The sequence below is a fragment of the Kistimonas ophiarachnellae genome (genome assembly GCF_057552235.1).
Map to the genome: position 1 here is coordinate 1 of NZ_BAAJPA010000010.1, position 115,343 is coordinate 115,343.

The 115,343-nt window shown below is 52.7% G+C and carries 100 protein-coding genes, 1 tRNA gene and 1 other RNA gene; 69 read left to right on the plus strand and 33 right to left on the minus strand.

Translation table 11 applies throughout. The annotated features are described in order from the left end of the window. Positions 1-1,220, minus strand: a 1,220-nt coding sequence (locus tag AC27K1_RS13365; protein ID WP_487151216.1) for an alpha/beta hydrolase, incomplete at its 3' end; no start/stop codon positions are given. 427 nt (positions 1,221-1,647) lie between these two features. Here AC27K1_RS13365 and ribD point away from each other — a divergent pair. From ribD to AC27K1_RS13420, 11 genes are all read left to right on the plus strand, one after another. Continuing rightward, the gene (gene ribD / locus AC27K1_RS13370) at positions 1,648-2,778 is read left to right on the plus strand and encodes a bifunctional diaminohydroxyphosphoribosylaminopyrimidine deaminase/5-amino-6-(5-phosphoribosylamino)uracil reductase RibD (protein ID WP_487151218.1); all 1,131 of its coding nucleotides are present in this window, start codon (positions 1,648-1,650) and stop codon (positions 2,776-2,778) included. A gap of 54 nt (positions 2,779-2,832) precedes the next feature. Beyond that, a complete protein-coding gene (locus AC27K1_RS13375; protein ID WP_487151219.1) occupies positions 2,833-3,522 on the plus strand; it encodes a riboflavin synthase in 690 nt (229 codons plus the stop codon). 89 nt (positions 3,523-3,611) lie between these two features. Next, on the plus strand, positions 3,612-4,715 hold the full coding sequence (gene ribBA, locus AC27K1_RS13380) for a bifunctional 3,4-dihydroxy-2-butanone-4-phosphate synthase/GTP cyclohydrolase II (RefSeq protein ID WP_487151220.1): 1,104 nt from the start codon (positions 3,612-3,614) through the stop codon (positions 4,713-4,715). A gap of 109 nt (positions 4,716-4,824) precedes the next feature. Further along, entirely contained in the window at positions 4,825-5,301 is a 477-nt protein-coding gene (gene ribH, locus AC27K1_RS13385; protein WP_211828033.1) for a 6,7-dimethyl-8-ribityllumazine synthase, read from the plus strand. Position 5,302: 1 nt separating this feature from the next. Continuing rightward, complete coding sequence (gene nusB / locus AC27K1_RS13390; protein ID WP_395179779.1) at positions 5,303-5,776, plus strand: transcription antitermination factor NusB; 474 nt, start codon at positions 5,303-5,305, stop codon at positions 5,774-5,776. A gap of 15 nt (positions 5,777-5,791) precedes the next feature. After that, positions 5,792-6,757 carry a thiamine-phosphate kinase gene (gene thiL, locus AC27K1_RS13395; protein WP_487151223.1) on the plus strand — a complete coding sequence of 322 codons (966 nt, stop codon included), beginning with the start codon at positions 5,792-5,794 and terminating at the stop codon, positions 6,755-6,757. Positions 6,758-6,803: 46 nt separating this feature from the next. Continuing rightward, complete coding sequence (locus AC27K1_RS13400; RefSeq protein WP_487151225.1) at positions 6,804-7,274, plus strand: phosphatidylglycerophosphatase A family protein; 471 nt, start codon at positions 6,804-6,806, stop codon at positions 7,272-7,274. A gap of 120 nt (positions 7,275-7,394) precedes the next feature. Next, entirely contained in the window at positions 7,395-8,009 is a 615-nt protein-coding gene (locus tag AC27K1_RS13405; protein ID WP_487151227.1) for a retropepsin-like aspartic protease family protein, read from the plus strand. A 126-nt stretch (positions 8,010-8,135) separates the two neighbouring features. Continuing rightward, positions 8,136-8,729, plus strand: coding sequence for a GTP cyclohydrolase II (ribA, locus tag AC27K1_RS13410; protein ID WP_395179775.1), 594 nt, complete (start codon positions 8,136-8,138; stop codon positions 8,727-8,729). A 225-nt stretch (positions 8,730-8,954) separates the two neighbouring features. Continuing rightward, on the plus strand, positions 8,955-10,097 hold the full coding sequence (locus AC27K1_RS13415; protein WP_487151228.1) for a hypothetical protein: 1,143 nt from the start codon (positions 8,955-8,957) through the stop codon (positions 10,095-10,097). A 288-nt stretch (positions 10,098-10,385) separates the two neighbouring features. Beyond that, complete coding sequence (locus tag AC27K1_RS13420; protein ID WP_487151229.1) at positions 10,386-11,654, plus strand: hypothetical protein; 1,269 nt, start codon at positions 10,386-10,388, stop codon at positions 11,652-11,654. A 12-nt stretch (positions 11,655-11,666) separates the two neighbouring features. On the opposite strand, the gene dxs is transcribed toward AC27K1_RS13420, so the two are convergent. From dxs to AC27K1_RS13435, 3 genes are read right to left on the minus strand one after another with little or no spacing between them, the layout of a single operon-like run. After that, positions 11,667-13,460 (minus strand): 1-deoxy-D-xylulose-5-phosphate synthase, encoded by a 1,794-nt coding sequence (dxs, locus tag AC27K1_RS13425; protein WP_487151230.1) that lies wholly within the window; start codon positions 13,458-13,460, stop codon positions 11,667-11,669. Between the two features lies 1 nt (position 13,461). Further along, complete coding sequence (gene ispA / locus AC27K1_RS13430) at positions 13,462-14,361, minus strand: (2E,6E)-farnesyl diphosphate synthase (RefSeq protein WP_487151231.1); 900 nt, start codon at positions 14,359-14,361, stop codon at positions 13,462-13,464. Next, the gene (locus AC27K1_RS13435; RefSeq protein ID WP_487151233.1) at positions 14,361-14,603 is read right to left on the minus strand and encodes an exodeoxyribonuclease VII small subunit; all 243 of its coding nucleotides are present in this window, start codon (positions 14,601-14,603) and stop codon (positions 14,361-14,363) included. The genes ispA and AC27K1_RS13435 overlap by 1 nt, the downstream gene beginning before the upstream one ends. 189 nt (positions 14,604-14,792) lie before the next feature. Between AC27K1_RS13435 and AC27K1_RS13440 the strand changes: the two genes are divergently transcribed. Continuing rightward, the gene (locus tag AC27K1_RS13440) at positions 14,793-17,315 is read left to right on the plus strand and encodes a M60 family metallopeptidase (RefSeq protein ID WP_487151234.1); all 2,523 of its coding nucleotides are present in this window, start codon (positions 14,793-14,795) and stop codon (positions 17,313-17,315) included. Positions 17,316-17,573: 258 nt separating this feature from the next. After that, positions 17,574-18,131 (plus strand): hypothetical protein, encoded by a 558-nt coding sequence (locus AC27K1_RS13445; protein ID WP_487151236.1) that lies wholly within the window; start codon positions 17,574-17,576, stop codon positions 18,129-18,131. A gap of 63 nt (positions 18,132-18,194) precedes the next feature. On the opposite strand, the gene AC27K1_RS13450 is transcribed toward AC27K1_RS13445, so the two are convergent. Further along, the gene (locus AC27K1_RS13450) at positions 18,195-19,682 is read right to left on the minus strand and encodes an alanine/glycine:cation symporter family protein (RefSeq protein ID WP_487151237.1); all 1,488 of its coding nucleotides are present in this window, start codon (positions 19,680-19,682) and stop codon (positions 18,195-18,197) included. Between the two features lie 262 nt (positions 19,683-19,944). Next, a complete protein-coding gene (locus AC27K1_RS13455) occupies positions 19,945-21,450 on the minus strand; it encodes an alanine/glycine:cation symporter family protein (RefSeq protein WP_487151239.1) in 1,506 nt (501 codons plus the stop codon). A 271-nt stretch (positions 21,451-21,721) separates the two neighbouring features. Between AC27K1_RS13455 and AC27K1_RS13460 the strand changes: the two genes are divergently transcribed. The 9 genes from AC27K1_RS13460 (at position 21,722) to AC27K1_RS13500 (ending at position 36,898) form a co-directional block, all read left to right on the plus strand. Next, positions 21,722-22,756, plus strand: a complete 1,035-nt coding sequence (locus AC27K1_RS13460; RefSeq protein WP_487151241.1) for a DUF4062 domain-containing protein — start codon at positions 21,722-21,724, stop codon at positions 22,754-22,756. A 140-nt stretch (positions 22,757-22,896) separates the two neighbouring features. Then, positions 22,897-24,330 carry a carbon starvation CstA family protein gene (locus AC27K1_RS13465; RefSeq protein WP_487151243.1) on the plus strand — a complete coding sequence of 478 codons (1,434 nt, stop codon included), beginning with the start codon at positions 22,897-22,899 and terminating at the stop codon, positions 24,328-24,330. A gap of 184 nt (positions 24,331-24,514) precedes the next feature. Next, the gene (locus tag AC27K1_RS13470) at positions 24,515-24,799 is read left to right on the plus strand and encodes a hypothetical protein (protein WP_487151245.1); all 285 of its coding nucleotides are present in this window, start codon (positions 24,515-24,517) and stop codon (positions 24,797-24,799) included. A gap of 273 nt (positions 24,800-25,072) precedes the next feature. Continuing rightward, positions 25,073-26,479, plus strand: coding sequence for a YfcC family protein (locus tag AC27K1_RS13475; RefSeq protein WP_487151246.1), 1,407 nt, complete (start codon positions 25,073-25,075; stop codon positions 26,477-26,479). Between the two features lie 339 nt (positions 26,480-26,818). Further along, positions 26,819-31,474, plus strand: a complete 4,656-nt coding sequence (locus AC27K1_RS13480; RefSeq protein ID WP_487151247.1) for a beta strand repeat-containing protein — start codon at positions 26,819-26,821, stop codon at positions 31,472-31,474. Positions 31,475-31,568: 94 nt separating this feature from the next. Further along, entirely contained in the window at positions 31,569-31,856 is a 288-nt protein-coding gene (locus AC27K1_RS13485; protein WP_487151249.1) for a hypothetical protein, read from the plus strand. Between the two features lie 21 nt (positions 31,857-31,877). After that, positions 31,878-34,034, plus strand: coding sequence for a peptidase domain-containing ABC transporter (locus tag AC27K1_RS13490; protein WP_487151251.1), 2,157 nt, complete (start codon positions 31,878-31,880; stop codon positions 34,032-34,034). Then, entirely contained in the window at positions 34,031-35,434 is a 1,404-nt protein-coding gene (locus AC27K1_RS13495) for an HlyD family type I secretion periplasmic adaptor subunit (RefSeq protein WP_487151253.1), read from the plus strand. The genes AC27K1_RS13490 and AC27K1_RS13495 overlap by 4 nt, the downstream gene beginning before the upstream one ends. After that, complete coding sequence (locus AC27K1_RS13500; RefSeq protein ID WP_487151254.1) at positions 35,435-36,898, plus strand: TolC family protein; 1,464 nt, start codon at positions 35,435-35,437, stop codon at positions 36,896-36,898. A gap of 10 nt (positions 36,899-36,908) precedes the next feature. On the opposite strand, the gene AC27K1_RS13505 is transcribed toward AC27K1_RS13500, so the two are convergent. Both AC27K1_RS13505 and AC27K1_RS13510 read right to left on the minus strand, forming a co-directional pair. Next, entirely contained in the window at positions 36,909-37,499 is a 591-nt protein-coding gene (locus tag AC27K1_RS13505) for a GNAT family N-acetyltransferase (protein WP_487151256.1), read from the minus strand. Between the two features lie 22 nt (positions 37,500-37,521). Further along, positions 37,522-38,052: a hypothetical protein gene (locus tag AC27K1_RS13510; protein WP_487151258.1), complete on the minus strand. Its 531-nt coding sequence runs from the start codon at positions 38,050-38,052 to the stop codon at positions 37,522-37,524. Positions 38,053-38,195: 143 nt separating this feature from the next. On the opposite strand from AC27K1_RS13510, the gene AC27K1_RS13515 reads away from it, so the two are divergent. The 4 genes from AC27K1_RS13515 (at position 38,196) to AC27K1_RS13530 (ending at position 42,241) form a co-directional block, all read left to right on the plus strand. After that, positions 38,196-39,230: a DUF2860 family protein gene (locus tag AC27K1_RS13515; RefSeq protein ID WP_487151260.1), complete on the plus strand. Its 1,035-nt coding sequence runs from the start codon at positions 38,196-38,198 to the stop codon at positions 39,228-39,230. A 94-nt stretch (positions 39,231-39,324) separates the two neighbouring features. Next, positions 39,325-39,543, plus strand: a complete 219-nt coding sequence (locus AC27K1_RS13520; RefSeq protein ID WP_487151261.1) for a hypothetical protein — start codon at positions 39,325-39,327, stop codon at positions 39,541-39,543. A 124-nt stretch (positions 39,544-39,667) separates the two neighbouring features. Beyond that, positions 39,668-40,807, plus strand: a complete 1,140-nt coding sequence (locus tag AC27K1_RS13525) for an acyl-CoA dehydrogenase family protein (protein WP_487151262.1) — start codon at positions 39,668-39,670, stop codon at positions 40,805-40,807. Between the two features lie 345 nt (positions 40,808-41,152). Next, positions 41,153-42,241, plus strand: coding sequence for an AMP-binding protein (locus tag AC27K1_RS13530; protein WP_487151263.1), 1,089 nt, complete (start codon positions 41,153-41,155; stop codon positions 42,239-42,241). Positions 42,242-42,337: 96 nt separating this feature from the next. Here the strand turns inward: AC27K1_RS13530 and ssrA are convergent. Next, positions 42,338-42,739, minus strand: a transfer-messenger RNA (tmRNA) gene (gene ssrA, locus AC27K1_RS13535). Between the two features lie 78 nt (positions 42,740-42,817). Beyond that, positions 42,818-43,300 carry an SsrA-binding protein SmpB gene (gene smpB / locus AC27K1_RS13540; protein WP_487151264.1) on the minus strand — a complete coding sequence of 161 codons (483 nt, stop codon included), beginning with the start codon at positions 43,298-43,300 and terminating at the stop codon, positions 42,818-42,820. 371 nt (positions 43,301-43,671) lie between these two features. Between smpB and AC27K1_RS13545 the strand changes: the two genes are divergently transcribed. The 3 genes from AC27K1_RS13545 to AC27K1_RS13555 are packed head-to-tail and all read left to right on the plus strand — an operon-like array spanning position 43,672 to position 45,820. Beyond that, on the plus strand, positions 43,672-45,045 hold the full coding sequence (locus AC27K1_RS13545; RefSeq protein WP_487151266.1) for a sodium-dependent transporter: 1,374 nt from the start codon (positions 43,672-43,674) through the stop codon (positions 45,043-45,045). A gap of 15 nt (positions 45,046-45,060) precedes the next feature. Beyond that, entirely contained in the window at positions 45,061-45,492 is a 432-nt protein-coding gene (locus AC27K1_RS13550) for a type II toxin-antitoxin system RatA family toxin (protein ID WP_487151268.1), read from the plus strand. Continuing rightward, entirely contained in the window at positions 45,485-45,820 is a 336-nt protein-coding gene (locus AC27K1_RS13555) for an RnfH family protein (RefSeq protein WP_487151270.1), read from the plus strand. The genes AC27K1_RS13550 and AC27K1_RS13555 overlap by 8 nt, the downstream gene beginning before the upstream one ends. Before the next feature lie 76 nt (positions 45,821-45,896). Here the strand turns inward: AC27K1_RS13555 and AC27K1_RS13560 are convergent, their stop codons facing one another. Continuing rightward, positions 45,897-46,346 carry an outer membrane protein assembly factor BamE gene (locus AC27K1_RS13560; RefSeq protein ID WP_487151271.1) on the minus strand — a complete coding sequence of 150 codons (450 nt, stop codon included), beginning with the start codon at positions 46,344-46,346 and terminating at the stop codon, positions 45,897-45,899. An 84-nt stretch (positions 46,347-46,430) separates the two neighbouring features. Here AC27K1_RS13560 and fur point away from each other — a divergent pair, with 84 nt between their 5' ends. Then, on the plus strand, positions 46,431-46,838 hold the full coding sequence (gene fur / locus AC27K1_RS13565) for a ferric iron uptake transcriptional regulator (protein WP_487151273.1): 408 nt from the start codon (positions 46,431-46,433) through the stop codon (positions 46,836-46,838). 258 nt (positions 46,839-47,096) lie between these two features. Then, positions 47,097-47,582 carry a hypothetical protein gene (locus AC27K1_RS13570; protein ID WP_487151275.1) on the plus strand — a complete coding sequence of 162 codons (486 nt, stop codon included), beginning with the start codon at positions 47,097-47,099 and terminating at the stop codon, positions 47,580-47,582. Positions 47,583-47,696: 114 nt separating this feature from the next. Here AC27K1_RS13570 and AC27K1_RS13575 read toward each other — a convergent pair whose 3' ends face one another. The 3 genes from AC27K1_RS13575 to recN form a co-directional block, all read right to left on the minus strand. Next, on the minus strand, positions 47,697-48,380 hold the full coding sequence (locus tag AC27K1_RS13575; RefSeq protein WP_487151276.1) for a J domain-containing protein: 684 nt from the start codon (positions 48,378-48,380) through the stop codon (positions 47,697-47,699). Positions 48,381-48,863: 483 nt separating this feature from the next. Then, positions 48,864-49,424, minus strand: a complete 561-nt coding sequence (locus AC27K1_RS13580) for a J domain-containing protein (protein ID WP_487151278.1) — start codon at positions 49,422-49,424, stop codon at positions 48,864-48,866. Between the two features lie 261 nt (positions 49,425-49,685). Next, positions 49,686-51,377: a DNA repair protein RecN gene (recN, locus tag AC27K1_RS13585; protein WP_487151279.1), complete on the minus strand. Its 1,692-nt coding sequence runs from the start codon at positions 51,375-51,377 to the stop codon at positions 49,686-49,688. Between the two features lie 244 nt (positions 51,378-51,621). Here recN and grpE point away from each other — a divergent pair, with 244 nt between their 5' ends. The 4 genes from grpE to AC27K1_RS13605 all read left to right on the plus strand — a co-directional run bounded on the left by grpE (position 51,622) and on the right by AC27K1_RS13605 (position 56,849). Beyond that, entirely contained in the window at positions 51,622-52,242 is a 621-nt protein-coding gene (grpE, locus tag AC27K1_RS13590; protein WP_487151280.1) for a nucleotide exchange factor GrpE, read from the plus strand. Between the two features lie 275 nt (positions 52,243-52,517). Then, positions 52,518-54,452 (plus strand): molecular chaperone DnaK, encoded by a 1,935-nt coding sequence (gene dnaK, locus AC27K1_RS13595; protein ID WP_487151281.1) that lies wholly within the window; start codon positions 52,518-52,520, stop codon positions 54,450-54,452. A 200-nt stretch (positions 54,453-54,652) separates the two neighbouring features. Then, the gene (dnaJ, locus tag AC27K1_RS13600; RefSeq protein WP_487151282.1) at positions 54,653-55,792 is read left to right on the plus strand and encodes a molecular chaperone DnaJ; all 1,140 of its coding nucleotides are present in this window, start codon (positions 54,653-54,655) and stop codon (positions 55,790-55,792) included. A 172-nt stretch (positions 55,793-55,964) separates the two neighbouring features. Next, a complete protein-coding gene (locus AC27K1_RS13605; protein WP_487151283.1) occupies positions 55,965-56,849 on the plus strand; it encodes a hypothetical protein in 885 nt (294 codons plus the stop codon). 10 nt (positions 56,850-56,859) lie between these two features. Here the strand turns inward: AC27K1_RS13605 and pdxY are convergent, their stop codons facing one another. Then, on the minus strand, positions 56,860-57,726 hold the full coding sequence (pdxY, locus tag AC27K1_RS13610; RefSeq protein ID WP_487151285.1) for a pyridoxal kinase PdxY: 867 nt from the start codon (positions 57,724-57,726) through the stop codon (positions 56,860-56,862). Between the two features lie 130 nt (positions 57,727-57,856). Here pdxY and dapB point away from each other — a divergent pair, with 130 nt between their 5' ends. The 5 genes from dapB (at position 57,857) to AC27K1_RS13635 (ending at position 64,299) form a co-directional block, all read left to right on the plus strand. Next, positions 57,857-58,660, plus strand: coding sequence for a 4-hydroxy-tetrahydrodipicolinate reductase (gene dapB / locus AC27K1_RS13615; RefSeq protein ID WP_487151286.1), 804 nt, complete (start codon positions 57,857-57,859; stop codon positions 58,658-58,660). Between the two features lie 262 nt (positions 58,661-58,922). Further along, entirely contained in the window at positions 58,923-60,053 is a 1,131-nt protein-coding gene (gene carA, locus AC27K1_RS13620; protein ID WP_487151288.1) for a glutamine-hydrolyzing carbamoyl-phosphate synthase small subunit, read from the plus strand. 78 nt (positions 60,054-60,131) lie between these two features. Then, positions 60,132-63,353 carry a carbamoyl-phosphate synthase large subunit gene (gene carB / locus AC27K1_RS13625; RefSeq protein ID WP_487151289.1) on the plus strand — a complete coding sequence of 1,074 codons (3,222 nt, stop codon included), beginning with the start codon at positions 60,132-60,134 and terminating at the stop codon, positions 63,351-63,353. Continuing rightward, complete coding sequence (gene greA / locus AC27K1_RS13630; protein ID WP_487151291.1) at positions 63,350-63,826, plus strand: transcription elongation factor GreA; 477 nt, start codon at positions 63,350-63,352, stop codon at positions 63,824-63,826. Before carB ends, greA begins: the two co-directional genes overlap by 4 nt. 62 nt (positions 63,827-63,888) lie before the next feature. Further along, complete coding sequence (locus tag AC27K1_RS13635; protein WP_487151292.1) at positions 63,889-64,299, plus strand: hypothetical protein; 411 nt, start codon at positions 63,889-63,891, stop codon at positions 64,297-64,299. A 37-nt stretch (positions 64,300-64,336) separates the two neighbouring features. Here the strand turns inward: AC27K1_RS13635 and AC27K1_RS13640 are convergent, their stop codons facing one another. Then, positions 64,337-64,645 carry a YhbY family RNA-binding protein gene (locus AC27K1_RS13640; protein WP_487151293.1) on the minus strand — a complete coding sequence of 103 codons (309 nt, stop codon included), beginning with the start codon at positions 64,643-64,645 and terminating at the stop codon, positions 64,337-64,339. 202 nt (positions 64,646-64,847) lie between these two features. On the opposite strand from AC27K1_RS13640, the gene rlmE reads away from it, so the two are divergent. From rlmE to pnp, 14 genes are all read left to right on the plus strand, one after another. Beyond that, the gene (gene rlmE, locus AC27K1_RS13645; protein WP_395179740.1) at positions 64,848-65,468 is read left to right on the plus strand and encodes a 23S rRNA (uridine(2552)-2'-O)-methyltransferase RlmE; all 621 of its coding nucleotides are present in this window, start codon (positions 64,848-64,850) and stop codon (positions 65,466-65,468) included. Positions 65,469-65,669: 201 nt separating this feature from the next. After that, the gene (ftsH, locus tag AC27K1_RS13650) at positions 65,670-67,625 is read left to right on the plus strand and encodes an ATP-dependent zinc metalloprotease FtsH (RefSeq protein WP_487151295.1); all 1,956 of its coding nucleotides are present in this window, start codon (positions 65,670-65,672) and stop codon (positions 67,623-67,625) included. Positions 67,626-67,767: 142 nt separating this feature from the next. Further along, positions 67,768-68,622 (plus strand): dihydropteroate synthase, encoded by an 855-nt coding sequence (gene folP / locus AC27K1_RS13655; protein WP_487151296.1) that lies wholly within the window; start codon positions 67,768-67,770, stop codon positions 68,620-68,622. 31 nt (positions 68,623-68,653) lie between these two features. After that, positions 68,654-69,991, plus strand: a complete 1,338-nt coding sequence (gene glmM, locus AC27K1_RS13660) for a phosphoglucosamine mutase (RefSeq protein WP_487151298.1) — start codon at positions 68,654-68,656, stop codon at positions 69,989-69,991. 103 nt (positions 69,992-70,094) lie between these two features. After that, positions 70,095-70,856 carry a triose-phosphate isomerase gene (gene tpiA, locus AC27K1_RS13665; RefSeq protein WP_487151299.1) on the plus strand — a complete coding sequence of 254 codons (762 nt, stop codon included), beginning with the start codon at positions 70,095-70,097 and terminating at the stop codon, positions 70,854-70,856. 6 nt (positions 70,857-70,862) lie between these two features. Further along, positions 70,863-71,270, plus strand: coding sequence for a preprotein translocase subunit SecG (secG, locus tag AC27K1_RS13670; RefSeq protein ID WP_487151300.1), 408 nt, complete (start codon positions 70,863-70,865; stop codon positions 71,268-71,270). A gap of 35 nt (positions 71,271-71,305) precedes the next feature. Continuing rightward, positions 71,306-71,391: transfer RNA gene (locus AC27K1_RS13675), tRNA-Leu, on the plus strand. 395 nt (positions 71,392-71,786) lie between these two features. Beyond that, positions 71,787-72,242 (plus strand): ribosome maturation factor RimP, encoded by a 456-nt coding sequence (rimP, locus tag AC27K1_RS13680; protein ID WP_487151301.1) that lies wholly within the window; start codon positions 71,787-71,789, stop codon positions 72,240-72,242. A gap of 73 nt (positions 72,243-72,315) precedes the next feature. Further along, positions 72,316-73,809, plus strand: a complete 1,494-nt coding sequence (nusA, locus tag AC27K1_RS13685) for a transcription termination factor NusA (protein ID WP_395181110.1) — start codon at positions 72,316-72,318, stop codon at positions 73,807-73,809. Positions 73,810-73,835: 26 nt separating this feature from the next. Continuing rightward, positions 73,836-76,337: a translation initiation factor IF-2 gene (infB, locus tag AC27K1_RS13690; protein ID WP_487151302.1), complete on the plus strand. Its 2,502-nt coding sequence runs from the start codon at positions 73,836-73,838 to the stop codon at positions 76,335-76,337. Between the two features lie 204 nt (positions 76,338-76,541). Beyond that, positions 76,542-76,955 carry a 30S ribosome-binding factor RbfA gene (gene rbfA / locus AC27K1_RS13695; protein ID WP_487151303.1) on the plus strand — a complete coding sequence of 138 codons (414 nt, stop codon included), beginning with the start codon at positions 76,542-76,544 and terminating at the stop codon, positions 76,953-76,955. Further along, positions 76,942-77,880: a tRNA pseudouridine(55) synthase TruB gene (gene truB / locus AC27K1_RS13700; RefSeq protein WP_487151304.1), complete on the plus strand. Its 939-nt coding sequence runs from the start codon at positions 76,942-76,944 to the stop codon at positions 77,878-77,880. Before rbfA ends, truB begins: the two co-directional genes overlap by 14 nt. Before the next feature lie 283 nt (positions 77,881-78,163). Continuing rightward, a complete protein-coding gene (gene rpsO / locus AC27K1_RS13705) occupies positions 78,164-78,433 on the plus strand; it encodes a 30S ribosomal protein S15 (RefSeq protein ID WP_395179729.1) in 270 nt (89 codons plus the stop codon). Positions 78,434-78,868: 435 nt separating this feature from the next. After that, positions 78,869-80,974 carry a polyribonucleotide nucleotidyltransferase gene (pnp, locus tag AC27K1_RS13710; RefSeq protein WP_487151305.1) on the plus strand — a complete coding sequence of 702 codons (2,106 nt, stop codon included), beginning with the start codon at positions 78,869-78,871 and terminating at the stop codon, positions 80,972-80,974. A gap of 85 nt (positions 80,975-81,059) precedes the next feature. Here pnp and rpoD read toward each other — a convergent pair whose 3' ends face one another. From rpoD to rpsU, 4 genes are all read right to left on the minus strand, one after another. Further along, a complete protein-coding gene (rpoD, locus tag AC27K1_RS13715; RefSeq protein ID WP_487151306.1) occupies positions 81,060-82,904 on the minus strand; it encodes an RNA polymerase sigma factor RpoD in 1,845 nt (614 codons plus the stop codon). A 270-nt stretch (positions 82,905-83,174) separates the two neighbouring features. After that, complete coding sequence (gene dnaG / locus AC27K1_RS13720; RefSeq protein WP_487151307.1) at positions 83,175-85,016, minus strand: DNA primase; 1,842 nt, start codon at positions 85,014-85,016, stop codon at positions 83,175-83,177. Positions 85,017-85,190: 174 nt separating this feature from the next. Then, positions 85,191-85,646: a GatB/YqeY domain-containing protein gene (locus tag AC27K1_RS13725; RefSeq protein WP_395181103.1), complete on the minus strand. Its 456-nt coding sequence runs from the start codon at positions 85,644-85,646 to the stop codon at positions 85,191-85,193. 124 nt (positions 85,647-85,770) lie between these two features. Beyond that, the gene (gene rpsU / locus AC27K1_RS13730) at positions 85,771-85,986 is read right to left on the minus strand and encodes a 30S ribosomal protein S21 (RefSeq protein WP_211827878.1); all 216 of its coding nucleotides are present in this window, start codon (positions 85,984-85,986) and stop codon (positions 85,771-85,773) included. A gap of 341 nt (positions 85,987-86,327) precedes the next feature. On the opposite strand from rpsU, the gene tsaD reads away from it, so the two are divergent. Genes tsaD through folK form a run of 3 tightly spaced genes read left to right on the plus strand, consistent with a single transcriptional unit; the run spans position 86,328 to position 88,309 of the window. After that, positions 86,328-87,368 (plus strand): tRNA (adenosine(37)-N6)-threonylcarbamoyltransferase complex transferase subunit TsaD, encoded by a 1,041-nt coding sequence (gene tsaD, locus AC27K1_RS13735; protein WP_487151489.1) that lies wholly within the window; start codon positions 86,328-86,330, stop codon positions 87,366-87,368. Between the two features lie 3 nt (positions 87,369-87,371). Then, the gene (gene folB / locus AC27K1_RS13740) at positions 87,372-87,761 is read left to right on the plus strand and encodes a dihydroneopterin aldolase (protein ID WP_395179724.1); all 390 of its coding nucleotides are present in this window, start codon (positions 87,372-87,374) and stop codon (positions 87,759-87,761) included. Then, positions 87,758-88,309 carry a 2-amino-4-hydroxy-6-hydroxymethyldihydropteridine diphosphokinase gene (folK, locus tag AC27K1_RS13745; RefSeq protein WP_487151310.1) on the plus strand — a complete coding sequence of 184 codons (552 nt, stop codon included), beginning with the start codon at positions 87,758-87,760 and terminating at the stop codon, positions 88,307-88,309. The genes folB and folK overlap by 4 nt, the downstream gene beginning before the upstream one ends. Here the strand turns inward: folK and AC27K1_RS13750 are convergent. Continuing rightward, the gene (locus AC27K1_RS13750) at positions 88,280-89,422 is read right to left on the minus strand and encodes a tRNA nucleotidyltransferase/poly(A) polymerase-related protein (protein ID WP_487151311.1); all 1,143 of its coding nucleotides are present in this window, start codon (positions 89,420-89,422) and stop codon (positions 88,280-88,282) included. The genes folK and AC27K1_RS13750 overlap by 30 nt on opposite strands. A 98-nt stretch (positions 89,423-89,520) precedes the next feature. Next, positions 89,521-91,218, minus strand: a complete 1,698-nt coding sequence (gene pilB, locus AC27K1_RS13755) for a type IV-A pilus assembly ATPase PilB (protein ID WP_487151313.1) — start codon at positions 91,216-91,218, stop codon at positions 89,521-89,523. A 291-nt stretch (positions 91,219-91,509) separates the two neighbouring features. Here pilB and AC27K1_RS13760 point away from each other — a divergent pair, with 291 nt between their 5' ends. Continuing rightward, complete coding sequence (locus AC27K1_RS13760; protein WP_487151314.1) at positions 91,510-92,214, plus strand: epoxyqueuosine reductase QueH; 705 nt, start codon at positions 91,510-91,512, stop codon at positions 92,212-92,214. 49 nt (positions 92,215-92,263) lie between these two features. Here AC27K1_RS13760 and AC27K1_RS13765 read toward each other — a convergent pair whose 3' ends face one another. Continuing rightward, complete coding sequence (locus tag AC27K1_RS13765; RefSeq protein ID WP_487151316.1) at positions 92,264-92,695, minus strand: hypothetical protein; 432 nt, start codon at positions 92,693-92,695, stop codon at positions 92,264-92,266. A gap of 259 nt (positions 92,696-92,954) precedes the next feature. On the opposite strand from AC27K1_RS13765, the gene AC27K1_RS13770 reads away from it, so the two are divergent. Beyond that, complete coding sequence (locus AC27K1_RS13770) at positions 92,955-93,395, plus strand: pilin (protein ID WP_487151318.1); 441 nt, start codon at positions 92,955-92,957, stop codon at positions 93,393-93,395. Between the two features lie 616 nt (positions 93,396-94,011). After that, positions 94,012-95,454: an O-antigen ligase family protein gene (locus tag AC27K1_RS13775; protein WP_487151320.1), complete on the plus strand. Its 1,443-nt coding sequence runs from the start codon at positions 94,012-94,014 to the stop codon at positions 95,452-95,454. Positions 95,455-95,457: 3 nt separating this feature from the next. On the opposite strand, the gene AC27K1_RS13780 is transcribed toward AC27K1_RS13775, so the two are convergent. The 5 genes from AC27K1_RS13780 to AC27K1_RS13800 form a co-directional block, all read right to left on the minus strand. Next, positions 95,458-97,194, minus strand: coding sequence for a helix-hairpin-helix domain-containing protein (locus AC27K1_RS13780; protein ID WP_487151322.1), 1,737 nt, complete (start codon positions 97,192-97,194; stop codon positions 95,458-95,460). Between the two features lie 56 nt (positions 97,195-97,250). Continuing rightward, on the minus strand, positions 97,251-98,267 hold the full coding sequence (gene galE, locus AC27K1_RS13785) for a UDP-glucose 4-epimerase GalE (RefSeq protein WP_487151324.1): 1,017 nt from the start codon (positions 98,265-98,267) through the stop codon (positions 97,251-97,253). An 18-nt stretch (positions 98,268-98,285) separates the two neighbouring features. After that, on the minus strand, positions 98,286-99,146 hold the full coding sequence (gene nadC, locus AC27K1_RS13790; protein ID WP_487151326.1) for a carboxylating nicotinate-nucleotide diphosphorylase: 861 nt from the start codon (positions 99,144-99,146) through the stop codon (positions 98,286-98,288). 84 nt (positions 99,147-99,230) lie between these two features. Further along, positions 99,231-101,273 (minus strand): ATP-binding protein, encoded by a 2,043-nt coding sequence (locus tag AC27K1_RS13795; protein ID WP_487151328.1) that lies wholly within the window; start codon positions 101,271-101,273, stop codon positions 99,231-99,233. A gap of 95 nt (positions 101,274-101,368) precedes the next feature. Further along, on the minus strand, positions 101,369-102,322 hold the full coding sequence (locus tag AC27K1_RS13800) for a ketopantoate reductase family protein (protein ID WP_487151330.1): 954 nt from the start codon (positions 102,320-102,322) through the stop codon (positions 101,369-101,371). A gap of 145 nt (positions 102,323-102,467) precedes the next feature. On the opposite strand from AC27K1_RS13800, the gene AC27K1_RS13805 reads away from it, so the two are divergent. The 4 genes from AC27K1_RS13805 (at position 102,468) to AC27K1_RS13820 (ending at position 105,951) form a co-directional block, all read left to right on the plus strand. Beyond that, positions 102,468-103,385, plus strand: a complete 918-nt coding sequence (locus tag AC27K1_RS13805; RefSeq protein ID WP_487151331.1) for an SdiA-regulated domain-containing protein — start codon at positions 102,468-102,470, stop codon at positions 103,383-103,385. Between the two features lie 79 nt (positions 103,386-103,464). Continuing rightward, positions 103,465-103,671: a dodecin gene (locus AC27K1_RS13810; RefSeq protein WP_487151332.1), complete on the plus strand. Its 207-nt coding sequence runs from the start codon at positions 103,465-103,467 to the stop codon at positions 103,669-103,671. Between the two features lie 104 nt (positions 103,672-103,775). Continuing rightward, positions 103,776-104,258: a YajQ family cyclic di-GMP-binding protein gene (locus tag AC27K1_RS13815; RefSeq protein WP_487151334.1), complete on the plus strand. Its 483-nt coding sequence runs from the start codon at positions 103,776-103,778 to the stop codon at positions 104,256-104,258. 124 nt (positions 104,259-104,382) lie between these two features. Beyond that, positions 104,383-105,951, plus strand: coding sequence for an AmpG family muropeptide MFS transporter (locus tag AC27K1_RS13820; RefSeq protein ID WP_487151335.1), 1,569 nt, complete (start codon positions 104,383-104,385; stop codon positions 105,949-105,951). Positions 105,952-105,975: 24 nt separating this feature from the next. Here AC27K1_RS13820 and AC27K1_RS13825 read toward each other — a convergent pair whose 3' ends face one another. Beyond that, positions 105,976-106,290 (minus strand): MGMT family protein, encoded by a 315-nt coding sequence (locus tag AC27K1_RS13825; protein WP_487151336.1) that lies wholly within the window; start codon positions 106,288-106,290, stop codon positions 105,976-105,978. Positions 106,291-106,524: 234 nt separating this feature from the next. On the opposite strand from AC27K1_RS13825, the gene AC27K1_RS13830 reads away from it, so the two are divergent. Beyond that, positions 106,525-107,529, plus strand: coding sequence for a DUF481 domain-containing protein (locus AC27K1_RS13830; protein ID WP_487151338.1), 1,005 nt, complete (start codon positions 106,525-106,527; stop codon positions 107,527-107,529). 5 nt (positions 107,530-107,534) lie between these two features. Here AC27K1_RS13830 and AC27K1_RS13835 read toward each other — a convergent pair whose 3' ends face one another. Then, positions 107,535-108,299, minus strand: a complete 765-nt coding sequence (locus tag AC27K1_RS13835; protein WP_487151339.1) for an SDR family oxidoreductase — start codon at positions 108,297-108,299, stop codon at positions 107,535-107,537. A gap of 235 nt (positions 108,300-108,534) precedes the next feature. Further along, entirely contained in the window at positions 108,535-108,954 is a 420-nt protein-coding gene (locus AC27K1_RS13840; protein ID WP_487151341.1) for a hypothetical protein, read from the minus strand. Positions 108,955-109,432: 478 nt separating this feature from the next. Between AC27K1_RS13840 and AC27K1_RS13845 the strand changes: the two genes are divergently transcribed. The 4 genes from AC27K1_RS13845 to groL all read left to right on the plus strand — a co-directional run bounded on the left by AC27K1_RS13845 (position 109,433) and on the right by groL (position 113,064). After that, entirely contained in the window at positions 109,433-110,140 is a 708-nt protein-coding gene (locus tag AC27K1_RS13845; protein WP_487151342.1) for a HugZ family pyridoxamine 5'-phosphate oxidase, read from the plus strand. A 114-nt stretch (positions 110,141-110,254) separates the two neighbouring features. Then, positions 110,255-110,725, plus strand: a complete 471-nt coding sequence (locus AC27K1_RS13850) for an FxsA family protein (RefSeq protein ID WP_487151343.1) — start codon at positions 110,255-110,257, stop codon at positions 110,723-110,725. A 307-nt stretch (positions 110,726-111,032) separates the two neighbouring features. Further along, positions 111,033-111,329, plus strand: a complete 297-nt coding sequence (locus AC27K1_RS13855) for a co-chaperone GroES (protein WP_345198201.1) — start codon at positions 111,033-111,035, stop codon at positions 111,327-111,329. 91 nt (positions 111,330-111,420) lie between these two features. Continuing rightward, positions 111,421-113,064 (plus strand): chaperonin GroEL, encoded by a 1,644-nt coding sequence (gene groL, locus AC27K1_RS13860; protein ID WP_487151345.1) that lies wholly within the window; start codon positions 111,421-111,423, stop codon positions 113,062-113,064. A gap of 79 nt (positions 113,065-113,143) precedes the next feature. Here the strand turns inward: groL and AC27K1_RS13865 are convergent, their stop codons facing one another. Together AC27K1_RS13865 and AC27K1_RS13870 are read right to left on the minus strand one after the other, a co-directional pair. Further along, entirely contained in the window at positions 113,144-113,758 is a 615-nt protein-coding gene (locus AC27K1_RS13865; RefSeq protein ID WP_487151347.1) for a TenA family protein, read from the minus strand. A 217-nt stretch (positions 113,759-113,975) separates the two neighbouring features. Beyond that, positions 113,976-115,256: an NAD(P)/FAD-dependent oxidoreductase gene (locus tag AC27K1_RS13870; protein ID WP_487151349.1), complete on the minus strand. Its 1,281-nt coding sequence runs from the start codon at positions 115,254-115,256 to the stop codon at positions 113,976-113,978. Between the last annotated feature and the right edge of the window lie 87 nt (positions 115,257-115,343).

Genomic DNA, 115,343 nt, shown 5'->3' on the forward strand with positions numbered 1-115,343 from the left:
CGGCTATGTTGTATCGGGATGATCGCGTCAGACTCCGGGTGGATTAAGACCAGTTCCGCGGCAGGATTCTGATCAATATAACGAGCGAGATATGACTCGTTATCAACATCGTAGTAACTGAACAGTCTGGCAAGTAATGGGTTTACGTGAAACCCGATCAGGTCGGTGATGCTTTTATAAGGCGCATTCAGAATGACTCGCTGTATGTCAGTGGGATACTTGCCGGCCAGGTAAGCGGCACTGCCTGTTCCTATAGAACTACCCACGGTAATGACTTTTAAGTCAGGAAAGTGTGTTTTTGCCATTTGATAGGCGGCTTCAGCGGTTGCAAAAACATCCTTCTCTGAATAAATCTCCCCTTCAGCATCTCCATACCCGGGGTATTCCACAAACAGGCAATGGTAGTTGCCATGAGCCATGGCCCTGACGGAAAAGGCCGCTCCTGCTTGTGCCGTCAAGCCATTTGGCTGAAAAATGATGCATACCCCGTCGGGTTTGCTTGCCCGGGTTCTATTGAGATAAGCAAGATAGTTGTGCTCATTGAGCGTGTGTGAAATGGATTCTAACCGTAACTCTGATAATAGCCGTGAAGTGTGTAACTGATAAGATATAGCGTCCTCTAATGATTTTGAAGCTTTATGTAAAGGGGCAAGTTTTAATTTTATTTTTTCTATGCTTTTTTGGTTTTCTTCATGCAGCTGTTGCTTTTGTTTCTGGTCTGTTGTGTTGGATTCTATCCATGTTGAGCATTTTTCAAATGAAATGAGGTTCATCTCTAATTTTTTTATTCTTTTTTCAAGGCGGGTTCTTTGTTGTTCCAGGGTTTTCGTGTGCTTGTCAATCAATGATTTAATATCTTCTACGGTTGGATTGTCTTCTATAAAGCGTTTTTGCATGGGGAATAGTAAGAGATCCTGAATTGATTTTTGAATAATGAATAATAAAGTAAATGGCAATAGCAGGATTGAAAATGTTGTGAGTATGATGATTTTAATCGCTTTTAACGGTCTGTTTCTGGCTCGGGTGAAATCCAGGGCGAGATGTCTGGTTGTGTTGATAATGACTTTGGTTATGCGTTTGCACCATACAAAGCAACTTGTATGTTTTTTTTGGGGGCTGGTATTAGTGTGAGAGCACTTTGAGCTGCTATCACTTTGATACGTTTTAGTGCTGGACAGTGTATGGTATGTTTCGGCGCTTGAAGTGCTATAGCTTGACACAGCGGAGTCCTTTTTTGACTGTATTTCAGTTAAGCTCACTGGTTGCTTTTCAATGTTAAAATTAATTTTGTGCAAACAGGCCATATTGTTTTTAGATTTTTCTAATTGGTTAAGGTTTCTCACATTTTTTATAATGTTATTTTTGCTGACAATATTGTTAGTTGTTTTTCGGGAGGCTTATGGGATGTTTGGTTGTGAGTTAAGTACGCTTGATGAAGCGTTACAGGTTGAGTGTTTGAATTCGGAAGGCAAACGGATCGCAGTTATAATTATTCAGTCCATTATCTAGTCAATAAGCCAGAATCTTTGGTGGAAAATGGTATAATTCTGCGTAGCCCGGCTACATAACCCCCCTCGAAATACGCTAGAATCCCAATCCCGAATCATGCCTTGATCCGTTAGTATTCACTTTTGGTTACTTGACCGTATGACAAGCTTCACCCGTGAAGACCGGGGCTGGATGGCCCGTGCGTTGCAGCTGGCCCGTAAGGGGCTTTATTCCACGATGCCCAATCCGCGCGTCGGCTGTGTGCTGGTGCGTGATGGTCGGATAGTCGGAGAAGGCTGGCATATCCGGGCTGGTGAAGGGCATGCGGAAGTCAATGCACTGGCCATGGCCGGGCGGGCGGCCCGGGGCGCGACAGCCTATGTCACCCTGGAGCCCTGCAGTCATCAGGGGCGCACACCGCCCTGCGCCCAGGCGTTGATTGATGCCGGTGTCACTCACGTGATTGCTGCCATGCGTGATCCTAATCCTCGGGTGGATGGCGGTGGTTTCCAGTTGCTGGAGCAGGCGGGAATCACAACGGCAGCCGGTCTGCTGGAAGAAGAAGCGAAAGCGCTTAATCCCGGGTTTATCGCAAGGATGGTCAGTCAGCGGCCGCTGGTGCGTTGCAAACTGGCCATGAGTCTGGACGGGCGAACCGCCATGGCGTCCGGCGAATCCCAGTGGATCACGGGGCCCGATGCCCGCAGTGATGTGCAGCAGTGGCGGGCCCGTTCCTGTGCGATTGTCACCGGTGTCGGTTCTATCCTGCAGGATGATTCTTCCCTGACTGTCAGACCGGCCGAGCTACGTATCGATGAGCCTGATCTGGCCGCCGAAAAACAGCCCTTGCGGGTCATACTGGATTCTTCCCTGCGCATTCCACTGACGGCAAAGATTCTGCATCAGCCGGGTAAAACGCTGGTGGTTACCGCTGATCCTGACCGGGAAAAACAGAATGCGCTACAGTCTGAGGGCGTGGAAGTGGTAGAATTGCCCGCCCCGGAGGGTCGGGTCGATTTGACGGCGCTGATGACCCTGCTGGGACAGCGCGAATGCAACGAGGTGCTGGTGGAAACCGGTGCCACCCTGGCAGGCAGTTTTTTACAGGCCGGCTTGCTCGATGAGCTGCTGGTGTACATGGCGCCTGTGCTGATGGGCAGTGCCGCACGCCCGCTGTTTGACCTGCCGCTGGGCAATATGAGTGACAGAATTCCGCTGACCATGACGGATGTGCGCCGAATCGGCCAGGATCTGCGCCTGACAGCCGTACCGGGTGAACCCCGGTGGTGACAGGGCGCCGCGAAATGCATGGCGAACTAACGCGATTGAAGTGACAGGGTAACGATGTTTACGGGAATCATTCAGGCAGTGGGCCAGGTGCGTCGGTTTGAGCGCCGCGGCGGTGATGTTCGTCTGGAAGTGGCTACCGGCAAGCTGGATCTGGCTGATGTTCAGCTGGGGGATAGCATTGCCACAAACGGCGTCTGCCTGACCGCCGTAGTGTTACCCGGCGATGGGTTCGTGGCGGATGTGTCGCTGGAAACCCTGGAGCGAAGCGCACTGAAGACGCTGGGTCCCGGTTCGTCGGTCAACCTGGAAAAGGCGATGATGCCAACCTCCCGCCTGGGCGGCCATATTGTCAGCGGACATGTGGATGGCGTGGGCACTGTCCGGATGATTGAGCAGTCGGCCCGCTCCTGGCGTTACCGTGTGGAAGCACCCGCAGCGATTGCTCACTATATTGCTGAAAAAGGTTCCATCACGGTTGACGGTGTGAGCCTGACCGTCAATGCGGTGGATGGTTCATGGTTTGACCTGAATATCGTGCCCCATACCGCTCAGGAAACCACGATCCGTAACTGGCAGCCGGGTACGCTGGTCAATCTTGAAGTTGATATTATTGCCCGTTACCTGGAGCGGTTGCTGCAGGGGCGGCAAACGCTGGCAGATGCCCAAGGGCTCGCCGGTGGGCAGGAAGGTAAGGCTGGACATCTGACCGAAGCCTTCCTGGCAGAACACGGTTTTATGCGCTGAGGTTTTTCTGCTGTTCTCCGGGGGGCTCCTGAGGGAGCGGGAGAGTGGCCGGGGCCGAGGCCTGCAATCAACCCAGTCGGGAAAGAAGCATGCAATTGAATACCGTAGAAGAACTCATCGAGGATATCCGTCAGGGGAAAATGGTCATCCTGATGGATGATGAGGACCGGGAGAATGAAGGTGACCTGATCGTGGCCGCAGAGAAGGTCACGCCGGAAATCATCAATTTCATGGCCAGGGAAGCCCGCGGGCTGATTTGCATGACCCTGACCGGTGAGCGGTGCGATTACCTGAAGCTGAACCAGATGGTCAGCGATAACCGGGAGGCCCAGGGGACGGCCTTCACGGTGTCCATTGAGGCGGCCAGTGGCGTGACCACCGGTATTTCCGCCCAGGACCGTGCCCATACGATTCGTGTAGCCATTGATGGCAATTCACGACCGGAAGATATTGTGCAGCCCGGGCATATTTTCCCGCTGCGCGCCATGACCGGCGGCGTATTGAGCCGTGCCGGCCATACCGAGGCCGGATGTGACCTGGCCCGCCTGGCAGGCTTGCTGCCATCGGCGGCGATTATTGAAATCATGAAAGAAGACGGTACCATGGCCCGCCGCCCGGACCTGGAGTTGTTTGCTGAAAAGCACAACCTGAAGATCGGTACCATTGCAGACCTGATCCATTACCGGATCATGCATGAAAAGACCATTGAGCGTCGGATCGAACAGCCGCTGAAAACCGTTTACGGTGATTTCCGCATGACGGTTTACGATGACAGCATTACCGGCCGGACCCACCTGGCGTTGACCATGGGGCATCCGGCCAAGGACCGGCCGACACTGGTTCGGGTTCACCAGGCGGAGACCTTCCGGGATCTGCTGGGTGCGCGCAAGGAAGACAGCAACAGCTGGCCGCTGCCGGCTGCCCTGGCGCGGGTCGCCAAAGAAGGCGAAGGCGTCGTGGTGCTGCTGGATGCGGACGAATACGCACTGTTGGGCGAGAGCCTGGAGCAGTTCATGGAACCGGTGCGCAAGGCGAACCGTAATCCGGGTGGCGCCTACCTGACCGTGGGAACAGGCTCCCAGATCCTCCGTGATCAGGGCGTCGGGCAGATGACACTGCTGAGTTCCCCGATGAAGTTCGGTGCGCTGTCCGGCTTTGATCTGGAGATCGTCGAATATCTCCCGTGTGAGTAAGAACAAATGACTGTCCCTGGTGTCAGAGACAGTAGAACAACATGGTTACGTTACGGTGACCCGCGATCCTGTTCGCGGGTTGTGCTTGTCAGCATTTAAGGAGTCATTCATGTCCGGAATCAAGACCCTGGAAGGGACACTGACCAGTAACGACGGCAAATACGCCCTCGTGGTCACCCGCTGGAACGCCTACGTGGTCGAAAGCCTGCTTGACGGTGCGATTGATGCACTGAAGCGCCACGGGGTTCCGGAAGCGAATATCACCGTGATTCGCTGCCCCGGCGCTTTCGAGCTGCCGCTGGTGGTGAAGAAGGTGGCGAAGCAGGGACAGTTTGATGCGGTGGTGGCACTGGGCGCGGTCATCCGCGGCGGTACCCCGCATTTTGATTTTGTAGCCGGTGAGTGCGTGAAGGGAATGGCCAATGTCATGCTGGAGCATGAAGTGCCGGTCTCCTTCGGCGTACTGACTGTCGATACCATTGAACAGGCGATTGAACGGGCCGGTACCAAGATGGGTAACAAGGGCGAGGAAGCCGCCATGGCCGCGTTCGAGATGGTCAGCCTGTTGAAGCATCTGGAGTTGTAATTTGAGCGATCAACCCAAGGCCGGCAAGGGCCGTCCGCAGTTGCGCCGCAAGGCGCGGGAAATGGCCCTGCAGGCGTTGTACCAGTGGCAGATGGCCGGTGAGTCCGTCACTGAGATTGAAGTCCAGTTCCGCGCGAACAATGATATGTCCAAGGTGGACGAAGGGTATTTCCGCGAGCTGCTGCAGGGTATTGCCCGCAGCGCCAGCCAGATTGATACCTCCATCGCACCGCTGCTGGACCGTTCCCTGGAACAGCTGGACCCCGTGGAGCGTGCCGCGCTGCGTATCGGCTGCTATGAGCTGATGGAACGTCACGATGTGCCTTACCGGGTAGTCATCAACGAAGGGATTGAACTGGCCAAGCGTTTTGGTGGTCAGGATTCCCACAAGTACATCAACGGGATCCTGGACAAGCTGGCGCCGCGCCTGCGTGCAGCCGAAGTGAAGGAATTCCGTAACCGCAACGCACGCTGATCCGGGCAGGATGCCATGAACGAGTTTGACCTGATCGCCCGCTACTTCAACCAGCCCGCGTTGACCGGCCAGCCCGGTTGCGAAGGTGGTGTGGTCGTGGGCATTGGTGATGACTGCGCCGTGGTGTCTGTGCCGGACGGGTCACAGCTGGTGCAAAGCATTGACACCCTCGTTGAGGGTGTCCACTTCCCTGCCGGTATTGATCCGGTTCTGCTGGGCTGGCGGGCGCTGGCTGTCAGTGTCAGTGACCTGGCTGCCATGGGCGCCAGGCCCCACAGTTTCTTCCTCGCGCTGACATTACCCAAGGCAGATACTGTCTGGCTGGAAGGTTTCTGTCAGGGTATGGCTGATCTTGCCAAGCGTTGTGGCATTCCGCTGATTGGTGGTGATACGACGCGTGGGCCACTTGCAGTCTCCCTCCATGTTCAAGGCATTGTATCCGCTGGTGGCGCGCTGCAGCGCAATGGCGCCCAACCCGGTGATACGATCTTTGTCAGTGGCACGCTGGGTGATGCGGGCGGTGCTTTGCCTCTGGTTCTGCAAGGTGCAGGTATCAGCGATGGCAAAAATGTCAGTGAGTCGGCATTGCTTGAGCGTTATTACCGACCGCAACCCCGTTTGGCATTGGGACAATGGCTGGCTGCGCAGGGTGCTACAGCGGCGATTGATATATCGGATGGCCTGTTGGGCGATCTTGGCCATATTCTTCGCGCCAGCGGATTCGGGGCTGCCTTGAGTTCGGACGCCTTACCCTTGTCTGAAGCCTTGTGTGCGGTTTATCCGCAAGAGCAGGCACATTCACTGGCGCTGACTGCCGGTGACGATTATGAGCTTTGTTTTACTGCACCGGCTGCTACGATTGCAGAATATCAAGCGCCTGTACCGATTGTGGCCATAGGCGTCATCGAGGAACAACCCGGCATTCGTCTTGATGGTCAGCTTATTGACCCGGCGGAGGGAGGGTTCCGGCATTTTTCCTGATAATCACTGTCCTGCCAATAACTGAGCGAATGGAGTAATTCCCCCTTTGTCTATTCCCATAAGGCTGTCCAATCCTGTTCACTTCCTGGCGTTTGGTCTGGGCTCCGGTCTGGCGCCAAAAGCACCCGGTACCTTCGGCACGCTGGCAGCGATTCCCCTGTACCTGTTGTTATCCCAGTTGTCTTTGCCAATGTATGCGCTGGTGCTGTTGCTGGCCTCGCTGCTGGGTATCTGGCTATGCGGTAAAACGGCGAAAGACCTGGGGGTTCATGATCACCCCGGTATTGTCTGGGATGAATTCTGCGGGTACTGGCTGACGATGCTGGCGGCGCCGTCGGGCTGGTTCTGGATTATCCTGGGATTTGGTCTGTTCAGGCTGTTTGATATCTGGAAACCCTGGCCCATTTCCCTGGCTGACAGACGTATCCCCGGTGGTATGGGAATTATGGTGGATGACCTGGTTGCCGGGATATATGCTTTCATAGTGATGCAGGCAATTGTTTTCGTGATAGCTTGATAGGACAGACTATTCTTTATCCTTATAGAAACGGACGATTAAAATCCGTGAAATAGTCGTACCGGGCAAGAGGATTGCACATTGCTAATAACAATAAGGTCGTTGATTGCGGTAATGGGTTTGGCTGGCGTTTTGTTTTCCGCCAGTGTTCAAGCGGTAATGATTCAGGTGGTTGGCCTCTTTCCCGGTGCCGCGGTCGTCATCATTGAGGGGCGGCAGATGATGCTGAAAGTGGGTAATACCGGTCCCGGAGGCGTCAAATTGTTGTCTGTTGATGGTACGCGCGCCATTCTGGAAGTGGGTGGCCAGGCACGTGAATTCCCTTTATCTCGCCAGGCCAGTAATGGCTATAAAGAATCCAGTAAAAAATCGATCAAAATTTTCCGGGATAACGATGGCCATTATTATGTGAAAGCGCTGGTGAATGGGCGTTTGGCCGATATGGTGGTCGATACCGGGGCAACGGCGGTAGGGATGAGTTCAAAGCATGCCAATGCGCTGGGTGTTGAATACAAGAATGGTGAACCCATCAATATTTCTACCGCCAGTGGTCAGGTTCGTGGTTTTCTGGTGCAACTCAAATCGGTCAGTATTGACGGCCTGACAGTGCGCAATGTTGATGCGGCCATCCATGAAGGGAATTTCCCCAGTATTATCCTGCTGGGCATGAGCTTTCTGCGTAAGGTGAAAATGCGTGATGAAGGCGATGTGCTTTATCTTGAGGCAAAGTTCTGACCTTATTCCCGTCAATGGATGCTCTGCTGTATCGCTGAATATTTAGCCGGTTAGGCTATCCTTTCTCGCCTGCGTTTTATCCTGCTGTTACAATGCGTTTCCGCACGAGAAGTTGAGGAACGTGGAGTGTCTGTCGTTTTTATTGCGTCATCCAGGTTGCCCACCCCTTTCGGCACGTTCAGCATGCATGGCTTTGAAGATCGTGCTACGGGGAAAGAGCATTTGGCGTTGACGATGGGGGAATTCAATACCGGTGAGCCTGTCCTGGCCCGTGTGCACTCAGAGTGCCTGACGGGAGATGCGCTGTTCAGTATGCGTTGCGACTGTGGCGCACAGCTTCAGGCGGCGCTTAAGTCTATTGCAGAACAAGGGCAGGGCGTGTTGCTGTATTTGCGGCAGGAAGGTCGTGGTATTGGGTTGTTGAATAAAGTGCGGGCTTACCATCTTCAGGATGCCGGTGCGGATACTGTGGAAGCCAATGAGCAACTCGGTTTTGCGCCTGATCTGCGCACCTATGATATGTGCAGCCCCATGCTCAATCACCTGGGTATCAATAAGCTGCGATTGATGACCAATAACCCACGTAAAGTGGAAGCGCTGCGGCAGCAGGATATTGATGTTGTTGAGCGTGTGCCGTTGCAGACGGGACAGAATCCCCATAACGAACGTTATCTGTCGACAAAAGTCTGGAAGCTGGGCCATCTGTATAATAACGCCTGATAGGGTTTTTTGACTGATGTTTCTATCAAGGGTGCCAGGCTTTGTTACACCCTTGATAGAGTTGTTCTGATGTTATTCATTAGCGTGTCTGTCAGCGCAGGTTACTTAATCTGCCATTCTCTCGCTGTTAGTCAGAGTGTCTCTCTGGTTGTTTCATACTGATAAATTACATGACAAATTAATTATTCTGATGAATAACTGTGTGTCAATCAGCCGGAATATTATATGGAATTGCGCTTGAGAGGAGATGGGACATTCTCCAATATGCCATCAGGCATTGTGTCATCTCTGGTGAACGACTTTGAAGAAAAAATATTGGTATCCAGCCCAGAGGCCGGGCTCAAATCGTCAGACCAAACTGTAAGTCAGCATTCTCTGAGTGATCGCAGTATTACACTGGGGCCCGAGTCATCGGATACAATACTTCGGCTGTCTGATATTAATATTGATATTGCACCTGCACTGTCTGATTCTGATGGGTCTGTTGATGCTGAACGGCCTCAAGAGGTATGGCTTCCCTTATCAGGGCAATACGAAATGGGTGGCTATGATAAATTGTTACCGACTGATCTGATAGATGTTCCTGTTAGTCAGAAGATAATGAAAATTATCAGGAACGCATATAAAGAAGAGCTTGCGTATGCTAATTCAGGCGCTCAGGAGCAATTGTTTCCGGGGTTGTCGACCAGGTACAAAATAAAAGCCTGTTTTTACGGGAGCAAGCACGCCTGCTACAAAAATTTAAAATATGCTTTTATTTTTGGGTTGGCTGGATTTTGTCTGTCTTGTCTGGCATGGGGGGGGAAATTGTATGTTTATAAAGGTAGCGATCAAAGTATTGAGGCATTTTTTGATACAGTGCTTTATGCGTTGACACTTCTGGTCACTCTAACAGGTTTCCTGGGCAGTATGGGGTGGTGCTGCAGAGCTTACTGCCGAACCGGGTATATTGGAAATGAGAAAGCCTGGCTGGAACGGTTTCATCATGAGGTAATGCCACATCGGCACCCTTGGCTGATGAAGTTATTGGATGGAGACCCTTATGCGCTTATTTATACCGGTGGGCAGGATGGGGAAATGGGTAAAATTCTTGATGCGGTATATCGTGTGAGAAATAAACTGTCGCAATATGGGGCAGCCGTTGCGTTCGCAAGAGAAGTCGAGAAACCCGTTAAAGAAATAGAGCACTATTTTCAGGGTTTGCCGAACCTGCTTGCAGGTTATATTCGACTCGCCAAGGAGCGTCATTCCGCAAATATTCAGCATAGTACGGAACCAGAGCTGGAGGAGATTCTGACCACCAGGCGTTCTCGTGCAATAAGGATGCTTGGACGACCTGCGAATGTAGCGGGAGTCATTGAGGTTTAGGTCCTGGTTACGCCATCCATAGCTCAAGGTCCGGATGCCCGACCCTCTGTATAATCATGCCTGATCCGTTATTGTGACCGCTGTTTCTATCAAGGAGGTCAGGCTTTCTTACACTTTTGACAGGATTGATCTTGGATTTTTCATTAGTATGCCTGTCAGTATTGGTTATTTGCCTGCCTCTCTTTTAATGTTGGTCAGACTGTCACCTTGGTTGCTTCGTATCGGTAAATTACATGTCAGATTCATTTTTTGATGAATAAATGATTGTCGATCTGCCGGAGTATTTTTATGGAGATGCGAGTAACAGGAGGTGAGATGCCATCAGGCACTGTGTTATCACTAGAGAAAGAGTTTGAAGAAACAACATTTGTATTCAGCTCAGAGGCTGGGCTCAAATCGTCAGACCGAACTGTAAGTCAGCATTCTCTGAGCGATCGCAGTATTACACTGGATCCCGAGTCATCGGATACAACACTTGGGCTGTCTGATATTGATCTTTCACCTGCACTGTCTGATTCTGATGATTCTTTTGGTATTGAACAGCTTCAGGCAACTTCGTTCCCCTTAAAAGAACAATCCGATGTCAGTGAATATGACAAGTTGTTACCAACTGACTTGAGAGATCTTTCTGTCAGCAATGAAAAAATGAAAATTATCAGAAATGCAGTCATAAATGAGATCGCGTATGCTAATTCTGACGATCAGGATCAATCGTTTCCAGGTTTATCGATCAGGCATAGGGTAAAAGCCCGTTTTTATGGATCAGCAAATGTCTGTCTCCAAATGTTGGAAGCAGCTTTTAAATATGGACTGTGTGGGCTTTGCATCTCTTTTGTGTTAGTGGAATTCATGAGATGGAGCCATCATCGAAGCCATTATTCTAGTGTTCAGGAGAAGAATCAGTCTTTTCAAGCAGATTACGCTTACCAGGTATTAGAAAGCAACGTGACCGCACATGAAAGTAATGATCAGGGGGGCGATTTTAACAAAGCGTATGACCTGCTGCTTTTTTCGGTAACATGCTTTTTTTTTCTAGGGGCAATGGGGGCTACATTGCGTCAAAGCTGGCGTATCTATGCTCAAACGGGATATGTTGGTAGTGAAGAGGCGTGGCTGAAACGGTTTCATCATGAGGTGATGCCGCATCGACATCCCTGGTTGATGAGGTTATTGGACGATTCAGATCCTTGTGCGCTTATCTATACAGGAAAGGGGGATGAAGAGCTCAGCAAAGTGCTTGATGCTCTACAGGGGGTAATGAATAAACTATCGCAATATGGTGCGGCCTTTAAATTCTCAAAAGAGGTCGGAAAACCCTTTGCAGAAATAGAACAATACTTCCAGCAGTTGCCGGAATTGCTTGCAGGCTATAGTCAGTGTGCCTTGGAACGCTATTCTCCGGTGCTTCGGTATGGTAGAGATCAGGAACCGACAATAGAAATGGAGTTAGATGCGGATCTGAACCTGGACCCAGACCCGGAGGATATGCCAGCCACAAGACGTATGCGTCATATCAGGCGGCAACAACAATCATTGTGGTCGGTTCATACTGTATAGCGTCAGCAGCGATCATTGTTGCCACGTGCTGATTTGCTGGCAGATACCGGCGCTGTCAAGCAGGCATTCCGCCAGTTGGGATTCCCGCGACTGGTGCCGGATAAACCGGTCAGGGAGTCCCAGCTTTAACAGGCGCGCCTGATTGCCTGTTGGCCTGTTGTTATCCAGATAGTCTTCAACGCCTGAACCGGCGCCTCCCGTTATGACGCCATCCTCAATCGTCACTAACCGTGAATGGTTGTCGGCCACCCTGTCGATCAGCGCATGATCCAGTGGTTTGGCAAAGCGCATATCCACCACGGTAGCGTTCAGGTCTTCAGCGGCTTTCATGGCCTCATGATGCAACGTGCCAAATACCAGTAGCGCTATATCTTTACCGTGTCGTGTAATGTGTCCCTTGCCGAGAGGTAAAGGGTCGCTGTTTTGTTCCGGTGAAAGTCCGGTACCACTGCCCCTGGGATAGCGTACTGCGGCAGGTCCGGCGTGCTGATAGGCTGTGTTTAACAGCTGCCAGAGTTCCTGTTCGCTACTGGGGGTTGTGATGACCATATTGGGAATGCAGCGCAGGTAAGCGATATCAAAGGCGCCATGGTGGGTCGGGCCGTCTTCACCGACCAGGCCTGCACGGTCGATGGCAAACAGGACATCCAGGTTTTGCAGGGCCACATCGTGGATCAGCTGGTCATAGCCGCGCTGCAGAAACGTGGAATAAATGGCCAATACCGGTTTCATGCCTTCACAGGCGAGACCCGCGGCAAACGTGACGGCATGCTGTTCTGCAATGGCGACATCGAAGTAGCGGTCTGGAAACTGCTGTGAAAAACGCACCAGGTCAGAGCCTTCACGCATCGCCGGGGTAATGCCATAGAGGCGCGGATCCCGGGCTGCGGTATGACATAGCCACTGACCAAAAATGTTGGCGTAAGTCGGCTTTTTGGGTTTTGGCTCTGTCTTTGCCGGCATGATCCTGGTCAGCGCATGGTAGCCAACAGGATCCTCTTCGGCGGCGGGATACCCTTTGCCTTTACGGGTGACAATATGGAGCAGTCGTGGACCGGATTGCGTCTTTAACGATGACAGCGTTTCAATCAGTAGCTCAAGATTGTGACCCTCGATCGGACCGGTATAGGCAAAGCCCTGGTCTTCGAACAGGACGGGCGACGAAGGCTCAGGATTCCGGGCTGTGCGTGAAACCTCAATCCCGCGCAGATAACGGGCCAGCATGCCAACACTGGGGGAAATCGACATGTCATTGTCGTTCAGTATGACCAGGATGTTGGCGTTGACGCAGGCGGCATGGTTCAGCGCCTCAAAGGCCTGGCCTGCGGTCATGGCGCCATCGCCAATGACGGCGATAGCCTGTCGTTGACGATCCTTCGCAGCCAGTGCTATGGCCATGCCCAGCGCCGCGCTGACCGACGTGCTTGAATGACCGGTGCCAAAACAGTCATAGGCACTTTCTGAACGGTCAGGAAATCCACAGAGACCATCACGCTGGCGCAGGGTGGCCATCAGCTCACGCCGTTCGGTCAAAATTTTGTGTGGGTAACACTGGTGGCCTACATCCCAGACCAACCGGTCATCCGGTGTATTAAAAACGTAATGCAGGGCAATGGTTAATTCCACCACGCCCAGGCCGGCACCCAGGTGGCCCCCAGTCTGCCCAATGGTATACAGAAGGAAGTGACGCAATTCCTTAGCCAGTACCGGCAGTTGCTGTTGAGATAAACGACGCAGGTCTTTTGGTAGATTCACTGTGTCCAGCAACGGCGTGGAGGGTCTTTCCAGGGGGATCGTGCGGGTCATTTCAGTGGTTTCGGCTCACGATATATTCAGCCAGCATGCGCAGCGGTTCTGCATGTTCATTCAGGCCCTTCAGCGTTTGCAGGGCTTCATTTTGCAGCTGGGCAGCTTTTTCCCGGGCTGCATCAAGACCAAGCAGCGATACATAGGTGTTTTTGCCATGGGAAATATCGGCGCCTTGTTGTTTGCCGAGGGTGGCAGTGCTGGCCGTCACATCAAGAATGTCATCCTGTACCTGAAATGCCAGTCCAATTGCCCGTGCATAACGTTTCAGTGATGCGATGGTGTCCGGCTCTTTCACGCCGGCAGACAGTGCGCCCAAAGTGACACTGGCTTCAATCAGTGCGCCGGTTTTGTGACGATGCAGGGTTTCCAGCTCAGGGAGTGTGAGGGTGTTTCCCGTGCCTTGCATATCTAATGACTGGCCTGCCGCCATACCATGGTTCCCCGCAGCCCGGGCCAGGACCGCTACCTGCTGGAGTCGGCAGGCACCCTGAAATTCATCGCTCCCGGTCAGTTCAGGATTTGCCAGCACTTCAAAGGCCAGTGATTGCAGGGCGTCCCCCGCCAGAATCGCAGTCGCTTCATCGAAGGCCTTGTGGCAGGTGGGCTGGCCGCGGCGCAGGTCGTCATCATCCATGGCAGGCAGATCATCATGGACCAGTGAATAGGCGTGGATCAGTTCAACAGCGCAGGCGCCGGATAATGCCTGTTGCGCAGGGCCGCCCAGTGCTTCGCAGGTGGCGCGTACCAGCATCGGGCGAATCCGTTTACCGCCATTGAAGACACAGTACTTCATGGCTTCATGCAGGCGTGCCTCGGCAGGCTGGTAACGGGCAAAGACCTGCTCAAGGCCTGCGTCCGCCCATTGGCGGCAGGTCTGCATGTACTGCTTGATGTCCATTACTCGTCAACATCACTCTCGAAAGGGCGGGATTCCAGCTGGCCGTTTTTTTCTACCAGAATACGCACTTTCTGTTCGGCGTCATCCAGGGCTTTCTGGCATTCACGGGTCAGGCCGATGCCTTTTTCAAATGCCGCCAGGGATTGTTCCAGCGTCAGGTCGCCGGACTCCATTTTTTCGACCAGGGTTTCCAGTTCCGAGAGGGATTGTTCGAAAGCAAAGCCCGCTTTCTTGCTTGGCATCAGGGCGACCTTTTGGGGCAGGAATAATTGCATCGAACACTAACCCAGTGCGTGATACGGGTCAATGTTGGCGCATGCCTGTCATCCGGGGGCGGATGTCATGAGGCAGGACATTTGTTAGTGAAAATGAACAATTAACAGCCTGTAAACGGGATTTCCGACAGCAATGGGGAACACGGGGCGTCACTGATGGACAAACAGATAAAGGGTGAAGGCCCGCGTTCAATCAGTGAGGTGTTTTCAGTGCCAATATCAACAGACCCGTCAGCCAGGGGGAAGCCAGCCGACCCGGCGGTCAGGCCCGTATCAACCCGATCCGGAGGCAAGGCGCAGTGGACGCTCAAGCGCCTCGTCAAGACGGTGGCCGCGGCATCGGCTTTCGGTTTCATGATGACAGGCTATGCCGCTGGTTTCCCCCTGGCCGGGGGGGCTGCCCTCATGCTCACGGGCGTGGCATTGGCAAGGCCTGTCCGGTCCGGTTCGGTAGCCGCGTCGACCGTGGGGGAGCGGGATTACTATATGCTGACCAAACCGCGCTATCCGAGGGAAAAATGCCTGCAAGTGACCACTACCTATTTACCGGACAAGCCTGAGGGCCGCATGGTCGGTTGTAACGGTGACCGGGCGCAGCGATGGCGCCTGGATGACGGGCGGCTGCAGAGTCAGATCGGCAAGTGTATTGATATTACGGCTCAATACAAATATCTGAACGTGTCACAGATTATGGGGAAGGAGCTGAGAAACCTTCAGAGAACAATAATTTACGAAGTGAATGTCATCGATTGTAATGACGTGAAGGACAGTCAGTGGCGATTTCACGAAGGCATGATCACGCAGCATGGAGTCAGCCTGGTAACCTGTGCAGATCTGATTTGTCTGAAATTAATCATCCCTGATAATAAACCGCAGATACCAGGCGATGCCGCTGAAAAAGCTGAGTGGATCCAATACTTTGATTCAGATGCTTCTATCAAAGCAGTCAAGCAGCAGAATGACCGAATAATCCAGTATCCACTTCCCCTGAACGCATCGGATGTTGCACTGGAAGAAATGCGAAACAGGATATACCGATTTATCCAACCCTATATCAAGGCTAATCCGCCGCAGATAAACGATTTTCAGTTGACGGTACCGGCGTATGCAGCGCCGGTGGTCAGGCAGGTGCTCTTCAATCTCTCTTTCCGGTATGGGCTCTCGCCTTATAACGCTCAGAATCAGCAGCTGGCGCCCAAAAAAATAAAAATGACAGGCTTGTACGCAGCGCCGGGAGCGGTTATTACAGTGAATGTGGTTGAGGTGAAAAAAAACGACATTTCTTGCTTCAGGCAATACGACCAGCGCTATACATGGCTTGAACTGGAGATAAACCTGCATAGCCATCACCTGGTAAAGGATGCTGCTTACCTGAAGCCCGATAACGTCTACCTGCGTCCGCCAGATATTGCCTACAGGGAAATTTTACCGTTTGGCGAATCCCGTCACCGTAGTCCTTATGGTGGCTCGATAGCCCTGATTTCTACGTTGCACCGCGATTGTGAAATCGCTGTAACAATCAGCGGCGCCATCGAAGCGCCCGCTTTTCGCGCCGGTAAGCATCTGCCCCAAAGCTGGGCGTGGCGCAGAAGGCAACCCGCGCCCTGGGCTTTGATTGAGGGGGTGAGGAGTATTACCCTCCTGCCACGTGAAAAGGCCTTTTCATTGGAAAACCCCCTGGGATTGAGCCGGATGATGGACGAGATCATCAATCGCTGTGAAATGTTGTGGGGGTTTGATCGCAATCGCACCCAGTGGCAGGGCGCCAACGGGAAATTGCACAACTACTACCCCTATTTTTTCGGGGATGGCAAACAGGTCTTTATTGAAGATGTCCGGAGCGACAAGTTTCTCGCCTTTGCGGGAGGTGATGCCTACCGTATTATTTTGGCGCGAGGCCTGTTGCCGGATGATCTGAACAGCGTTTACGACAACGCATGGGTGATTAAGGTTCTGGCCCATGAACTGGGGCATCAGAAACAATTCAAGATGGGTTCGCTCTGGGTTAATGCGTTAGATGGTCAGGCGTCGGCTGAGATGACGGGGTATGTCGTTGCAAACAGGATGCTGCGCATTAACAGTGCGGGCGCAAAGGCTCTGCACAAACGCTGTCTTGGGACTGGCGAGAAGGCGAGGGCATGGTTGCAGCAAAACAAAGGCGCGTCCTATACCCCTGATTCCCGGGAATACGAAGCAAAAATGCATTTTTTCCTTCAGTTGATTGATGCATTTCCGGACATGGGGGAAAACATTTTCATCACGTTGAATAGATTTTATCTTGGTGATCTCCCCGCCAATAATGCCGCAATAAGGTGGTGGACGAAAGAAGCTAAAATTGACCTTTTCTTTGAAAGGCTCTGCACGATAACGCGCCATAATCTGATTGCGCACTTCAATACCTGGGGGATTGAGATCAGTAACGCTACCCGCCAGAAAGTGACTTCCTTCCCGCCGCCGCCAGGGGACATCTCAAACCAGTTCGGGTGTGAATTTATTCATCGTCGGCACTGGCAAGCGACGGATGACGGGGGGATGAACCCTGTGACCGTGCTGGCGATGATACCGATTGTGTTTATGGCAGGGTTTGCCGCCGTACCCGTGTGGTCCTGCTTCGTCCGGCTCATGGCGCGTTTGTGCAGACCCAAAGTACTACGGGGAGGCATGAAAAAGACCGTATAAACGTCGGTGTTATTGTGTCCGGGCAGCCACTTTCTGGCAGGTGCTTAGCTGTCCGCACTCGGGGGCAATGACCCGGTCGATGACAGCCTGCTTCAAAAAAAGAAACAAGCGTTAAAGCTTTGATAACCCTTGGCGATAACCACAGTCTCGGTGTGCAGTCCGGTCAATTCCGGTGGTTGTGGATTGCTATAGTCAAGGTGTCAGGTAACGGATTTATCTGGCGGTTATGAATGCTTGTAATGACAGGATGTTGCATTTATGAAGAAGTCGATCAGGTATGTCGCCAGAGTGGCGCGACATGATAGTAACCTGTTTCCCGCAATACTTTTCTGGTTATTGATTTTCTCCTGCTTTGCTTTTCGACCGGCGCATGCCGAGCTGGTGCCATTGGCGGACAGTGAACTGATGCATACCCACGGCGAGCGCGGTTCGACCGGCTTGGTGCCCCTGGATGACAGCGCCCTGTCGGCCATTTCGGCGCAGGGTTTTGATCAGCCGGAGCCTCAGTTTGAAGAGAACCGTCAGCAGGACCAGGGACTGGCCGTGTTAGGGCAGGTTCTGCAAACGTCAATGCCACTGCTGAATTTCATCGAGGCGGATACCCGTATTTCCGGTGTTCAGTACAAGGACGGCGTGAGCCCGGTAGAAATCCTGGTCAATGAAGGTGCTGTGCGTTTCAACCTGCCGGATTATGTGGAATCCATTGCCATGGATAATATCCGGGTACTGGGTAGCACCGGTGGGTCGTTCGGTTCCCTGTTGATCCAGGGAATGAGCCTTTCCGGCAGTTCGATTACGATCCGCACGAACCCCTGAACGAAAAAAATCCCCGTACCAGCCGGCACGGGGATTCTGCAGGTTTGCAAACGAAACGAACGATCAGGCGTTTTGAGCCGCGCCCAGGGGCTGTTCTGAAACGGCTTCAGACTCCAGCTTGCGAGTGGTTTCCGGTACATCATTCCAGACATCCGGATCCATGGTCTTATCCAGGAACGGGAACTTCTTCCGGTCAAATGTCGGTGTCAGGCCAGCATCCACCTGGTCGTCAAAGTCCTTGAGTACCTTGAAGACCTGACCTGCCAGCAGCAGGATGACGGACAGGTTGATCAGTGCCATGACGCCCATGGCCAGATCGGCAAAGGACCATACTACGGGCAGTTCGCCAATCGCTCCCCAGATAACCATAGCCAGAAACAGTGCCCGGTAGCCCATCAAAACGGCCTTGCTGTCTTTGATGAAGCGCAGGTTGGATTCACCGTAGTAGTAGTTAGCGATCAATGAAGTGAACGCGAACAACAGGATGGCCAAAGCAATGAAGTGGTTACCGATGCCGCCAATTTCGTTGGACAGCGCTGCCTGAGTCAGGGCAATACCGGTCAACTCATTACCACTGTTCAGCTGGCCGGATACCAGGATGATGGCCGCAGTCGCAGAACAGATCACGATGGTGTCTACGAACACGCCCAGCATACCCATGATGCCCTGGGTGGCAGGGTGGTGCGGAGTCGGTGTTGCGGTTGCTGCGGCGTTCGGACCACTACCCATACCGGCTTCGTTAGAGAACAGGCCACGCTTGATACCCTGTTCCATGGCGGTCTTCATCAGGTAAGCGACACCACCACCGGCAGCACTTTCAATACCAAAGGCGCTCTTGAAGATCAGAGACAGTACCGCAGGCATTTCGGTGATGTTCAGCAGCATGACAACCACGGCCAGTGCCAGGTACATCAACGCCATGAAGGGCACAACCATCTCCGCGAAGCGGGCGATGGAACGGATGCCGCCAAATACGATCAGTGCGGAAATAATGGCCAGAACGATACCGACAGCCAGTGGCGGAATCTCATAAACGACCATGGCAGCAGCAATAGAGTTGGACTGGACGCTGTTAAAGGCAAAACCAAACGCCACGATCAGGGAACAGGAGAAAATGATACCCAGCCAGCGTTGTCCCAGGGCTTTCTGAATGTAGTAAGCCGGGCCACCACGGTAGGTGCCATCGTGGTTGTTGGATTTGTAGAGCTGCGCCAGCGTGTTTTCCACGAAGCTGGTGGACATACCCAGCAGGGCAATCATCCACATCCAGAACACGGCGCCGGGACCACCCATGAAAATGGCAACAGCAACACCTGCCAGGTTACCGGTGCCGACACGGGCAGCCAGACTGGTGCAGAAAGCCTGGAAAGAAGAAATGTGATGGTGCTCGTCCTTGGCCCGGCTGCCCATCATGGTTTTGATGGCGAAGCCAAAGCGGCGGATCTGCACAAAGCGACTCCGAAACGTAAAATACAGACCAGCCCCAAGCAGAAGACCGACGAGAAGCTTGCCCCAAATTACGCCATTCAAAACGGCAATCAAGTTACTCATATAACGGCTCTTGTGGTTGTTTAAGGTGTTTATAATCGTTCGGAAGTCGATAGTACCGCTCAAGCGGATTGAGGAAATTGCCGTGATACCGTATTGCCCTTAGTGATTATACTTATGTGCCTTGTTGGTTTTATAAGGGTGGGAACCCGGTAATGTAGAGGATTACCGGGTTAAGCCGTTTTTACCGTATTGGGGCGACGGGCAAAAAAAAATTCTGTTAGTGGTACGAAATCGTCATATTTACCAGATGAAGGCGCTGTTATCAGAGCTTTTCCATGTCACTGAATTCTTGCATCATCGGATCATCATCGTCGTTATTGGGTTCCTGATCACAGGAATTGTTTTCCGGCACGGGCCAGACATCCTGATCCATGGCTTTATCCAGCTCCGGAAACTGTTTGCGGTTAAAGACCGGTTTTTCGATCCCGTTGTTATATTGCTGTTCAAAATCTTTCAACAAGGCGAAGGCGGTGCCAGATAACAGCACAATCACTACCAGATTGATCAGCGCCATGACACCCATGGTCAGATCCGCCAGTGACCAGACAACAGGCAGGCTGCTGAAAGACCCCCAGAACACCATCATAATCACAATGCAGCGGTACCAGAGAATCAAACGCCGGTTGTCCCTGATATGACGAAGGCTGGATTCACCGTAATACGTGTTGGCGACAATGGACGTGAAGCCAAACAACATGGTGATAAAGGCGATAAACGGCTTACCCCACTCGCCGACGGCGCTGCTGAGGGCATTTTGTGTCAGGGCAATACCTGTGACGCCATCGGCATTGAGGTATTCGCCAGAGAGCAGCACTAGCATAGCCGTGGCCGTGCAGATCAAAATGGTATCGGTGAAGACGCTGAACATGGAGATCAGTCCCTGGGTCGCAGGGTGATTGGGTGACGGCGCCGTAACCGCATTAATGTTAGGGCTGCTGCCCATACCGGCTTCATTGGAAAACAGGCCGCGACGGATGCCCTGCAGCATCGCCTGGGACACCATATACCCCATACCGCCGGCTGCTGCCGTCTGTAAACCAAACGCGCTTTGAATCACCAGCCGGAAGACATCAATCAGGCGATCGTGGTAAAGGAACATCACCATGCCTGCCGTGAGAACATATATGGTGGCCATGAACGGAACCGTTTGTTCGGCGAAACGGGCAATCCCCCTAAGTCCCCGGAAAATGATCAGTGCGGTCATCAGTGTGAGCAACAGTCCAACGAACATTTCCGGAAATGCAAAGGCATGAGAGAGTGCGGAGGCTACGGAGTTGGAATGTACTGCATTGAAGGACAGCCCGAAGGACAGCACCATGCACACGGAAAAGACAACTGCCAGGGGGCGACAGCCCAGCGCTTTTTCAATATAGAAGGCCGGGCCGCCCCGGAAAGTGCCGTCATAGTTGTTGGATTTGTACACCTGGGCCAGCGTGTTTTCCACGAAACTGGTGGCCATGCCTAAAATCGCGGTCACCCACATCCAGAACACGGCCCCGGGCCCGCCCAGGTGAATGGCGATGGCCACGCCAGCGATGTTGCTGGTGCCTACATGGGAGGCAAGGCTGGTACACAGGGCCTGGAAGGATGAGATATTGCTCTGATTTCCGGTGCGTTTACTATGCAGAAGCAAACGAAGAGTCAGGGGAAAGTGCCGGACCTGAATCAGTCCGCTGCGCAGGGAAAAATAGACGCCCGCGCCAAGTAGTAAATAGACAAGCCAATAACCCCATAGTATGGCGTTGAAGTTGTTGATCAATACTGTCATGGTACCTCCTTGCCGGAGCTGGGCTTTGTTGGCGCCGGGCCGGGTAAAACCAGAAAATCCTCATGTACTTAGACCTTTTTGCAAACGATGTGTTCAGGAATTGAGGATGTGACGAGGCAAAAATATGGCAATCAGTCTAGCAGAGGCTGGTTTTTTCGCGTTTTTTTAGGGGAGTATGGAATAAATTTTGCCGTTATAATCACGTCATATCATAAATACAGCATTTTCAGATCCGCTTCTGACGTTTGACTGTAGAGGGGGCACGAGGTCAGTGCAGGACAGAATTTACCGCGTCTATATCAGTTCCACGGCCAGGCCGGTCTCGCCAGAGCATACTGCCATCCTGCATGGCGTACTGGCCTCTCACTGCATGCCCGTTTGTCCGGCATTATGGGATCTGCGCGAGGGTAATGAATCACGCATTGACGATGGCGATAACTGGGGACGCAGAAAAGCCCTGATCAACAGTTGTGATTATCTGCTCTTTGCCGGTAATGCCTGTTATGGGGAACGTTCGGCAACAGGCGTCAGCATTCAGCATCAGGAACTTACCTATGCCCTGATGCGTGACAAACCGGTGTTTTGTGCGCTTCTGGACGAAGATGTCATCTCGCAATCTGGCGTGTCAGCGGAAGAATCAGGACGAGTGCGTGCGTTGCGTGCTTTGTTGAAGCGCCATCACTCGGTGAATTGGCATCATATTGATGCGCTGCCGGAAACCATCGCTGCAGGTTTTCCTGCATTTGTGGCGGATCACCCGGCGCCGGGCTGGTCGAAGACTCAGCCGCGAATCACCGTTGAAACGCCGGCGCCCGGGAAAACACGCAATAGCATAACCATACAGCCAGTTTGTCATGCGACTGCCACGGCGGAGCCTGATGATGCCACTAACAGGGACTTTGACTGGTTGCAGGAATACCAGGAATTCAGTATCCAGTGTCATGTCTATATACATGGCAATTGCCACCTGGTCTCACAGAACGTGTCACTCAGCTGGGCTGATGTGTATGAAGCATTTCGTTGCTCGTTGACGCCATCGTGCAATGAAGACCGTATTCAACAGTCACTGTTTGCCATGTTGGAAGCGCGTTTTTGCCAGCAGGTACTGGGGCAATACCCCCAGGCGCATGCGGCGGATGCTTTCCGTTTTTCTGAAACAGCAATGCGGATGATTCGCCTGAAGCTGCGTCGTCATGGATTGGTGCGCAAAGATACGAAGGCGTCATGCCGTAAAAACAGTGTCTGGTGCCTGACCGGGGCAGGAAAAGCTGCCGGTCACTGGATTGGGCGAACGCTTGTCGAATAAACGGAGTCAGGCATCCCGCAGTAAAAAATCCTTCCCCCATTGCTTCGGGTCAAGGAACTGAAAGGGTGGGTCAGCGTTAAAATGTAACGTCTTTGTCTGCTATCCCCGTCCTACCCCATGTCCTTCCCCCGGAGTTGTCCATGATAAGTTTCCTCGTTTCCCTGGTCGCCCTTGTGGTCGGGTACCTGATTTATGGTGCCCTGGTTGAAAAATGGTTTGGTGTGGATCCCAATCGTCCGACACCGGCAGTGACCCAGACCGATGGTGTCGACTATGTGCCCCTGCCCTGGTACAAAATTTTCCTGATCCAGTTTCTGAATATTGCCGGTCTTGGACCGATCTTCGGCGCCATCCTCGGTGCGCTCTATGGTCCCTCTGCATTTTTATGGATTGTGTTCGGCTGCATTTTTGGCGGTGCTGTACATGATTACTTTTCCGGCATGCTCTCCATCCGGCATGAAGGAAAGAGTATTCCCGAGATTGTCGGCATTTACCTGGGCGATAAAACCCGGCAGGTGATGCGGTTGTTTTCCATTGTCCTGCTGTTGCTGGTGGGTACGGTTTTCATGGTCGGCCCGGCTGGTCTTCTGAGTAATCTGGGTTTTGAGGGCATTTTTGCGAATAAGACCTTCTGGTTAGCCGTGATTCTGGCGTACTACTTTATCGCCACAGTGGTACCTGTGGATAAGCTCATTGCGCGGATTTACCCCCTGTTTGGTGCGGCGTTGCTGATCATGGCCGTTGGTATTGGCGGTGCCCTGGTGTTTGGCAACTGGGAAATTCCGGAAGTGGGTACACCCTCTGCCCATCCTGGTGGTCTGCCCCTGTGGCCGATGCTGTTTATCACCATTGCCTGTGGTGCGATCAGCGGTTTCCATGCCACACAGTCGCCACTGATGGCCCGTTGTGTGAAAAATGAATCCTATGGTCGCCCGGTGTTTTTCGGGGCAATGATTGCGGAAGGTGTTGTTGCGCTGGTCTGGGCAGCGGCTGCCATGACGTTTTTCCCGAACGGCATTCCCGGCCTGAACGAGGTGCTGGCCAAAGGCGGCCCCGGCCTTGTGGTCAATGAAGTCTCTGTCGGCCTGATGGGCGGCTTCGGCGGGATGCTGGCGGTGCTGGGCGTGATTGCCTGTCCGGTAACCTCGGGTGATACTGCGTTCCGGAGTGTCCGCCTGATTTTTGCAGATATCTTTAACCTGTCCCAGACAAATATCCGTAATCGTTTATTGGTTGCTATCCCGGTATTTGTTACCGGCTATCTGTTAACACTGGTCGACTTTACCATTATCTGGCGTTACTTCGCGTTTTCAAATCAAGCGCTGGCAACCATTGTGTTGTGGACATCCGCCGTTTACATGGTGCGTAACGGGCGTAGTCACTGGTTTGTGAGTTTGCCGGCAACGTTTATGACAGCCGTTTGTGTAACGTATATCGTTATGGCGCCTGAAGGTTTGGCAATGGAGGCAAATGTTGCTTATCCAGTCGGTATTGTGGCGGCCATAGGCGCTTTTGTTTTCTTTGCTTGCGCAAGTCGTGTAAGGAAAGTAAACGATAACTGTGTTGTTGGTTAAGCATTAAATAAATACACACGTTTGATTTGTATGCTGCATTATTCCCGCTCTTCCTGAGCGGGATTTTATTCGTTGTAGTTGCTTGTGTATCGCTGTAAGTAAAAACCGAGATGGGTTAGTATGTTCTTGAGGGAAAAGACAAATAAACAGGGATTTTAATAGAGCATAAGCGGGAGAGGCAGTCATGCGACCAATCGACCTGCAACAGGTGATCAGCGATATGCGCAGCCAGCTTGCGCCGGTAGTGATGTGCCAGGCGGGCTATGTTTTTGTCAATCTTGAGAAGTTACCCGCCCACGAAGCGCTGCAGGCGCAAATTCATGATCGCGTCGAATCCGGCGTCATCCGTCCGTTAACCCACCTTCATGATGACGATGTCGCGGTATTTTATGCCGCTGAACGTCCGGTACCGCCTGAACGACGGCGGCGTCAGCAGCAACAGGCCATGTTTCAGTTAAACACCCTGTGAGGCATGGTGAAACACACCCGCAAGCCCGGTTAATAGCCGGGCTTTTTTATAGGTGAAAGCCTGTAGTTGTCGTCTGCGTAAGGGTAGGTGAAACCGGCAATAATGCTCAGAAAATCATCATAAAAAGAAGGGCAATCTGCAGGGTATTTATGCCATTTGTCGTATAAAAGCCGAGCAAAGTCTGACATAGATCAGTATAAGCACGGGTTAAATCCTTATTATGACCCCCGTTTTTTCCAACACAACCACAACTCCCCGACTGGACTGCACTCTATGGGCAAATTCAAGTTTCCTTCAGCCTACACGGTGCTAATGGCGATCATTGTATTCGTCGCGGCACTGACTTATATCGTCCCCGCCGGTCAATATGACCGTGTCATGAACCCTGAGCTGGGCAAGGAAGTACCAGTATCCGGCACCTACCACCTGGTTGATGCAAACCCGCAGGGTTTCTCCGACGTGGTCATGGCGCCTATCGCCGGTTTCTTTGATCCTGCAAGCTACGAAGCGGGCGCCATCGACGTGGCCCTGTTCGTACTGATCATTGGTGGCTTCCTGGGTATAGTCACCAAGACCGGTGCTATCGACGCCGGTATCGCCAAGGTGACTTCCGCGCTGGAAGGCAAGGAAATGTGGATGATTCCTGCCCTGATGCTGCTGTTCGCAGCCGGTGGTACCGTTTACGGTATGGCTGAGGAGACACTGCCTTTCTACATGCTGCTGATTCCGGTCATCATCGCGGCGGGTTATGACTCCGTCACCGGTGTTGCCGTGGTTCTGCTGGGCGCCGGTATCGGTGTACTGGGTTCCACCATCAACCCCTTCGCGACCGTTATCGCGTCCAACGCGGCTGACGTACCGTTCACTGACGGTATGGGCATGCGTATCGCCATCCTGGTCATCGGCTTCATCATCACTGCCGGCTTCCTGATGCGTTACGCTGAGAAAGTCCGCAAGGATCCTTCCCTGTCCCTGGTTGCGGACATGAAGGAATCCAACGAAGAATACTTCCTGAAGAACCGTGAAGAAGGTATCGAGCTGACCGGCGCACGCAAGCTGATCCTGGTACTGTTCGCGGCCAGCTTCGGTGTGATGATCTGGGGTGTGTCTTCTGCCGGCTGGTGGATGGCTGAAATGTCCGCCCTGTTCCTGGTGAGCGCTATCCTGATCGGTCTGATCGGCCGCCTGAGCGAAGAAGAGCTGACCGGCACCTTCGTTGACGGTGCACGTGACCTGCTGGGTGTTGCCTTCGTTATCGGTATTGCCCGCGGTATCGTGGTGGTCATGAACGCCGGTAACATCACCGACACCATCCTGTTCTGGTCTGAGAACGCGGTGTCCGGTCTGTCCGAAGTCATCTTCATCAACGCCATGTACTGGATCCAGGTCGTACTGTCCTTCTTCATTCCGTCTACCTCTGGTCTGGCGGTACTGAGCATGCCGATCATGGCGCCGCTGGCTGACTTCGCTAACGTGAGCCGTGACCTGGTTATCACTGCCTACCAGTCTGCATCTGGTGTCGTTAACCTGCTGACCCCGACTTCCGGTGTGGTCATGGGTGGTCTGGCCATCGGTCGTGTGTCCTACGCCAAGTGGTTCAAGTTCGTACTGCCGCTGGCGGGTATCCTGACTGTCATGATCATGATCATGCTGAGTGTTGGCGCCATCATGGCCGCGTAAGCACTCGATACCTCTCGCGAAGTATCCAGAGACAGGTCCGTAAGGGCCTGTCTTTTTTTGTGTCTGCTGAACTCACCCGGCTGGATAATCCAGTCATCAGGATGAATAAATTTTGAGCAGTTTTTTTCAGTCCTGAATAACAATGGCGCCCGGACGTCAGCTAAGAAGAAATGCACATGGTTATCCACAGGGATTGTGAATGACTTCAACCATCTGTTCATACATGGCATCCGGAAATAGAAGACAGTGAACATATAGTGTTGCACTAAAGTACAAATATCGGCTTAATTGATTATTGGTACGTTGGTTCTGTTAATAAAAATAAAAAGAGGCCTCACAATGACTGCTGAGTCCAACGCCGCCGTCAAGACCGCCTTTACCGGGGAGTGGGAAGGAACCGCGGGCAATGACGACAAAACGCTGGATCACCTCTACGCCAAGATGTACGGCTACGGTGGTGACGACACCCTGACCGCTACCGGCGGCGGTGTGCTTATCCATGGTGGCGAAGGCCACGACACTCTGACTGCACACGGCATTGAAACCATCATCTACGGTGAAGGTGGTAATGATGTGATCCGTGGTTATGCTGCCGATACACAGCTGGGCGGTGGTGCCGGTGATGATGTGGTTGAAGGACATGGCCTGCGGGCAAGCGTGTCCGGCGGCGACGGGAATGACACCCTGCTGGCGACCGGCCTGCACGCGGTGGTGGATGGCGGCGACGGGGACGATGTGATCGAAACCGCGGCGGGTGTGGCCAGGATTACTGACTTTGCCGGTCACAATACCATTCAGGCCTTTGGGGGCGCCAACCGGATTGATACCGGCGACGGCAATGATGACGTTACCGCAGTGGCAGGCGCGAACAGCATCGCCGCCGGTGGCGGTAATAATACGATCAATGCCGTTGGCGGTGCGAATGTTATCCAGGTTGCGGACGGTGATAACACCATCGTGGCCGGTGGTCTTGCGAATACGGTATTGGCGGGTCATGGTGATAACAGCGTCACGGCATTGGGTGGTGGCAATGTTGTGTTTGCCGGGCATGGGAATAATGCTGTCCAGGTTGCCGGTGGCGTAAATAGCGTCATGGTCGGAGACGGGGATAACCAGGTGCTCGCGACCGGTGGCGTCAATATAGTACTGGCCGGGAACGGTGATAACGATATTGCTGCTCTCGGTGGTGCTAATTTCCTTGCAGCCGGTAGCGGCAATGATCACATCATGGCCGGTGGACTGGCGAACATCGTGCTTGCCGGTGATGGACATAACGCTGTAGAAGCCCTGGGTGGCGCCAATTTCATCCAGAGTGGCACCGGTGATGATTTCATCGTTGCGGGTGGCGGCGCCAATGCAGTCGTAGCCGGTGATGGTAATAACACGGTGTTCGGACTGGGTGTCGCCAACCTGGTGTGGACGGGGAATGGCGCGGATGATATTGCCGTTGGCGGCCAGGTTAACCTGGTGAATGCCGGTGCTGGGGATAACACGCTGGTCGCGGCAGGCGAGGGCAATGTCTTCATCGCTGCGGACGGCAATGATGTCGCGCTGCTCGGTGGTGTCGCCAATATTGCGATAACCGGTGGTGGTAACAACATCATCACGGCGGTCGGTGAAGCCAATATTCTGCAGGCAGCCAATGGCAATGATGTGATGGTGTCAGGCGGTGTTGCCAATATCCAGCTGGCGGGTAGCGGTGATAATGCATTGGCTGCGTTTGGCGCCGGTAATCTTCAATTCAGTGGTTCAGGCAATGACACCCAGATCGCTATGGGTGTTGCCAATATCCAGCTGGCAGGAGATGGGGATAACTCTCTGCTGGCGCTGGGAGAGGGTAATGTTCAGCTGACCGGTACCGGGAATGACTTCACAGTGGCCGGTGGTGTGGCCAACATTGTTTCTACCGCATCAGGCAGTGACACAGTGATTGCGGCAGGTGTCGCCAATGTGGTGCTTTCCGGTGGTGACAATGACACAGTTGTGGCAGCCGGTGAAACCAATATTGTCCTGACCGGTTATGGCGATGACAGTGTCGTCTCTGCCGGTGTAAATAACCTGTTGCTGACAGAAGCGGGCGCCGACATGGCGCTGGTGGCTGGTCAGAACAATGTTGCATTCACGGGCAGTGGCAATGATGTGATTGCTGCAATGGGGCAAAACAACGCCATTGCCAGCGGATCGGGCGCCGATATTGTCGTAGCGATAGGCCAGAACAACCTGGTGGCCACCGATAACGATATTCAGATTTATGCCGAGGATCTGCCGCAGCAGGGTGTCTATCAGTTTGGGCTGGATTCCGTCATTGGGCTGGATACCTTCACTGACAGCGACAATGGGTTTGCACAGCGACTGTTAGATAACCTTGGCTTGGGTGTGACGGCTGAAGCCGAAGTTGCATTAAGCGGGCAGCTCAGCATGCTGTTTCCGGAGCTGGAACTATCCAGTCCGACGGTGCCTGACTGGCAGTCACCGGAATTGAACCTTCCACAGTATGATTATGCGATTCCGGCCTTGCCTGAACTCAAAGGCACGCCCGTGGAATATCAGTACGGTGAACTGGTTGCCTATGGTTTGCCGGAGATTCAGTTACCTGAACTCAGCTCCCCGGAATTAAGCCTTTCCGGTATTACCTTACCGTCGTTTGTTCTCCCCAAATTGTCCGATGCGTCCGTGACGCTTGAAGACTGGCAGATAGATGCCAGCTACAACCTGTCGTTTGGTCTGGATCAGACAGGTGACAATGGCGGTATTGGTAATTCCGTGCTGGGACTTTTGGGCGGTGACCTGGCGTTTACCAATTTCCTCGGCGATGTACTGGCGGAAGTGATTGGTGGCAGTTTTGATCTAAACGCTAATGGCACGGTAACGGTTAACGAAGCGGGTATCAGTGATCAACATCAGGTAAGTGCGGATCTTCTGGTCTATAACGCATCGGCGGATTACCAGATATTCAAAACATCGGTTGCCGAAGATAATGCACAGCCTGCAGCGGTGGCGGCTAGCCGCACTGCAGAGATTGCGTTGCCAACGGTGAATCTGCCTGCTTTTCATATTCCGGCATTCTCTATCAACAGTTTCGATATCAGTGGTTTCAGTGCGGGCCTGTCTGATGTGCTCAGTGGCCGGGAATTCTATGGCTATGCCGTGCCTGAATTTACGTTGCCTGAGCTGGCGATTCCAGGCTTTGATGTTGCCGATTATGCGGATGTTCAGGCACCGGTCCTTGAAGCACAAAGCTTTGGTTTGCCTGCATTCACCGTACCGGTTGTGGGCGGCATCAATGTGGCAGAGCGCCTGCCTGATCTGGATTACTCGCTCGATTTCCTGCAGGACAGTGGCGATATCGCCTTCCTGGCCGGACAGAATAACCTGGCCTTCACCGGCGCAGGCGATGACCTGGCCATAGCGCTGGGTCAAAACAACCTGGTGCAGTCGGGAGAAGGTGACGATGTCGCCTTGTTGCTTGGCCAGAACAATATCTGGCACGCCCAGGCCGGTAACGATCTCGGTTTTGCTGCCGGTGATTTGAACCTGCTGCAGGGCGGTGATGGCAACAATGTCATGATCGCGCTGGGTAATACGAATAATCTGTCGTCTGGAAACGGTGAAGATGCCGCCATCGCCATTGGCAATACCAATACGCTGGTAACGGGTAATGGTTCTGATGTCTTACTGGCACTGGGGAATCAAAACCGACTGGACGCCGGTGATAACGGTGACAACACGCTCCTGGCCGTAGGCGTCAACAACAGCCTGTCATCCGGTAATGGCAATGACATCCTGGCCGGTCTTGGTGCGGAAAACCGATTTGCTGCCGGTGCGGGCGATGACCTGCTGGTAGCCGTTGGTGGAGCCAACACCCTGCTGGGCGATGAAGCAGAGTCCAGCACTTCAGGCGGCGGACATGACGTGATGATTGCGGTAGGCGCAGTTAATACCGTCAATGCCCATTATGGGAATGACGGCGTTTATGCTGCTGGCTTAGGCAATACCATCAATGCGGGCAGTGGCAATGATATCGTTGCGGCTGCCGGTGTCGCCAATATCTTTGACCTGGGTGAGGGTGAGGATATTGGTATTGCCCTCGGTGTGGGAAATGACGTTTCCGGTCAGGCGGGTAATGACTTCCTGGTCAATATCGGCATGGGCGCCTCCGTCTCCGGTGACGCGGGCAATGACCTGATTTTCGATATCGGGATGACGGGTTTCTCCAGCGGTGGAGCTGGCGACGATATTCTGATGGGATTGGGTTGGGGCAGTCTGGATCTGTTATCCACTGCAGGCCTTGGTACGGACCTGTTCCTGTTGGCGGAAGGTCTGAACACTGTCGTTCAGGACGGTGGCGCGGATTCTCTCAATGACCTGACCAATCTGGTCAATCTGACCAGTACCCTCAGTACTGAAGGTGGCACTGGCAACGACCTGTTTATCGCGGGCTTTGGTTCAACGACAGCCGCCGGTGGTGAAGGCAATGACAGCTATGTCTACTACCTGAACAGCGGCAACTATGCGATTACGGAAACCGGTGGTCAGGATACGCTTGAGTTCCGCAGCCATGACCTGTTCGATTTCCAGCTGGATACCTCAAACCTGTTCCTGTCATCACTGGGTGAGGCGGGTTACCAGCTGGATGTGGTTGTTGATAACCAGTCATGGGCATCGGTGTCACTCAGCGGCTGGGAGAGCGATGACAGGATTCAACTGACAGACAGTGACAGCACACTGAACCTGAGTTTTGACGAACTTCAGCAGTATTGGCAGGATCAGGATACCGTGGAGTCGTTTGAAGCCTATGACTTTGATCTGGCTGCTGTCCTGGAAAGCGGGGTGCAGGAGGCGCTGGCGACACTGGATGGCTATAACGCTGATCCACTGGCGGCAGACCTGTTGTCCACACTGCAGAGTGACGGTTTGGCTGGCGTATCTTCCAGTCTGTATGCTGCCTTCGATGAATCCAGGGATCAGATCGAAGCGGCCACCATGGTAGCCTGATGCCAGATATGGTGTACTGATAGAGTCAATGAAGGCCCCTTTATGGGGCCGGTTAACTTCCTGAATAACGATAAAAACATCGGAAGGGACAGCAATGAGCAAGCAGATGTTTTGCGACGGTGTAGAGAACATTGCGGTGATCAGTGGCAACGTCAGGGTAGAGCTGTTTGGTTTTACTGCCGGCGCCACTGATGGGAAGCTTGATCACAACCGGGAAAAGACCGGCACACTGGTCATGAGTCCGGAAGGCTTTCTCCGTTGTTGCCAAGCCTTTGAGAATCTGAAGCAGGAAATGCTGGAACGCGGGCTGTTAAAACCCGCTTCGGCGCCTGCCAACGACAAATCCCCGACATCTCCCAATTTTGCTGAGGCTGAAGCCTGATCGGCACGCTGGAGGTTTTCCTTGAGCAGTGGAAATCAGTCTCTGTCGTCAGCACTTGAATGCCTGGCGATTGTCGCCCGTTATCATCATCTCCGTCATTCACCGGAATCCCTCCGGTTGATGGTCGAGGGTGAATCACGCCTGGATTCGGCAGCCCTGGCAGGCATTGCTGAACGTGTAGGTTTAACGGCCCGGTGTGAATCACTCTCCATGACGGATCTGCTTAAGCAGGGCGAATCTTTCCCCGTGATTGCCATGTTGAATAATGGCAATAGCGTGGTTGTCAGCGGTGTACGGCAGAAAGCACAGGGTGAGTTGGTGCTGCTGGTGCTGGATCCTTTGGCGGATCAGAAAAGCCATCTTATGGAAATTTCTGAAGAAGCATTTGCCAAAGCATGGACCGGAGAAGTTCTGCAGTTACAGCCGAAACTGCAGACATCAGCTGATCATAAAGCGTTTGGTGTGCGCTGGCTGTTTGAGCAGATAGCTGCACCGCGTGGTGTCTTAACGCATATTTTCATCTTATCCCTCTTACTCCATTGCCTGATTTTTGTGGTGCCAGTGTTCACCATGGCGGTTTTCGACAAGGTGATCGGCTACCAGGGGTATGCAACGCTGCACGTACTGTTTGTGGGGGCAGTCATCGCACTGCTGTTCTCGGGCGTGTTTGGTTATCTCCGAACCTTGTTAATTCAGTACGCCGCTGGTCGTCTGGATGTGTTGCTGGCGGAGCGTATTGCATCAGACCTATTTAAACTGCCGTTGTCGTTTTTCAGGAAGCTGCCTGCGGGAGGATTGATTCGCCAGGTACAGGAATCAGACCGAATCCGGGAATTTATCACCGGCAACCTGTTGTTCACACTCATCGAATTCACCGCCATTGTGGTGTTGTTACCGGTCATGTTTATGTTCAGCTGGCAGCTCACCCTGCTGGTGCTTGGGTTCGCTGTGCTGATTGGTCTTAACGCACTGGTGGCTATGCGGGCTTCTCGTCGAACGGTTGACCAGCTGTATCGGGCAGAGGCTGACAGGCAGTCACTGATTGCCGAGACATTATCCGGTGTTGAAACCGTTCGTGCTCTGGCACAGGAATCACGAATCAAGCGTCGATGGTTGAGTAAAAGCGCAGAAATTGTTCGTCTGAATCGACAGACAGGGCTGACAACCGGTTTGGTCTCAGAAAGTGGTGGTCTTCTACAGAAACTGATGCAGCTCACCATCATCTGGTATGGCGCCCAGCTGGTGTTGGTGGGTGGGCTGTCTATCGGTGTTTTGATCGCCTTCAATATCATGGCCGGACGTATTTCGGGGCCATTGGTTCAACTGGCCGGGATGCCCGGCCGTCTTCAACAGGTGCGACAGTCGGTTTCAACGCTGGGAACATTGCTGAACCAGCCCCCCGAACGAGTACGTACATCGGGCGTTACAGCGCCAGTTAAGGGGCGCATTGAGTTCCGACAGGTGAGTTTCAGTTATACGCCGGAACTGCCGGGTATTCTAAAAGCGGTCAGTTTCCAGATTTCGGCGGGTATGAAAGTCGCGGTTGTGGGGGCCAGTGGTTCCGGAAAAAGCACGGTTGCACGACTCATGGCCGGTTTATACCGGCCGGATAAAGGCCAGGTGCTGATTGATGGCATTAACCTGCCGGAGTATGACCCGGCCTATTTGCGTTCCCGGATGGGTATTGTGCTTCAGGAATCGTTCCTGTTCCGGGGTACTGTCCAGGAGAACATTGCCGCCTGCGCACCGCATGCCGGGATCAATGAGGTTATGGAAGCGGCGCGAATCGCAGGCGCACATGCCTTCATAGAAACGCTGCCCCAAGGGTATGACACTGTTTTGGATGAGCAGGGTGCGAACCTGTCAGGCGGTCAGCGTCAGCGGCTTTGTATTGCAAGGGCGATACTGCACGACCCCGCCATTGTGCTGCTGGATGAAGCGACCAGCGCCCTGGATCCTGCGACTGCCGACCAGCTGGAGGAGAATCTCGACAGGCTTGCCAGTGGACGAACGCTGGTGATGGTGACCCATCGTCAGTCACTGCTGCAGGCGATGGACAAGATTCTGCTGGTAGAGCAGGGAGAGGTGCGCGCCATAGGTCGCCATGATGAATTGTTAGTTTCAACGCCGTCATACCGATTGTTATGGCAGCGACATGTCGCGGGAGAGCAGCTATGAAGCACCTTTTCTCCCAGCTCAGGGCGCGTTATGACGCCTGGAAAAAAACGACGCTGACTGAGTCTCTGCAACCTGACTGGCGACAGATTGCGTCCGAATCACCACCGGCATGGCTGCCAGTGGTGTCCTGGTCGGGTCTCCTGTTGTTCGTCGTATTGTTTCTCTGGTCTGCCATTTCCCGGGTTGAGACGACTGTCGTGGCGAGAGGGGAACTTGTCTCCCTGTTACCCAATACACCCGTACAGCCACTGTATGATGGCATTGTCAGGCAATTGTCTGTCTCGGAAGGTGATTTTATTAGCAAGGGAGAGGTGCTGGCCGTTTTGGACAGTACCGAATCTGAGGCTGACCTGGACAGCATCCGGCTTCGCTTGTTATCCGCCCAGGCGTCTGCCAGACGTTTTGAGGCGGAGCTGGCATGGTTTGAGAACATCGGTGTGGATGCGTCAAAACTGGATACAGTCCGGTTTTCTGATGATCTGGCTATGCAATCCCTTGAGCAGCAGTTGTTTATCCGACGTATCAATGAATACCGGGGAACCGTTGCTTTGCATGAAGCATCAATGCAGGCATTGCAAGAGCGTCAGGTGCAGTTAGCCGGGCAGTTACACATATTGGAGCAGGAAGTTGTCGTTACTAAAGACCTGGATCGCCTGCGAACATCCCTTTATGAAAAGGAAAAGGAAGCTTATCAACGCCATGGTCCAAGGAAAGTGGATCATTTGCAGACCCGGCAGACATTACTGGCGGCAGAGCGGAACGTTGCGACGGTGCGTTCAGAGTTAAAGACTATTGAACGACAATTGAAAGATAAAAAAATTGAGCACCAGGCATGGCGTAATAGTGTTCTCGCAACATTGGGGGAAGGGTTTTCCCAGTCGAGCAGAGAGTATGCGGCAACCCTGGCTCAGCTGAAAAAATATAAGCAGGCACAACAAACGACATCCTTGCGTGCGCCCCATGATGCAGTTGTCCTGGTTTCTGCTGATAAAGGGGCTGGCAGTGTCGTTAAATCCGGTGAGGTATTGTTCGAGTTGGCGCCTGTGGATGGTGAGCTTGAAGCCGAGATTATGATCTCCCCCATGTCGATCGGCATGGTGCCCGAAGCCGCGAATGTACGACTTAAACTGGATACGTTGCCGTTTACCCGTTACGGCGATATCTCCGGCACATTGCGCCTGATCAGTAATGGAACCGTCCTGGATGGTAATCATGAACAGCCGGGTTACCGGGGCAATGTCAGGCTTGAATCGCGACAACTGCGTCATGTGCCGGAACATTTCAGGTTATTGCCGGGGATGACGCTGGAAGCGGATATCCTGACAGGGGATCGATCCCTGCTCAGTTTCCTGATTTATCCCATCGAACGGGCGTTGGATAACAGTTTTCGGGAGCCCTGAATGAAGCCCTATCCTGTTATCCGAACGGTTTTCGCCATACTGACCGTTATGATTGTCGCGGGATGCACTCTGCATGGTCGCGGACTGACACCGGAAGAAATACGTCAACGGTCCGAGCGGGACCTTGCCGGTTTTCACGTTGCCCCTCCCATTACAGAACCGTTGTCGTTGCCCCAGGCGATGGCTAGAGCAATTGAGTTTAACCTTGATCTGGAGGTTGAACGATATCGCCAACTGGTGTCGGCTACCGGTCTGGAGGAGGTGCAGTGGCAGCTGGCTCCATCTACGCTGGCGGAAGGCAATACCGTGCTACGAAGCTCACCGCCAGATCAGCGTAATTCCAGTAACTTTGAAGGACGCCGTCGTGACGTGGCCAGTGCCAATCTGCGCTGGTCTGTGCTGGACTTTGCCATCGGCTATATTCGGACGCAGCAGGCGTTGAACGATGTGTTTATTACCCGTGAGCAAACCCGCGCGACACTTAACCGGCTGATGTCAGAGGTTCGTACGGCTTGGTGGCGGACGGTACTAGCTGAGCAGCGTGAGACGGAGGGGCTGCAACTGGCCTCGGATATCCGTGCCATGAATGACCAGCTGGCTGGAGATCGTTACACGTCATTAATGGACCCCTTGATGTTACTTGGCTATCAACGTGAGTTGCTGTCGCTGAGTGGCCGGTTACAGTCAATCAAACGGGAGCGGCAGACGGCTTTCATTGATCTGGCTGCATTGATCAACAGTCGTACGACAGAGTTTCCTTTACCGGGTTCTATCCACAGTGAGCAAGTGATACCCACACTGCCAGAATTGTCTGATTTGGAGGAGCTTGCACTGAGACTGCGGCCTGAATTACAGGAAAGTGATTACAGGATCAGGAACCGGGGATGGGATGTGTCGGGTGCAAAGTGGCGCTGGCTACCCAATATTGATGTGTTTGCCAGTGCCCGCTATGACGACAGCGCGAACCTGGAGGATAGTCACTGGGAAGAGCAGGGTGTTGGGGTTTCGCTCGACCTGATGGGTATTTTCAAGATACCGGCACGGATTCGAGCCGCCGAGGCTGAATTGGATGCTGAAGAAGCAAAGCGCCTCGCGCTGGCCATGGCAGTAATCAAACAGGTTCGTATGGCAGCTGCGGAGCAGCAGACGCTTATACAAGACTATCAGCGTGCTCAGCACTATCAGACGCTGGTTTTTAAAGAGTGGAAGGTGCGTAATAGCAGGGAGCCATTTGATCCCGGGGATGAGATTGCGTTGCTGAGGGTCCGGTGTGATTTGTTGCTGGCAGAGTATGAGGTCGACCAGGCATGGTTGGCCTTGTTAAAGGGGTATGAGTCCACCTTGTTAGCAACAGGTATTGATCAGGTTCCGCTGATGCTTTTAGAGCAGGAAGGCAATGATTTAGCGTCTTCCCTGGTTCGACACGATGCCATACCGTCGCTAGCATCCTATCTGGAACCCTAAGTGTTTGGAGTCACAGACTGTTGCCAAGACTGAAGTGTTCCGGTGATGTGGACAATATGGTTTTCCAGGCATCATCGGTCTTGAGCAGTGAATAGATGCGGTAATCCAGCAGTCCGTAGTCGTTTTTTACCCAGGACTGCAGTAATCCTTCGAGATGAAAACCGACCCGCTTGAGGAAACGGTGCATATAAGTATGTTCGGGGACAACCTGCGCCTCAATGCGGTGCAGTTGTAACTGGCTGAAACCATAGGCAATAACGGCCCGGCCTGTTTCGTAAAGAATATTTTCCCCCCAGAGTTCGGGTAATACTTCCACCATCAAAGCGGCAGAATTATTTTGATGGTTAATATGTTTGAACCCGATCCGGCCGGTAAACCGCTGACTGGTTTTCTCCTCAATCAGCCAGTAAAGCGCAGAGCCTGATGTTGTCTCCTGATCCATGGCCTTCAGAACACCATTGACCTCACTATGGCTGGTAACGGGATGAGCCGGGTGTGCGGTTACAACCCTTTCCTCTCTGAGGAGGGTGTAGAGATTATCAGCATCATATTGAGTGAAGGGACGGAGGCGAAAGCGTGTTGTTTGAAGAACCGGTGTCATAGCTGCGAGTGTCTCAAAAATGTTACGGTTTCTGAATGGTTCGGGTGTAGATGCTGACATCACAATAGTGATGGGGGCGCAGCTTGTAGAAGTCCCTGAGGCGTGACGTTGGCTGGAATCCGATGATCTCCAGTGCGCCGGTCAGTCGTTTCTGATCTGACTCATCCTCAATCACCTGGTAATGCAAACTGTGGAGTGACAGCAGTTCATCAGACAGTTGCACAATACTCGCAATGGTTTCAACCAGCGTGTTATCTGTCAGCGTTTTCCAGTTGTCGATACGGATAAAGGCTCGCCGTGCAACGGGCTCAATGCCATAAATATGGATAATGGCCTGAAGTCGTTCTTTCTGGGCCAGGCCAAGAATGAGTCCTTGCTGCTTATCAGAAAGTTGTTCCGCCATCCGGACAAACTGGCTGGCTTCTTGAGTGGTATGAATGACAGGTTGGTGTTGCAGGGTATCTGTCTGGTAAATGCCAACTATGGCCTCGCTGTCCTCATACGCTAGAGGTTTGAGTTCTGCGGTTGCCAAAGGGATAGCAGGGAATTTCATAGGCACCTTGTCTTTATTTTTTTGCCTTGTCTCAGACCATAAATCAGGCGACAGGCATTTACAATCTCCAGACAGGAATGACGCCCTGATTCAGCTATGATTTAGAAATTTTAACCATGATCTTTACATAGGGTGCTGAATCCATGCGTAAATTGACAGCCGGAATGGCCGGAGTTCTCTCCCTGAGCGCAAGCCTGGGTGCCTATGCCCTGGGGCCAATGCCTGAAGAAAGCGGCTTTTCGGGGTTTGTGGGCTTCGGGCTGGGGAACACAACGCTGAAAAGCAATATCGTGGCGGGCAACGCCATGGGCGAAATCAGCAATGACCGCATCCATGACCTGAACGGCGCCGCCAGTTCCGAGTCGTCTTCCTCCGGTTACCTCAATGGTGAGGTGCAGTACACCTGGGCGGACAGCAAGACCCAGGTGTTTGCCGGTAACTCCCTGGAAAACTGGCTGCGTTATGATTTTTCCTCTGAACTCGGCGTGCGTCGTCAGTATGAGGGCATTGGTGAGCTGTCTGTCAGCTACCTGTTTTCCGGTATTGCCACCAAGGTCTGGCAGGATCCTTACAAGACAGACGGCAAGCGTAAGGATACCGATCGCACCAGTACCGGCGCGCGTATCGGCTGGAACAATATCATGGGCTCCAATTTCCAGGTGCGCCTCTCTACCCGCAAGGTTGAGATTGAAGACGAGCTGAGCGGTGAAATGCTGGGAGAGAAGGATGAGCTGACGCTGGCTGAGCGTGGACTGCTCTCCCGTGAAGGTGATATCCGCTCCGGAGAAGTGCTGTACCGGCACGCCCTCGGCAACGGCCATTTCATCATTCCTTCCGTCAAGTTCACCCGCTATGACCTGGATGGCAAGGCGATGGCGTCCGATGAAACGGTTGTCCAGCTGAGCCATGCCTGGGGTAACGAGCAGTGGCAGACCGTCACCAACCTGGTGTATGGCCAGAGCAAGCATGACAAGGCCAACCCCATCGCTGAGTTTGGTGGTAAGACGCAGGACGACGATATCTACGGTGCGTCCTTCGCGGTGTTCTACAATGAGCCGTTTGGCTGGGAGAACTGGCGCGCCATGGGCAGTGTCGCGGCTTTCCGTGCAGATTCCAATATCGATTTCTACGACACCAACATTACGTCAGTGACCGCTGGCCTGATGTATCGTTTCTGATTGAAGGGTGAGCCGGATTCCGGCTTGATCTCTGTTCCCGTAAGCTGATACAAACGGCTCAGGTCGTTTGTATCAGGGTAGGGTGATCCTCAAAATGAGCAAAGTTGAACGTAATCGCTTTGGCGGCAAGGGTGGCTATTCCATCATCCGGGCAGAGCGGTTTGACAGTGACGGTAATCTCAAATCAGTCGCTTATGAAGTGGTTGGTCCGGATGGCGATTTCTTTGACAGCTTTTCTGACCTGGATCGAGCCATGCGATTGCTGAATTCGCTGGTGGGTGAGCCAGAGGAAGATGATGCTTCTTTCTATTGAGGTCGTTTGATCATTTTCTGCCATGTCTTTTGACTGAATGCGCCAGGGACATGGCGGTTGAATATCACCATAATCTGAAACTGTAGCCATTTAACAATAACAACAAAAAAACGGGTTCAGTCTTATGATTCCACGCACGGTCTATGAGCCAGAACATGAAATGTTTCGAGACAGTGTCCGGCGCTTTCTTGAAACAGAGGCGGTTCCTTTTCATGGCGAATGGGAAAAGGCCGGGCAGATTGATCGTGCATTGTGGAAAAAAGCCGGAGAACAGGGCTTCCTGTGCCCGACAGTACCGGAAGCCTTTGGTGGCGTCGGTGCGGATTTTCGTTATAACGCGATTGTTGATGAAGAAATTGCCCGCCTGGGGCTGACAGGTATTGGCTTCGGCCTGCACTCCGATATTGTTGCCCCTTATCTTATTCATCATGGTTCTGAATACCTCAAGAACAACTATCTGCCGGGCATGGTGAGTGGTGAGATTGTCTCCGCGATTGCCATGACAGAACCTGCTGCAGGTTCAGACCTGCAGGGCGTGAAAACAACAGCCATACCCGATGGTGATGACTACCTGATTAATGGCTCAAAGACGTTTATTACCAATGGGCAGCTGGCAGATATAGTCATTGTCGTTTGTAAGACGGATCCAGCAGAAGGAGCCAGTGGTACCAGTCTGTTTGTTGTAGATGCAGGCATAAAGGGTTTCAGCAAAGGCAAAAACCTGGAAAAAATCGGGATGAAAGCGCAGGACACCTCTGAACTGTTTTTCCAGGATGTCCGTGTCCCCAAAGAAAATCTGCTTGGTAATGTCGGGATGGGATTTGCCTATTTGATGCAGGAACTGCCCCAGGAGCGTCTTTCTGTTGGTATCAATGCGGTGGCTAATGCGGAAGCGGCGCTTGAATGGACGACGGCGTATGTCAGGGAGCGTGAAGCATTCGGCAAGCCGCTGGCAAAACTCCAGAATACCCGTTTTAAACTGGCGGAGCTGGCCACAGAAGTATCAGTTGCCAGAACGTTTCTGGATCGCTGTTTACAACTCCATATTGAGGGCAGGCTGGATGTGCCTACTGCCGCACAGGTCAAACTCTGGTGTACCGACATGCAATGTCGTGTGCTGGATGAGTGCCTGCAATTGTATGGTGGTTACGGTTATATGTGGGAATACCCCATTGCCCGGGCCTGGGCCGATGCGCGTGTCCAGCGTATTTATGCGGGTACTAATGAAATCATGAAAGAGATTATTGCCCGCTCACTGGTATAAGGGGTTTGACTCTGTTGAAATGAGAAACGTTTCAACGGTCAAAAACGGACATGCCATTTTTGACCGTTGACTGAAAAAAAACCTGAAGATAGTCTTCCACATTGCACTTCCGACTAACGCCAACAGAATGATAACAAGGGGCTGACAGTGGAAAGACCATGTATCCTGTACGCCAGGCAAGTGATGGCTTTTCACCTGCGCGCATCGCGATTGCATCGTGATCAGTGTGATTCTGTGTTTCCCTGTTCTGGTGGTTTTTCCCATCCCGTCTTATGTTGTTGGCGTGGTTTTCGAACCCCTGACTGATCCGTATCCCAACTTCCAGCCCATGACAGGATAACAGGTATGCAAGCTTTCAGACGTGAGTATATTGCGTTTAATGAGCGATACGGGATGTGGGGAGAAGAGGAGTCTCTGGATACCCTGTTCCGTCGTACAGTCGCGATACATCCGGAACGGATTGCGTTGGTCGACGGAGATGGGCAATCAGACAATGCATCGACAGTACGTTACAGTTACCGTCAGCTGGCGGATGCGGTGACACGAGTCAGTGCTGCTCTTTTTCAGGCAGGTGTACGACAGCACCGGGTCGTTCTCATTCAGATGGCTGGTGTCACTAATACCATCATTCTGAAGTTAGCCATAGCGCGACTGGGCGCCATTGCGTGCACAATTCCCGATGGGTTTTCCCGAACCGAATGGCGGCTGCTGTTAGCTGCCATCGGGCCAGATGTTGCAGCGTTGGCTCATGACGCATTCTGTTCAGGCAATCAACAGGGCAGGTTCGTTCCGGATTTGCCCGAGCACTGTGTGCAGTGCACCTTTTCTGCGGATATAGCTGAACAATCAGGCGTCACAAAACTTACGACAGAGAATGATCTTACAAAAGAGCAGTTGCTTCAGTTAGGGGAGTATTTGGGCGATACGCACGTTTCACCTGATGATTATTTTACCCTGCACCCCTGTGTGGTGACGTCAGAAGATCACAAAGATGCCCGACTGAAAATCGTTCCGGGCAGTCACAATCATTGGCAGGGTGTTGCATCGTTTATTGCAGGACGTGCAAACATCCAGAACGGTGATGTGCTGGTGTGTCCCAATATTTGTCAGGAGCCGATACTGACGGGGGTATTTCTTTTTAACTGGCTGTCCTCAGGAGCCCGGCTGATTATGACGGGGGCGCAGGATGCTGAAAGCTATATTGAGTGCCTGATCAGTGAGCGCGCCACTTTTTCTCTGGTAGTGCCGGATATCGCCAGTCAGTTTGAAGAAAAAAGTAGTCTGTTTATCAATGCGGATCTTGGTTGTCTCAGGTCTCTGGTTATTTTGCCGGAAGACTGTCAGGAGACAGGGGTTGAGTCGCTTGTGACAGGTCAGGGTGTTGTGCCGATTCCACTTCGATCTGCTCAGGGTTCACTCTCGGTAGTGGGTTGACCTCAGCAAAAAAGTCAGCGATTAGGTCGGTAGCACTTGGACGAGTTATTTTCTAGGTATAAAAAAACCGACGTTGAAAACGTCGGTTTTTGGTGTTGGTGGAGGCGGCGGGAATTGAACCCGCGTCCGCCGATACTCCGCCCTTGGCTCTACATGCTTAGATCCGCCTTTGATTTAATTCTGCAACGACCCAGCGGTCGGGGTGAAGCAGAACGAGCCTGTGCTGTTTTAGTCGATCAGTCCCCAGACCAGGCTTCACGACGAGTCTGTTTGCTTTGACGATCAGTAACCCAGTCAACAGACAAACCGGGAAGATCGAACGATTGCTGGTTTTAAGCAGCAAACTTGGGTTTATGCAGCGATGGCTGCGTCCCAAGAATCGTTGATTGGTTGCTTAGTGGCAACTAAAAGGTTTGTAGTGTTTTGATTAACGAGAACCACTACGTCCTCGACATGCACCTCGGGTTTCGTTACCGCCGTCGAATCCAAATCGCCCCCGGATCGAAACCTTGCTGGTATTCTACTCTAAAACTCAGGCATAAAGTCAATAACTATTAAGCTATTGATTTTGAATGCTTAATTCCCTTTGTGCATAACGCGCTGTTTCTCAATGTTCCACTCCCGCTCTTTGGTAGTGGCGCGCTTGTCGAATTCTTTCTTGCCACGGGCCAGTGCAATCTGGACCTTGACCAGGTGTTTCTTCCAGTACATCTTGGTGCAGATGCAGGTGTGTCCTTTCTGCTGGGTGGCGCTGAATAGCTGAGCCAGTTCCCGTCTGTGCAAGAGCAGCTTGCGGTCACGCAGGGGGTCGGCCACCACGTGGGTGGATGCCGTTTGCAACGGAACAATAGAGGCGCCGATCAGCCAGGCCTCGCCGTCTTTCAGGAGTACATAACTGTCAACCAGCTGCACCTTGCCCTGGCGGAGGCTTTTGACTTCCCAGCCGGACAGGGTAACGCCTGCCTCGAACGTCTCATCAATGTGATAGTCGTGACGGGCCTTTTTGTTGACTACGATGGTTGAGTCGCCGCTACCGGCTTTCTTGGGTTTCTTTGCCATGGCGGGGAATTATACGTGCAGAAACCATAAAAGCCATGATCCCGATGAACGAAATGTGTCAGAAAAATTGCTTTTATCGGTAAGGCGCAATGATTTAGTGGTTGTACCTTATAGGCAGGCCGTTAGAATGTGCCCTGAGTGTCCGGCGAAGTGTTTCCCTCATCTGCATGGCTCTGGCTGATAACGCGTCAGTAGTAGCTGCTGTAGACGGATCTGGTGCATTAACCCCGTATCAAGACGAGCCCGCAGCCGATGGTAATCCCGAAGGGTTGCGACAGGATTTTGCTGATCGGACGCTCACCACAACTCTCAGAGGGCATCAGCCCCGACTGTTCACAGGCAACGCAGTAACCGTCTGTTCGAGGATTTACATGGGCGATCAGAAAACAGCAGCACTCGGCACCTGGGCCAACCGATGGACTTTTATTCTGGCAGCGGCGGGTTCCGCCATCGGGCTTGGCAATATCTGGAAATTTCCGTTTATCACTGGCGAATACGGTGGCGGGGCATTTGTCCTGGTTTACCTGGTCTGTATCGCGCTGGTGGGCATTCCGATCATGATGGCGGAAACGGTGCTGGGGCGGCATGGGCGGCACAGCCCGATAGTCACCATGAAGGAGCTGGCCCGTGAATCCGATGCGGGTAAAGGCTGGTCGCTGGTTGGCTGGATGGGGGTTCTGGCCGGTTTCCTGATTCTGTCTTTTTATAGCGTGATTGCCGGCTGGGCGCTGGCGTTTACCTGGGATATGGGTAGCGGTGACCTGATGGGGCTCAGCGGTGAGCAGGTCGGCGCGCATTTTGATGCCCTGGTGGCTGATCCAACGCAATTGACGTTCTGGCATACCATTTTCATGGTGCTGACAGCGCTGGTGATTGCCCGTGGTATTCACAAAGGGTTGGAAAACAGTGTGCGGGTGATCATGCCGTTGTTGTTTGTCCTGCTGATTGTGTTGCTGGGTTACAGCATTGTTGAGACGGATCAGTTTGGTCGTGGCTTCTCTTTTCTGTTCTCTTTTGATTTCAGCAAGCTGACCTGGGAAGCAGTGCTTGCAGCGATGGGGCACGCATTCTTTACCCTGAGCCTGGGTATGGGCGCGATCATGGCTTATGGCGCTTATATGCCAAAGAGTGCTTCTATTGGCGGCACAGTTATCACTGTCGCGGTGCTGGATACGGTTGTGGCGCTGGTTGCAGGTCTTGCCATCTTCCCGATTGTTTTTGCGAATGGTATGGAGCCTGGTGCAGGTCCGGGGCTGCTGTTTGTTTCACTGCCGACAGCCTTTGGGCATATGCCGGGCGGTCAGGTGTTCGGTGTCCTGTTTTTCGTGTTAGTGAGTCTGGCGGCGCTGAGTTCCTCGATCTCCCTGATTGAGCCGGCCGTTGCATGGGCGACTGAACGTTTTTCCATGAGTCGTCTGGTGGCAACGTCATTGTTCAGTGCACTGGTGTGGCTGATTGGTATGGGTACCGTTTTCTCATTCAACCTGTGGTCCGGCGAAGAGTATCAGTTGTTTGGCATGACAGTATTTGAACTACTGGACTTTGTGACAGCCAATATCATGCTGCCGCTGGGTGGGCTGTTGATTGCCATCTTTGCCGGTTGGATCATGAAGCGCTCCGTGGTGTACAAGGAGTTGAACCTCTCGCTGGTCAGGTTTAACCTCTGGCGGGCGCTGTGCCGGGTGATTGCACCGGTCTGCGTGTTCATAATCTTTGTTGCAAACCTTTATAAGGCCTTTGCCTGAGGAACGCTGTCACGGATGAAAACGATTCAACGGTCTGCGCTGGTCATGCACTCTGCCAGCGCGATGTATGACCTGGTGAATGATGTGAAAGCCTATCCCCAATTTCTGCCCTGGTGTGTCGGGGCAGAAGTGCTGGGGCAGGGTGATGACTGGATGGAAGCCCGTGTGGATGTCAGCAAGGGCGGTGTCACCCAGAGTTTTGTGACCCGTAATAAGCTTGAGGTCGACCGGTTCATTGAGATGCGTCTGGTTGAAGGGCCATTTACTGCATTGTCCGGTGTCTGGCATTTCAAGCCACTTATGGAGAACGCCTGTAAAGTCGTGCTGGACCTGACGTTTGATATGGATAATGCGGTGTTGAAGTCTACCGTTGGCAAGGTGCTGGATCAGGCTGCGAATCTCATGGTTGATGCTTTCTGTAAGCGGGCGGATGAAGTGTATGGTTGAGAGCGCCAGTCAGACCACCACGGTCTCTGAGATCCATGTCGAAGTCGCCTATGCCCGACCTGACCGGCAGGCCATTATTCCTGTCACCGTTCCGGCGGGTACGACAGTCTATGATGCTGCACAGGCGTCAGGGATTGTGGGGCAGTTCCCGGAAATTGACCTGGAAACTGCCAAGATGGGCATTTTCGGTAAAGCCGTTGCCAAGCCTCGTGAGCAGGCGTTGCAAGGCGGCGACCGGGTGGAAATTTATCGCCCACTGATTGCTGATCCGAAAGAAGTCCGCAAGCGTCGTGCTGAAAAGGCGCGTTTGGCCAAACAGTCTGATTAGTATCAGATTTTTGTATGACATAAAAAGGGAGGCATAAAGCCTCCTTTTTTATAACCAGAAATATTTGCCTTCTGGTTTAAAGCCCATCTTCGGCCTGTTCCTTCATGAGGGTTTCTGCGGCACTCTGGGCATCACCTTGTGCATGATCGCTGGCATCCTGGTGGATCTCAGGACGGAAATCACCATTGAAACGGGTCAGTTTGTCATTGTCGAAGAAGAGGGACAGGGTTTGCTGAGTACGCTGTTTTCCGCCGGGCTGCAGGGTGTAGATATAGTCCCAGCGATCCTTGTCGAAGCTGTCGGGCAGGAGTGGGGTGCCCATGACATAGGCCACCTGGCTGCGGGTCATGCCAGGTTTGAGCTGGTTGATCATATCCTGCGTGATGATGTTGCCTTGCTGGATGTTGATCTTGTAGACCCCGGGAAAGCTGACCATCTTGAAATCGCTATCGTCAGAAAACCAGGAGCAACCGCCCATTAACGCTGCAGTTATAGTCAAGGCCGGTATTTTCAGGTACTTTTGCATCGTCCAGGGACTTCCACTATCTTCGACGGAAATGAGATAATGACAATTTATACATTTTCAGGGGTTAAATAAAGGATTACTCAGTTGGAAAATCAAGAGCTGCGTAAAGCCGGGCTGAAAGTGACCCTGCCACGCGTAAAAATTCTGCAGATTCTGGAAAGCGCAGAAGACCGCCACATGAGTGCTGAAGATGTATATAAAGCGCTGATCGAGGCGGATGACGATGTCGGTCTGGCAACGGTATACCGCGTACTGACCCAGTTTGAGTCAGCCGGTCTGGTGGTGCGCCATAACTTTGATGGCGGGCACTCTGTTTTTGAACTCTCCCGGGGCGAGCATCATGACCACATGGTCTGTATGGAAACCGGCAAAATCGTTGAGTTCACCAACCAGGAAATTGAGCGTATCCAGAAGGATATTGCCGAAAAGCATGGTTACGAGTTGGTGGACCATAACCTGGTGCTCTATGTCAGGCCCAAGAAGAACAAGTAGAGCCAGCGTAAAAGCTGTCGGGACTGCGGAGGTGGTCCCGATATATTAATGAGTTCTAATCGGGCGAACCTTGCCCTGTCCACCTTCCTGTGCCTCTGGGGGCGGTATGCTTACCGCGCAGTTCTCTTGTTTATGTTCCCGTTTGTCTTAATCTATCTTTAGCTGGTAGTACAGATGATCGCATGATGGGGCTATCATCAATAAAGGCGTTTTATTGCCTGATGGATGACTATCAATAAATAAATATCCGGTGAAAGCATGTCATCGATAAAGTCCGGGATACTGGCCGTCAGTATTGCATTGATTGCAACGGCAGCGCAGGGTGACTGGCGAAACTATGGCGCCATGGATGTGCTCCCCGATGTGATGATTGCCGGTAATATTGTGACACCGACATTGGCCATGTTTGTGGCGCAGGAGCAAGATGGGGGGCTGTCTCTGGTGATAACGCTCCCGTTAAGGCCTGGTGTCCAGGATACGGCGGAGCTGATTTTCACATTGCCGGGTCACAAGTCGTACAGCACAAGATTTCATGTCCTGCGTCGGACAGATACTCATATAGTGATGAAAACCGGTGACGTCGATTTGATTGCTGCGCTGTCGGGCCTGCAGGGTACGTTTGACTATGTTGATGTCAGCAATGAGGCGGCAGGACAGCATCGGTTCGACCTGACCGGTATAACCTCTGCGCTTTTGGGGCTTGCGACCGCCAGCCTCAAACAGGGAGCCGGTTCCTATCGCTAGTCTCGTCCATCACGGTTGTGTCGTTTTCAGGACGACCGGGTGTCTTAGTAGTCCTGAAAACGATACCTGTCACCCATTGCTTAACAAGGTTAAGCCGGAGAGCGCTGTTATTTCTCAGAAGTTTTTCTTACGTTCTTGATAGATTGTGTTCAATAACTTGAAAATTTCGTTGGCCTCTTCTTTCTTTTCAGGGTTTTTGTCAGGGTGATATTTCAGGGAAAGCTTGCGGAAGCATTTTGTCAATGCTGTTTCATCTGGGCAGGCGCTGAATGCCTGTTCGAAATCCTTTTCGTAGCTTTTAAGGTGTTCGGGAGTCGTTGGTTTTTCCGTGTCTGTATCTTCCGGAGGCTGTGTGTTGTGCGTGTTTGTGTCTTCATATGAGAAGTAGTCATGATCTGAAAAGCCAGTACCGCCATCATCAGTTTTGAAGCCAGTGTCTTTAGGGTTTGTTTTTGGATATGTATTGCCATTGGTGGCACGGTTTTCAGTAAAATCTTCCTCTTGCTTAAATTTATTCAGGATCTCAAGCAAGATCAGTAATGCAAGGAAGGATTGCGTTGATGCAGGGCTGTCAAAATTATCCGTGTAATTGTTTGTTTTGGGGGCAGCCTCTGCGCATGGACGTTTGAAGATGCATTGATGTCTGCAGTTTGAGAATTTGTAGGGGCTATCGAAATTAAAGTAGTATGGGTTTACATTGATGATCTGTGAGAATCCGATCTTCGCTGTATTCGTATCAACAGAAGAGGCATAAAACAGGGGGGTGTGATTGGTCTGGGTAAAGATCAATGTGGTCATGTGAAAACTCCTTGATATCAAAGTTTGATGTTGGTGCTATGGCGGTTGTTAATTGACTGTTACCGTATTGTGTCTATGTTCGAATTGCATTCACAATATTGGATATGTGCTTTTTTTAAAAGTTCAAACACAAAATTCGCATATTTAAAGCATGAGGTCTGATAACTTATTTTGTTAGGCGATTATGGAAGTTTTATATGTTTAGTTCTAAGTGATCCTGCATGTGTAGCAGTCTACTGCAGCTAGATTTCAGGCGGCTGGAGTAGCCAGTCTCGATTTTTCCGGGGCGCTTTCCAATCCATGCGGGTTGTCAATGACAAACAGGAGATTGTTTTTAACAGGTGTTTAAAGAAGTGCCCCTGTTGAAAGGGGCAGGCTGATAACACTGTAAAAAGTCCGGGTAAAAATATGCTTCATAGCTTACTACGAACCTTTTTGTTTTCGGATTGTAGAGTTCTGAGTTCCTGGTTTTATCAGGTTTTATTAAGCAGTTACCCTGACTGTAATAGAAGGTGATCTATCCGGGTGATCATGGTGAAGATTGGATGTGTGGGAATGGTCTTTATAGCTGGGCATGGGCGGTAAACTATTGAGGCGTTCATTGTAAAGATTAGATAGCGTCTGGAAAATAATAGTGGCTTCTGCCTGGTTGTCAGGGTTTTTGTCGGGATGGTGAATGAGCGACATTTTACGATAATAGGCAGTTGCTTCATCTCTGGATTTGCATTCGTTAAATCGGGTTCTGAAGTTGTTAATTATCTCATCCCTGATGTTGTTGTTTATTTTGTTGTATCGGTACTCAGATTTTGCCGGGACTATGACGCACTGGCGATCGCCTGTAATCGTGTTTGTGAATGTTGTATTAGTATGGGGCGGCATGTTTGTAATTGTTGTATTCGATACGGTGACGACTTGTCCGGTTTTCTTAGAATGAACTGTTTCAGTAGAGGAAGTGTTTATGTGGTTATAAATATTTTTACTAAAAGGTTTGTTTGTCTGGGTAAATAAATTATTAAGGTTAGGGTTAAAATTACGAATGCTCATCTTGTTATCTCCTTGTTCAATTGAACTATTGGGTTTCTGTTAGAGAACTTCCTGTTCTGGCGCTCGCTATGGAATGGGTGGTTGTTATAGGAACCCCTATCCAGATAAAACAACTGTTATCAAGCAGATGTCTTTTAATGAAGGTCTATCCAATATTCGCCTGCAGTCTAAGACATCTGCACTGAGCTTTGTTCCCATAGTTAAATGCTATGGTTCAGTAGCTGCTAATTTAGATGCGAAAATCATTGAAAAGTTCATTTTTTATGTCGTGGGGGTTGAAGGTGACCCCTGGGCTCTGCCAATCATTTCCCGCGCGTGAGCAATGGTTTGTTCCGTCATGGTGACGCCGCCTAGCATACGGGCGATTTCCCGGGTGCGATGTTCTTCCTGTAGATTGTTGATCTGAGTACGTGTTGTCGCTTTGCTGTGCTGCTTGGAAACATGCAGGTGCTGATGACCCTGTGAAGCAACCTGCGGCTGGTGTGTCACACAGAGTACCTGACCATGGCTGCCCAGTTCCCGTAACAGGCGACCCACGATTTCTGCTGTACCGCCACCGATACCGACATCCACTTCGTCAAACACCAGTGTAGGGATCTGGCAGCTTTTGGCGGTAATCACCTGTATTGCCAAACTGATACGTGACAGTTCACCACCTGACGCCACCTTGTGTAATGGTCTGGCAGGCATGCCGGGGTTGCTGGTAACAAGAAACTGGATGTCTTCATTGCCATGTGGGCGGAATTCACCATTGACCGTGGATAGCTCCACTTTGAATTCGCCGGCTGGCATGCCGAGATCCCGTATGTGCCGGATAACCGCTTTGGCCAGTTTCAATGCGCCTTTCTGGCGTTTAACGGATAACTTGTCCGTTGTCACTTTGTACTGTTTTTCCAGCAGTTCGAGTTCTTCCTGAAGCTGCTCAATCTGGTCATCGCTACTTTGTAGAGATGTCAGTTCTTCCTGTAGTTCCGTATACAGGTCGTGCAGTTCAGATGGCTGAATATGATGTTTTCGGGCCAGTGAATAGATGGTGGACAGGCGCTTTTCTATTTCCGGCAAGCGCTCGGGGTCATCGTCAAACCGATCCATGAAATGACGCAATTCATTACAGCATTCTTCAACCTGAATCTGCGCAGAGCAGATCAGTTCGATAGCGTCCTGTATGGGCTTGCTGTCCAGATTCAATTCAGCGAGCAGGTTCTGGCAGGCGCTGAGCTGGTGCACGATATTGCTGTTGTCATCTTCCACGCAGAGGGTCAGGACCTGATCGCAAGCCTGAATAGAGCTGGTGGCGTTGGCTAGTTGCTTCTGTTCTTGTTCCAGTTGTTCCAGTTCATCTTTGCCCAGGTTCAGTTGTTCCAGCTCTTCTACTTGATAGCTCAGAAGTTGAAGGCGGGCGCTTTGTTCTTCGCTGGCGTTTCTGAGTGTTTGAATCCGGGTATGGCAATGGTGCCATTGCCGCCAGATCTGGCTGACTGTTGTGGCCAGCTCGCTACTGCCTGCGTAACCATCCAGTAGTCGGCGATGAGTAGCCGGTTTCAGTAACGACTGGTGTTCATGCTGGCTATGGATATCCAGCAGCATTTCGCCGATTTGGCGCAAATCTGCCAGTGGGGAAGGGGTGCCATTGATGTAGCCACGGCTGCGTCCTTCACGGGTGATGGTGCGGCGCAGGATGCACTCTTCACCGGCATCCAGCTCGCGGGACTTCAGCCAGGCCTGCGCATCGGGGCACTGGGCAAGATCAAAGGTGGCGCGGATATCGGCACGTTCGCTGCCGGTGCGGACACTGTCAGGTTCTGCCCGGTCGCCAATGGCGAGTCCCAGGGCGTCAAGCATGATGGATTTGCCGGCGCCGGTTTCGCCGGTAATAACGGTCATGCCCTGGGCAAGGTCCAGGTCGAGCTGGTCAACGATGGCGTAGTTACTGATAGACAGATGAGTGAGCATCGCAGCGTGTCCGCAGGGTTATTCCTGAATATTTATACAGTATTTTTTGTGGGGCGCAAGCCGTGTACTCCATTTTTCCTGAGATTCGCTTTGTTAGTCTGAATAACGGGGTTGTTAGTGTTGGCCCGCAATTGTTTCTTCTTTTCAGCCTGTGCCTTGAATCGTCACAAAGTGCCCCCATATCGCGATGCATTACCAGATTTCACTGACACGTGCAGTCAACTAATTGAGTCGGAGATTCGAAATGGCGGAAGACGATATCAAAACTGAGCAAACCCCATCTGAAGCAGAGGAGCAGGTTCAGGCTCAGACCGCTGCAGACGATCAAAAGACTGGCCCGGTAGAAGGGGCTGAAGCCGTTGAAGAAGGCAAGGGCGAGGTTTCCCTGGGCGCACTGCAGGCTGAACTGGCCAAGGCACAGGAAGAGCTGGCCAAGGCGCAGGACCAGGTGCTGCGTATGCATGCTGATACCCAGAACGTGAAGCGTCGTGCGCAGCAGGATGTAGAAAATGCACACAAGTTTGGCCTGAAAAAGTTCGCAGAAGAACTTCTGCCGGTCGTTGATAGCCTGGAGCGTGGGCTGGAAAGCGCGGATGCCGCTGAAGGCAGTCACGAGGCGATGAAAGAAGGCATGGAGCTGACCTTGAAACTCTTCCTGGATACCCTGAAGAAATTCAGTGTTGAACAGGTTAATCCGGTCGGCGAACCCTTCAATCACGATCTGCATCAGGCCGTGAGCCAGGTTGAAAGCCCTGACCAGGAGCCGGGTTCCGTACTGAATGTGTTCCAGAAAGGCTACACCCTGAATGGCCGCCTGATTCGCCCCGCTATGGTGGTGGTCGCTAAGGCACCTGCGGCGGTTTAAACGACTGAAATGTCTGGGGATCTGTCTGTTTTATCGGTTGATCAAAGAGATTTGAAATTAAGCCTTGAAATGATGACAGACGGTTCCCATATAGCAAAGCAAGAGGCCAGTAACCGGGTGTAAGGTCAGTCTGACGCGTCCCGGGATGCGACGGTAAATTGATCGGTGAGACACGCTGAGACCGGGCTGGCATGGCAGCGTGCCATGGATTCACAGTATTTGTAATTAGATGATTCAGACCTTCGCGAAGGCGAAGTGATGAGAGAGGGTTTTCAATGAGCAATAACAGCAAAGGCAGAATAATCGGCATCGACCTGGGTACCACCAACTCCTGTGTGGCGGTGATGGACGGTGGTCAGGTCAAGGTTATCGAAAACGCTGAGGGCGCCCGTACCACGCCTTCTATCATCGCTTACACCAATGATGGCGAAACCCTGGTGGGTATGCCGGCCAAGCGTCAGGCAGTGACGAACCCGGATAACACCCTGTATGCGATCAAGCGTCTGATCGGTCGTCGTTTTGAAGACGCCGAAGTGCAGAAAGACATCGAAATGGTGCCTTACAAGATCATCAAGGCAGACAACGGTGACGCCTGGATCGAAGCCAAGGGCCAGAAAATGGCACCGCCCCAGATCTCTGCCGAGATCCTGAAGAAGATGAAGAAGACCGCAGAAGACTACCTGGGTGATAAGGTTACCGAGGCTGTCATCACCGTTCCGGCTTACTTCAACGACGCACAGCGTCAGGCGACCAAAGACGCTGGCCGTATTGCCGGTCTGGAAGTCAAGCGGATCATCAACGAGCCGACTGCGGCCGCACTGGCTTACGGTATCGACAAGAAAGCCGGTGACCAGACCATCGCTGTATACGACCTGGGTGGTGGTACTTTCGATATTTCCATCATCGAAATCGCTGACGTCGATGGCGAGCACCAGTTTGAAGTACTGTCCACCAACGGTGACACTTTCCTGGGCGGTGAAGATTTCGACATGCGCCTGATCAACTATCTGGCGGAAGAGTTCAAGAAAGAGCAGGGTATCGACCTGAAAGGCGACCCGCTGGCGATGCAGCGTCTGAAAGAAGCCGCTGAGAAGGCGAAGATTGAACTGTCTTCTGCCCAGCAGACTGACGTCAACCTGCCTTACGTTACTGCCGATGCTACCGGTCCCAAGCACCTGAATGTCAAAGTGACCCGTGCCAAGCTGGAATCCCTGGTAGAAGACCTGGTTGCACGCTCTCTGGAGCCTTGCCGTCAGGCGGTTAAGGATGCGGAGCTGGACCTGTCCAGCATTGACGAAGTTATCCTGGTCGGTGGTCAGACCCGTATGCCGATGGTTCAGCAGAAAGTGGCTGAGTTCTTCGGTAAGGAAGCCCGTAAGGACGTTAACCCTGACGAAGCCGTGGCCATGGGCGCCGCACTGCAGGGTGGCGTACTGTCCGGTGACCGTACCGACGTCCTGCTGCTGGACGTGACCCCGCTGACCCTGGGTATCGAAACCATGGGCGGTGTGATGACTCCGCTGATCGAGAAGAACACCACCATTCCGACCAAGAAGTCCCAGGTGTTCTCTACAGCAGAAGACAACCAGAGCGCGGTAACTATTCACGTTCTGCAGGGCGAGCGTAAGCGTTCCGGCGACAACAAGTCTCTGGGGCAGTTTAACCTGTCTGATATTCCTCCCTCGCCTCGTGGCATGCCGCAGATTGAAGTCTCCTTCGACCTGGATGCCAACGGTATCCTGAACGTGTCCGCGAAGGACAAGGCGACTGGTAAGGAGCAGTCCATCGTGATCAAGGCCTCTTCCGGTCTGAGCGATGAAGAAATCGAAAAAATGGTCAAGGATGCCGAGGCAAATGCCGAGGAAGACCGTAAGTTCGAAGAGCTGGCGCAGGTGCGTAACACTGCGGACGGTCTGATCCACGCCACCCGCAAGACTGTTCAGGAAGCCGGAGACAAGGCGACTGAAGAAGAGAAGACCGCCATTGAAAACGCTGCCAAGGAACTGGAAGAAGCGATCAAGGGCGACGACAAGGCGCTGATCGAAGAGAAAACCAACGCACTGAGTCAGGCATCTGCGTCTCTGGCACAGAAGATGTACGCCGAGCAGGCTGCCCAGGGCGAAGGCGCTGAGCAGGCTCAGGGCGACAGCAAGAAAGACGACGACGTTGTCGATGCTGAGTTTGAAGAAGTCAAGGACGAGAAAAAGTAAGTCCGCCTGCTGCATGCAGAGCGCCATCAGCAAGACCAGTCCGGTAACGGGCTGGTTTTGTGGCGAAATACCATACGGCAACGCGGGCTTTTGTCCCGCGTTGTTGTTTATTGAACAGCAGTCATGGCGGCGCAGGTCAGGCTGGATAAATTCTGAAGTACAGGCTCTGCGACGCGCAGCAGGCACCAGGTTGAGTGGTTATGTCCAAAAGAGATTACTATGAGGTGCTCGGGGTTTCCCGGGACGTCGGCGACAAAGAGATCAAGAAGGCGTATCGCCGCATGGCGATGAAGTTCCATCCGGATCGTAATACCGGCGATAAGGAAGCGGAAGAGAAGTTCAAGGAAGTGAACGAGGCTTTCGAGATCCTGTCTGATCCTCAAAAGCGTGCGGCTTATGACCAGTATGGCCATGCGGGCGTTGATCCCAATATGGGGGCAGGCGCCGGTGCCGGTGGCTTTGGTAATTTCAGTGATATCTTCGGTGATGTATTCGGGGATATCTTCGGTGGCGCAGGCGGCGGTGGACGTGGACGTTCCAGTGTGCAGCGCGGTGCTGATCTTCGTTATTCGCTGGATCTGGACCTGGAAGAAGCTGTTCGCGGTACCACCAAGAAAATCCGTATCCCTACCCTGGTGGAATGTAACACCTGTCACGGTTCCGGTGCGAAGAAAGGCAGCTCCCCGGTAACCTGTACCACCTGTGGTGGTCATGGTCAGGTCCGGATGCAGCAGGGTTTCTTCACCGTTCAGCAAACCTGCCCTGAGTGTCATGGTTCCGGCCAGGTGATCAAGGATCCCTGCACTGACTGTCACGGCGAAGGCCGTATCCGGGAATACAAGACGCTGTCTGTGAAAGTCCCGGCGGGTGTGGATACCGGCGACAGAATTCGTCTGTCTGGTGAAGGTGAAGCTGGCGTCAACGGTGGCCCGGCAGGTGACCTGTACGTTCAGATGGAAGTGCGTGAGCATCCGATTTTCCAGCGTGACGGCAAGCACCTCTACTGCGAAGTGCCGATATCCATCATTGATGCGGCCCTGGGTGGCGAGCTGGAAGTCCCGACGCTGGACGGCAAGGTTAAGCTGAAGATTCCACCGGAAACCCAGACCGGCAAGATGTTCCGTATGCGTGGCAAAGGCGTTCCACCGGTACGTGGTGGTAGCGTCGGCGATCTGATCTGCAAGGTGATGGTGGAAACACCGGTTAACCTGACCTCGCACCAGAAAGACTTGCTCCAGCAGCTGCAGAAGTCTTTTGAGGATGAAAGCAATAATCACTCGCCTCAGAAAAAGTCATTCTTCGAAGGCGTCAAAAAGTTCTTCGATAATATGACCTCTTGATCTATCAGTGATCTCACAAAAAAAGGCCGACAGATATGTCGGCCTTTTTTGTTCTGTGATGGGGCTGGCACCAGCGCGTTAGTAGGCTCAGGTATGTGATGGGGAATGCTCAAGTATTGGCAGGATTAAGCGAAGAAGTACTACAGGGTCTAACAGACAAAGTGTCTGCAATATGCCGAGCATGCCTGCCTTTTTCAACGATTTGTCGCCTGCCAAGCGGTTCTTGCTGCAAGCGTTTGTGTTATTTGTCTCTGTCTTTTTGCTGACGGTGGGTGTCAGCCGTTGGTTAAGCCTGAATGCAGGCCCACCGGCGCAGGATCAGCATCTCTCCAGTGTTTCCACGGACACGGTGTTTATGTGCTCAGCCAATCCAAATGCCGGCCAGTGGGCCAATCTACCGGTTAACCTGAACCAGCCACATTTTCTTGTGGATGGAGATGAAGGGATTTATGAAGTGAACCGTTTTGAGGGGCAGGCAATTAGTACAACGCAGCAGAATGCGGCAGCCCATCTCGTGGATCAGGTGCGAGATACTGTGGGTCAGCGCGGTTGGCACAATTTTGATCAGGCAATACGCGATGGCTTTTCCTGGTATCTTCCCGGGCATTATGCAAAGAAAGAGTATTTGTATGATGAACAGATAATGGATCCTGAACGCCCGGAAGTGCTTATTTACAGCGGTAAGCGTTTAATTGGTGCCATGTTTCTGGCCACCTGTGAATCCTGTGATATAGACCTTTCCGGTCCCCAGCCCGGCGGCGCCCTGACACAATGGCATTACCATATATTTAACTTTAATTTTTGCTTTCCCGATCATCTGCCAGAAAAGGAGTTCGGTCTTGCCTTGCCAGATAGTGATGGGGTGTGCCCGTCAGGCGTGCTGACCAACCGGACGCCAGAAATGATTCATGTCTGGCTGGAAGATCATCCGGACGGACGTTTTGCTTCAGATGATGGTTTTTCTTTGCCGCCCGTCGACCAGGCTTGTGCCGGTGAGGATACCGGCACCTATCCATGCAATATTTCTGTTCGAGATCAACCAGACCTCGTCCGCTGAATGGTTTGATTTAGCGGATATCCGACACGCTGACGGCGGTAAATGTCTTGGGTGGTGAAACCAGGAAGTCCTGGGCAGCAATCAGCATCAGCTCCCGGCTTTCGGCACGCCATGTGGTTTCAAACAGGGCGTAGATGGCACCGGCGATATGCTCCAAAGCGGAACGGACATTTCGGTGCTTGAGATAATGGGCCAGAAAGAGTGCAGTGGTGGCGTCACCAGAACCGTTGAGAGGAATCGGGAATACCAGTTTCGGTGTTTCGACCAGCCAGGCGCCTTCACTGCTGACCGCCATCATTTCAATCTTGGTCGGATCCGTGTTTTCCCGTTCAAGGCTGGTGACAAGAATAATATCAGCACCGGTTTCCCTCAGGGCGTGAGCGGCGGAAAGGGCGCTATCGAGATCTGTGACAGTCTGGCCCGTCAGTAATTCCAGTTCGAACTGGTTGGGGGTCAGAATGTCGGCGTGGGTAATGACATTATCCCGGAAGAACTCGGGAATCCCCTCACGAACAAAAACCCCCCGGCCATAATCGCCAATCACCGGGTCGCAGCAGTAGATCGCTTCAGGGTTGGCGGCTTTGACTTTCTCCACCGCTTCCAGAATGACATCGCCGATATCTGCCGATCCCATATAGCCAGACAGCACAGCGTTGCAGTTAGGTAGCACGCCACGTTCTTCAATGCCGGTGATGACATCACGAACGGTTTCCGCGGCAATCACAGGGCCACGCCAGGCGCCATGACCGGTGTGATTGGAAAACATCACGGTATGCACCGGCCAGACCTCAAGTCCCATACGCTGGAGCGGGAAAATCGCAGAGCTGTTGCCGGCATGGCCGTAGGCGACGTGGGACTGTATCGACAGAATATTCATGAATGAACTGCTTGTTACGGGTGTAAAACATCGCGCAGGCTCGGGTAATACGGTGCGCGGGGTTGCTGTTTGCACTGTAGCGGTTAGACTCCTTGCCTTTCAACTGCATAGATCAATAAGAGGCAGAGACATGACAAACGTTGCTGTAGTTGGTGCCGCCGGTCGTATGGGAAAAACACTGGTTGCCGCGCTGCATCAGACTGAGGGTGTCAAACTGACCGTTGCTATTGATCGTCCGGATAGTTCGCTGATCGGAGCGGATGCCGGTGAACTGGCCGGTATTGGAAAAGTGGGTGTAACTTTGGCGTCAGACTTATCTGCCCATGTGGCGGATTTTGATGTGGTCATTGATTTCACTGCGCCGGATTACACGTTGGAAAACGTTGCCCTGTGCCGTGGGCATGGCAAAGGGATTGTCATCGGTACGACCGGGTTAACCGATGCACAGAAGCAATCACTCAAGGAAGCGGCTGAAACCATCGCTGTGGTATTTGCGCCTAACATGGGTGTTGGTGTGAACCTGGTGTTCAAGCTGCTGGAAATGGCGGCGAAGGTGCTGGGGGATGATGTTGATATCGAAGTCATTGAAGCTCACCACCGTCATAAGGTGGATGCACCATCCGGTACCGCGTTGAGAATGGGTGAAGTGGTTGCAGAAACCCTGGGGCGGGATTTGAAAACCTGTGCCGTCTACGGTCGTGAAGGTCAGACCGGTGCCCGTGATCGCAATACCATAGGGTTTGCCACGGTTCGGGCGGGCGATATTGTGGGTGAGCACACAGTGATGTTTGCCGCTGAAGGCGAGCGAGTCGAAATTACTCACAAGGCCAGCAGTCGGATGACCTTCGCCCGTGGTGCCGTAAGGGCAGCCGCCTGGCTGGCAGATAAAAAACACGGTCTGTTTGATATGCAGGATGTGCTGGGTCTGCGTTAGTCGTCAGCTGCAGTATCAGTGATACTTACGGGCTGGTTAGTGTTTTGCTGAAATTGAGTAGGTATTTATAGCTATCAGGCCAAGCTTCTGGTAGGATGCTGAAAATTTGCGCCGGGTTGGATCAGGACGCCCGCCCCGGGGAAGAAAAAAACGCATTTTGGGCAGTGTTCATGAAAAAGCGAGATGGAACTTGGTTGCATCTCGCTTTTTTACGACCAGAATAACAGTGCAGCAAATAAGCAGTCAGTACGGGGAGGACGCCTTGAGCAGACCAGCCATTCTCGCCCTGGAGGACGGAAGTATTTTCCAGGGGGTTGCCATTGGCGCAGATGGTGAAACCAGTGGTGAGGTGGTATTCAATACCGCCATGACCGGATATCAGGAAATTCTTACCGACCCTTCTTACGCTCGACAAATCGTTACTCTTACCTATCCCCATATTGGCAATACCGGCACGACCCCTGAAGACGAAGAAGCGTCGCAGGTCTGGGCAGCCGGTTTGGTCATCCGGGACTTACCGCTGCTTGCCAGCAACTGGCGTAACCAGCAGCCACTTGATGAGTACCTGAAAGAACGCAATATCGTTGCCATCGCGGATATTGATACCCGTCGGCTGACCCGAATCCTTCGGGAAAAAGGTGCCCAGAACGGTTGTATCATTGCTGGTAATACGGCGACAGCCGAGCGGGCGCTTGAGCTGGCCGGCCAGTTCCCCGGTCTTAAAGGGATGGATCTGGCGAAGGAAGTAACCACCGATGCAAGCTATCCATGGATTCAGTCCGTCTGGCAGCTGGATACGGACAGCCATCCTGACCAATCCCATGCGGATTACCATGTGGTGGCTTATGACTTCGGAGTGAAGCGTAATATCCTGCGTATGCTGGCAGCTCGTGGCTGTCGGTTGACCGTGGTGCCTGCCGAAACATCCGCTGCCGACGTTCTGGCCATGAATCCGGATGGCGTCTTCCTCTCCAATGGCCCCGGGGATCCGGAACCCTGCGATTATGCGATTGAGGCCATTCAGGCCATTCTGAAAACGGATATTCCGGTATTCGGCATCTGCCTGGGGCATCAGTTGCTGGCGCTGGCCAGTGGTGCTGCAACAGAAAAAATGAAGTTCGGACATCACGGTGCGAACCATCCGGTGCAGGATTTGTCTACCGGAGTAGTGATGATCACCAGTCAGAACCATGGGTTTGCTGTGTCAGAAGAGAGTCTGCCGGGCCATCTCAAACCCACGCACAAATCCCTGTTCGATGGCTCGCTGCAGGGGATTGAGCGTACGGACCGGCCCGCCTTCAGCTTCCAGGGACATCCGGAGGCGAGCCCTGGCCCCAATGATGTAGCGCCACTGTTCGACCGCTTTGTCACCATGATGGCGGAACGACGATAAACCCGTTTTACCACGCGTTATCAGGTGGAGGCCGGTGACCCCGGCCTTTGGCAACCAGCAAGAATTCAGAAGAATACCATGCCCAAGCGTACAGACATCCAGAGCATACTGATCCTAGGCGCCGGCCCGATTGTGATTGGCCAGGCCTGTGAGTTCGACTATTCCGGTGCCCAGGCCTGCAAGGCGTTGAAGGAAGAGGGGTATCGGGTCATTCTCGTTAATTCCAACCCGGCCACCATTATGACCGACCCGGCGATGGCGGATGCGACTTACATTGAGCCTATCCGCTGGGAAACGGTTGAGAAAATCATTGAGAAAGAACGTCCGGATGTTCTGATCCCCACTATGGGTGGGCAGACGGCGCTGAACTGTGCCCTCGATCTTCATCATAAGGGTGTGCTAGAAAAGTATGGCGTCGAAATGATTGGCGCTGATGCTGCGACCATCGACAAGGCGGAAGACCGGGATCTGTTCGACAAGGCCATGAAGAATATCGGTCTGGAAACGCCACGGTCCGGTATTGCTCATTCCATGGATGAGGCGCTGCAGGTGGTCAGTAAGCTGGGCTTCCCCTGTATTATCCGTCCCTCGTTCACGATGGGCGGTGCCGGTGGCGGTATTGCGTATAACCGCGAAGAATTCGAAGAAATTTGTGAACGCGGTCTCGACCTTTCTCCAACCTCTGAACTGCTGATTGATGAATCACTGATCGGCTGGAAAGAGTATGAAATGGAAGTGGTACGGGATCGTAATGACAACTGCATCATCGTCTGTGCGATTGAGAATTTCGACCCTATGGGCGTACACACCGGTGACTCAATTACTGTCGCACCGGCGCAGACCCTGACGGATAAGGAATACCAGATCATGAGGAATGCTTCCCTGGCGGTATTACGTGAGATTGGTGTGGAAACCGGCGGTTCCAACGTTCAGTTCGGTATCAATCCGGAAGATGGCCGAATGGTGGTGATCGAAATGAACCCACGGGTTTCCCGTTCCTCCGCGCTGGCCTCCAAGGCGACCGGTTTTCCGATTGCCAAGGTCGCTGCGAAGCTGGCGATCGGTTATACGCTGGATGAATTGCAGAATGATATTACCGGTGGTGTGACGCCTGCCTCTTTTGAGCCGGCAATTGATTACGTTGTCACTAAAATCCCGCGGTTCGCCTTCGAGAAGTTCCCGCAGGCGGATGACCGGCTGACGACGCAGATGAAATCTGTCGGCGAGGTGATGGCGATTGGTCGGAATTTCCAGGAATCCGTGCAGAAAGCGCTGCGGGGGCTGGAAGTGGGTTCCGATGGCTTTGATCCACAGCTGAATATTGATGATGCTGATGCGCCTGAGCGTATCCGTGAAGGGCTGGTGACGCCGCGGGCCGAGCGTATCTGGTATGTGGCTGATGCGTTCAGGGCTGGGTTTTCTCTGGATGATGTCTTTGACCTGACAGCGATTGATCGCTGGTTCCTGGTGCAGATTGAAGATCTGGTTCGGGAGGAGCGGGCGCTGGCCGGAACATCGTTGAGCGCTCTGGATGCCGATCGGGTTTACCGTCTCAAGCGCAAAGGCTTCAGTGATGCTCGTCTGGCGACATTGCTGAATGTTAGCGAACGTGAATTCCGTGAATATCGACAGTCACAGAATATCCATCCGGTTTTCAAACGGGTGGACACTTGTGCTGCGGAGTTTGCCTCATCGACGGCCTACATGTATTCCTCCTATGACGAGGAGTGTGAGGCAGCGCCGTCCGAACGCCAGAAAATCATGGTCATTGGTGGTGGGCCAAACCGGATCGGGCAGGGGATCGAGTTTGACTACTGCTGCGTTCATGCAGCGTTGGCTATGCGGGAAGATGGCTATGAAACCATCATGGTCAACTGCAACCCCGAAACCGTTTCCACAGACTATGACACCTCAGATCGACTCTATTTCGAGCCGGTAACACTGGAAGATGTGTTGGCTATTGTTGATGTGGAAAAGCCGGCCGGTGTGATTGTCCAGTACGGTGGCCAGACGCCACTGAAGCTGGCTCGTGCACTGGAAGCCGCCGGTGTGTCGATTATCGGTACGTCTCCGGAAGCGATTGACCGGGCCGAAGATCGGGAGCGTTTCCAGCAGATGATCCAGAAGCTGGGTCTCAAGCAGCCACCGAATGCGACGGTTCGCAGTGTGGATGAAGCGATGCTCAAGGCTGAGGAAATCGGTTATCCGCTGGTGGTGCGTCCATCCTATGTACTGGGTGGTCGTGCCATGGAAATCGTCAATGCGAAAGAAGATCTGGCGCGGTATATGAATGAAGCGGTTCAGGTTTCTAACGAAAGCCCGGTGCTGCTGGACTATTTCCTGACCCACGCGGTCGAAGTGGACGTGGATGCGGTCTGTGATGGTGAGCAGGTCGTTATCGGTGCGATCATGCAGCATATCGAACAGGCCGGTATTCATTCCGGTGATTCCGCCTGCTCTTTGCCGTCGTACAGTTTGGGTGAATCGGTTCAGGATCAGATCCGTGAGCAGGTGCGCAGTATGGCGCTGGAGCTGGGGGTTGTGGGTCTGATGAACGTCCAGCTGGCCATTCAGGATGATGAGATTTATGTCATCGAAGTCAATCCGCGGGCGTCACGGACCGTGCCGTTTGTCTCCAAGTGTATCGGGCTGTCACTGGCCAAGGTGGCGGCGCGTGTCATGGCCGGGAAAACACTGAAAGAGCTTGGCTTTGAGAAAGAGATTATTCCTGATACCTGGTACGTGAAAGAAGCCGTCTTCCCGTTTAACAAGTTCCCGAGTGTGGATCCCATTCTTGGGCCGGAAATGAAATCCACTGGTGAAGTCATGGGTGTTGGTGAGTCGTTCCCGGAAGCGTATGCGAAAGCACAGCTGGCGGTGAAGATGGCTTTGCCGAGTGGCGGCCGGGCGATTCTCAGTGTTCGCGAGCGGGATAAGCCTTTGGCGCCTGCGGTTGCACGCGTACTGCTGGCGGCAGGATTTGATTTGCTGGCCACCCGTGGAACGGCGGCAGTCCTTAAAGAGGAAGGCATTCCTGTGACCGTGGTGAACAAGGTCAAGGAAGGACGTCCTCATCTTGTAGACATGATCGTGAATGGCGAAATCTCCCTAGTGGTTAATACTACAGAGGGTCGCCAGGCGATAGCCGATTCTTATACAATTCGGCGATCCGCACTCACACACAAGGTCCTCTATACCACCACGATGGCGGGTGCCGAGGCGATAGCCCAGGCCATCTGCTTTGGGCCGGAAAAAAGTGTCAGACGTCTACAGGATTTACATAAGGGTATTGCTGGATGAAGCGTTTTCCCATGACCGTGGAGAGTGAACAGGCTCTCCGCGAGGAATTGCACCGCCGTAAAACAGGGGATCGGGCCCGTATCGCGGAGGCGATCGCTGAAGCCCGTGAACTGGGTGACTTGAAAGAGAATGCTGAATACCACGCTGCCCGGGAGCAGCAGAGCTTTAACGAAGGCCGCGTTCAGGAACTGGAAGGTAAGCTGTCTAACGCGCAGGTGATTGATATCACCACCATCGAAAATACCGGCAAGGTCATTTTTGGTGTGACGGTTTCGCTGATCAATACCAGCACGAATGAAGAGGCTGTGTACAAGATCGTTGGCGAAGACGAAGCGGACATCAAGGAAGGCAAGATTTCTGTGTCGTCTCCCATTGCCCGCGCGCTGATTGGTAAGGAAGAAGGCGATGTTGCCGTCGTCCAGACGCCTAAAGGCAGTGTGGAATATGAAATTGATGAAGTGAAACATATCTGATCACTTCGCTGTAAAAAGCTGCCGTTCAGGCAGCTTTTTTTTATCCGGAAAAAGGTGGTTTTATGGTTCAGAAGCAGGCGTCCTTTATCCGTTTGTCGGGCATTACGCTGATGCTGCTGCAGACGCTTTGGTGCGGTGGTATCTGGATAGTGGCTTATCTGGTGAATCCGGTGTTGGTGCAGGCCGGTGGAAAGTATCCGGATATCGTGATCATGTTGAGCCAGGTAATGATTGGTCTGGCGCTCGTGTGTACCGGGATTGTGCTGGCGTTTTGTCTGGCTGAACGTGGATTCAAGGCGTTACGGCATGCCTATGAAAAACTGCTGATTGCTGTCATGGCTGCACAGGCGATGGGTTTTATCGGTCTTGTTTATCTGCCTGCCATGATTGATGTGTTCCTGGCAGTTATCGCATTGCTGGCCGTGTTTGTGGTGATTTATTCCGTCCAGCACCTGCGAGGGGAGCAAGGCTGATTCCTGTCATCCGTGGCAGGAAGTTGCCTTAAAAATATCAGCCTTGCTGACGAAGAATATTGGACAACCGGGGAGACGGTTCTTTGGCTGCCTTGTAGATCAGGGCGATCTTGCCGATGGTCTGAACCAGTTCTGCTTTGCTGATGCCGCAGAGTTCGGCAATGACAGCGCGTCTGGCGTCGCGGTCACCAATGGCGAACTTCACTTTGATCAGTTCGTGGTCGTCCAGGGCGCGTCGGGTTTCTTCAACCACGCCTTCGGTAATGCCGTTGTCGGCAACGATAACAACCGGCTTCAGGTTGTGGCCGATGGCCCGGAAGCTGCGTTTGCGTTCGGAGGATAGCATGCGCGTTTATCTCACTTGACTGTCTGGGTGCGGGGTGCCCCGCGGGACGCCGCATTGTACTGGTCGTGCCCGGTAATGCAACTTGCGGTGAGGCGCTAAGGGATAACCCATGTTAGTCAGGACTTCCTTTTTGGTTAACATTCGTCGTCGTTGGCTCTAGAATAGCGCTCCTGTTAAATACTCCCTTCTTAGTTCGTTATCTATGGCAAGATCCAAAAGCAGTGGTCGTTGGCTCAAGGAGCACTTTGACGACCAGTTTGTCCAGCAGTCCCAGAAAGACGGCTATCGCTCCCGGGCCAGTTATAAGCTGCTGGAAATTGATGATAAGGATCGTCTGTTTCGCCCCGGCATGAACGTGGTTGACCTTGGCGCAGCGCCCGGCGGTTGGACCCAGGTGGCTGTTGAGCGGGTGGGTGATCATGGCCGGGTCGTGGCATCGGATATTCTGCCGATGAACCCGATTGCCGGCGTGGCATTTGTTCAGGGCGATTTCACCGAAGATGCGGTATTGCAGGCGATTCTGGCAGAGACAGGATCTTCCGGCATAGACCTTGTAATTTCCGATATGGCCCCCAATATGAGTGGTATGAAGGCCGTTGACCAGCCAAAAGCCATGTATCTTGCGGAACTGGCGCTGGATCTCGCAATTCAGACATTGAAACCGGGTGGGGCATTTCTGACCAAGATTTTCCACGGCGAGGGATTTGATGAATATCTCCGTGCCATGCGTGGATCCTTTGGCAAGGTGATGACCCGCAAGCCGCTGGCTTCAAGGGCACGTTCCCGTGAAACCTACCTGTTAGGCAGGGATTTCCGGGGCTGAAATCGATAGAGCAGGACTATCTGGGGTATAGCTGTTGGCAATAGCCCGGATGCTGTCTAAGGCAGGCATTCTGTAGTAAGGTTTAGTTGTAGCGTCCCGGTAGTATAACCGCGTACAATGAGAATCGCGCTACGTCCTGAGCGCTCTGAGAGTGTCCAGCCGTACCGTATACGCTCAGTGAGGGTAGACACTTTGAACGACATGGCAAAAAATCTGATTTTATGGGTGATCATCGCCCTTGTGCTGCTGACCGTCTTCAAGAACTTTGACGGGATGCAGACGTCTACGCAAAAGATTAGCTATTCCGACTTTATTACCCAGGTGGATAACCGTCAGGTCAGTCAGGTGACCATTGATGGCTATACGCTGACGGGTGTTCTCAACGATAACAAGCGCTTTGAAGTCAACCTGCCGCCCACCGTTCGTGACGACAAGTTGATGGACGAGATGCTGCGTAACAACGTCCAGGTTGATGCCAAGCCTATTGAAAAGCAAAGCATCTGGACCCAGTTGCTGGTAGCCAGCTTCCCGATTCTGGTGATTATCGCGGTCTTCATGTTCTTCATGCGCCAGATGCAGGGCGGTGGTGGCGGCCGTGGTGGTCCCATGAGCTTTGGTAAGAGCAAGGCGCGCCTGCTGTCTGAAGACCAGATCAAAACCACCTTTGCCGATGTGGCGGGTGTGGATGAGGCCAAGGAAGATGTTCAGGAGTTGGTCGATTTCCTGAAAGATCCGGGCAAGTTCCAGCGCTTGGGTGGCCGTATCCCCCGTGGTGTCCTGATGGTCGGTTCACCGGGTACCGGTAAGACATTGCTGGCGAAGGCCATTGCCGGTGAAGCCAAGGTACCTTTCTTTACCATCTCCGGTTCAGACTTTGTGGAAATGTTCGTGGGTGTGGGTGCTTCCCGTGTCCGTGACATGTTTGATCAGGCCAAGAAGCAGGCGCCCTGCATCATCTTCATCGACGAGATTGATGCGGTGGGTCGTCATCGTGGTGCCGGTCTCGGTGGTGGTCACGATGAGCGTGAGCAGACACTGAACCAGTTGCTGGTTGAAATGGATGGTTTTGAAGCCAACGACGGCATCATCGTCATTGCTGCGACTAACCGTCCTGACGTACTCGACCCTGCATTGTTGCGTCCCGGTCGTTTCGACCGTCAGGTCGTGGTACCGCTGCCGGATATTCGTGGTCGTGAGCAGATTCTGAAAGTGCACATGCGTAAGGTGCCGATCTCTGATGACGTGAATCCGGCTGTTATCGCGCGTGGTACGCCCGGATTCTCCGGTGCTGACCTGGCTAACCTGGTTAACGAAGCAGCCCTGTTTGCCGCTCGCTCCAATCGCCGTGTTGTGCGCATGGAAGAGTTTGATCTTGCCAAGGACAAGATCATGATGGGCGCTGAGCGTAAGTCCATGGTGATGAGTGAGAAAGACAAGGAAATGACCGCTTACCATGAAGCCGGTCACGCCATTGTCGGTCGCATGATGCCTGAGCATGATCCTGTTTATAAGGTGACCATTATTCCCCGTGGCCGTGCGCTGGGTGTCACCATGTACCTGCCTGAAGAGGACAAGGTCAGCTATAGCCGTCGCTATCTGTTGGGTCGACTGTCTTCACTGTACGGTGGGCGTATTGCAGAAGAGTTGCTGTATGGTGCAGATGGTGTTTCAACCGGGGCATCGAATGATATCCAGCAGGCAACCCAGATGGCGCGCAGTATGGTGACCAAGTGGGGCTTGTCTGAAAAGCTGGGGCCGCTTCTCTATGCCGAAGAAGAAGGTGAAGTCTTCCTGGGTAAGAGTCAGGGTGCTCATCATGTGAATGTCAGTGGTGAAACGGCCAAAGTGATTGATGAAGAAGTTCGCGCCCTTATCGACGAGTGTTATGGTGAGGCGAAGCGTATTCTTGAAGAAAATCGCGATAAGCTCGAACTGATGAAGGATGCATTGATGGAATATGAAACCATCGGTGTTGATCAGATCGACGATATCATGGCTGGTAAGAAACCTCGTCCGCCCCGTGACTGGAATGAGTCCAATGGCAGTGGTGGTGCGGCTGCTGAATCAGAAGCGCCTGATGCGAGTGATGCTGATGATTCGTCCTCCAAGCCTTCTGAAGAAGGTGATGCGGGTTCTGTTCCCGGGTCGGCAGGCTAATCGCCAGTGAAATGAAAAAGCCCGGAATTGTCCGGGCTTTTTTGTTGTTTCGCGGTGTTGTGACAATGCGGGTATTGCTTTTGTCAAAATCGCGGATGGGCACTTATACTCCGCGTACTTTAATCATTCCCGGAACTGAATCATGCAAACAGTGTTTAACTGCCCGGATCGGTTGCTCGATTTGTCTCGCCCACGGATTATGGGGATATTGAATGTCACGCCGGATTCTTTTTCCGATGGCGGACGTTACAATACGCTCGATAAAGCCGTTCGGCATGCGGTTGAGATGGTCGAAGCGGGCGCAGACATTGTTGATGTGGGCGGTGAATCTACCCGTCCCGGTGCGCAGACTATTACAGTTCAGGAAGAAATTGATCGGGTAGTGCCTGTCATTGAAGCCCTTCGTCGCGAACTGGATGTGGTGATTTCCCTGGATACCAGTGAAGCGGATGTCATGCGGGCTGGTGCGGCTGGTGGTGCAGGTATTATTAATGATGTACGAGCACTGACGCGTAATGGCGCATTACAGGCTGCGGCTGAATTAGATTTACCCGTCATTCTTATGCATTCGTTACGTGAACAGCCTGAACCCGGTTTTGTGCCGCATTATGATGATGTCGTCACTGATGTAAAAGCCTATCTGGCCGACAGGGTGGCGGCTGCCGTCGAGGCCGGTGTCAAAAAAGAACAGATCATTCTGGATCCCGGTTTTGGTGGTGGCATGTTTGGCAAGGCGCCGCCCCACGATCTGGCCATGATTCAGCGGTTTTCCGAGTTTCTTGATATGGGGATGCCTGTTCTGGCGGGCTTGTCCCGTAAGTCATTTATTGGCGCCATTCTTGATCGTCCGGCCAGTGAGCGCTTGCCTGCAAGTCTGGCGGTGGCGGCACTGGTGCTGAATGCTGGTGCCCACATCCTGCGCGTCCATGATGTTGCAGAAAGTGCGGATGTATTGAATATGGTTATGGCGCTGAAAGCGTTGAATGAAGCCGCATAAGGCATGCGGTGGTAGAGAAAGGATTGCGAGAATGGCGCGTAAGTATTTTGGTACTGATGGTATTCGCGGTCGTGTCGGAGAGTTTCCGATTACGCCGGACTTTGTCCTCAAGCTGGGTTGGGCTGCTGGGCGGGTCTTTGCCGGGCAGGGGGCAAACCGCGTTATTATCGGGAAGGATACCCGCATTTCCGGGTATATGTTTGAGTCGGCGCTGGAAGCGGGCTTGTCTGCAGCTGGTGTGGATGTCTGGTTGCTCGGCCCTATGCCGACGCCGGCGATTGCCTATCTTACGCGTACCTTTAATGCCTGTGCGGGTATTGTGATCAGTGCTTCCCATAATCCCTATCACGATAATGGCATCAAGTTCTTCTCATCCCGTGGTGACAAGTTGCCGGATGATGTTGAACTTGAAATTGAGCGAATGCTGGATGAGCCTCTTGAGGTTGTTGAGCCTGACTGTCTTGGTAAGGCACGCCGTATTGAAGATGCGGCGGGTCGTTACATCGAATACTGTAAGGCGACAGTTGGTTTGGGACTGGATCTGTCTGGCCTGAAAATTGTGGTCGATGGTGCGCATGGTGCGACTTACCATGTTGGTCCGGCGGTGTTCCGGGAGCTCGGCGCCACGGTTGACGTCATTGGCGTGCAACCTGACGGTCTGAATATCAATAAGGATGTCGGTTCCACCCATCTGGATGCCCTGCGTGCGGAAGTTGTTGCTCGCGAAGCCGACCTTGGTATCGCGTTTGATGGTGACGGTGATCGACTGATGATGGTTGATCAGAGAGGTGAAGTGGTTGATGGGGATGAACTCATCTATATCACAGCCGCTTTCCGTCGTGCCCGTGGTGAGCTGGCCGGTGGTGTTGTCGGGACGGTTATGAGTAACCTCGGCATGGAAAAAGCGTTGTCGGATCTGAGTATTCCGTTTGAGCGTGCCGCCGTGGGTGACCGTTATGTCAATGAGCTGCTGTTGAAAAAAGGCTGGCAGTTGGGTGGTGAGTCTTCTGGTCATATGATTTGCCGCTATGTTTCTACCACCGGCGATGGCATTGTGTCTGCGCTTCAGGTGTTGCGAGCGGTGGTAGAGACTGGACGATCACTGCATGATCTCAAATCGGATATGACCAAATATCCTCAGGTGATGATTAATGTTCGATTGCCTGAGAAAGTGGATGTGTCTGTTAATCCTGCGGTTGCCGAAGCGTTGCGCGCTGTCGAAGCCCGACTTGCGGGACGGGGACGTGTGCTTTTGCGTCCGTCTGGCACGGAGCCTCTGATCCGGGTGATGGTAGAAGGTGAAGAGTATCAGGAGGTTGCGGACAGTTGTCGTGAGCTCGCTGATGTCGTCGAAGCCCAGCTGGGATGATGTTTCCGTTGGTTTGAATCGAGGGTGCTTGACAATCACGCTGGTTGTCTAAAGCACCCCGGTACGCTAACATTCCGAGCCTTCATTCTGACCGAGGTGTAGTATGCGCAAGCCGTTGGTTGCCGGTAACTGGAAGATGAATGGTTCCCGTACCATGATTACCGGGCTTTTGGATGGCCTGACCGCTGGCCTGACGGAGGGTTGCGACAAGACAGAGGTAGCCGTTTTTCCTCCCTCAATTTATCTTTCCCAGGTAAAAGACGCGCTGGATGGTTCATCTGTCGCCTGGGGTGTGCAGAATGTCTGTGCACAAGAGGGTGAGGCGGGTGCTTATACCGGAGAAACGGCTGTTGCTATGGCGGCGGATTTTGGGTGTGCCTATGTGTTGGTGGGTCACTCTGAGCGGCGTGCGCTGTATGCAGAGTCGGATGCGGTGGTTGCAGCTAAGTTTGCGCTGATTGCCGGTCAGAATCTGGTGTCGGTTTTGTGTGTCGGTGAAACGCTTGAAGAGCGTGAGCGGGGTGAGACGATGTCGGTTGTGAGTCGTCAGCTCGGTGCGGTGCTTGATAGTGTGGATGCGTCTTTACTCAATGATTTCGTGATTGCTTATGAGCCGGTGTGGGCGATAGGCACGGGCAAAACGGCGACACCGCAGCAGGCTCAGGATGTGCATGCTGAAATTCGCGGATTGCTTGAAAAACGTTGCCCTGGCATGGCTGCGCGGACCCGTATTCTGTATGGTGGCAGCGTCAAGGCGTCGAACGCGGTCGATATTTTAGGTCAGTTGGATGTGGATGGTGCCCTGGTGGGTGGCGCATCGCTCAAGGCTGAAGAGTTTCTTGCTATCTGTAGAGCTGCAGGTTAAATCTAGATGGAAACAGTGATTCTAATTATTCATGTCATTATTGCTATTGCCCTGGTGGCGCTCGTGCTGCTGCAGCAGGGTAAGGGGGCAGATACCGGTGCATCCTTTGGGGGTGGTGCCTCTCAGACTGTTTTTGGCAGCCAGGGTTCGGCGAGTTTTCTCAGTCGTGTGACGGCCGCGTTGGCGACAGTCTTCTTCCTGACCAGCTTTGGCCTGGCGATGCTGGCCAAGCAGAAGGCGGATTCCATGCTGGATCTGGGTGTGCCTGCAGAAGTGACTGAGACCTATCAGGAGGTACCTGTGGTGAATACGGATGCGCCGATGGTGGATGAAATTTCTGTAGATTCTTCCGATGCCCCTGTGATAGACTCTGCCGCGTCTTCTGAGGGAGATGTGTCGAAGTCTGCTGAATGACATGATGCGTCTGCCAAGGTTGTAGTTTGGGTGTAGCCGAAGTGGTGGAATTGGTAGACACGCCATCTTGAGGGGGTGGTGTCCATCGGACGTGCGGGTTCAAGTCCCGCCTTCGGCACCAGCGAATTTATGGGTGGTCGATAGAGTGTCGGCCAACTGAATTGACCGATTCTGTGATATGGCAATATAATTAATCAGTCATTTAGAGGAGCTGATTGTAAGGTGTCGTAACAAAGTAGATTGCCCTTGTGGCAATAAGATGCCGGATCAGTTTCAAGATTGTGGAAAAGCCCCTCATTAGAGGGGCTTTTTTGCTAGGCATAAGCTGTTGCCGCGGCAGGACATCCGCATGTTGTCCCTGCTGAGGGCAAGGTCGCAGGATGGGCTATATAGCCCATTTTTTATTGCTTTAAATTGTCGCCTGTTTCTGGCAACACGAAGGTTGTGGCTGTCTGCTGACGCAGGGGGCGTAAAGAGGCGGGCAGGGTTCACAGTCAGTTGCTGAGGGCGGTGTAAGTGGCTAGCAAGCTGGAAGTATTACACGAGCTGATCGAGCCGGTTGTCGAAGGGCAGGACTGCACCTTCTGGGGGCTCGAGCTCCTGGCGCAGGGGCGCCATACCCTGTTGCGGGTCTATATCGATACCGACCGGGGCGTTACAGTTGATGATTGCGAGAAAGTCAGTCGACAGCTGAGTGCTGTGATGGATGTTGAAGACCCTATCAGTGGTGAATATACGCTGGAAGTGTCTTCTCCTGGGCTTGATCGGCCCCTGTTCACCCTGGCTCAGTACGAGAGCCATGTTGGTCAGGTGGTCAATGTGCGGTTGCGGGTTCCGTTTGAAGGACGACGCAAGTACAAAGGGGTGATCAAGGGCGTCGAGGGTGACGAAGTGGTGATTGTCTGTGAAGGGCATGAATTCCTGTTTCCCATGGATGTCATTGAAAAAGCCCATGTGGTTCCTCAGTTCTAATAAAGTGTCTGGCTGAAGATGACGGCGCAGGCCCGACAGGAATGACCAGATTTATCGATACGAGAGGCAGAGCATGAGCAAAGAGATCCTGTTGGTCGTTGACTCGGTTTCCAATGAGAAGGGCGTGCCGCCCGATGTTATTTTTGAAGCCATTGAAGTGGCGTTGGCGGCAGCCACCAAGAAACGCTACGAAACTGAAGTCGATATCCGCGTAGCCATTGACCGGCTGAGCGGTGACTATGATACGTTCCGCCGCTGGACCGTTGTGGCGGATGAAGATTTTGATATTCCCGGTGCCCACCTGACCCTTGATGAAGGCAAGGAGAAGGATGATGCGCTGGAAATTGGCGACGTCTGGGAAGAGCCGGTTGAGTCCATTGCGTTTGGACGTATTGCCGCCCAGGCCGCCAAGCAGGTGATTGTCCAGAAGGTTCGCGAAGCTGAGCGTCGGCAAATCGTTGATTCTTACCGTGACAAGGTCGGTGAACTGATTGCCGGTACGGTTAAAAAGACCAATCGTGACACCTATATCATTGATCTGGGCAATAATGCCGAAGGCATTCTGCGTCGCGATCAGGTGATCCCCCGCGAGAGCTTCCGCATGGGAACCCATGTGCGGGCCCTTCTGAGTCATATTTCAGAAGAGGGACGTGGTCCTCAGCTGATGCTGAGCCGTACTGCACCGGAAATGCTGATTGAGCTGTTCCGGATTGAAGTGCCGGAGATTGCTGAAGAGGTGATCGAAATCCGTGCAGCGGCTCGTGATCCGGGATCCCGCGCCAAGATTGCCGTTAAAACCAATGACGGACGAATTGATCCGGTTGGCGCCTGCGTCGGTATGCGTGGTGCGCGTGTCCAGGCGGTATCCAATGAGCTGCAGAATGAGCGTGTTGATATCGTGCTCTGGGATGATAATCCGGTGCAGCTGGTCATCAATGCCATGCAGCCGGCTGAAGTCGCCTCCATCGTCGTGGATGAAGACAACCACACCATGGATATTGCTGTCGCCGAAGACAACCTGGCGCAGGCAATTGGTCGTGGCGGTCAGAATGTGCGCCTGGCCAGTGAACTCACTGGTTGGACCCTGAACGTGATGACTGAAGAAGCGGCCCAGGAAAAGCAGAACCAGGAAGCAGGCCGTCTGGTTGACCGTTTTGTTGAATGGCTGGATGTGGACCAGGACCTGGCCGCAGTTCTGGTGGAAGAAGGTTTTTCAAACCTGGAAGAAGTGGCCTACGTGCCTCTTGAGGAAATGCTGGCGATTGACGGCTTTGATGAAGAGATCGTTAACCAGCTGCGTCAGCGCGCCAAGGATAAACTCTTGGCCCAGGCTATCGCTGATGAAGAAAAGCTCAAGGGAGCTCAGCCCGCAGAAGATCTGTTGAATCTTGATGGCATGGAGCAACCGCTGGCCATTGAGTTGGCATCCCGTGGCGTGACTTCGCTGGAAGAACTGGCGGAGCAGGCGACCGATGATCTTCTGGACATCGAAGGGCTGGATGCGGAACGTGCCGGAGAGTTGATCATGAAGGCGCGGAATATCTGCTGGTTTGGAGAAGAGAACTGAGCAGGCCACTTTAGAGGAGAAGTTAGATGGCAGATGTAACAGTAGCACAACTTGCCGAAGTGGTCGGAGCTCCGGTAGAACGACTTCTGCAGCAAATGAAAGATGCAGGGCTTTCCCATAAGGAGCCCGGTGAAATTGTATCGGATCATGAAAAGGCGGCCTTGCTGGCGCACCTGAAGCAGGCGCATGGTGAAGCTCCCCGTGTGGCGGAACCGAGCAAGATAACTCTGAAGCGGAAGACTGTCAGCCAGATGAAAGTGGCAGGCGGTTCCGGCAAGAACAAGATTGTTAACGTTGAAGTGCGCAAGAAGCGTACCTTCGTGAAGAGCGAGCAGGCGGCTGAGCAGGAAAATGAGCAGCGTCGTCAGCAGGAAAGCCGTCGTGCCGAAGACGATGTGCGTCTGCGCGCTGAGAAGGAGGCACGTTCCAAGGCGCGTGGCCAGCGTGATCGCGAGGACGCGGAGCGTCAGGACGAAGAGCGTCGTCGTCAGGCTGACGAAGCAGCCAGACTGAAGGCTGAAGAAGAGCGTCGTCAGGCTGATCAGCAGGCCAAGCTGCAGGAAGCGGAATCCGGCAATCGCCGTGGTGCTCCTGGCAAACGCGGCAAGAAAGAGCGTGATGATGATCGTGATGATGATCGTCGTGGTCGCGGCGCCAAGGGTAAGGGTGGTCGTAAGGATCGCCGTGATGATCGTCGCCCGACGCTTTCTCGCAAGCCGTTCAAGCCGTCTGCGGGCATGGAGCACGGCTTTACCAAGCCGACTGCGCCGGTTGTGCGTGAGGTTTCTATTCCGGAAACCATCACCGTTGGTGACCTGGCTCAGAAAATGGCCGTCAAGGGCGCTGACGTCGTCAAGTACATGTTCAAGCTTGGCACCATGGTTACTATCAACCAGGTGATTGACCAGGATACTGCCGCCATCGTTGTTGAAGAGATGGGGCATAAGGTCAAGCTGGTCAAGGCGGATCAGATTGAGGATACCCTCGAGCAGGAGCTGTCAGTCCAGAAGGGCGAAAGCATTTCCCGTGCGCCGGTTGTGACCGTTATGGGTCACGTTGACCACGGTAAGACCTCACTGCTTGACTACATCCGTAAATCCCGGGTGCAGTCTGGTGAGGCCGGTGGCATTACCCAGCATATCGGTGCATACCATGTGCAGACTGACAAGGGCATGATCACCTTCCTGGATACCCCTGGACACGCGGCGTTTACCGCCATGCGTGCCCGTGGTGCCCAGGCAACCGATATCGTTATCCTGGTTGTTGCGGCTGACGATGGTGTCATGCCTCAGACAGAAGAAGCGATTCAGCACGCCCGTGATGCAGGTGTACCGATCGTGGTTGCCGTCAACAAGATGGATAAGCACGAAGCGGATCCGGATCGTGTGAAGAATGAGCTGGCTCAGCGGGATGTTATTCCGGAAGACTGGGGCGGTGATGTTCAGTTTGTACCGGTGTCTGCCCATACAGGTATGGGTATTGAAGATTTGCTGGACAGTGTCCTGCTGCAATCTGAGATGCTGGAACTGACTGCTGTAGCCGAAGGTCCGGCTCGTGGTGTGGTCATTGAATCCCGTCTGGACAAAGGGCGTGGTCCGGTTGCATCCGTACTCGTGCAGTCTGGTCAGCTGAACCGTGGTGACAACGTGCTGGTTGGTCAGCAGTATGGCCGTGTACGTGCGCTGCTGGACGAAAATGGTAAAGCCATTGAGCAGGCAGGTCCTTCCATCCCGGTTGAGATTCTGGGTCTGGATGGTACGCCGGATGCCGGTGATGAAATGCTGGTTGTTCAGGACGAGCGTAAGGCACGTGAAATCGCCATGTTCCGTCAGGGCAAGTTCCGCGAAGTGAAGCTGGCCCGTCAACAGGCGGCCAAGCTTGAGAACATGTTCAAGGATATGGGCTCTGACGAGAAGAAAACCCTCAAGGTTGTTCTCAAGACCGATGTCCGTGGTTCTCTGGAAGCGATCACTGCGGCTCTGCAGGAGCAGGGCAATGAAGAAGTCGACGTTAAGGTTATCTACGGCGGCGTAGGTGCCCTGACCGAAACTGACGCGAACCTGGCGCTGGCCTCCAACGCGATTCTGGTTGGTTTCAACGTCCGTGCTGACTCTGCCGCGCGTCGTGTCGTGGAAGCCGAAGGTCTGGATCTGCGCTACTACAGCGTTATCTATGACATCATTGATGACGTCAAGCAGGCGCTGACCGGCATGCTCAAGGCCACCTTCCGCGAAGAAATCGTGGGTGTTGCCGAAGTGCGTGATGTCTTCAAGGCACCGAAGATTGGCGCGGTGGCCGGCTGTATGGTCATTGAAGGTACCGTCTACCGTAATGAGCGCATCCGCGTACTGCGTGAGAACGTGGTGATCTACGAGGGTGAACTTGAGTCCCTGCGTCGCTTCAAAGATGACGTTGCAGACGTTCGACACGGCATGGAATGCGGTATTGGCGTGAAGAACTACAATGACGTCAAGGTCGGTGACAAGATTGAGGTTTACAAGTCTGTTCAGGTTGAGCGGACCCTGTAATTCTCCCTGTTAAGGTGAGCTGCCGGACCTTCGGGTTCGGCAGCTTTTTGTGTTTTGGCTCTGGGTGTTTTTCGGAGCTGTACAGGATGTTAATTCATTGCAGGCAGGCTGCTGTTGTTTTGGATAACAGCGATCTGTCATTTGGCAGGCAGATTGTCACGGAGCGTCCGGATTGCCTGCAGATTGTTTGTATACAGTAGACATATGCCAAGAGAATTCAGTCGTACCCAGCGTATTGCAGACCAGATGCAGCGTGAGCTTGCGGGTATTCTGCAGCTGGAAATGAAAGACCCTCGCCTGGGAATGGTGACGGTCAGTTCCGTATCCGTCAGCAAGGATCTTGCGTTTGCTGATGTCTATGTCACCTTTTTAGGTCTGGATGGGCAGAAGGCCGTTGAAGAGGCTGTTGGCGTGCTGCGTCAGGCTGCCGGTTTTCTGCGTAGCACGCTGGCCAAGCGCATGCAGATCCGTTTCGTGCCAACCTTGCGTTTTCATTATGATGAAACCATTGAGCGCGGTAGCTATATTTCCTCATTGATTGACCGAGCCGTTGCCAGCGACAGCGAGCGGCAGGTTGTCGATACTCAGGATGAGGAGGCGACGGATGGCAAGGCGTAGGAAGTTCAGGGGGCGTGACGTCAATGGTATTGTCATTATTGATAAGCCGACCGGCCTTTCTTCCAATGACGTTCTGCAGCGTGTGAAGCGTCTTTATGGGGCTGCCAAGGCCGGCCATACCGGCAGTCTTGATCCGTTGGCAACGGGCGTGTTGCCGGTTTGTCTGGGTGAGGCGACCAAGCTTTCTCAATACCTTCTGGACTCTGACAAGAGTTACCGGACGATTGCCAAGTTGGGTATCCGTACTGCGACAGGTGATTCCGAGGGTGAAGTCATCCAGGAGCGTCCTGTGGCGCTTACCGAGCGTGATGTTGAAGTAGTGCTGGAAAAATTCCGCGGACCCGGTGAGCAGATTCCTTCCATGTACTCTGCGATTAAGCACAATGGTCAGCCCCTGTATAAGCTTGCACGGGAAGGTATTGAGGTTGAGCGCAAAGCCCGTCCCATCAATATCTACCGGTTGGCCATGACCGCTTTCCGTGGTGATGAAGTTGAGCTCGAGGTGGATTGCAGTAAAGGCACCTATATCCGTACGCTGGTCGAGGATATTGGTGAGATGCTGGGTTGTGGCGCTCATATTATTGACTTGCGCCGCTTGAAGGCTGGTCCTTACTGCGAGGAAGGTTCTTTCACATTGGAAGCGCTGGAGCAGGTGCGAGATGGTGGTGGTCACAAGGCGCTGGATGATCTGCTGATGACGCAGGACAGTGCAGTAAGCCAGATGCCTGCCGTGGCATTGGGTGAGGCCAGTAGTTTCTATCTCCTGCAGGGGCAATCCATTCAGGTTCCCCGGGCGCCGACTTCCGGTTTCGTTCGGATCTATCGCTCAATGACGGATGCTCCGGATGTCTTCCTTGGTATTGGTGAGATTACCGATGAAGGACTGGTTGCACCTCGCCGTTTGATCAAGCAGAAAGACCAGTAATCCCTGAAGCCTGTAATGTGTTGGGTGTAGTGGCCTTTACAAAGTCATACAGCAATTGCGTAACCATCTGATACAATTGCAGGGTGATAAAAAGGGCGTATGGCTATAGAATACGTCCTTTCATTTTCTCACTTCAGTCGTTTTGAAGGCTTTTAGTCGACGAACCGGTCTGGATGGGAAACTCCATGGAATGACAAGCTTGATTGTGATTCCCGAAGGGTGGCTGTAAATATGCACGGTCAACCCCGGTTTGTTAAATAGCATATTAACCAGGAGTTTTATCATGGCCCTGTCTGCTGAAAAGAAAGCTGAAATCGTTAAGGAATTCGGTCACGCTGAAGGTGATACCGGTTCTCCTGAAGTGCAGGTTGCCCTGCTGACTGCCAACATCGAAGGTCTGCAGTCTCACTTCAAGAGCCACATCCACGATCACCACTCTCGTCGTGGTCTGATCCGCATGGTTAACCAGCGTCGTAACCTGCTGAACTACCTGAAGGGTAAGGACGTTGAGCGTTACCGTTCCCTGATCGAGCGTCTGGGTCTGCGTCGCTAATTGTTGCTTGCGCGACGACTGAGTTGCTTTCTCTGCTGCCTGTCTGACAGGTAGCTGGCACCGCTATCAGCAGCCGAATGGTGAGCTTATAGCGGTGTTTTTGTATGGGTCGCCGATACATTTTTTGTCATGGGAAATGTTTATTTATCGGTGCCTCTTCTGTTTGTGGGTAACGGCTGTTCCCGATAGCAAACAGAAGTCGTATGCTTGACGGATGTGCCCACAGGTAGCGAATAGTATTAATCGCTACACGGGGACATTGTCAGCGAAAGAGAGGGCCTTTGGGCATTCTCTGTTTGAGGTGGATTGGCTCAAGGCTGATCGAACGAATCGGGTGCAATCCCGAGTGCTGTGTTGCAGCTTTCCGGATTGCATCCTGTATACCGACAGTTCGATGAGTCAATCGGTATCTTGTATTGAAAAAAGGAAATGACCGTGAACCCGGTTAAGAAACAGTTTAAGTTCGGTGATACCGACATTATCCTGGAAACAGGACGTATTGCGCGCCAGGCGTCTGGTGCCGTGCTGGTCACTATGGGGGATGTGTCAGTACTGACAACCGTTGTGGGTGCCAAGGAAGCGAATGAGGGGCAAGACTTTTTCCCTCTGAGTGTTCACTATCAGGAAAAAACCTACGCAGCCGGCCGTATTCCCGGTGGCTTTTTGAAGCGTGAAGGGCGTCCGAGTGAAAAGGAAACCCTGACCTCCCGCCTGATTGACCGTCCTATCCGTCCCCTGTTCCCCAAGGGCTTCATGAACGAAGTACAGGTTATCTGTACAGTTCTGTCTACCGACAAGAAGAATGACCCGGATATGGCTGCCATGATAGGTACCTCTGCGGCGCTGGCAATCTCCGGTATTCCCTTTGGTGGCCCGATCGGTGCAGCCCGTGTTGGTTTCACTGAGGAGGAAGGTTACATCCTGAACCCCAGCTTTGAGCAGCTGAAAGAGTCTGAGCTGGACATGGTGGTTGCCGGTACTTCTGATGCCGTCCTGATGGTCGAGTCAGAAGCTAAGGAGCTGACCGAAGATGAAATGCTGGGTGCGGTGCTGTACGCTCAGCAGGAATATCAGGCTGTTATTCAGGCGATCAACGAACTGGTGGCAGAGGCTGGTAAGCCCGCCTGGGACTGGCAGCCTGCTGCAGAAAATACTGCACTGATCGAGCGTGTCAAAGGTGCTTATCAGGGACGTATTGCTGAAGCTTACCAGATCGCAGAAAAGCAGAAGCGTAACGATGCACTGTCTGCACTGCGTGCCGAGGCGGTTGCTGAGCTGTCTGGTGATGAAGAAGGTCAGGCTGATGCGAAGAGTGTCGGTAAGGTTTTCGCCAGTCTTGAAAAGAACCTGGTGCGTGAGAACGTTCTGGATGGTCAGCCACGTATTGATGGCCGGGATACCAAGACGGTTCGTCCGCTGCACATTGAAGTCGGTGTTCTGCCCAAGACTCACGGTTCGGCACTGTTTACCCGTGGTGAAACTCAGGCAATCGTGACCACAACCATGGGTACCTCCCGTGATGCGCAGCTGGTTGATTACTTGGAAGGCGAGCGTCGTGAGCCCTTCATGCTGCACTATAACTTCCCACCATTCTCTGTGGGTGAGTGCGGTCGTATGGGGGGCGTTGGTCGTCGTGAAGTGGGTCACGGTCGTCTGGCTCGTCGCGGTATTCAGGCCGTGCTGCCGAATGATCAGGAATTCCCCTATACGATCCGTGTTGTCTCTGAAATCACTGAGTCCAACGGTTCCAGCTCCATGGCTTCTGTTTGTGGTTCCAGTCTGGCGTTGATGGATGCCGGTGTGCCACTGAAGGCGCCGGTGGCCGGTATTGCCATGGGTCTGATCAAGGAAGGCGAGCGCTTTGCGGTTCTGACCGATATCCTGGGTGACGAAGATCACCTGGGCGATATGGACTTCAAGGTAGCGGGTACCGCTAACGGTGTTACCGCGCTGCAGATGGATATCAAGATCGATGGTATTACCGAAGAGATCATGGATATCGCGTTGGAGCAAGCGCTGCAGGCGCGTCTTCACATCCTCAGCCAGATGAATCAGGTGATCAGTGAATCTCGTCCTGAGCTGTCTGAGAATGCGCCGTCTACCATGACGCTCAAGATCGATACCGACAAGATTCGTGACGTTATCGGAAAAGGTGGTTCTACCATCCGTTCCATCTGTGAAGATACCGGTGCTTCTGTTGATATCGACGATGCCGGTGTGGTCAAAATCTATGCCGATACCCGTGAAGCTTGTCAGGCCGCTTACGACCGTGTTTACGGTGTAACCGCTGAAGCGGAGATCGGTAAGATCTACCAGGGTAATGTCACCCGTATCGTTGAGTTTGGTGCATTTGTCACCATCCTGCCGGGTCAGGATGGTCTGGTGCACATCTCCCAGATTGCGGAAGAGCGAGTCAACGATGTGAATGACTACCTCAAGGTGGGTCAGCAGATCGACGTCATCGTGATGGATGTTGATGCGCGTGGTCGTATCAAGCTGAGCATGAAGGAAGTGGCTCGCGCCAAAGAGCAGCAATCCTGAGAATGCTGAAATAAAAAAGGAGCCGAAAGGCTCCTTTTTTATGGCTTACTGAAAGCAGCGGGGCTGCTTCCAGTAAATCTTGCAGTTACTCGTCGAGGAAGCTGCGCAGGTGATCTGAGCGTGTTGGATGACGCAGCTTGCGCAAAGCCTTGGCTTCAATCTGACGAATCCGCTCACGGGTAACGTCAAACTGCTTGCCGACTTCTTCCAGTGTATGGTCGGTATTCATATCGATACCGAAGCGCATACGCAATACCTTCGCTTCACGGGCGGTCAGGCCTGAAAGAACATCGCGAGTCGCGTTTTTGAGGCCTTCGCCGGTTGCAGAGTCAATCGGCGAATCCATGTTGCTGTCTTCGATAAAGTCGCCCAGGTGGGAATCTTCATCGTCACCGATCGGCGTTTCCATGGAGATCGGTTCCTTGGCGATCTTCATGACCTTGCGGATCTTGTCCTCAGGCATTTCCATGCGTTCTGCCAGTTCTTCTGGCGTGGGTTCGCGTCCCATTTCCTGCAGCATCTGGCGCGAGATTCGGTTGAGCTTGTTGATCGTTTCGATCATGTGAACCGGAATCCGGATGGTTCTTGCCTGGTCTGCAATGGAACGGGTAATGGCCTGGCGAATCCACCACGTGGCGTACGTGGAGAACTTGTAACCACGGCGGTATTCGAACTTGTCGACTGCCTTCATCAAGCCGATATTGCCTTCCTGAATCAGGTCAAGGAATTGCAGGCCGCGGTTGGTGTACTTCTTGGCGATGGAGATAACCAGTCGCAGGTTGGCTTCAACCATTTCTTTCTTGGCGCGGCGGGCTCTTGCCTCACCAATAGACATCTGTCGGTTGATGTCTTTGATCTGGGAAAGCGACAGGGCAAATTCATCGCCGGTAGCTTTGAGCTTTCGTTGGGCACGCAGAATTTCTACACGGAACTGTTCCAGTGCAGGTGCGTAAGCATGACCTTCGGCAATAATGGCGTCCAGCCAGTCCAGGTTGGTTTCATTGCCCGGGAATTTCTCAATAAAGGTCTTGCGTGGCATCTTGGCTTTGCGGATACAAAGCTGCATAACCGTACGTTCGTTGAACTTGATCTGGTCAAGCGCATTCCGAACCCTGAATACCAGCAGGTCAAAGATGCGAGGTACCAGTTTGATCGGGATGAAAACCGTTGCCATTTCGGCAAGGGCGGTTTTAGCCTCCTTGCTGTCACGGCCATTCGCTTCAATCGCCTTCAGCGAGCTTTCCAGTCGATTGCGAAGTTCTGTGAAGCGCTCACGAGCTTCTTCCGGATCGGGGCCGGATGCCTGCTCGTCTTCGCTGTCGTCATCGCTATCGTCGTCTTCTTCGATGTCATCGTCATTGGCATCAATATCGTCAAGATCAGGCTCAGGAGTGTTGTTTGCAACCTCTGCATCCGGATCGATATAGCCGCTGAAGAGATCGCTGAGGCGGCCTTCTTCTTCGACGATGCGATCGTATTCATTCAATACGGTTTCAACAGAACCGGGGAAGTTGGAGAGTGCGGTCATGACTTCCCGCAAGCCTTCTTCGATACGCTTGGCGATTTTGATTTCGCCTTCCCGGGTCAGCAGCTCAACGGTACCCATCTCGCGCATGTACATACGAACGGGATCGGTAGTGCGGCCTGCTTCCTGCTCGACAGCGGCCAGGGCGGCGGCAGCTTCTTCAGCAGCCGCTTCATCGGCGTCAGCGCTGCTATCATTCATCATCAGGGTATCAGCATCCGGAGCGGTCTCGAAAACCTGGATACCCATGTCATTGATCATGCGGATAATGTCTTCGACCTGATCCGGATCGGAGATATCCTCAGGCAGATGATCATTGACTTCCGCGTATGTCAGGTAGCCTTGCTCCTTGCCGCGGGTGATGAGCTCTTTTAATCGGGATTGTTGTTGAGAATTTGCGGACATATCAACCCTATAACAGCGATGTGTGTGGTGCCGGCGCTTGACAGTAAGCGGTCAATTATAGCGTATGTGTGAAGTTGCCTGCCATAGGCATTGGCCTGTGCAGGTATTCGTGATCAACGTCCATTTTTTGCATGTCGAGCCTCCACTCCGCGGGCCGATGGCTGAATAAGGTTGCCAGAAGGCTATTGTTGCACGTTTGGCTGTCATGCTAAAGCGTCGGCACAAAGATTAGTCAATATCTGTCGTTAGTGGGGATTCTTTAACAGAAGTTCAAGTATTTTGTGATTTTTTTTGTCGTGCTTTTTCAGCGGCCAATCGTAACTGTTCCAGCGGGTTAAGGGTTTGGGTATCCAGCCGCTTTATAACGTCAGCTTCCAGTCGTGCAATGGTCAGGCAAAACTCTTCTTTTTGCAGGGCGAGATTGCTGATGGGAATATCGTTCTTGAGAAGCTCTGTCATACGGGTGCCCAGCTGTGTGCCATACCAGCTGCCGAGAAGTTTGTAAGTGGTCTGCTGTGGATTGCTTTGCAGGGATTCCACAAGGCTTACAAACTGCTGCATGTCGACGCTGTCGTCTTTGCGCAGCGTTTCAATATTAATTTCAGTCGCAAGCGAAGGCGTGTTCAGCAGATGGCGTAAAGCGCGATCTTGCAGACGCAGGCTGATTTTCGGGGTGCTGATCTCTTCCTGTTTTTTCTGCCAGGGTTTATCTCTATTAAATGTCTTTTTGCTGTTGAATGTCTGAGGTGTCTCTTGCCAGACGTCTCTGGGGTCGTCCTGGTATGTGGGTGCGTACTCGGTGGCAGGTTCGTACTGCTGCGAATGTGTCGGTGTGTCGCTGGATAATTTCAGGCCTATGGTTTTTTCAGCTTTTTTGTCGAGCAGGAGCTTATAGTTGCCTTCGGGTAGCTGCTGAAAATAAGGTTCTGCCATTTTTGCCAGACGCGCGCATCCATCCAGTGTTGTGGTGTCGACTTCGTTGGCCAGTTGTTTGAAGAAATAGTCGTCCAGCGTTAAGGCTTCATTGTGAATCCGTTTCAGGAAAGCGTCTTTACCTTCCTGTCGAACCATTGAATCCGGATCTTCGCCTTGTGGCAGGAACATGAAACGTACCTGTCTACCGTCGTGCATTTCGGGCAATGTGTTTTCCAGTGCTCGCCAGGCAGCTTTTCTACCAGCTTGGTCACCGTCAAAACAGAAAACAACCTGACTGGTCAGTTTGAACAGTTTCTCGAGGTGTTCACGTGTAGTGGCGGTGCCCAGTGTCGCCACGCTGTTGGTAATGCCCTGTTGCGCCAGGGCAACAACATCCATATAGCCTTCAACGACGATGATCTGTTTCAGTTCGCGGTTAGCCTGTCGGGCTTCATAGAGTCCATAGAGTTCCTGACCCTTATGGAAAACCGGTGATTCGGGTGAGTTCAGGTATTTGGGTTTCTCATCGCCAAGTACGCGGCCGCCAAAACCGATAACGCGTCCACGCTGGTCGCGAATCGGGAACATGATGCGGTGGCGAAAACGGTCATACAGGCTTTTCTTTTCCTCATGCTCAACCAGCATGCCGGTATCGGTAAGAAGCTTTTCCCGCTCAGGAGTGGTGCCCAGGGTTTTGAGCAGATTGTCCCAGCCCGGAGGGGCGAAGCCGATGTTGAACTGTCGGGCCGTTTTTCCATCAAGGCCGCGGTTGCGCAGATAGCTGATAGCCTGTTCAGAAACGCTGTGTGACTTCAGTTGCTCCTGATAATAATCCGCTGCTTTGGTGAGTAATTCATAGGCAGGATTAGGGCTGGTATGCTGGTGCTTGCCTCCATCTTCCCTGGGGACTTCCAGGCCAAGACGGCTGGCCAGCTGTTCAACGGCTACGGGGAAATCCAGGTGCTCCAGGTCCATGATGAACCCCAGGGCATTCCCGCTAGCACCACAGCCAAAGCAGTAATAAAACTGTTTTTCCTGGCTGACAGTAAAGGAGGGCGTTTTTTCCTTGTGGAATGGGCAGCAGGCCTGGTGGTTACGTCCGGCCTTTTTCAGGGGAACGCGGTCGTTGATTACGTCAACGATATCGGTGCGAGCCAGCAGGTCATCAATGAAATGTTGGGGTATCAGGCCAGCCATGGTCCAGCATTATCGCTATGAATGATTGAAGTACGGGGTGTTCGATTACTCGAATCAGAGTATCACAGGTTGGTTCGGTCGTGGTTGGAAATCTGTTGAGGGATTCGTTGGCGAAAGTATGTGCACTTTCGCCATCTCCAACGGATGCAGGTTGGTGCTGTCAGGCTATTGTCGTTAGTTGGACAGTCTTGCCTTGATCAGCTTGCTGACGACACCCATGTCGGCGGCGCCCTGTACCTTGGGTTTGATGACGCCCATCAGGCGACCCATATCCTGCATGGAAGCTGCGCCCGTTTCGGTAACGGCGGCTTCAATGATCGCGCTGATTTCATCATCGCTGAGTTGTTTGGGGAGGAAATCCTGCAGAACGACGATTTCTGCGTTTTCCTTGTCCGCCAGTTCCTGACGGCCGGCGTCAGTAAACTGGCTGGCGGCATCCCGTCGTTGTTTGACCATCTTGTCCAGCAGAGCCAGACCTCGACTGTCATCCACCTCGATGCGCTCATCCACTTCCACACGTTTGAATTCCGCCAGCGCCATCCGGATAACACCGAGACGGTCTTTATCCTTGGCGCGCATGGCGTCTTTCATTGCGTCAGTCAGACGGCTCTTCAAAGTGCTGTCAGTCATGGATCTCTCCGGCCTTGAATAAATAAAGTACTGTGCCCGCTATATGGGGACGGCCTTACCCCTATTCAAGGCGCCGGGTCAAACGACGAAATGCCGCAGCCGGTCGTATCAGTCGATCAACTGATTAGTACAGACGCTCGCGACGGCGATTTTCGCGCTGCACTTTTTTCAGATGCCGCTTGACTGCTGCAGCTGCCTTGCGCTTGCGAACTGTGGTCGGCTTCTCGTAGTGCTCACGACGACGCACTTCGGACAGAACACCGGCTTTTTCACAGGACCGCTTGAAACGACGCAGGGCAACGTCAAAAGGTTCATTCTCTTTAACTTTGACAGCAGGCATGCAGGCCTCACCTTCCTTAAAATATCAAGTAATGGGATGCCGTTTCCGGCAGTTTATTTCCACATAGGTACAGAGCCAATAGTAGCCGTACATAATGAAAGCGGCGAATTGTAATGAGTGATTGCTATAGCGGTCAAGCATAGTATTTGTCAAGAGGAACGCCTGATCACGCACTACAGCGCCGTGCTGTACCGAATACGCTTACCCTGTAGACCGGCGAATTCGGGAATAGTTTCCGTATTGGCACTGACAATCCGTGCAGGCCTGCGGGTAATGACGCTTGCCCTGATGCAGGCATCCTTTATTATTCCCAGCCTGACTTGACCAGGAATACGATGCACATGAAAGTCCTCGGGATTGAATCCTCCTGTGACGAAACCGGTATTGCCATTTACGACAGTGAAGCCGGCCTGCTGGGCGACGCTCTTTACAGCCAGGTGGATATGCACACTGAATATGGTGGTGTAGTGCCTGAATTGGCTTCCCGCGACCATATCCGGCGGGTGTTGCCGTTGATTCGTGACGTCATGGCGCAGGCAGAGGTCAGCCGTGAAGATATCGACGCGATTGCCTATACCCGGGGACCTGGTCTGATAGGTGCGTTGATGGTGGGTTCGGCCATTGCCAAGTCCATCGCCTTTACCTGGGATGTTCCAGTGATTGGTGTACACCATATGGAAGGCCATCTGCTGGCGCCGATGCTGGAAGAAACTCCACCGGAATTTCCCTTCGTAGCGCTTTTGGTGTCCGGCGGCCACACCCAGCTGGTATCCGTTGAGGGTATTGGGCAGTACAAACTGTTGGGTGAATCTGTCGATGATGCGGCCGGTGAAGCGTTTGATAAAACGGCGATGATGCTTGGGCTTGATTATCCTGGCGGTCCCAGGGTTGCAGCGCTGGCGGAGCAGGGTGTTTCCGGTCGATTCCGTTTTCCTCGTCCGATGACAGATCGCCCGGGTCTGGATTTCAGTTTCAGTGGCCTGAAAACCTTTACCCTCAATACCGTGCAGCAGCACACCATTGACGGTCAGGTTGATGAGCAAACCCGTGCCGATATCGCCCGGGCTTTTGAAGATGCCGTCGTAGATACCCTGACGATCAAATGCCGCCGCGCCCTGCGTGAAAGCGGGAAGAAGCGTCTGGTCATTGCCGGTGGTGTCAGCGCCAACAAACGTCTTCGTGAAAAACTGGGCGAAATGGCAGCTGGGGAAAACGCAACGTTATACTATGCGCGTCCGGCCTTCTGTACCGACAATGGCGCCATGATTGCCTATGCCGGCTGTCAGCGTCTGCTGGCCGGCGAGCGGGATGCTCCGGGTATCCGCCCCATGCCAAGATGGCCGCTTGAAACCCTTACCCCTGTGACTGATGGGAGCCGATAAGCCGTGGATAAGGTCCGGATTGAAAACCTGTATGTAGAAACCATTATCGGTTTTTATCACTGGGAACATGAAGAGCCCCAGCCCCTGCAGATTGACCTGGAACTGGGTACCGATTTTTCTGACGCCTTTGTCTCTGATGACCTGCCGGATGCGCTGGACTACGCCACACTCAGCCGGCGAGTAAAGCAGTACTGCCAGGCGAGCCGTTTTCATCTGCTGGAAGCCTTGTGTGGCGGTATCCTGAAACTGATTTTTACGGAGTTCGCCGTACAGTCCGTGAAACTGGTGATTCGAAAACCCCACGCCCTGCGGGATGCGATTCCTTCCGTTGAATGTTTCCGGACCAGAGAACAGATGGGCATCAACTGGCCGGCTGACAAGGATTCTGAGTGACACAGTACGCATTACTGGGATTAGGCAGTAACGTCGACCCTGAGCAGCATATCGCTGCCATGGTGTCGGCGTTGTCAGAACGATTTGGTCAGCTCTGGATCAGCTCGGTCACCCGAACCCATCCCGTCGGTGTCGAGAATGCGGATGACTTTCTGAATGTTGTAGTTGGCATACAGACTTCTATGAACGGTCGGGAACTGAAAGCATGGACCAAGCAGCAGGAAAAATTGCTGGGACGTGATCATGCTAACCCGATGGAGCATCGCAGAGCCTGTGTTGCTGATATGGATATTCTTGCGCTATGGAACGGCAAAGATAGCCTGGTTGATGCCTCAGAGTTTGTTAACGAGCCATTCTTTTTGCCGTTAGCCGATGAAGCGTTGGATTTGATGGAGAAAACCGACGCAGAGTTGGCAAAGACCTTTTCTGCGTCACCGATGGAAGATCGAGTCAGCTTGTTCCTGCAGGATGGTCGAAGCTTTGGACTATCTCCTGTACAGATGTCTCCGATAGTGGCATCAGGACGCCAGCGCAGCAGCAATGGCTGACAGGCGCTCCTGGCGAATTGCCGCGGCTAATGCCTGTCCTTTATGTCCCTGCTTGACCAGGGCCTGTATATCGACGGTTTTACAGGCGAGCGCTGCGGTTTCCAGCCAGTTTCTTTGCTGATGATTAGCGTTGACGGTATGAGCCAGTAACTCGCAGATCGACAGGAATTGCTGAAAACGCGCCTCCCGCCTGAATACATCCGTTTTTTCCAGCAGAGTTAGCAGGGATTCTGGCGAGGCGTCTTTCATGGCCAGCCATGTGGAAAGGTGATTGGCGACCAGTATGGCCATTTCGCGATACTCAACCGGGGCTTTTAAATCAGCACAGAAGGTTTTCAGTTGGTCTGCTGCATTAATGGCGGGCGTCTGATCTTCCCATGGGAGAGCTGCACAGACAAAGCGGGATACAGTGTCAGCCTGTTCTTCGGCAGCACGAGCCAAGGCGGTTCGTGGAATCGCTGAGTCATGACTGAAACCTGGCAACAGCATTGGCATCAATGCTGACAGGGCGCCGCAGGCGTTCAGTACATCAAAGAAAACGACGGGTGCAGGTTCTGCCAGTGCACGAACGGTTTCCTGCCAAACCCTTTCCGCGACCAGATAGTTCACTTCGCCAGAACTCACCATGAGCTTCATCAGTGCCATAGTTTCATCCGCAACCTGAAAGCCGAATGTTGCATAGCGCGCGGCAAAGCGCGCCGTTCTGAGGATGCGCAGAGGGTCTTCACGAAAGGCCGGTGATACATGGCGCAGGATGCGATTGTGCAGGTCTTCATGGCCATTGTAGGGGTCGATCAGCTCGCCATTATCCGTTTCCGCCATGGCATTGATGGTGAGATCCCGCCGGAGCAGGTCTTCTTCCAGGGTGACATCCGGTGACGTATGAAAGGTGAAGCCTGCATAGCCATGGCCGGATTTCCGCTCAGTTCTGGCCAGCGCGTACTCTTCACCGGTTTTGGGGTGGATAAAGACGGGAAAATCCTTGCCAACGGGGCGAAAGCCCTGTGCTTTCATGGCTGAAGGTGTGCTGCCGACCACAACCCAGTCACGATCCTTGACGGGAAGTCCTAACAGTCTGTCGCGTACAGCACCGCCAACAAGATAGATTTTCATGGATGACAAACAGTACCGGGAAACAAAAGAGGGGATATTGTAAAGGCCGGAGCACCTGTGTGGACAGGTTTGCCGACCAGAATCGTTTTCAGGGCAACTTAATCCTGCGTTACCCGGTTCACCTCTTCCAGGGTTGTGACGCCCTGCAGGACTTTGAGCAAGCCTGACTGGCGGAGGCTGTTAAAACCTTCCAGCTGTGCCTGCTCGTTAATCTGCAGCGAGTTGCCTTCTTCCATGATGATGGACTGCATACCGGGTGTGATGAAAACAACTTCATAAATCCCCACCCGTCCCTTATAGCCTTTGTTGCACTTTTCGCAGCCAGAAGGTTTGTTGGCGTAGAGAACAACGCCATCGAGCTGTTCCTCGGTGAAACCTTCCTTCAGGAGTGTGGCTTTGGGAATATCCGCTTTTTGTTTACAGGAACACAGACGCCGTGCAAGACGCTGGGCGATGATCAGATTGACCGATGTTGCAATATTAAAAGCCGGAACCCCCATGTTTTGCAGACGGGTCAGGGTTTCAGCGGCGCTGTTGGTGTGCAGTGTTGAGAGAACCATGTGACCGGTCTGGGCAGCCTTGATGGCAATATTGGCCGTTTCAAGGTCCCGGATCTCCCCGACCATGATGATATCGGGATCCTGCCGGAGGAAGGCGCGCAGTGCCTGGGCGAAGTCCATCCCCTGTTTCGGGTTGACGTTAACCTGGTTGATCCCTTCCAGGTTGATTTCAACCGGGTCCTCAGCAGTGGAAATGTTTCTTTCCACGGTATTGAGAATATTAAGTCCGGTATAGAGAGATACGGTTTTACCCGAACCTGTAGGGCCTGTGACCAGAATCATACCCTGGGGTTTATGCAGGGCGGTCATGTACATGTCTTTCTGGTCGGGCTCATAACCGAGCATGTCGATCCCCATCTGTGCGCTGGAGGGATCGAGTATCCGCAGTACGATCTTTTCGCCCCACAGAGTCGGCAGGGTGTTTACCCGGAAGTCGATCGCTTTGGTTTTCGACAGCTTCAGCTTGATCCGGCCATCCTGGGGCTTACGCCGTTCTGAAATGTCCATGGCCGACATGATTTTCAGGCGGGATGAAATCTTGGGAGATAATCCTATTGGTGGCCTGGACATTTCCTGCAGAACCCCGTCAATCCGGAACCGTACCCGGTAAGCTTTTTCATAGGGTTCAAAGTGTAGATCCGAGGCGCCTTTCTTGATTGCGGTAAGGAGCATTTTGTTAACAAAGCGAACGACCGGGGCTTCATTGGCGCCATCACTGGATATTTCTTCTTCAACTGCTGCGCCGTCTTCTGTATCAAGATCTTCGAGATCATCATCAAGGTCGTCCAATGCATTGTCTGGACCATCCAGAATTTTTTCGATGCCCAGTGCCAGTTGGTCCTGAGGGATCAGGATGGCTTCTGTATGCAGGCCGGTATTAAAACGGAATTCTTCGACAGCTTTTTCATTGGTCGGGTCGGATACGCCAATAAACAAGCGGGAACCGCGTTTGAAGAGGGGAATGGCATTATGCTGGCGCAGCATCTTTTCAGGGATCAGTTCCCGTGGCGCCTGGTTGAAGTCCAGTGCATCAATGTTAAGCAGAGGCATGCCAAACATCTCGGCATTGATAGAGGCCAGGATATTGGCATCGACCAGATTTTCCTGCACGAGATAGGTGATCAGTGGAAGCTTGTCCTTGCGGGCTGCTTCGACAGCACCGATGGCTGCGGCTTCATCCAGAAGGTTGTCAGTGACAAGGCGACGGGCAAGTCCTGTCAGTTGTGTGTCTGCCATATGCGGGGGAACTCTTGCATGTTTATTGTTTGACGGCAGTATTCATTCTTCGCTGTCCGTATATCCCTTAACTATAAAGGTAAGGTCGCGATTGGTCATCTGTCCTGTTCATGGCGGTGTGGTCAGTATTTGACAACAAGAGGGGCTATCTTGTTGATTTCTCCATTATGGCGGGCCAGGCATAGACAACATAATTATCAACAGGCGGACGATTAAGAATAAATTCGTTTGGTAGGGCAGAGAAGGGGGTGCCATGCTTAGTCGGGATGTTTGGTTACTTCACTCCAGCCTATGTCAGCTTCAAATTCATACTCTCTGTCGCAATATGAACGTCCGGTGTTATCAGCGCCGGGTGATGCAGAGACGATAGTGTTGCACTCCTGTTGTGCCCCGTGCGCGGGTGAAATCATGTTGGCGATTAAGGCGTCGGGTCTCAATCAAACCGTCCTTTTTTACAATCCCAATATTCACCCGGTTGAAGAATATGAAATGCGCAAAAATGAAAATAAGCGCTTTTGCGACAAACTGGAGATACCGTTTGTCGATGCTGATTATGATACTGATGCCTGGTTTGAACGGGTAAAGGGGCTCGAAGAGGAGCCTGAACGTGGCAAGCGATGCACGGTTTGCTTTGATATGCGATTTGAGCGGACAGCATTGTATGCGTATGAAAACCATATCCCGCTTATTTCCAGCACGCTGGGTATATCCCGCTGGAAAAACATGGCGCAAATTAACGCCTCAGGTGAGCGGGCGGCAGATCATTACAACAATGTGAAATACTGGACAATTAACTGGCGTAAGCAAGGTGGCTCCCAGCGGATGATTGAATTATCGAAACAGGAGCATTTTTATCAGCAGGAATACTGTGGGTGTGTCTACAGTTTGCGGGATACCAACCGTCACCGTCTGGCGTGTGGTCGGCCGCGTATCAAACGCCTGACCCAGTTCTATGGAGAGGATGATGAGCAGCTGATTGCCCGTTCTGCAGGATAGGGAGGTCTGTTGTGTGCTGGAGCGTGCCGTGAATGGGGGCCTTATCCCGTTAGTCGGTGATATGAACGTGCTGAAAAGACACTTTCGGGTCAAAGTAACCCGCAATAGAGAATCGTTCAATAGATTCCCCGTTGCTGTGTTTGACGCGAAAGAGAAACTCCATGGGAAAATCACCCTCAAGAAACTTTTCGCGATCAATCGTCCAGCTTAACAATTCATGTCCCTGGTAATAGCCCAGGTGAGTATTCACCATGTCCTGTAGATAAGCACTGTTGTTATCCGTTCGATAGAGCCACGCCCAGGGACTGATCAGGGAATAGCTACCTTTATGGGGCGGTGAGGTTTGTTGAAGAATGGCAACTGCGAAATTTTCATAGTTGGATTTAATGAGACCAATACTGAAAAGCACACCAAATGCAACCAAACTGACGTAAAGTGTCACCCTGATAGCAATAATGGTCCCTTTGTTAAATGCTGTCACCACGTTCATCCTTGATTCAGTATTCTTTAACCATAGAGGTTATGGGGCAGAATCGCTGACAAATGTTTTTTTAATTTCTTTTCGCTATTTAAATAATTATTTTAATTGTGTTTGTTTTTATTTGTGTTCGTTTGATTTATTAAAGTAATAAATATTAATGGCGAAATAATAATACGAGATTAATCTGGAAACTGGCTCAGTTTTTGCCGAATTAATAAGGCGATCTAAATCTGAAAATGGACTTTCAGGGAGAAAGGAAATGAGACTACACAGGGATGTGAAACAGCAGGGTTTTACCCTGATCGAATTGATGATCGTTGTGGCAATCATCGGTATTCTTTCCGCGGTGGCTATTCCTGCTTACCAGGATTACACCAAGCGTGCTCACGTATCAGAAGGCCTGAACCTCGCTTCCGGTGTTAAGGCCGCCATTTCTGAGTACTATGCAACAGAAGGCTCATGGCCGCTGAATAACTCCAGTGCAGGGTTGGATACTAGCCTGACCGGTAATGCTGTAACCGGCGTGCAGGTAGCCAACAATGTAATCACCATCACCTATAACCAAAAGGTGACTGCCGGTGCAACCTTACAGTTGACTGCTTCTGCAACCAGTGGCGCAATTACATGGACATGCGGTGGCGGTACTATTGATAAGAAGTATCTGCCTGCTAACTGCCGGAATGTAGTTACTACCCCCTAAGTCAGTTTGTGTTTGCGCCCTCCTGTAGGGCGCAGATTTATTCGTAGTTCGTTATTATTGGGTTAACGAAAACGTGGAAGCTATGCAGTAAGATGGTTTTATGATTAATTTTTGGCGTAGGATTGGTCATTAAGTTTTCTTAGGGTTGCGTTTTCGCTAAGTGGAAAGTCATCTATTAGAAAAATTGTTTGTGTGAATAAAACTACTGTTAGCTATGAAACCGTTTCGAGTTTTTCAGCAGAAGCAGAATAGTGAAAAGCTTCTTTTCTTGATAGTGACAGGGTGTGCGCTTTTCTTTCACGGTTACCCTGTTGATTGGTTATTTCCCTTTGTTCTTCTTCTTGTCTCTATGGTGCTATGGCGTGGGATGGGTGCAGAGTTATACCCAATATCGTTATTGCATGGCGTTTGTTTTATCTCACTGATATTGCTGTTTTTCTCTTTTCACTGGAGTGGTAATCCAGAAAATAGCCAGATTACTGCATGGCGGTTGTCAGCGGCATTGTGGTGCTTCTTTCTGTTAAGTCACAGGGAGAGTGATGCTCCAATTCTGTTTTCAATTGGTGTATCAGCGCTGTGTGCTGCTTTATTAGGACTGGTAGAGTATTGGCAGACAATGGCACGTGTAACCAGTGTCTTTTCTGATCCCAATGTTCTCTCCGCTGTCATGTATTCCGCTAGCTTTGCCGGTTTGTATTACTGGCTCTATTCAACCAATCATGGCTTGTCCCAACTTCCCAAAATGAAGGCTGCCTGTTATTGGGCTGGTCAGCTGTTACTGCTCTTAACCCTGTTTGCGACGAATTCACGGGGAGGGTTTATTGCGTGGGGTATGGGGTTGATTGGCTTGGTGGTTCTCAACCGGGTGACCGGTGCGAGGCACTCACAATTACTCATAAAGTATGGCCTTACCAGCATCATTGCCTGGGCAATCATAACAGTACTGCCCATGCTCTTAAGTCTTGAGATGCCTGTTCGTGATTATGGGGATTTATTGACATTGAATGGCCGTCTGCCTATCTGGCAGGCGTCATTGCAGCTGGTTGCAGATGCCCCCTGGTTGGGTAATGGCCTGGGGACGTTTCATGATCTGTACCCGTCTGTACGCACGGAGCTGATGACGGGTGGGAATCATGTACATAATGATTACATTGAGCTTCTGGTTGAAGGTGGCATCGTACTGATGGCGCTTTTTTGTTTATGGGCGGTCTTGCATCTCTGGTTGTTGATAAAAGTATTATTGCGGGGTGCTAATGCGGGTCGTTCCGGGTTTGCCCTGGGTATTCTCTTATGCGGCAATCTGATGCTGTTTTTGCATGCAGCAGCTAATTTTATTGTTTATGTTCTCTGGCTAAATGTGTTCATGGGAATGGTCTTTGCTCTTGTTTGTCGAATAGCCTGGCAGGAAGGTTACTTAAAACCGCCTCAATGGCATGCAATTCCCCGATTCTGTAACTGGTGTGGTGGTGTGGTAGTGCTCTTCATGGCAATGCAGTTTTCATTATCGGTGACCGCCCTGTATCTGTTTGATAGTTCCAGAGAGCGCCCCCAATGGATTGCCAACCTCAGTAGTGATCTGTCTGCCAATGCGGTAATTTTGGCGTTATCCCCGAGTAACCAGTCTGCGACGATTGATTTGATGAATCGGCTTAATGTCGTCATGGAAAATAGTCAGGATCGCCAGTTACAGCATCGAATTTTCAGGCAGATATGGATCATGGCGCAAATGCTGCGTGAGGATGCGCCATTGCGTGCTCGAAACCATCTGATTGCGGCACAGCTGATTGATTATGCACAAGCCCATGATATTCCGCTCCCCAACGATGCCGAAACCTTTGACCAGGCCTGGGAAAAAGCGATCGCATTGAACCCCGGTTATTTACAGGCCCATGTCGTCAAGGCAAAGCGCATAGAGCGGGAGGACGCTGAAGCTGCTTTCAGATTGTTAAAGGGGATTGGTCAGGGCTGGTTTCAGTTCGCGCCGGAAAAACAGGTGCAGCATTATCTGCAGATGTTGCAGTATCTGGTACAGCAGAAGTCGCTTCAACGTGATAGTTAATCGTTAGTCTGGGGTGTTTGATCGTTCCTTGACTGAGCGATCAAGCAGGCGAATAACAGACTGAATTTCTTCAAGATTCAGAAAGTGCTTGACCATTTCAGCCTGCTTTATGCCGAGTGCGGTTTGGCTGGCAATCTCTTCAGCTGATACTTCTACCAGCTGACTCCAGGAACCGAAATGTTCAGCCAGTTGCCAGGCGCGGTGTTTACCAATACCGGGTATGCTTAGAGCGATAAGTTGCCGCTGAAAGTCAATTTTAAGCCCGTCAGTAATGGCTTCGTGGATGCGTGTGGCGTTTGACTGGCTGAGAGTACTGTTCAGTACCATCCCTTCAGGTTTTAATTGCAATACGTCGGCGAGTTGCTGGATAGCGCCATTACGGATCAGCTCTTCCCGGGTAGTGGCATCAAGGCCTGCAATGTTGAGACCTTGCTGGCCAGAAAACCATGCCAGGCGTGATACAAACTGCTGGTGGCAGGCTTCACTGTAGCGAAGGCAAGTCCATGGGGTATAACGGGACGTATCTGGCACAGGAATGAAACGATCTCTTGTTCGATGAATAACCTTATCTAACTTGGGAATGGCGGCGCCTTTGAGAGCAATACTGACCAGATCTTTTGGTGCAATGTCTAACGCCTTAAGCTGTTTCACACTACCAACCGATACTTTTGTTATTGAAATGCCTGCTAACGTTGTTGGCTCCAACTGCAGTATCGCGGTTATTTTTCCGGTTCTGCCAATTGTGAATGTAATGTTGTTTATGGCCGTGACGGCGTTGCTGGCTGGAAACTTCCAGGCAATGGCCCAGTGAGGGTAACGGGCATTGTCTCCAAGTTGTGTCCGCACGGATGTGACGTCTGCTTTGATGACAATGCCATCCATAAGGAAAGGCATCGCTTCCTGTGATTGATAGAGCTGGTTTCTCCAGGCATCAGCTGCGTTGATGTCGGGCAAAGTCCGGGAATACTCAGAAACCTTGAAGAAATCCCAGTCAGCCAATTGTTGATGGCTTTTGCTGTCTCTTTCCCCATGATGATTAATCCAGCTCCATGGAAAGAAGTCTAGGATCGCCAGATTATCCGGCTCATGCTGATCGCTGTTCAGCATTGCAGCGGTAAAGTGCCGGGCGCTGACATAGTTATCCAGTTGATGGGTTACCCGATCCAGGCGGGCAAATATCTCACCATGCAGAACAATGCGTTCGAGTGTGGTTTTGAGCTCTTTGGGAATTTGAGGAATCATCCGGATAACGGGCAATATATTTTCACCCCACTCGCCATCACCCCGGGTTGAGGCCTGTACCAGCTTTCCGTTTTGGAAGACCAGTTCAGCGGCTATACCATCGACTTTTGGCTGGACAAGAACCGGGCTGCCAAGCTGGTGGATGTCTTCGATGAAACGTTGAAATTCTTGTCGGTTTTTCCCTTTCCGGAGGCTTTTCATGGGGACAATATGGCGGATATCACCCGATGAGAGGCTCTCTGGAATCGCACTTTCTGTTTGGGCGTTCAGGCAGTTTTGTAATGCTTCTCGACGCACTGTCAATGCATCGTATTCTGAATCGGTTATTTCGGGCAGGTATTGGTGATAGTAAAGCCGATCATGATGCCTGATGGTTGCATTCAGTGATGCCAGCTCTTTCGACAATTGCCCGGGAGACAGCGATTCACACAGATCTCCCGACGCATGTTCTGCGCAGATCAGCATCAATACGGCTGAGAAAACAGATCGTTTCATCATGAATCCCCACCTGTAACAGGCAGGGATATCGGCAGGAACGGTTCAGGCTCAATCTGTCAGGCGTGATAACCATCCGGATTGCGTGATTGCCAGCGCCAGGCATCGCTGACCATATCGTCCAGTGATTTCTCGGCAGCCCAGCCCAGCGCCTGGCGTGCCTTGGTGGGATCGGCATAGCAGGCTGCAATGTCACCCGGGCGGCGGTCAACGATCTCATAAGGTACAGGCCGTTCGGACGCCTGCTCGAAGGCATGAACCATTTCCAGCACGCTGTGGCCCTGGCCAACGCCCAGGTTCCAGGCCTGGATGCCGCAATTTTCCTGCAGGCGATGGATCGCGCAGACATGGCCCCTGGCCAGATCCTGGACATGGATATAATCACGAACACCGGTGCCGTCGGGTGTAGGGTAGTCGTTACCGAAGACGTTCAGTTTTTCCCGCTTGCCGATGGCAACCTGGGCGACAAAGGGCATCAGGTTGTTCGGAATGCCGTTGGGATCTTCACCGATCAGTCCGGACGGATGTGCGCCCACGGGATTGAAATAGCGGAGCAGGGCGATATTCCAGTGATTATCCGCTTTGTGCAGATCGGTCAGGATCTCTTCAATAATCAGCTTGGAGCGTCCGTAAGGATTGGTGGCAGACAGCGGGAAATCTTCCGTAATCGGCAGGCTGGCAGGATCCCCGTAAACCGTCGCGGAAGAACTGAATACCAGGTTTCTGACATTATTGTCGGCCATGGCCTGGCACAGGGTAATGGTGCCGCTGACATTGTTGTCATAATAAACCAGAGGCATTTCGCAGGATTCGCCCACGGCCTTGAGACCGGCAAAATGAATCACGCAATCAATGTTGTTCTCCTGGAACAGTTGATCCAGTAGTGCGCGATTACGGATATCACCCTCAACAAAACGAACGGTCTTCCCGGTAATCTGTTCAACCCTGCGCAGGGATTCCGCGCTGCTGTTGCACAGGTTATCAAGAACAAGAACGTCGTAGTCCTTTTCCAGCAGCTCGACGCAGGTGTGGCTGCCAATATAACCGGCGCCGCCGGTAACAAGAATTGTGCTCATAAAACGTCCTTGGTGTTGTTAACCGGTAATGCGCATGGACAGATCAACTGCCCGGCAATCCTTGGTTAACACACCGATTGAAATATAGTCGACGCCGGTTTCTGCAATGGCGCGCAAGGTGGTTTCTGTGACACCACCGGAGGCTTCGAGTTTTGCCTGACCGGCAGAAGTTGTTACGGCCTGACGCAGATCCGGCAGGGTAAAGTTATCCAGCATGATGATATCGGCGCTGGCGGCCAGGGCCTGCTCCAGTTCCGCCAGGGATTCCACCTCGACTTCAACCGGTTTGCCGGGTGCTTGCTGTCTGGCGGTGTCAATGGCCCGGGCAATACCACCGCAGGCGGCGATATGGTTTTCCTTGATCAGGAATGCATCATACAAACCGATGCGGTGGTTATGACAGCCGCCGCAGGTCACTGCGTATTTCTGGGCCAGGCGCAGACCCGGGATGGTTTTCCGGGTATCCAGTAATTGAACGCCGGTTCCCTCGACCCGATCAGAATAGTGTCGACAAGTGGTGGCAGTACCGGAAAGCAGTTGCAGAAAATTAAGTGCGCAGCGCTCAGCCGTCAGCAGTGAACGGGCAGGGCCGTGCAGGTTGAACAGGGTTTTATCAGCATTGACCTGTTCCCCGTCCGATACCAGCCATTCCACCTCAATGTCGCTGTCTACCTGCTGGAAAACCTCATCAACCCAGTAGCGTCCACAGATGACGGCCGCTTCCCGACTGATAACCCGGGCCCTGGCGGTGGCCGAGGCGGGAATCAGGCCCGCGGTGATGTCGCCGGTGCCAATATCCTCGGCCAGCGCATTGCGTACATTGAGAATGATGGCTTCCTGGAGCGCCTGTGATATCGGTGTTTCGGGGCTGATACTCATGCTATACCTGTCTCCGGCTGAGGCGTGATTATAGCGAGAGAGGTTGTTGCAGACCAATGGCTTCAGAGGCGAGAAATCGATGCTTTAAGGCAGAGCGGCCTCAATGATGCTGGGCATGTGCGGTTTTTCAGATAGCCGGGATTGCTGCAGGTTTAGTGTAATGCTGAATTCGGTACCAATGCCGGGGGTAGAGATGACGCTCATGGCGCCCTTGTGGTTGTTGGTAATAATGAAGTAAGACACAGACAATCCCAGCCCTGTACCGGCGCCGATATCCTTGGTGGTAAAGAAAGGCTCAAAGATACGCTTGCGGGTGTCTTCATCCATACCGGCGCCATTGTCACTCACCGTGAGCATGGCGTGATCACCCTGCTGACGGGTACGGATGACAATTTTGCCTTGCCAGTCCGTCTCTGTGCGTGCGCTGATGGCCTGGGCGGCGTTCTTCAGCAGGTTCAGCAGAACCTGCTGGATTTCATCGGTAATGCAGGGGACTGCCGTTAAGTCGTCGTCGAGATCCCGTTCCAGGCTGATGCTCATGAAATCGAAGCCTTTCTTCAGATCAAAGTCTGAGCTGGCAATTTCAACCGTGCGCTCAATGAGTTCTGACAAGTTGGTCGGCGTTAGCGTTTTGCTGCCGCGGCGACTGAACTGGAGCATATTCGAGACGATTTTAGAGGCCCGCATGCCGGCGCTGTTGATATTGTCGAGAAAGCGGGTGATTTCACGGTTTTCCAGGTAAGCATTGAGCATATCCAGCGGTAAACCAAGCGCATCCGCTTCTCTCTGGTTGGCGGGCAGTGTGGGGGAGATGCGTCGCCGGATGTTCTGGACGCCCTGAATGATAGCGCCCAGGGGGTTGTTGATTTCATGCGCCATGCCGGCCGCGAGACCGCCGACGGACATCATTTTTTCCGTCTGCACCATCATCTCTTCCAGCTGCAGGCGTCGTGTGATGTTATCGATGCGGATCACCGCGCCGTCATTGTCATCACCACTGAGTGGGTAGATGACAAGATCCAGGTGGTTTTCCCCATCAGCGAGCATCAGAGGCAGTTTTTCCACCAGTTGTGAGGTTTGCAGGTCGAGCGCCTGCTGTACCTTGGGCAGGCAGTTGGCCAGAAAAGGCATGAAGGTGCCCAGCGGCAGTCCCAGGGCGGTGTCATGATCCATATCCGCTAACTGGGTCGCCGCCTTGTTGCACTGGGCGACCAGCAGCTGCTCGTCGACGGCAATCAGGGCCGATGGCATGGAGTCGATGATATTGTTGAGATAATTCTGGAAACTGGTCAGTTTGTGTTCAGCCCGTTTGCGAACCTTGACCTCAAGCTCCAGTTTTTTGTTGGTCATATGGGTTTCGATGGCCAGCGCCTGGGCTTTCATGCTGGCCTGCTCAGCCTTGTCCCGGGCGTTGGTGAGCAGCTGATCCCGCGCCTCAATGCGGCTGAGCATGGTGTTGAACGCTTGGGCCAGAATGCCGATTTCATCGTGATAAAACTTCTGTGCGCGAACACCGTAGTTTTCTTCAATGGAAACGGTATTGGCGATCCGGATAAGGTGTAGAACCGGCTGGGTAATGTAACGACGCACCAGACGGGCTGCCGCACTGGTTAACAGAAAGATAAAGACAAGAATAATCAAAACGGCGATGGTCATCCCGGCATAGAAATCCATCGGCAGTGAGGGATCGGTTTCAATATAAAAGGTGACCGTCCCCCCATCGGCCAGATCAACCCGTGCTATATGCTGCGTTTCATGGCTGATTTGTTCCGGGGCTGTCTCCGGGATATTCGGGATATGCCCTTCTGAATCGCGAGTCGCGTATAAATGCCCATCCGTGTCATAGAGCGCGATACTGTTGATCAGTGAATATTCACTGGCCGCTTCCAATACTTCAGCCGCTTTTTCCGGGCTTTTGAGCAGGGTGTTCAGCACCGGTTCTTCAGACAGGATACGAGTGACAGCCTGAACGCTGGCAGGCACGAAGTTATTACGGGAGACCAGGTAGGCGGAAAGAATGAGCGTGGTACTGGCAATCAGGGCCACCGCCAGCACGACGCTGACCATGACCAGTATCAGCTTGCGGCTGATCGACAGTCGCGAGAGGTAGTCATTCAGTCCGGACATGGATGCCTGATGCCTGGTTGCCAATCGGATATCAGTGCTAGGTTACACAGCTCCTTACCCGCATGGAAACCCGTTGGGTAAAACCTGTCCGACGCTTAATGAATGCCCTGTTGTTTCAATTGTTCCATCAAGGCGTGGTGGGAAGGCAGTTCCATGCCAATTTGCCTGGCCTGATCCAGCAGAAAACCATTGATGAATGGCAGTTCTGTCAGGCGTCCGTGGCTGACATCCTGAAAGGTGGAGGAATAGTTGTTAGCGGTGTGTTGAAGGACTTCCCGGGTCTGTTCCTGCAGGTTGATATCACAGCGGATTTTAAGTCGCGTCATCAGGCGGGTTGTCTCTTCGCAGAGGGCTTTCACCTGCTGCCAGCGGTTCGGGCAGGACAACAACTCCCCATTCCGGCACTGGTGAACCGCTGTCAGGCCATTGATGGCACTGTTGATGGCGAGCTTCAGCCAGAGACGTTCCTGAATGTTATCGCAGGGATGAATCGTCAAACGGCTGATTGATGTTAATTCGGACAGCGGCGTCTCAGCAAAAGGGATCTTTGACGGGCTCAGTGAACCGATCCAGGTTTGTCCGTGTCCTGCATGGTGTACCGTCCATCTTGCCGGGTTATCCGGATTTTCTGAGGCTTTCCAGGCGCCGTCAGTGGTGGTGCCAGCCCAGACGTTATGCCCTTCCAGCAGTTCGTTGACAGCTTCCTGGCTGCCCATCCCGTTTTGTAGCAGTAAAACGACGGCATCATGGGCAAGGTGGGGGGCAATATCACGGACAGCCTGAAGGGTATCCCGGGCCTTTGTCGCTACAATCAGACGTTGGATTGGTGAGTCAATATGGTGTCTGTCGGCGATGGCAATATCGAATAATTGACGACGATGGTCATCAACCAGTTCAAGCTCAGGCTGTAAATGTGTGGATTTTCCCGCTATTTCCCGCAGACGTTGCTCCCGTAGAATCAGGGTGCATGGTTTACCACTTTCCCTGAGACTGGCAGCCCAGAGGCAACCAATGGCACCCGCGCCGAGAATAGTCCAGTGATCCGCCATGCAGTACTCCACGGTTAAAACGTCATCTGTCGTTCTATCGGGACGACAGTGTGAAAAAAATTGTCAACGGCGGGAACTATAACGCCTGACGGTTGTCTGTTGTCTATAGTTGTTAAGCCCATTTCTGTTTTATGTGAGTTGTATCTTGAACGCTTTCCTGACCAAGAAGAATCTGATTGTACTGGCCATCATACTGCTCGGCGCCTTTGCTGTTGTGCAACTGGATGTTGATGACCGTCTCTATGACTGGTACCTGAACAGGACAACCCCTGAGACTGCTCGTGAAGGCGCCATCTGGCTACCGGATTACCAGGTGGTGACCGAGGCAAAGACGCTGGCCGGCATCAATGATAATGCATCGGGTGTGTCCTGGAATCCGCTGACAAAAACACTGTTCATTGTGCTCAATGGCCCTAACCAGATTATCGAAATCTCCCTTGAGGGCGACGTGATCAGACGGATTCCCCTGGAAGGCTTTGAAGATGTCGAGGCGATCGTCTGGGTTGGTGGAAATAATTTTGTGATTGCCGATGAACGCCAGCAGAGTCTGGTCAAGGTCACGGTGAATCCTGATACCCGGGTGATTCTCCGTGAAGACTGCCCGAGTTTTACCCTGGACTTTGAGGCCGGTGATAACAAGGGGTTTGAAGGCCTTGCCTGGGATCCTGCTGATAACGGCATATTTGTGGTGCGTGAACGTGACCCCATGCGGCTCTATAAAATCCATGGTTTGGTTGGGGGGGGGCAGCCAGCAACCATGCGCGTTGAAAAATCTGAAGTCCTCAGCGAAGGCGCCAAAGCATTCAGTAATGACCTTTCCGGTTTGCACTTTGACCCTGAGACCCGTCACCTGCTGGTCTTGAGTGATGAATCACGCCTACTGACAGAGATGGATGAGCAGGGACAGCCTGTCAGCTTCCTGGAACTTTCCCATAACTGGCATGGGCTGAAGGAAAACGTGCCGCAGGCAGAAGGCATTACCATGGATGATGAAGGGAATCTTTACCTGATCAGTGAGCCCAACCTGTTTTATAAATTCACCCGTAAGGCAAATGGGCAGTGAAGTTGCCGTAAACCCTGTGTTCATGATTGACCTTCTATACTCAGGCGATACGTCCTGTAACCCAAGGAGTTAATCGGTCATGAGTGCGCATGTGTACAAAAAGGTGGAAATTGTCGGCAGTTCTGAGTCCGGTACCGACGATGCCATCCGCAATGCCATTGCCAGGGCATCGCAAACATTGAAACATATGGACTGGTTTGAAGTGGTCGAAACCCGCGGACATATTCACAATGGTAAGGTGGCGCATTATCAGGTCACGTTGAAAGTGGGTTTCCGGCTGGAGTGACAGTGTTATACCGTGCGTCTCGTATGCACGGTATATCGGGCATTGGGCAGGACAGCCCTTTAGGCTAAAATCGTGCCATTGAATCGACAAAGGGAGACAGGCGAATGCCGTCATTCGATATTGTGTCTGAAGTGGATATGCATGAACTCAGCAACGCGGTCGATCAGGCCAACCGTGAGTTGTCCACACGCTTTGATTTCCGTGGTGTTGATGCATCGTTTGAACGCAACGACACAACCATCACCATGACTGCGGATGCGGATTTCCAGCTCAAGCAGATGCTGGAAATCCTGCAGGTGAAAATGCATAAGCGGGATATTGATATCAAGTGCCTTGAAGTGAAGGATCATTACGGTTCCGGCAAACAGGTCAAGCAGGAAGTGGTTGTCCGCCAGGGCCTGGACAAGGAGCTCAGCAAGAAAATCACCAAAATGATCAAGGAAGCCAAGATGAAAGTGCAGGCGGCCATCCAGGGTGAGAAAGTGCGCGTCACTGGCAAGAAGCGGGACGACCTGCAGGAAGTCATTGGCATGCTGCGGGAAGCCAAGTTGGATATGCCGCTGCAGTTTGATAACTTCCGTGACTGAGATGCGTTGATCACTCCGCGGTGATCACATGAAAAAACGGCGTCAGTATTGCCCGGTTACCGGGGCTGGCGCCGGACTTCCCTCTTTTAAATGACAATAAACCTGATCCAGCTGGATGGTTCCCGTGTCCCAACACTCTACAAGCCCCCTGTCCGAGAGGACGCCGGAACAGACCCGCTCATGGCGTGAAGCCATTCGCAGTTGCTTTCATCCCCGTGTTATCAGCATGCTTTTTCTCGGCTTTTCTGCGGGATTGCCGTTACTGCTGATATTCAGTTCTCTCTCGATCTGGTTGCGGGAAGCGGAAGTATCCCGGTCAACCGTGACGTACTTCAGCTGGGCTGCACTGGCGTATTCCTTCAAGTTTGTCTGGGCTCCATTGGTGGACCGCCTGCCCCTGCCGTTCCTGACCCGTTGGCTGGGTCGCCGCCGGGGCTGGTTGCTGTTGGCCCAGGTGGCCATTGTCGGGGCATTGCTTTTCATGGCGGGGAATGACCCTATTCACAACCTGGCCTTGACGGCTATTGGCGCCGTGATGCTGGGTTTCTCTTCGGCTACCCAGGATATCGTGATTGACGCTTACCGGATTGAAGCGGCTGACAATGACCTGCAGGCCATGATGTCTTCCAGTTATATGGCGGGTTACCGGATCGGGATGCTGGTGGCTGGCGCCGGTACATTGAAGCTGGCCAGCGCCTTTGCCGGTGCGGCTGACGGGTACAACTTTATGGCCTGGTCGATGGCCTATCTCTGCATGGCGGGCATGATGGGGGTGGGTATCCTGACAACGCTGCTGATTCCAGAGCCGGAAACCAACCAGCAGGGTCGCCTTTCCGGTGTTTATAACACGGAGGATTACCTGCGCTTTCTCGGATTGTTTGTTGTAACCGCCGGTGTATTCGTTGGCAGTTTTGTCCTTCTGTCAGGTATTGTCTCCTCCGCAAAAAATGTCATGGATGCAGGACCTTTAACGGGGTTCCTGCTGGAAGCCGTACGCATCACCATTAGTGTGTTTGTCGCCCTGCTGGTGGCCAGGTTGCTGATTGGTATTGAGCTGGTATCCCGCCATATGGTGCGTGAAACCTATGTTGCACCGTTTACAGATTTCTTCAGTCGCTACGGTAAAACGGCGTTGTTTATTCTTGCGCTGGTGGGCAGCTATCGCATTGCGGATATTGTGATGGGTGCTGTCGCGAATGTGTTTTACAGCGATATGGGTTACACCAAGGATCAAATCGCGAACATTACCAAAACCTTTGGTTTGCTGATGACCATTGCCGGAGGATTTCTCGGTGGTGTTCTGTCGATTCGTTTTGGTGTGCTGAAAATGCTCTGGGTGGGAGCGCTGTTAGCTGCGATAACTAACCTGTTATTCGCGTTGATAGCAGGAATGGCCCCCCACTCGTTGCTGCTGGCCGTTGTGATAGCGGCTGATAACCTCAGTGGTGGCGTGGCAACAGCGGCATTTGTTGCCTATTTATCCGGGCTGACGAACCGGGCGTTCACCGCCATGCAATATGCGGTGTTCAGCTCCCTGATGACATTGATGCCCAAAATCCTGGCAGGTTACTCCGGCACCATGGTTGATTCCCTGGGCTACCAGACTTTTTTCATTGTAACAGCGGTGATGGGATTACCGGTGCTGGCCCTGGTCAGCTGGATTATCCGCCTTGAACGCCAGCGGTCTGAATGAGGACAAAGGTGAGCGGTTGGCGTGTCAGTCCACGCCATTCCAACCGTAGGTTGCCAGGGGAATTTTGTCCCCGGTGAATTGAACGCCTTCCTGTTCCAGGCGTGTTTTCTGTTCCTGGTATTTGCTGCTGCCCAGCGGGAAAGAGAGTTCGCCCCTGCTGTTAATGACGCGGTGCCAGGGCAGGTCTGAGCCACGGGGCAGCTGGCTGAGGATGCTGCCGACGGCTCGCGCCTGTCGGGGCAGGCCTGCCAGTTCGGCGACCTGGCCATAGGTGGCGACACGCCCGTAGGGGATTTTGCTGACGACCAGCCAGATCTGCTGGGGTCGATTCAGGATCATCAAGGATAAGAATCTCTATTAACCAAACAATGTGATACGGGGATTATCGTTTTCGGTGATCGTATTGCCAAGCGGGACTATCCGGTATGTTCATCGTTGGTGACCAAGCAAAATCATCAGGGTATTCCCGCGTAGAGAGTCGGTAAATTCCTTTTTATGCGCAGTGCTATACCCTGATAATGTCGCACCCTGAAAAGACTTTTAGAACTGCCTGCTGATAACGATTCTATGTTCTTGCGACTATTACGATACTTGCCGGGCCTTGTGCTGTTAGCGTCACTGCCGGTGTCTGCCGACACGCTGTGGCTGATGAACAATGACATTATCCGCGGCCAGGTCAGGGAAATGACTGACGGCAAGTTGCATTTCACGACCCCCTGGGGGGGCACGGTCCAGGTGGACTTACGACACGTCCGGGCGCTGGAAACGGAGCAACTGCTCTGGGTGCGGATGAAAGGCCAGAATACGTTCCGGTTGATGAAATTCGACCAGAAAGGCGGCAAAACCTGGATGCTGGATAACCAGGGCAATGAAACCGAGCTGGATGACAAGCAGAAACTCGCGCGTTTACTGAACAATGATCCGGGTGAAAATCAGTGGTTGCTCAGTGGACACCTGAATGTGGGGTTTGATACGGAACGGGGTGACGAGGATGAATTCCGCACCAGCGGCCAGTTGAATCTCCAGGATCGTGTGAATCGGAATATTTTCAACTGGAAAACCTATTACAGCCGGGAAGATGGACAGACCAACGACCGGGAATTCAAGCTCAGCTACGATTACAACCGGTTCATGGATGAGCACTGGTACCTGCTGGGAAACAGCCTGTGGCAGTACGATAACAGCGAAAGTCCCCGGGAAACCGTTGCCGGCGGTGGCGGTATGGGTTACCAGTTCTGGGATCGGCCGGATAGCTCACTCAAGATGGACATCGCCTTGAACAGCCTCTGGGAAAATTATCTCAATGACAGTGATGAACAGCACATGGCATTGCGCTGGGGGGTGAATTATTCCCAAAAGCTCTGGGATGACCTGAGTTTCCACCATGACTGGGTGCTGTTCCGCCGATTGGGTGGCAAAAAACAGTGGTTGCTTGATACCACGACCAGTCTGCGACTGTCGATTACCGATAACCTCTGGTTCAACCTGCAGCTGGATTTTGACTACGATAACAAACCGGCAGAGGATTCCTACCGGTCTGATCACAGCTTCAGCTTTGGCCTTGGGTATGGCTGGTAAGAGGGCTAGAGCCTAAGACCGCCATCGACTTCGATAACCCGTCCGCTGATATAGTCATTTTCCAGGATGAAGCGGACGGTATTGGCGATGTCTTCAGGCTGCCCCATCCGCTGCATGGGGATGACTGACGTCATCTTGGCCTGCGCTTCCGGCTTCATGGCGGCGGTCATTTCAGTCTCAATCATGCCGGGGGCAATGGCAGCACTGCGGATCCCGTAACGGGCCAGCTCCCGTGACCAGCTCACGGTCATGGCGACTACACCCGCCTTGGCAGCGGCATAGTTGGTCTGGCCAAAGTTACCGGCCCGGGCAATGCTGGAAATGTTGATGATCACGCCGCCGGTACCCTGTTCAATCATCTGGGCTGCCGCTTCACGGCCGCACAGGAAAACACCGGTCAGGTTGACGTCGATAACCGATTGCCATTGTGAGAGGGACAGTTTGTCGATGATATGACCGTCTTTGACTTTGACCAGAAGGCCATCACGTAAAATGCCGGCATTGTTGACCAGGGCATCCAGACCGCCGAAGTCTGTTTTGATGTTGCCGACAAGGGCAATGACATCATCTTCCGATGAGACATTGGCAATATACTGTTCGACCCTGTCGCTACCAGCATCGGAACAGAGTTGTTGTGTTTCTGACAGACCGTCCTGATCAAGGTCTGCCAGGGCCAGTCTGCACCCGGCTGACGCCAGCGTCACAGCGATGCTACGACCAAGTCCCCGAGCTGCGCCTGTTACCAGTACCGCTTTCTGGCGTAAATCCATGTAGTAGTGCCCCTCTGATTCAGATTGTTCAATCGACGATTTTTGATGGCGACTTTACGTTATTTTGGCTGGGAAGATGAGATTAATGTCTGATCTTAGCAAACAGGATAGGGGAGAGAGTATGTTTTTGATGGCTGGCAATCACGATAAGTGTAGATTTTGTCCTGAGTTTGTTCGGAATGACTATTTTGCATTGTACTGTTTTGTTTTTCTGGATTTTCTGTTTTTAATTGATTTATAGCTTCATTTCCCATTCCATACTGATGTTGCCGCTATTTGGTGTCGTGAATCCAATACCTTCACCCCAAAATATGCAGGCGCCGGATAGATTTAATGTGTCGCCATCATAAAGATAGGTTGTGGTTGTTCCCTCTGCGTCAGCAAAGGGGAAAAGTAAAAAGATTGCGCACAATACATCAACAGAAATTCTTACGCCCTCATCGGGAATTCTGTCAGAGGGTATTTTATGAGATTGTCCTTTCGGAAGGGAAATAGAATCACACATGTTGGTTTCTATGGTGCAGGCTTTCCGAATGACATAACCACCATCATTGTAAATGGTAATGTCTGCATAAGTATTTGGTGTGGCAGTGAAAGCAATGATAGTGATGGTTAAAAGGCTACTCAGTTTTTTGATAATGTCATTCAGGTGCATAGTTGACGTAAGCTCCATTTCGTATTTTCTATTATTTGGAAAGATGTAATTGCGATCTTTATCGTATGACTATTATTTTTTTATTTAGTTCGTTGGAGGTGGTTTTGAATTCAGCGTTTTTTGTTTTTTTGCTGTTGTTAATGTTTAAGTTTTTAGCGTTTTAAGTGGATGGCGATTGCTTGTTTTTGAGAAATGATTGTTAGATGTGCTAACGAAAAAGGTTTGGGTTAATGTGTATTGTCAGGGGCTATGAAGTTTTCCTGCTGGATTTGATTCTGCTTAAATTATCTAAGAGCGATTTCAATAGCCTGTTTCGACAGGCGTAGTAGTCAATGGTGGAAATCCATTATTACGGTGCGCTTGTGGGCGTTGGCATTTGCATTTATGCAGAGGAGGCGTTTTTAATAATGATATTGATAACGTTTATCATTTGCATATAATGTGTCGGCATTAGAAAACAGATCCAGTGGAGTTAACCATGGCTGACAGACAGAAGGCGGCATCCCAGGCCCGAGCACTACTTCTCAACGAATACCAGGGGGTTTTGGCGACCCAGTCCGTGTCCATGCCGGGCTACCCGTTCGGGTCTGTGGCGCCTTATTGCCTGGATGCTGATGGGCAGATCGTGATCCTGATCAGCCGTATTGCCCAGCATACGCGGAATATCAGCCAGGATCCCAAGGTCTCCCTGACCATCGTCCAGAGCTATGTGGACGACATCCAGACCGGCGGACGCCTGACATGGGTGGGTGATGCCGAGAAGGTTGATGACCTGGTCGCTGCAGAACGCTACTACAGCTATTTTCCACAGTCCCGTAACTACCACACCACTCACGATTTTGAGTTTTACCGCATCAAGCTGGTCCGGGCGCGCTTTATCGGTGGTTTCGGTGAGATCTACTGGGTTAACCCCGAAGAACTGTTGCGTACCAACCCCTTCGCCGGTGAGGTTGAAAAGGGCATGGTGCAGCACATGAATGAAGATCATCAGGCTGCCATCATCCAGTATTGCCTGAATGCCGGTGAAATCCTGCCCGAAGGCGTGACACCGAAAATGGCCGGTGTCGACACGGAAGGTTTTCATGTCCTGATTGGTGAGCGTGTGATTCGCATTCCCTTTGAGGCGCCTGTGACATCTGCCGGCGACGTCCGCAAAGCACTGGTTGCCATGGCAAAAGCCGCCTGATTCGCTGCGTATTTCCAGTCTGCGGGAACTGTAAAGTTCCCGTATCACTTTGTTTCCCCGCTTGAAAATCCCCGGTTGAACTCCATATAAAAGGCAAGTCTAAAGGAGACACTCATGCGCTTTGCCTTTTTATTGCTGGTGCTGTTCCCGATTACCGAATTAATGGTGCTGATCAAGGTGGGTAGCCTGATCGGTGTCCTGCCCACCGTGGCGCTGGTGCTGTGCACGGCCTCTCTGGGCATTTATCTTCTGCGCCAGCAAGGCCTCAATACCCTGTTTCGCGCCCGTGAGCGGATGGCCAGTGGCCAGGTACCCGCGCGGGAAATGCTGGAAGGCATCATCATAGCGGCCTGCGGTGCTTTGCTGCTGGCGCCCGGTTTTATCACGGACATTATTGCCTTGACCGGGCTCTTTCCCCTGACACGGCGGAAAATTGTAGACCGTATGCTGGCCAGTCAACGCTGGCAGGCGGGCGCCTATACCCAGGACGGTTTTTACCAGTCCGATGCAGCCGGCCCGTTTGAGCCCGGTAACGGCCGGCGCGGGCCGGAAATTATTGAAGGCGAGTTCCGCCGTGAAGAGTAAAACCGGCCCTTCGTCGGCCCGTCAGCCCGATTTTGAAATTTTTTTGCAGGTCAGGGTTGAAAAGCGAAAAATCAGCCCCTATTCATAGTGTCAGCCGAAGCGGGCTCGGTATTAGTGCGGTACCGTGAGTTCGCTTGCCGCCGGGTCGGATGCGTCAGTGAGTGTACTCAGGCGCATCACTTCCGGGTCGGCGGGGACGTGAAGTCCCAACCTTAACCCTTAAGGTCATGCTGTGACGTCCGGTGACGTAAACAGCTGCTGGTAATGTTTTTTAGGCATACTTGCTAAACAGTTGGAGAGAGAGTCGATGAAACTTCGTCCGTTACGTGATCAGGTGCTTGTTCGTCGTTTCGAGAGCGAAACCACATCTGCCGGTGGCATCGTATTGCCTGGCAAGGGCGAAAAAACCAACCGTGGCGAAATCGTTGCTGTTGGCCCTGGCCTGCCGCTGGAAAACGGTGAAGTCCGTCCGATGGCTGTCAGCGTAGGTGACAAGATCCTGTTCGGTGGTTACCACAGCGATTCCAACACCGTGAAGATTGACGGCGTTGAGCACATCCTGATGTCCGAAAGCGACATCCTGGCCGTTGTCGAAGGTGAATAAGCGCCCGGCGCTTCCCATCGATTTCAGCTGTTTTAACCCAATTTTATGGCTGGCCGCGTGATACGGACAGCCCGATTAAAGGAATACGATAATGGCAGCAAAAAAAGTCAAGTTCGGTGATGACGCCCGCAAACTGATGCTGGAAGGCGTTAATATCCTGGCTGACGCCGTCAAGGCGACCCTGGGACCCAAGGGCCGTAACGTCCTGCTGGAAAAATCCTTCGGCGCGCCGACCATCACCAAAGATGGTGTTTCTGTCGCCAAGGAAATCGAACTGAAGGACAAGTTCCAGAACATGGGCGCCCAGCTGGTCAAGGAAGTCGCTTCCAAGGCTAACGACCAGGCCGGTGACGGTACCACTACCGCTACCGTTCTGGCGCAGTCCATCGTTAACGAAGGTCTGAAGTACGTTGCCGCTGGCATGAACCCGATGGACCTGAAGCGCGGTATCGACAAGGCCGTTGTTGCTGTTGTTGAACAGCTGCACGCGATGTCCATTCCCTGCGCAGACAGCAAGGCAATCGCCCAGGTAGGTACCATCTCTGCCAACTCCGACGAAACTGTCGGCAAGATCATCGCTGAAGCGATGGAAAAAGTAGGCAAGGAAGGTGTTATCACTGTTGAAGAAGGCAGCGGCCTGGATAACGAACTGGACGTTGTTGAAGGTATGCAGTTCGACCGTGGTTACCTGTCTCCTTACTTCATCAACAAGCAGGAAAACATGTCTGCAGAACTGGAGAGCCCCTTCATTCTGCTGTTCGACAAGAAAGTGTCCAACATCCGTGACCTGCTGCCGATCCTGGAAGCCGTTGCCAAAGCTGGCAAGCCGCTGATGATTCTGGCTGAAGACGTTGAAGGCGAAGCGCTGGCCACTCTGGTTGTTAACAACATGCGTGGCATCGTCAAGGTTGCTGCTGTTAAGGCGCCTGGTTTCGGTGACCGTCGCAAGGCCATGCTGCAGGACATCGCTACCCTGACCGGCGGTGTTGTGATCTCTGAAGAAGTGGGCCTGAGCCTGGAAGGCGCTTCCCTGGAAGACCTGGGTTCCGCCAAGCGCGTTGTGATCACCAAGGATAACACCACCATCGTTGACGGTGCTGGTAACCAGGCTGACATCGCTGCCCGCGTTGAGCAGATCCGTGCCGAAATCGAGAACTCTACTTCCGATTACGACCGTGAGAAGCTGCAGGAGCGTGTTGCCAAGCTGGCCGGCGGTGTTGCCGTTGTCAAGGTTGGTGCAGCGACTGAAGTTGAAATGAAAGAGAAGAAGGCACGCGTTGAAGACGCTCTGCACGCAACCCGTGCGGCCGTTGAAGAAGGCGTTGTACCTGGTGGTGGCGTAGCCCTGATCCGTGCCCTGTCTGCTATCAATGTCAAGGGTGACAACGAAGAGCAAAACGCCGGTATCGCCCTGGCGCTGCGTGCCCTGGAAGGTCCTATCCGCCAGATCGCTACCAACTCCGGTGACGAAGCCTCTGTTGTTGTTGACAAGGTACGTGCTGGCGAAGGTAACTTCGGTTACAACGCGTCTACCAGCGAGTACGGCGACATGATGGAAATGGGTATCCTGGATCCTGCCAAGGTCACCCGTTCTGCACTGCAGGCTGCGGCCTCTATCGCTGGTCTGATGATCACCACTGCAGCCATGGTTGCAGAACTGCCTGAAGAGAAGCCTGCTGCAATGCCTGACATGGGCGGCATGGGTGGCATGGGCGGCATGGGCGGCATGATGTAATCATCCCCCCTGCAGTTCACTGCTAAAAAAACCGCACCCCAGGGTGCGGTTTTTTATTATGGGCGGTGATGATTTCGCATCAGGCGACCGCCTCATAGGCCATCTGCCAGAAAGCTTTTTCGTGCCGGCACATAGTCAGGAATTCGGCTTCGGTCTCTGACTGGATTTCTTCGGTAGCGCTTGTAAGCGCCTCGTCTGCAATCTGCTCAAGTTGATGCACGTAATCATTGAAGGTATCACTGGCAAAATAGGCAAACAGTTGATCGTAAGGCGACGCCATCGGTTCCCGACAGGCGACACTGTAAGTGTTTTCAATGCCCCAAAGGATGGTGATTAACACCGGATACGGACGATGGCTGAGGGCAATCAGAAAACGACAGTATTCTTCACAGGCAGGGAATAGTTCATTGTGAAGGATCAGATTCCGTTCTTTTGCGGTACTGTGAAACCAGCACAATTCTGATTTGATCCCCGTCAGGCCACTGAGCAGGATGTCAAAGTGGTTGGGGGGCGCGGCTTGCAATGTCGCGGCAAAAAAACGGGTGAACTCAATACCAAACAGGTAATCCTGTTCTAGCCAGCGATTGAACTGTGCAGGTTTCAGGTTGCCGCTTCGGCAGTCCAGCAGGAACGGATGGTTGGTGGCGCTGTGCCACGCCTGCTTGTGTGTGACGGTCAGTTGCTGACAGTTCATGGTAATGACTCTGTCTGAATAGTGTGGAAGCAATAAAAATAGGCATCAGTTTGAGATGAGGCTCCCAAACTGGACAGCTGTTAAGAAAGATAGGGTATGTTGACAGAAGCTGCTTGTGGAAAACTTTGTATTATTGCTGCGTTTTCCGATGAAGCACCAGGCAACTGCATAATGTTGCCTGGTGCAGGGATGGGCTGGGGAGGGATTAATTTATCGGTCAGGAGCCCAGGACATCTTCCAGTTCTGCTTTCCAGATCGCCATAGCCAACGCCGGTTTGCGCAGGATTTTCGGGGTTGGAATCCACTTGTGCCGGATGCGTGAGAAGACATCAAAGCGTTCGGCATTGCCCGCCATCGCTTCCGCGACAACACGACCGGCGATGTTGGTCAGGGAAACCCCGTGGCCGGTGTAACCGTGGGCAGTGTAGATGTCATTGCCAAGATGTTCGATCTGGGGCATGTATTCACGGGTTACGGAGAACAGGCCACCCCAGTGGTACTCCATTTTCACGTCGTCCAGCTGGGGGAAGACTTTCAGCATGCGCTGACGTACCCGTTCTTTCGAATCTTTGTACTCGCCATTGAACGGGTGATTCACACCACCAAACAGAATACGGCCATCGGCGGTGGGGCGGAAGTAGTCCAGGCTGTTCTTGAGATCCGACATGGCCATGTTGTTGGAGATCGGCTGGCGATCGCCCAGGGGTTCGGTGACGCCAATATAGGAGACCACTGGCAGGGTAGTGCTTTCTGCCTTGCGGTGCAGCCCTTCCAAATACGCATTACAGGCCAGCAACACCTGCTTTGCCTTCACGCAACCCTGCTCGGTCCTGACCTGATTGGGTTGGCCCTTGACCAGTTTTTTGGCCGCGCTGTGTTCAAAGACCTTTACCCCCATATCCATGGCTGCGCGAGCCAGGCCCAGGGTGTAGTTGAGCGGGTGCATATGGGCGCTGTTGGAATCAAACAGACCACCGATGTAGCAGGATGCAGTAGTGACTTCCTGAATTTTTTCGCTGTCCCACCAGGCGACACTGTTGTAGTCGTACCGTGATTCCATCAACGCCTGGTAAGCGCGCAGCTCCTCTTCATGGCTGGGCTTGATCGCCAGCTCGATGTAGTTTTGCTGGAATTCACAGTCGATATTGAATTCACGGATGCGCTCACGGACGATATCCAGGGATTCACAGGACAGATCCCACAGCTGGCGTCCCCATTCCGGGCCATAGATGTCGTCCACTTCGTGCAGGCCGAGGCAGTAGCCCACCAGGCACATGCCGCCATTGCGGCCTGAGGCTCCCCATGACAGACGACCAGATTCCAGTACCACCACGTCAAAGCCGCGCTTGCGCAGTTCGATCGCGGCATTGAAGCCGGTCATACCGCCACCGATGATGCAGACGTCGGCGGTTATCTCGCCGGTCAGGGTCGGTTGCTGCGGCAGTATGTGGCCAGTCGCCTGGTAGTAGGAGTCGATATATTCACCGGATTGGTTCATTGGGGTGCTCGATATAAGGAGTGGATCGGTGTAATCCGAAAAGCGGCAGATTATCAGGCGGACCCTGCCTGCTGGCAATAGGACATT

What these genes read in the sequence shown, in the direction of transcription:
- ribD (WP_487151218.1), top strand. Translation starts at nt 1,648, where the DNA reads ATGACAAGCTTCACCCGTGAAGACCGGGGCTGGATGGCCCGTGCGTTG.
- AC27K1_RS13375 (WP_487151219.1), top strand. Translation starts at nt 2,833, where the DNA reads ATGTTTACGGGAATCATTCAGGCAGTGGGCCAGGTGCGTCGGTTTGAG.
- ribBA (WP_487151220.1), top strand. Translation starts at nt 3,612, where the DNA reads ATGCAATTGAATACCGTAGAAGAACTCATCGAGGATATCCGTCAGGGG.
- ribH (WP_211828033.1), top strand. Translation starts at nt 4,825, where the DNA reads ATGTCCGGAATCAAGACCCTGGAAGGGACACTGACCAGTAACGACGGC.
- thiL (WP_487151223.1), top strand. Translation starts at nt 5,792, where the DNA reads ATGAACGAGTTTGACCTGATCGCCCGCTACTTCAACCAGCCCGCGTTG.
- AC27K1_RS13415 (WP_487151228.1), top strand. Translation starts at nt 8,955, where the DNA reads ATGGAATTGCGCTTGAGAGGAGATGGGACATTCTCCAATATGCCATCA.
- AC27K1_RS13420 (WP_487151229.1), top strand. Translation starts at nt 10,386, where the DNA reads ATGGAGATGCGAGTAACAGGAGGTGAGATGCCATCAGGCACTGTGTTA.
- dxs (WP_487151230.1), bottom strand. Translation starts at nt 13,460, where the DNA reads ATGACCCGCACGATCCCCCTGGAAAGACCCTCCACGCCGTTGCTGGAC.
- ispA (WP_487151231.1), bottom strand. Translation starts at nt 14,361, where the DNA reads ATGGACATCAAGCAGTACATGCAGACCTGCCGCCAATGGGCGGACGCA.
- AC27K1_RS13435 (WP_487151233.1), bottom strand. Translation starts at nt 14,603, where the DNA reads ATGCCAAGCAAGAAAGCGGGCTTTGCTTTCGAACAATCCCTCTCGGAA.
- AC27K1_RS13440 (WP_487151234.1), top strand. Translation starts at nt 14,793, where the DNA reads ATGGACAAACAGATAAAGGGTGAAGGCCCGCGTTCAATCAGTGAGGTG.
- AC27K1_RS13445 (WP_487151236.1), top strand. Translation starts at nt 17,574, where the DNA reads ATGAAGAAGTCGATCAGGTATGTCGCCAGAGTGGCGCGACATGATAGT.
- AC27K1_RS13450 (WP_487151237.1), bottom strand. Translation starts at nt 19,682, where the DNA reads ATGAGTAACTTGATTGCCGTTTTGAATGGCGTAATTTGGGGCAAGCTT.
- AC27K1_RS13455 (WP_487151239.1), bottom strand. Translation starts at nt 21,450, where the DNA reads ATGACAGTATTGATCAACAACTTCAACGCCATACTATGGGGTTATTGG.
- AC27K1_RS13465 (WP_487151243.1), top strand. Translation starts at nt 22,897, where the DNA reads ATGATAAGTTTCCTCGTTTCCCTGGTCGCCCTTGTGGTCGGGTACCTG.
- AC27K1_RS13470 (WP_487151245.1), top strand. Translation starts at nt 24,515, where the DNA reads ATGCGACCAATCGACCTGCAACAGGTGATCAGCGATATGCGCAGCCAG.
- AC27K1_RS13475 (WP_487151246.1), top strand. Translation starts at nt 25,073, where the DNA reads ATGGGCAAATTCAAGTTTCCTTCAGCCTACACGGTGCTAATGGCGATC.
- AC27K1_RS13480 (WP_487151247.1), top strand. Translation starts at nt 26,819, where the DNA reads ATGACTGCTGAGTCCAACGCCGCCGTCAAGACCGCCTTTACCGGGGAG.
- AC27K1_RS13485 (WP_487151249.1), top strand. Translation starts at nt 31,569, where the DNA reads ATGAGCAAGCAGATGTTTTGCGACGGTGTAGAGAACATTGCGGTGATC.
- AC27K1_RS13495 (WP_487151253.1), top strand. Translation starts at nt 34,031, where the DNA reads ATGAAGCACCTTTTCTCCCAGCTCAGGGCGCGTTATGACGCCTGGAAA.
- AC27K1_RS13500 (WP_487151254.1), top strand. Translation starts at nt 35,435, where the DNA reads ATGAAGCCCTATCCTGTTATCCGAACGGTTTTCGCCATACTGACCGTT.
- AC27K1_RS13505 (WP_487151256.1), bottom strand. Translation starts at nt 37,499, where the DNA reads ATGACACCGGTTCTTCAAACAACACGCTTTCGCCTCCGTCCCTTCACT.
- AC27K1_RS13510 (WP_487151258.1), bottom strand. Translation starts at nt 38,052, where the DNA reads ATGAAATTCCCTGCTATCCCTTTGGCAACCGCAGAACTCAAACCTCTA.
- AC27K1_RS13515 (WP_487151260.1), top strand. Translation starts at nt 38,196, where the DNA reads ATGCGTAAATTGACAGCCGGAATGGCCGGAGTTCTCTCCCTGAGCGCA.
- AC27K1_RS13520 (WP_487151261.1), top strand. Translation starts at nt 39,325, where the DNA reads ATGAGCAAAGTTGAACGTAATCGCTTTGGCGGCAAGGGTGGCTATTCC.
- AC27K1_RS13525 (WP_487151262.1), top strand. Translation starts at nt 39,668, where the DNA reads ATGATTCCACGCACGGTCTATGAGCCAGAACATGAAATGTTTCGAGAC.
- AC27K1_RS13530 (WP_487151263.1), top strand. Translation starts at nt 41,153, where the DNA reads ATGCAAGCTTTCAGACGTGAGTATATTGCGTTTAATGAGCGATACGGG.
- smpB (WP_487151264.1), bottom strand. Translation starts at nt 43,300, where the DNA reads ATGGCAAAGAAACCCAAGAAAGCCGGTAGCGGCGACTCAACCATCGTA.
- AC27K1_RS13545 (WP_487151266.1), top strand. Translation starts at nt 43,672, where the DNA reads ATGGGCGATCAGAAAACAGCAGCACTCGGCACCTGGGCCAACCGATGG.
- AC27K1_RS13550 (WP_487151268.1), top strand. Translation starts at nt 45,061, where the DNA reads ATGAAAACGATTCAACGGTCTGCGCTGGTCATGCACTCTGCCAGCGCG.
- AC27K1_RS13555 (WP_487151270.1), top strand. Translation starts at nt 45,485, where the DNA reads ATGGTTGAGAGCGCCAGTCAGACCACCACGGTCTCTGAGATCCATGTC.
- AC27K1_RS13560 (WP_487151271.1), bottom strand. Translation starts at nt 46,346, where the DNA reads ATGCAAAAGTACCTGAAAATACCGGCCTTGACTATAACTGCAGCGTTA.
- AC27K1_RS13570 (WP_487151275.1), top strand. Translation starts at nt 47,097, where the DNA reads ATGTCATCGATAAAGTCCGGGATACTGGCCGTCAGTATTGCATTGATT.
- AC27K1_RS13575 (WP_487151276.1), bottom strand. Translation starts at nt 48,380, where the DNA reads ATGACCACATTGATCTTTACCCAGACCAATCACACCCCCCTGTTTTAT.
- AC27K1_RS13580 (WP_487151278.1), bottom strand. Translation starts at nt 49,424, where the DNA reads ATGAGCATTCGTAATTTTAACCCTAACCTTAATAATTTATTTACCCAG.
- recN (WP_487151279.1), bottom strand. Translation starts at nt 51,377, where the DNA reads ATGCTCACTCATCTGTCTATCAGTAACTACGCCATCGTTGACCAGCTC.
- grpE (WP_487151280.1), top strand. Translation starts at nt 51,622, where the DNA reads ATGGCGGAAGACGATATCAAAACTGAGCAAACCCCATCTGAAGCAGAG.
- dnaK (WP_487151281.1), top strand. Translation starts at nt 52,518, where the DNA reads ATGAGCAATAACAGCAAAGGCAGAATAATCGGCATCGACCTGGGTACC.
- dnaJ (WP_487151282.1), top strand. Translation starts at nt 54,653, where the DNA reads ATGTCCAAAAGAGATTACTATGAGGTGCTCGGGGTTTCCCGGGACGTC.
- AC27K1_RS13605 (WP_487151283.1), top strand. Translation starts at nt 55,965, where the DNA reads ATGCCGAGCATGCCTGCCTTTTTCAACGATTTGTCGCCTGCCAAGCGG.
- pdxY (WP_487151285.1), bottom strand. Translation starts at nt 57,726, where the DNA reads ATGAATATTCTGTCGATACAGTCCCACGTCGCCTACGGCCATGCCGGC.
- dapB (WP_487151286.1), top strand. Translation starts at nt 57,857, where the DNA reads ATGACAAACGTTGCTGTAGTTGGTGCCGCCGGTCGTATGGGAAAAACA.
- carB (WP_487151289.1), top strand. Translation starts at nt 60,132, where the DNA reads ATGCCCAAGCGTACAGACATCCAGAGCATACTGATCCTAGGCGCCGGC.
- greA (WP_487151291.1), top strand. Translation starts at nt 63,350, where the DNA reads ATGAAGCGTTTTCCCATGACCGTGGAGAGTGAACAGGCTCTCCGCGAG.
- AC27K1_RS13635 (WP_487151292.1), top strand. Translation starts at nt 63,889, where the DNA reads ATGGTTCAGAAGCAGGCGTCCTTTATCCGTTTGTCGGGCATTACGCTG.
- AC27K1_RS13640 (WP_487151293.1), bottom strand. Translation starts at nt 64,645, where the DNA reads ATGCTATCCTCCGAACGCAAACGCAGCTTCCGGGCCATCGGCCACAAC.
- rlmE (WP_395179740.1), top strand. Translation starts at nt 64,848, where the DNA reads ATGGCAAGATCCAAAAGCAGTGGTCGTTGGCTCAAGGAGCACTTTGAC.
- ftsH (WP_487151295.1), top strand. Translation starts at nt 65,670, where the DNA reads ATGGCAAAAAATCTGATTTTATGGGTGATCATCGCCCTTGTGCTGCTG.
- folP (WP_487151296.1), top strand. Translation starts at nt 67,768, where the DNA reads ATGCAAACAGTGTTTAACTGCCCGGATCGGTTGCTCGATTTGTCTCGC.
- glmM (WP_487151298.1), top strand. Translation starts at nt 68,654, where the DNA reads ATGGCGCGTAAGTATTTTGGTACTGATGGTATTCGCGGTCGTGTCGGA.
- tpiA (WP_487151299.1), top strand. Translation starts at nt 70,095, where the DNA reads ATGCGCAAGCCGTTGGTTGCCGGTAACTGGAAGATGAATGGTTCCCGT.
- secG (WP_487151300.1), top strand. Translation starts at nt 70,863, where the DNA reads ATGGAAACAGTGATTCTAATTATTCATGTCATTATTGCTATTGCCCTG.
- nusA (WP_395181110.1), top strand. Translation starts at nt 72,316, where the DNA reads ATGAGCAAAGAGATCCTGTTGGTCGTTGACTCGGTTTCCAATGAGAAG.
- infB (WP_487151302.1), top strand. Translation starts at nt 73,836, where the DNA reads ATGGCAGATGTAACAGTAGCACAACTTGCCGAAGTGGTCGGAGCTCCG.
- rbfA (WP_487151303.1), top strand. Translation starts at nt 76,542, where the DNA reads ATGCCAAGAGAATTCAGTCGTACCCAGCGTATTGCAGACCAGATGCAG.
- truB (WP_487151304.1), top strand. Translation starts at nt 76,942, where the DNA reads ATGGCAAGGCGTAGGAAGTTCAGGGGGCGTGACGTCAATGGTATTGTC.
- rpsO (WP_395179729.1), top strand. Translation starts at nt 78,164, where the DNA reads ATGGCCCTGTCTGCTGAAAAGAAAGCTGAAATCGTTAAGGAATTCGGT.
- rpoD (WP_487151306.1), bottom strand. Translation starts at nt 82,904, where the DNA reads ATGTCCGCAAATTCTCAACAACAATCCCGATTAAAAGAGCTCATCACC.
- dnaG (WP_487151307.1), bottom strand. Translation starts at nt 85,016, where the DNA reads ATGGCTGGCCTGATACCCCAACATTTCATTGATGACCTGCTGGCTCGC.
- AC27K1_RS13725 (WP_395181103.1), bottom strand. Translation starts at nt 85,646, where the DNA reads ATGACTGACAGCACTTTGAAGAGCCGTCTGACTGACGCAATGAAAGAC.
- rpsU (WP_211827878.1), bottom strand. Translation starts at nt 85,986, where the DNA reads ATGCCTGCTGTCAAAGTTAAAGAGAATGAACCTTTTGACGTTGCCCTG.
- tsaD (WP_487151489.1), top strand. Translation starts at nt 86,328, where the DNA reads ATGAAAGTCCTCGGGATTGAATCCTCCTGTGACGAAACCGGTATTGCC.
- AC27K1_RS13750 (WP_487151311.1), bottom strand. Translation starts at nt 89,422, where the DNA reads ATGAAAATCTATCTTGTTGGCGGTGCTGTACGCGACAGACTGTTAGGA.
- pilB (WP_487151313.1), bottom strand. Translation starts at nt 91,218, where the DNA reads ATGGCAGACACACAACTGACAGGACTTGCCCGTCGCCTTGTCACTGAC.
- AC27K1_RS13760 (WP_487151314.1), top strand. Translation starts at nt 91,510, where the DNA reads ATGTCAGCTTCAAATTCATACTCTCTGTCGCAATATGAACGTCCGGTG.
- AC27K1_RS13770 (WP_487151318.1), top strand. Translation starts at nt 92,955, where the DNA reads ATGAGACTACACAGGGATGTGAAACAGCAGGGTTTTACCCTGATCGAA.
- AC27K1_RS13775 (WP_487151320.1), top strand. Translation starts at nt 94,012, where the DNA reads ATGGCACGTGTAACCAGTGTCTTTTCTGATCCCAATGTTCTCTCCGCT.
- AC27K1_RS13780 (WP_487151322.1), bottom strand. Translation starts at nt 97,194, where the DNA reads ATGATGAAACGATCTGTTTTCTCAGCCGTATTGATGCTGATCTGCGCA.
- galE (WP_487151324.1), bottom strand. Translation starts at nt 98,267, where the DNA reads ATGAGCACAATTCTTGTTACCGGCGGCGCCGGTTATATTGGCAGCCAC.
- nadC (WP_487151326.1), bottom strand. Translation starts at nt 99,146, where the DNA reads ATGAGTATCAGCCCCGAAACACCGATATCACAGGCGCTCCAGGAAGCC.
- AC27K1_RS13795 (WP_487151328.1), bottom strand. Translation starts at nt 101,273, where the DNA reads ATGTCCGGACTGAATGACTACCTCTCGCGACTGTCGATCAGCCGCAAG.
- AC27K1_RS13800 (WP_487151330.1), bottom strand. Translation starts at nt 102,322, where the DNA reads ATGGCGGATCACTGGACTATTCTCGGCGCGGGTGCCATTGGTTGCCTC.
- AC27K1_RS13810 (WP_487151332.1), top strand. Translation starts at nt 103,465, where the DNA reads ATGAGTGCGCATGTGTACAAAAAGGTGGAAATTGTCGGCAGTTCTGAG.
- AC27K1_RS13815 (WP_487151334.1), top strand. Translation starts at nt 103,776, where the DNA reads ATGCCGTCATTCGATATTGTGTCTGAAGTGGATATGCATGAACTCAGC.
- AC27K1_RS13825 (WP_487151336.1), bottom strand. Translation starts at nt 106,290, where the DNA reads ATGATCCTGAATCGACCCCAGCAGATCTGGCTGGTCGTCAGCAAAATC.
- AC27K1_RS13835 (WP_487151339.1), bottom strand. Translation starts at nt 108,299, where the DNA reads ATGGATTTACGCCAGAAAGCGGTACTGGTAACAGGCGCAGCTCGGGGA.
- AC27K1_RS13840 (WP_487151341.1), bottom strand. Translation starts at nt 108,954, where the DNA reads ATGCACCTGAATGACATTATCAAAAAACTGAGTAGCCTTTTAACCATC.
- AC27K1_RS13845 (WP_487151342.1), top strand. Translation starts at nt 109,433, where the DNA reads ATGGCTGACAGACAGAAGGCGGCATCCCAGGCCCGAGCACTACTTCTC.
- AC27K1_RS13850 (WP_487151343.1), top strand. Translation starts at nt 110,255, where the DNA reads ATGCGCTTTGCCTTTTTATTGCTGGTGCTGTTCCCGATTACCGAATTA.
- AC27K1_RS13855 (WP_345198201.1), top strand. Translation starts at nt 111,033, where the DNA reads ATGAAACTTCGTCCGTTACGTGATCAGGTGCTTGTTCGTCGTTTCGAG.
- groL (WP_487151345.1), top strand. Translation starts at nt 111,421, where the DNA reads ATGGCAGCAAAAAAAGTCAAGTTCGGTGATGACGCCCGCAAACTGATG.
- AC27K1_RS13865 (WP_487151347.1), bottom strand. Translation starts at nt 113,758, where the DNA reads ATGAACTGTCAGCAACTGACCGTCACACACAAGCAGGCGTGGCACAGC.
- AC27K1_RS13870 (WP_487151349.1), bottom strand. Translation starts at nt 115,256, where the DNA reads ATGAACCAATCCGGTGAATATATCGACTCCTACTACCAGGCGACTGGC.